The organism is Streptomyces sp. NPDC014733 (assembly GCF_043083385.1).
In the GTDB taxonomy this organism is placed as follows: domain Bacteria; phylum Actinomycetota; class Actinomycetes; order Streptomycetales; family Streptomycetaceae; genus Streptomyces.
On sequence record NZ_JBIBYO010000014.1, the window covers coordinates 1 to 115343 of the forward strand.

At 72.7% G+C, this 115343-nt stretch carries 97 protein-coding genes, 5 tRNA genes, 4 pseudogenes and 1 riboswitch (1 of these 107 running past the window's edge); of the genes and pseudogenes, 81 read left to right on the forward strand and 25 right to left on the reverse strand.

Annotated features, from left to right (window positions below; genetic code table 11):
• The 3 genes and pseudogenes from ACF1BH_RS25770 to ACF1BH_RS25780 form a co-directional block, all read right to left on the reverse strand.
• Nucleotides 1-92: pseudogene (locus tag ACF1BH_RS25770) on the reverse strand (roadblock/LC7 domain-containing protein); the annotation flags it as partial.
• A gap of 9 nt (nt 93-101) precedes the next feature.
• Nucleotides 102-3797: a nitrate- and nitrite sensing domain-containing protein gene (locus ACF1BH_RS25775; protein WP_391646075.1), complete on the reverse strand. Its 3696-nt coding sequence runs from the start codon at nt 3795-3797 to the stop codon at nt 102-104.
• Between the two features lie 270 nt (nt 3798-4067).
• Nucleotides 4068-4196 carry a hypothetical protein gene (locus ACF1BH_RS25780; RefSeq protein WP_391646077.1) on the reverse strand — a complete coding sequence of 43 codons (129 nt, stop codon included), beginning with the start codon at nt 4194-4196 and terminating at the stop codon, nt 4068-4070.
• Between the two features lie 269 nt (nt 4197-4465).
• Between ACF1BH_RS25780 and ACF1BH_RS25785 the strand changes: the two genes are divergently transcribed.
• The 8 genes from ACF1BH_RS25785 to ACF1BH_RS25820 all read left to right on the forward strand — a co-directional run bounded on the left by ACF1BH_RS25785 (nt 4466) and on the right by ACF1BH_RS25820 (nt 7921).
• Nucleotides 4466-4651 (forward strand): hypothetical protein, encoded by a 186-nt coding sequence (locus ACF1BH_RS25785; RefSeq protein ID WP_345080354.1) that lies wholly within the window; start codon nt 4466-4468, stop codon nt 4649-4651.
• A gap of 81 nt (nt 4652-4732) precedes the next feature.
• On the forward strand, nt 4733-5494 hold the full coding sequence (locus ACF1BH_RS25790) for a fumarylacetoacetate hydrolase family protein (RefSeq protein WP_391646079.1): 762 nt from the start codon (nt 4733-4735) through the stop codon (nt 5492-5494).
• Nucleotides 5487-6965, forward strand: coding sequence for a glutamate--tRNA ligase (gene gltX / locus ACF1BH_RS25795; protein WP_391646081.1), 1479 nt, complete (start codon nt 5487-5489; stop codon nt 6963-6965). Before ACF1BH_RS25790 ends, gltX begins: the two co-directional genes overlap by 8 nt.
• Before the next feature lie 421 nt (nt 6966-7386).
• A tRNA-Gln gene (locus ACF1BH_RS25800) sits at nt 7387-7458 on the forward strand.
• 51 nt (nt 7459-7509) lie between these two features.
• Nucleotides 7510-7582 (forward strand) — tRNA-Glu (locus tag ACF1BH_RS25805).
• 63 nt (nt 7583-7645) lie between these two features.
• Nucleotides 7646-7718, forward strand: a tRNA-Glu gene (locus ACF1BH_RS25810).
• Nucleotides 7719-7734: 16 nt separating this feature from the next.
• Nucleotides 7735-7806 (forward strand) — tRNA-Gln (locus ACF1BH_RS25815).
• 42 nt (nt 7807-7848) lie between these two features.
• Nucleotides 7849-7921, forward strand: a tRNA-Glu gene (locus tag ACF1BH_RS25820).
• 315 nt (nt 7922-8236) lie between these two features.
• Here ACF1BH_RS25820 and ndgR read toward each other — a convergent pair.
• Nucleotides 8237-8953, reverse strand: coding sequence for an IclR family transcriptional regulator NdgR (gene ndgR / locus ACF1BH_RS25825; RefSeq protein ID WP_026169203.1), 717 nt, complete (start codon nt 8951-8953; stop codon nt 8237-8239).
• 173 nt (nt 8954-9126) lie between these two features.
• Here ndgR and leuC point away from each other — a divergent pair, with 173 nt between their 5' ends.
• The 5 genes from leuC (at nt 9127) to ACF1BH_RS25850 (ending at nt 12685) form a co-directional block, all read left to right on the forward strand.
• Nucleotides 9127-10557 (forward strand): 3-isopropylmalate dehydratase large subunit, encoded by a 1431-nt coding sequence (gene leuC / locus ACF1BH_RS25830; protein WP_391646084.1) that lies wholly within the window; start codon nt 9127-9129, stop codon nt 10555-10557.
• A 6-nt stretch (nt 10558-10563) separates the two neighbouring features.
• Nucleotides 10564-11157 carry a 3-isopropylmalate dehydratase small subunit gene (gene leuD / locus ACF1BH_RS25835; RefSeq protein WP_391646086.1) on the forward strand — a complete coding sequence of 198 codons (594 nt, stop codon included), beginning with the start codon at nt 10564-10566 and terminating at the stop codon, nt 11155-11157.
• Between the two features lie 135 nt (nt 11158-11292).
• Nucleotides 11293-11538, forward strand: coding sequence for a hypothetical protein (locus ACF1BH_RS25840; protein ID WP_030287300.1), 246 nt, complete (start codon nt 11293-11295; stop codon nt 11536-11538).
• Between the two features lie 124 nt (nt 11539-11662).
• Nucleotides 11663-12352 (forward strand): HU family DNA-binding protein, encoded by a 690-nt coding sequence (locus tag ACF1BH_RS25845; RefSeq protein ID WP_345080332.1) that lies wholly within the window; start codon nt 11663-11665, stop codon nt 12350-12352.
• Nucleotides 12353-12481: 129 nt separating this feature from the next.
• On the forward strand, nt 12482-12685 hold the full coding sequence (locus ACF1BH_RS25850) for a hypothetical protein (protein ID WP_391646089.1): 204 nt from the start codon (nt 12482-12484) through the stop codon (nt 12683-12685).
• A gap of 15 nt (nt 12686-12700) precedes the next feature.
• Here the strand turns inward: ACF1BH_RS25850 and cofC are convergent.
• Nucleotides 12701-13339 (reverse strand): annotated as a pseudogene (gene cofC, locus ACF1BH_RS25855) (2-phospho-L-lactate guanylyltransferase); the annotation flags it as partial.
• A 140-nt stretch (nt 13340-13479) separates the two neighbouring features.
• Here cofC and ACF1BH_RS25860 point away from each other — a divergent pair.
• The 3 genes from ACF1BH_RS25860 to ACF1BH_RS25870 all read left to right on the forward strand — a co-directional run bounded on the left by ACF1BH_RS25860 (nt 13480) and on the right by ACF1BH_RS25870 (nt 16533).
• Nucleotides 13480-14289: a lysophospholipid acyltransferase family protein gene (locus ACF1BH_RS25860; RefSeq protein ID WP_391646091.1), complete on the forward strand. Its 810-nt coding sequence runs from the start codon at nt 13480-13482 to the stop codon at nt 14287-14289.
• The gene (locus tag ACF1BH_RS25865) at nt 14286-15287 is read left to right on the forward strand and encodes an NAD(P)H-dependent glycerol-3-phosphate dehydrogenase (protein WP_391646093.1); all 1002 of its coding nucleotides are present in this window, start codon (nt 14286-14288) and stop codon (nt 15285-15287) included. The genes ACF1BH_RS25860 and ACF1BH_RS25865 overlap by 4 nt, the downstream gene beginning before the upstream one ends.
• Before the next feature lie 109 nt (nt 15288-15396).
• On the forward strand, nt 15397-16533 hold the full coding sequence (locus ACF1BH_RS25870; protein ID WP_391646095.1) for a D-alanine--D-alanine ligase family protein: 1137 nt from the start codon (nt 15397-15399) through the stop codon (nt 16531-16533).
• Nucleotides 16534-16570: 37 nt separating this feature from the next.
• Here the strand turns inward: ACF1BH_RS25870 and ACF1BH_RS25875 are convergent, their stop codons facing one another.
• Together ACF1BH_RS25875 and ACF1BH_RS25880 are read right to left on the reverse strand one after the other, a co-directional pair.
• Complete coding sequence (locus ACF1BH_RS25875) at nt 16571-17059, reverse strand: DUF3515 domain-containing protein (RefSeq protein ID WP_391646097.1); 489 nt, start codon at nt 17057-17059, stop codon at nt 16571-16573.
• Between the two features lie 8 nt (nt 17060-17067).
• Nucleotides 17068-17301, reverse strand: coding sequence for an Lrp/AsnC family transcriptional regulator (locus tag ACF1BH_RS25880; protein WP_391646099.1), 234 nt, complete (start codon nt 17299-17301; stop codon nt 17068-17070).
• Between the two features lie 158 nt (nt 17302-17459).
• Between ACF1BH_RS25880 and ACF1BH_RS25885 the strand changes: the two genes are divergently transcribed.
• Both ACF1BH_RS25885 and thiD read left to right on the forward strand, forming a co-directional pair.
• Nucleotides 17460-18470 carry a thiamine-phosphate kinase gene (locus tag ACF1BH_RS25885; RefSeq protein WP_391646101.1) on the forward strand — a complete coding sequence of 337 codons (1011 nt, stop codon included), beginning with the start codon at nt 17460-17462 and terminating at the stop codon, nt 18468-18470.
• 10 nt (nt 18471-18480) lie between these two features.
• Nucleotides 18481-19284 carry a bifunctional hydroxymethylpyrimidine kinase/phosphomethylpyrimidine kinase gene (gene thiD / locus ACF1BH_RS25890; RefSeq protein ID WP_391646103.1) on the forward strand — a complete coding sequence of 268 codons (804 nt, stop codon included), beginning with the start codon at nt 18481-18483 and terminating at the stop codon, nt 19282-19284.
• A 43-nt stretch (nt 19285-19327) separates the two neighbouring features.
• Here the strand turns inward: thiD and ACF1BH_RS25895 are convergent.
• Nucleotides 19328-19852 (reverse strand): annotated as a pseudogene (locus ACF1BH_RS25895) (homoserine O-acetyltransferase); the annotation flags it as partial.
• A 186-nt stretch (nt 19853-20038) separates the two neighbouring features.
• Nucleotides 20039-20224 (reverse strand): 50S ribosomal protein L28, encoded by a 186-nt coding sequence (gene rpmB, locus ACF1BH_RS25900; RefSeq protein WP_030287328.1) that lies wholly within the window; start codon nt 20222-20224, stop codon nt 20039-20041.
• Between the two features lie 231 nt (nt 20225-20455).
• On the opposite strand from rpmB, the gene ACF1BH_RS25905 reads away from it, so the two are divergent.
• The 9 genes from ACF1BH_RS25905 (at nt 20456) to mutM (ending at nt 29850) form a co-directional block, all read left to right on the forward strand.
• The gene (locus ACF1BH_RS25905) at nt 20456-22150 is read left to right on the forward strand and encodes a DAK2 domain-containing protein (RefSeq protein ID WP_391646105.1); all 1695 of its coding nucleotides are present in this window, start codon (nt 20456-20458) and stop codon (nt 22148-22150) included.
• A gap of 103 nt (nt 22151-22253) precedes the next feature.
• Nucleotides 22254-24485 (forward strand): ATP-dependent DNA helicase RecG, encoded by a 2232-nt coding sequence (recG, locus tag ACF1BH_RS25910; RefSeq protein WP_391646107.1) that lies wholly within the window; start codon nt 22254-22256, stop codon nt 24483-24485.
• 156 nt (nt 24486-24641) lie between these two features.
• The gene (gene rsmD / locus ACF1BH_RS25915) at nt 24642-25241 is read left to right on the forward strand and encodes a 16S rRNA (guanine(966)-N(2))-methyltransferase RsmD (RefSeq protein ID WP_391646109.1); all 600 of its coding nucleotides are present in this window, start codon (nt 24642-24644) and stop codon (nt 25239-25241) included.
• A complete protein-coding gene (coaD, locus tag ACF1BH_RS25920; RefSeq protein ID WP_391646111.1) occupies nt 25238-25747 on the forward strand; it encodes a pantetheine-phosphate adenylyltransferase in 510 nt (169 codons plus the stop codon). The genes rsmD and coaD overlap by 4 nt, the downstream gene beginning before the upstream one ends.
• Before the next feature lie 131 nt (nt 25748-25878).
• Nucleotides 25879-26955, forward strand: coding sequence for an ATP synthase F0 subunit B (locus tag ACF1BH_RS25925; RefSeq protein WP_391646113.1), 1077 nt, complete (start codon nt 25879-25881; stop codon nt 26953-26955).
• 208 nt (nt 26956-27163) lie between these two features.
• A complete protein-coding gene (locus ACF1BH_RS25930) occupies nt 27164-27772 on the forward strand; it encodes a YceD family protein (protein ID WP_391646115.1) in 609 nt (202 codons plus the stop codon).
• 2 nt (nt 27773-27774) lie between these two features.
• Nucleotides 27775-27948 (forward strand): 50S ribosomal protein L32, encoded by a 174-nt coding sequence (rpmF, locus tag ACF1BH_RS25935; protein ID WP_030287342.1) that lies wholly within the window; start codon nt 27775-27777, stop codon nt 27946-27948.
• A gap of 7 nt (nt 27949-27955) precedes the next feature.
• Nucleotides 27956-28810, forward strand: a complete 855-nt coding sequence (rnc, locus tag ACF1BH_RS25940) for a ribonuclease III (RefSeq protein WP_391646117.1) — start codon at nt 27956-27958, stop codon at nt 28808-28810.
• A gap of 89 nt (nt 28811-28899) precedes the next feature.
• A complete protein-coding gene (gene mutM / locus ACF1BH_RS25945; RefSeq protein ID WP_391646119.1) occupies nt 28900-29850 on the forward strand; it encodes a bifunctional DNA-formamidopyrimidine glycosylase/DNA-(apurinic or apyrimidinic site) lyase in 951 nt (316 codons plus the stop codon).
• A gap of 24 nt (nt 29851-29874) precedes the next feature.
• Here the strand turns inward: mutM and ACF1BH_RS25950 are convergent, their stop codons facing one another.
• Nucleotides 29875-30072: a hypothetical protein gene (locus ACF1BH_RS25950; RefSeq protein WP_391646121.1), complete on the reverse strand. Its 198-nt coding sequence runs from the start codon at nt 30070-30072 to the stop codon at nt 29875-29877.
• Nucleotides 30073-30278: 206 nt separating this feature from the next.
• On the opposite strand from ACF1BH_RS25950, the gene ACF1BH_RS25955 reads away from it, so the two are divergent.
• A complete protein-coding gene (locus ACF1BH_RS25955) occupies nt 30279-31103 on the forward strand; it encodes a MerR family transcriptional regulator (protein WP_391646123.1) in 825 nt (274 codons plus the stop codon).
• Nucleotides 31100-31612 carry a hypothetical protein gene (locus ACF1BH_RS25960; protein WP_391646125.1) on the forward strand — a complete coding sequence of 171 codons (513 nt, stop codon included), beginning with the start codon at nt 31100-31102 and terminating at the stop codon, nt 31610-31612. The genes ACF1BH_RS25955 and ACF1BH_RS25960 overlap by 4 nt, the downstream gene beginning before the upstream one ends.
• A gap of 26 nt (nt 31613-31638) precedes the next feature.
• Here the strand turns inward: ACF1BH_RS25960 and ACF1BH_RS25965 are convergent, their stop codons facing one another.
• A complete protein-coding gene (locus ACF1BH_RS25965) occupies nt 31639-32538 on the reverse strand; it encodes a CAP domain-containing protein (protein WP_391646127.1) in 900 nt (299 codons plus the stop codon).
• 135 nt (nt 32539-32673) lie between these two features.
• On the opposite strand from ACF1BH_RS25965, the gene ACF1BH_RS25970 reads away from it, so the two are divergent.
• The 4 genes from ACF1BH_RS25970 (at nt 32674) to ACF1BH_RS25985 (ending at nt 39126) form a co-directional block, all read left to right on the forward strand.
• Nucleotides 32674-32955, forward strand: a complete 282-nt coding sequence (locus tag ACF1BH_RS25970; RefSeq protein ID WP_391646129.1) for an acylphosphatase — start codon at nt 32674-32676, stop codon at nt 32953-32955.
• A 381-nt stretch (nt 32956-33336) separates the two neighbouring features.
• Entirely contained in the window at nt 33337-33534 is a 198-nt protein-coding gene (locus ACF1BH_RS25975; protein ID WP_030287366.1) for a hypothetical protein, read from the forward strand.
• A gap of 283 nt (nt 33535-33817) precedes the next feature.
• Nucleotides 33818-37498, forward strand: coding sequence for a chromosome segregation SMC family protein (locus tag ACF1BH_RS25980; RefSeq protein ID WP_391646132.1), 3681 nt, complete (start codon nt 33818-33820; stop codon nt 37496-37498).
• 209 nt (nt 37499-37707) lie between these two features.
• Nucleotides 37708-39126, forward strand: coding sequence for a sugar porter family MFS transporter (locus ACF1BH_RS25985; protein WP_391646134.1), 1419 nt, complete (start codon nt 37708-37710; stop codon nt 39124-39126).
• A gap of 203 nt (nt 39127-39329) precedes the next feature.
• Here ACF1BH_RS25985 and ACF1BH_RS25990 read toward each other — a convergent pair whose 3' ends face one another.
• Nucleotides 39330-40352 (reverse strand): helix-turn-helix domain-containing protein, encoded by a 1023-nt coding sequence (locus ACF1BH_RS25990; protein WP_391646136.1) that lies wholly within the window; start codon nt 40350-40352, stop codon nt 39330-39332.
• Nucleotides 40353-40546: 194 nt separating this feature from the next.
• Between ACF1BH_RS25990 and ACF1BH_RS25995 the strand changes: the two genes are divergently transcribed.
• Complete coding sequence (locus ACF1BH_RS25995) at nt 40547-40837, forward strand: cupin domain-containing protein (RefSeq protein WP_391646321.1); 291 nt, start codon at nt 40547-40549, stop codon at nt 40835-40837.
• Between the two features lie 117 nt (nt 40838-40954).
• Here the strand turns inward: ACF1BH_RS25995 and ACF1BH_RS26000 are convergent, their stop codons facing one another.
• Together ACF1BH_RS26000 and ACF1BH_RS26005 are read right to left on the reverse strand one after the other, a co-directional pair.
• Nucleotides 40955-41941, reverse strand: coding sequence for an LLM class flavin-dependent oxidoreductase (locus ACF1BH_RS26000; RefSeq protein ID WP_391646138.1), 987 nt, complete (start codon nt 41939-41941; stop codon nt 40955-40957).
• Nucleotides 41942-42109: 168 nt separating this feature from the next.
• On the reverse strand, nt 42110-43582 hold the full coding sequence (locus ACF1BH_RS26005) for a purine-cytosine permease family protein (RefSeq protein WP_391646140.1): 1473 nt from the start codon (nt 43580-43582) through the stop codon (nt 42110-42112).
• A 379-nt stretch (nt 43583-43961) separates the two neighbouring features.
• On the opposite strand from ACF1BH_RS26005, the gene ftsY reads away from it, so the two are divergent.
• Nucleotides 43962-45197 carry a signal recognition particle-docking protein FtsY gene (gene ftsY / locus ACF1BH_RS26010; RefSeq protein WP_391646142.1) on the forward strand — a complete coding sequence of 412 codons (1236 nt, stop codon included), beginning with the start codon at nt 43962-43964 and terminating at the stop codon, nt 45195-45197.
• Nucleotides 45198-45282: 85 nt separating this feature from the next.
• Here ftsY and ACF1BH_RS26015 read toward each other — a convergent pair whose 3' ends face one another.
• Entirely contained in the window at nt 45283-45960 is a 678-nt protein-coding gene (locus ACF1BH_RS26015) for a bifunctional DNA primase/polymerase (RefSeq protein WP_391646144.1), read from the reverse strand.
• Nucleotides 45961-46458: 498 nt separating this feature from the next.
• On the opposite strand from ACF1BH_RS26015, the gene ACF1BH_RS26020 reads away from it, so the two are divergent.
• The 22 genes and pseudogenes from ACF1BH_RS26020 to ACF1BH_RS26125 all read left to right on the forward strand — a co-directional run bounded on the left by ACF1BH_RS26020 (nt 46459) and on the right by ACF1BH_RS26125 (nt 68893).
• A complete protein-coding gene (locus ACF1BH_RS26020) occupies nt 46459-47928 on the forward strand; it encodes a hypothetical protein (protein WP_391646146.1) in 1470 nt (489 codons plus the stop codon).
• Nucleotides 47929-48203: 275 nt separating this feature from the next.
• Entirely contained in the window at nt 48204-49580 is a 1377-nt protein-coding gene (locus tag ACF1BH_RS26025) for an ammonium transporter (protein WP_391646148.1), read from the forward strand.
• Entirely contained in the window at nt 49577-49915 is a 339-nt protein-coding gene (locus ACF1BH_RS26030) for a P-II family nitrogen regulator (RefSeq protein WP_391646150.1), read from the forward strand. The genes ACF1BH_RS26025 and ACF1BH_RS26030 overlap by 4 nt, the downstream gene beginning before the upstream one ends.
• Nucleotides 49905-52835: a [protein-PII] uridylyltransferase gene (locus ACF1BH_RS26035; RefSeq protein ID WP_391646152.1), complete on the forward strand. Its 2931-nt coding sequence runs from the start codon at nt 49905-49907 to the stop codon at nt 52833-52835. Before ACF1BH_RS26030 ends, ACF1BH_RS26035 begins: the two co-directional genes overlap by 11 nt.
• A gap of 105 nt (nt 52836-52940) precedes the next feature.
• Nucleotides 52941-54500, forward strand: coding sequence for a signal recognition particle protein (ffh, locus tag ACF1BH_RS26040; RefSeq protein ID WP_391646155.1), 1560 nt, complete (start codon nt 52941-52943; stop codon nt 54498-54500).
• Nucleotides 54501-54777: 277 nt separating this feature from the next.
• Nucleotides 54778-55368, forward strand: a complete 591-nt coding sequence (locus ACF1BH_RS26045; protein ID WP_030287393.1) for a hypothetical protein — start codon at nt 54778-54780, stop codon at nt 55366-55368.
• A 156-nt stretch (nt 55369-55524) separates the two neighbouring features.
• A complete protein-coding gene (gene rpsP, locus ACF1BH_RS26050) occupies nt 55525-55965 on the forward strand; it encodes a 30S ribosomal protein S16 (RefSeq protein WP_391646157.1) in 441 nt (146 codons plus the stop codon).
• Nucleotides 55966-55967: 2 nt separating this feature from the next.
• Nucleotides 55968-56207 (forward strand): RNA-binding protein, encoded by a 240-nt coding sequence (locus ACF1BH_RS26055; protein ID WP_030287397.1) that lies wholly within the window; start codon nt 55968-55970, stop codon nt 56205-56207.
• A 177-nt stretch (nt 56208-56384) separates the two neighbouring features.
• Nucleotides 56385-56930, forward strand: coding sequence for a ribosome maturation factor RimM (gene rimM, locus ACF1BH_RS26060; protein WP_391646160.1), 546 nt, complete (start codon nt 56385-56387; stop codon nt 56928-56930).
• Entirely contained in the window at nt 56930-57739 is an 810-nt protein-coding gene (gene trmD, locus ACF1BH_RS26065; RefSeq protein WP_391646162.1) for a tRNA (guanosine(37)-N1)-methyltransferase TrmD, read from the forward strand. The genes rimM and trmD overlap by 1 nt, the downstream gene beginning before the upstream one ends.
• Nucleotides 57740-57871: 132 nt before the next feature.
• Nucleotides 57872-58219, forward strand: coding sequence for a 50S ribosomal protein L19 (rplS, locus tag ACF1BH_RS26070; protein WP_030287403.1), 348 nt, complete (start codon nt 57872-57874; stop codon nt 58217-58219).
• 90 nt (nt 58220-58309) lie between these two features.
• Entirely contained in the window at nt 58310-59071 is a 762-nt protein-coding gene (gene lepB, locus ACF1BH_RS26075) for a signal peptidase I (RefSeq protein WP_391646164.1), read from the forward strand.
• Nucleotides 59064-60083: a signal peptidase I gene (lepB, locus tag ACF1BH_RS26080; RefSeq protein WP_391646166.1), complete on the forward strand. Its 1020-nt coding sequence runs from the start codon at nt 59064-59066 to the stop codon at nt 60081-60083. The genes lepB (ACF1BH_RS26075) and lepB (ACF1BH_RS26080) overlap by 8 nt, the downstream gene beginning before the upstream one ends.
• A complete protein-coding gene (lepB, locus tag ACF1BH_RS26085) occupies nt 60025-60969 on the forward strand; it encodes a signal peptidase I (protein ID WP_391646323.1) in 945 nt (314 codons plus the stop codon). Before lepB (ACF1BH_RS26080) ends, lepB (ACF1BH_RS26085) begins: the two co-directional genes overlap by 59 nt.
• Before the next feature lie 55 nt (nt 60970-61024).
• Complete coding sequence (gene lepB, locus ACF1BH_RS26090) at nt 61025-61798, forward strand: signal peptidase I (protein ID WP_391646168.1); 774 nt, start codon at nt 61025-61027, stop codon at nt 61796-61798.
• Complete coding sequence (locus ACF1BH_RS26095) at nt 61791-62303, forward strand: NUDIX hydrolase (protein WP_391646170.1); 513 nt, start codon at nt 61791-61793, stop codon at nt 62301-62303. The genes lepB (ACF1BH_RS26090) and ACF1BH_RS26095 overlap by 8 nt, the downstream gene beginning before the upstream one ends.
• 38 nt (nt 62304-62341) lie before the next feature.
• Entirely contained in the window at nt 62342-62650 is a 309-nt protein-coding gene (locus tag ACF1BH_RS26100) for a DUF2469 domain-containing protein (RefSeq protein ID WP_003980220.1), read from the forward strand.
• A 1005-nt stretch (nt 62651-63655) separates the two neighbouring features.
• Nucleotides 63656-64006, forward strand: a pseudogene (locus tag ACF1BH_RS26105) (YraN family protein); the annotation flags it as partial.
• Between the two features lies 1 nt (nt 64007).
• Nucleotides 64008-65678, forward strand: coding sequence for a YifB family Mg chelatase-like AAA ATPase (locus tag ACF1BH_RS26110; protein WP_391646173.1), 1671 nt, complete (start codon nt 64008-64010; stop codon nt 65676-65678).
• Nucleotides 65675-66919, forward strand: coding sequence for a DNA-processing protein DprA (gene dprA, locus ACF1BH_RS26115; RefSeq protein ID WP_391646175.1), 1245 nt, complete (start codon nt 65675-65677; stop codon nt 66917-66919). The genes ACF1BH_RS26110 and dprA overlap by 4 nt, the downstream gene beginning before the upstream one ends.
• Nucleotides 66920-67276: 357 nt before the next feature.
• Nucleotides 67277-68113, forward strand: a complete 837-nt coding sequence (gene whiG / locus ACF1BH_RS26120; protein ID WP_391646177.1) for an RNA polymerase sigma factor WhiG — start codon at nt 67277-67279, stop codon at nt 68111-68113.
• A 240-nt stretch (nt 68114-68353) separates the two neighbouring features.
• The gene (locus tag ACF1BH_RS26125; protein WP_391646325.1) at nt 68354-68893 is read left to right on the forward strand and encodes a TetR/AcrR family transcriptional regulator; all 540 of its coding nucleotides are present in this window, start codon (nt 68354-68356) and stop codon (nt 68891-68893) included.
• 151 nt (nt 68894-69044) lie between these two features.
• On the opposite strand, the gene ACF1BH_RS26130 is transcribed toward ACF1BH_RS26125, so the two are convergent.
• Nucleotides 69045-69632, reverse strand: a complete 588-nt coding sequence (locus tag ACF1BH_RS26130) for a M23 family metallopeptidase (RefSeq protein WP_391646179.1) — start codon at nt 69630-69632, stop codon at nt 69045-69047.
• A gap of 1593 nt (nt 69633-71225) precedes the next feature.
• On the opposite strand from ACF1BH_RS26130, the gene rpsB reads away from it, so the two are divergent.
• From rpsB to ACF1BH_RS26180, 10 genes are all read left to right on the forward strand, one after another.
• Nucleotides 71226-72098, forward strand: coding sequence for a 30S ribosomal protein S2 (rpsB, locus tag ACF1BH_RS26135; RefSeq protein ID WP_391646182.1), 873 nt, complete (start codon nt 71226-71228; stop codon nt 72096-72098).
• 99 nt (nt 72099-72197) lie between these two features.
• Nucleotides 72198-73034, forward strand: a complete 837-nt coding sequence (gene tsf / locus ACF1BH_RS26140) for a translation elongation factor Ts (RefSeq protein WP_391646184.1) — start codon at nt 72198-72200, stop codon at nt 73032-73034.
• 212 nt (nt 73035-73246) lie between these two features.
• The gene (gene pyrH, locus ACF1BH_RS26145) at nt 73247-74020 is read left to right on the forward strand and encodes a UMP kinase (protein ID WP_345080177.1); all 774 of its coding nucleotides are present in this window, start codon (nt 73247-73249) and stop codon (nt 74018-74020) included.
• 176 nt (nt 74021-74196) lie between these two features.
• A complete protein-coding gene (gene frr / locus ACF1BH_RS26150) occupies nt 74197-74754 on the forward strand; it encodes a ribosome recycling factor (RefSeq protein ID WP_030289224.1) in 558 nt (185 codons plus the stop codon).
• The gene (locus ACF1BH_RS26155) at nt 74754-75956 is read left to right on the forward strand and encodes a phosphatidate cytidylyltransferase (protein WP_391646187.1); all 1203 of its coding nucleotides are present in this window, start codon (nt 74754-74756) and stop codon (nt 75954-75956) included. The genes frr and ACF1BH_RS26155 overlap by 1 nt, the downstream gene beginning before the upstream one ends.
• Nucleotides 75957-76092: 136 nt before the next feature.
• Complete coding sequence (locus ACF1BH_RS26160; protein ID WP_391646189.1) at nt 76093-76308, forward strand: hypothetical protein; 216 nt, start codon at nt 76093-76095, stop codon at nt 76306-76308.
• Nucleotides 76309-76406: 98 nt separating this feature from the next.
• The gene (gene rlmN / locus ACF1BH_RS26165; protein ID WP_391646191.1) at nt 76407-77513 is read left to right on the forward strand and encodes a 23S rRNA (adenine(2503)-C(2))-methyltransferase RlmN; all 1107 of its coding nucleotides are present in this window, start codon (nt 76407-76409) and stop codon (nt 77511-77513) included.
• 33 nt (nt 77514-77546) lie between these two features.
• Nucleotides 77547-77669, forward strand: a riboswitch (TPP riboswitch).
• Between the two features lie 60 nt (nt 77670-77729).
• On the forward strand, nt 77730-78863 hold the full coding sequence (locus tag ACF1BH_RS26170) for a thiamine ABC transporter substrate binding subunit (protein WP_391646193.1): 1134 nt from the start codon (nt 77730-77732) through the stop codon (nt 78861-78863).
• 35 nt (nt 78864-78898) lie between these two features.
• Complete coding sequence (locus tag ACF1BH_RS26175; protein WP_391646195.1) at nt 78899-80527, forward strand: ABC transporter permease; 1629 nt, start codon at nt 78899-78901, stop codon at nt 80525-80527.
• The gene (locus ACF1BH_RS26180; protein WP_391646197.1) at nt 80528-81676 is read left to right on the forward strand and encodes an ABC transporter ATP-binding protein; all 1149 of its coding nucleotides are present in this window, start codon (nt 80528-80530) and stop codon (nt 81674-81676) included.
• 263 nt (nt 81677-81939) lie between these two features.
• On the opposite strand, the gene ACF1BH_RS26185 is transcribed toward ACF1BH_RS26180, so the two are convergent.
• The 5 genes from ACF1BH_RS26185 to ACF1BH_RS26205 form a co-directional block, all read right to left on the reverse strand.
• On the reverse strand, nt 81940-82911 hold the full coding sequence (locus tag ACF1BH_RS26185) for a hypothetical protein (protein WP_391646199.1): 972 nt from the start codon (nt 82909-82911) through the stop codon (nt 81940-81942).
• A gap of 468 nt (nt 82912-83379) precedes the next feature.
• Nucleotides 83380-84576, reverse strand: coding sequence for a hypothetical protein (locus ACF1BH_RS26190; protein WP_391646201.1), 1197 nt, complete (start codon nt 84574-84576; stop codon nt 83380-83382).
• Complete coding sequence (locus tag ACF1BH_RS26195) at nt 84558-85292, reverse strand: ABC transporter ATP-binding protein (protein ID WP_391646203.1); 735 nt, start codon at nt 85290-85292, stop codon at nt 84558-84560. Before ACF1BH_RS26195 ends, ACF1BH_RS26190 begins: the two co-directional genes overlap by 19 nt.
• A 235-nt stretch (nt 85293-85527) precedes the next feature.
• The gene (locus ACF1BH_RS26200; protein ID WP_391646205.1) at nt 85528-86889 is read right to left on the reverse strand and encodes an aspartate aminotransferase family protein; all 1362 of its coding nucleotides are present in this window, start codon (nt 86887-86889) and stop codon (nt 85528-85530) included.
• Nucleotides 86890-86891: 2 nt separating this feature from the next.
• On the reverse strand, nt 86892-87398 hold the full coding sequence (locus tag ACF1BH_RS26205; protein WP_391646207.1) for an Lrp/AsnC family transcriptional regulator: 507 nt from the start codon (nt 87396-87398) through the stop codon (nt 86892-86894).
• A 163-nt stretch (nt 87399-87561) separates the two neighbouring features.
• Here ACF1BH_RS26205 and ACF1BH_RS26210 point away from each other — a divergent pair, with 163 nt between their 5' ends.
• Both ACF1BH_RS26210 and ACF1BH_RS26215 read left to right on the forward strand, forming a co-directional pair.
• A complete protein-coding gene (locus tag ACF1BH_RS26210; protein ID WP_391646209.1) occupies nt 87562-89016 on the forward strand; it encodes a gamma-aminobutyraldehyde dehydrogenase in 1455 nt (484 codons plus the stop codon).
• A gap of 611 nt (nt 89017-89627) precedes the next feature.
• The gene (locus ACF1BH_RS26215) at nt 89628-90809 is read left to right on the forward strand and encodes a spermidine/putrescine ABC transporter substrate-binding protein (protein WP_391646211.1); all 1182 of its coding nucleotides are present in this window, start codon (nt 89628-89630) and stop codon (nt 90807-90809) included.
• A 202-nt stretch (nt 90810-91011) separates the two neighbouring features.
• On the opposite strand, the gene ACF1BH_RS26220 is transcribed toward ACF1BH_RS26215, so the two are convergent.
• Both ACF1BH_RS26220 and ACF1BH_RS26225 read right to left on the reverse strand, forming a co-directional pair.
• Entirely contained in the window at nt 91012-92034 is a 1023-nt protein-coding gene (locus ACF1BH_RS26220; RefSeq protein WP_391646213.1) for an adenosine deaminase, read from the reverse strand.
• A gap of 458 nt (nt 92035-92492) precedes the next feature.
• Nucleotides 92493-93104 carry an NADAR family protein gene (locus ACF1BH_RS26225; RefSeq protein ID WP_391646215.1) on the reverse strand — a complete coding sequence of 204 codons (612 nt, stop codon included), beginning with the start codon at nt 93102-93104 and terminating at the stop codon, nt 92493-92495.
• Between the two features lie 200 nt (nt 93105-93304).
• On the opposite strand from ACF1BH_RS26225, the gene ACF1BH_RS26230 reads away from it, so the two are divergent.
• The 7 genes from ACF1BH_RS26230 to ACF1BH_RS26260 all read left to right on the forward strand — a co-directional run bounded on the left by ACF1BH_RS26230 (nt 93305) and on the right by ACF1BH_RS26260 (nt 102062).
• Nucleotides 93305-94822: a gamma-aminobutyraldehyde dehydrogenase gene (locus ACF1BH_RS26230; RefSeq protein WP_391646217.1), complete on the forward strand. Its 1518-nt coding sequence runs from the start codon at nt 93305-93307 to the stop codon at nt 94820-94822.
• A 711-nt stretch (nt 94823-95533) separates the two neighbouring features.
• The gene (locus ACF1BH_RS26235; protein WP_391646219.1) at nt 95534-96784 is read left to right on the forward strand and encodes a spermidine/putrescine ABC transporter substrate-binding protein; all 1251 of its coding nucleotides are present in this window, start codon (nt 95534-95536) and stop codon (nt 96782-96784) included.
• 123 nt (nt 96785-96907) lie between these two features.
• On the forward strand, nt 96908-98068 hold the full coding sequence (locus ACF1BH_RS26240) for an ABC transporter ATP-binding protein (RefSeq protein WP_391646221.1): 1161 nt from the start codon (nt 96908-96910) through the stop codon (nt 98066-98068).
• Entirely contained in the window at nt 98065-98997 is a 933-nt protein-coding gene (locus ACF1BH_RS26245; RefSeq protein WP_391646224.1) for an ABC transporter permease, read from the forward strand. Before ACF1BH_RS26240 ends, ACF1BH_RS26245 begins: the two co-directional genes overlap by 4 nt.
• Nucleotides 98997-99836 (forward strand): ABC transporter permease, encoded by an 840-nt coding sequence (locus ACF1BH_RS26250; RefSeq protein WP_391646226.1) that lies wholly within the window; start codon nt 98997-98999, stop codon nt 99834-99836. Before ACF1BH_RS26245 ends, ACF1BH_RS26250 begins: the two co-directional genes overlap by 1 nt.
• A gap of 5 nt (nt 99837-99841) precedes the next feature.
• Complete coding sequence (locus ACF1BH_RS26255) at nt 99842-101266, forward strand: NAD(P)/FAD-dependent oxidoreductase (protein WP_391646228.1); 1425 nt, start codon at nt 99842-99844, stop codon at nt 101264-101266.
• A 343-nt stretch (nt 101267-101609) separates the two neighbouring features.
• Nucleotides 101610-102062: a hypothetical protein gene (locus ACF1BH_RS26260; protein ID WP_391646230.1), complete on the forward strand. Its 453-nt coding sequence runs from the start codon at nt 101610-101612 to the stop codon at nt 102060-102062.
• 145 nt (nt 102063-102207) lie between these two features.
• Here the strand turns inward: ACF1BH_RS26260 and ACF1BH_RS26265 are convergent, their stop codons facing one another.
• Both ACF1BH_RS26265 and gabT read right to left on the reverse strand, forming a co-directional pair.
• Nucleotides 102208-102906, reverse strand: coding sequence for a phosphatase PAP2 family protein (locus ACF1BH_RS26265; RefSeq protein WP_391646232.1), 699 nt, complete (start codon nt 102904-102906; stop codon nt 102208-102210).
• Nucleotides 102907-103484: 578 nt separating this feature from the next.
• Nucleotides 103485-104834: a 4-aminobutyrate--2-oxoglutarate transaminase gene (gabT, locus tag ACF1BH_RS26270; protein ID WP_391646234.1), complete on the reverse strand. Its 1350-nt coding sequence runs from the start codon at nt 104832-104834 to the stop codon at nt 103485-103487.
• A gap of 241 nt (nt 104835-105075) precedes the next feature.
• Here gabT and ACF1BH_RS26275 point away from each other — a divergent pair, with 241 nt between their 5' ends.
• The 5 genes from ACF1BH_RS26275 to dxr form a co-directional block, all read left to right on the forward strand.
• Nucleotides 105076-107253: an ATP-binding protein gene (locus ACF1BH_RS26275; RefSeq protein WP_391646236.1), complete on the forward strand. Its 2178-nt coding sequence runs from the start codon at nt 105076-105078 to the stop codon at nt 107251-107253.
• 359 nt (nt 107254-107612) lie between these two features.
• Complete coding sequence (locus ACF1BH_RS26280) at nt 107613-109274, forward strand: PucR family transcriptional regulator (RefSeq protein WP_391646238.1); 1662 nt, start codon at nt 107613-107615, stop codon at nt 109272-109274.
• Nucleotides 109275-109877: 603 nt separating this feature from the next.
• Nucleotides 109878-111335, forward strand: a complete 1458-nt coding sequence (locus tag ACF1BH_RS26285) for an aldehyde dehydrogenase family protein (protein WP_391646240.1) — start codon at nt 109878-109880, stop codon at nt 111333-111335.
• Between the two features lie 862 nt (nt 111336-112197).
• Entirely contained in the window at nt 112198-114138 is a 1941-nt protein-coding gene (locus ACF1BH_RS26290) for an acyl-CoA dehydrogenase family protein (protein WP_391646242.1), read from the forward strand.
• Between the two features lie 385 nt (nt 114139-114523).
• Nucleotides 114524-115343: the 5' portion of a 1-deoxy-D-xylulose-5-phosphate reductoisomerase gene (dxr, locus tag ACF1BH_RS26295; protein ID WP_391646244.1), read on the forward strand. Its footprint extends 455 nt past the window's final position; the window shows 820 of its 1275 coding nt (coding positions 1-820); the start codon lies at nt 114524-114526; its stop codon lies beyond the right edge, outside the window.

Consider the following 115343-nt stretch of genomic DNA (forward strand, 5'->3'; position numbering starts at 1 on the left):
TCCGCGGAGACCACGACCGTGTGGGACACACCGGGGGTGTTGTCCACGAAGTTGGTGATCAACCAGTTCAGGTTCTGCGCCGCCTGGCTCATCGGACTCAACTAACGCTCCTGCTGGTGAGTGGGGTCCACCACGCCGTGCTGCCCGGTGTCGCCACCGGCCTGCCGACCCTGCTGGATGCCCCGGCGAAGACTGGTCAGCCGGCCGCGTACGTCGCTGGGCGCGCGCGAGACCTGCGGACCGCTCTGGGCGGGCTGCTGCTGTGCCGTACCGGCGACGAGGTTGGCGCGCGGCACCCGGCGGGGCAGCCCCGACGTGGTCACCCCGCCCGCGGCCGGCTGACGGATCTGCTCCGCCTGCCGCCACGTCTCGTCGTTCGGCGAACTGCGCCAGCCGGTGGTGTCGAAGCCTCCGGCGGGGGTGTCGTCCGGGGCGGCCGCGGGCTGCGGGGCCTGCTGGGCCTGCGGCTGCGGCACCTCGGCGGTGACGGAGGGCTGCGGTTCCACCCCGGCGGCGGCCGCCTCCGGCGTGTGGAACCAGCTCGACTCGATGGTGTCGAAGATCGGCGTCCCGCCGCCACCGGTGCCGGCCGACGGGTCGCCGAGCCAGTCCGCCGACGGGGCGGGCTCCGGCGCGGGCTCCGGCGACGTCTGCGCCGGGACCTGGCCGGTGGTGTGCGGTGCCTCGGGGGCGACGCCGAAGAGGCTGGTCGCCTCCGCCGGTGCGTCACCGCTCCCCTGCGGCGCCGGACGCGCGGTGTCGGTCCGTCCGGTGTCCCGCAGCGGGAGCCCGGAAGCGGTCTGCCCGAAGTGCTCGGGGGCCGCGGCGGCGGGACCGCCGGGCACCGGGAACTGACCGGTGTCACCGGGCGCCTCGACGTCGGCCCGCGGGGTGCCGGGCGGCGGCCCGTTGAAGTCGGGCCGGGCGAAGGCCGTGGTGTCACCGGGGCCGCCGGCGGTCCCGGGCGCCACGGGACGCTCGAAGGCACCCGTGGTCTCCGGGGGAGCCGGCCGCTCGAAGGTGCCGGTGGTCTCCGGCTCCTCGTGGCCGCGCGGGGTGTCCTGGGGCTCGCGGGGTGCCAGCGGCCAGTCGTCGGTGGCGCCACGGTCGCGGCGCACGCCCCAACTGGTGCCCGGCTGCGGGGAGTCGGCGGCCGGAGCGGCCTCGGCGGGGGAGCCGGTCAGCTCCGCGGCCGGACCGCGGGGCGGCAGCTGGGCGCGCTCGTCGCGGCCGGGTGCGCCGGTGGGCGGTGCCACCGTCGGCGTCGCGCCGGAGGTCTCGGCGGGCGCCTCACCGCGCTGGACGTGACGGGTGGGCAGCGCGGGACGGCCGCCGTCGGCCGGGGCGTTCGCCGGGCGCGCGGCACCGCGGGGCGACGCGTCCGGCGCCGCGGGCGGCTGCGCCGTGGGGCCGCCGGAGGGGACCGGACCGCCGAAGCCGCCAGGGCCACCGGGGGCCGTGCGCCCGGGGCCACCGGGACCGCCACGGCCGGGCAGCGCGGGCCGCCCGGTGCCGCCGGGGCCCGAACCGACCTGGCCGCGCGGCTGCAGCCCGGCGAGACGGCTCGTCCCGCCGGAACCGGAGCCGGCGCCCGGACCGGCGCCCGTACCGCCCTCGGGCGCATGGCCCTTCGCGGTGGACGGCGCCGGCTTCTTGCCGCCCTGCGCGACGTCGACGGGCAGCATGACCAGCGCGGTCGTGCCACCGGAGTCGGAGGGCCGCAGCTGGATACGGATGCCGTGGCGCAGCGAGAGGCGGCCGACCACGAACAGCCCCATCCGGCGGGAGACCGAGACGTCCACGGTCGGCGGGCTGGCCAGCCGCTCGTTGATGGACGAGAGGTCCTCGGGGGAGAGGCCGATACCGGTGTCGTGGATCTCGACCAGCACCCGCCCGTCGGGCAGCGCGTGACCGGTCACCTTCACCTTGGTCTGCGGCGAGGAGAACGACGTGGCGTTCTCCAGCAGCTCCGCGAGCAGGTGGACGAGGTCGTTGACGACGCGCCCGGCGACCTCGGTCTGCGGTACGGCGCTCAGTTCGATGCGCTCGTACTGCTCCACCTCGGAGGCGGCGGCGCGGAGCACGTCGACCAGCGGAACCGGACGCGTCCAGCGACGGCCCGGCTCCTCACCGGCGAGGACGAGGAGGTTCTCACCGTTACGGCGCATACGCGTCGCGAGGTGGTCGAGCTTGAAGAGGGAGGACAGCTGGTCCGGGTCGGCCTCGCGGGACTCCAGCTCGGAGATGAGCGAGAGCTGGCGCTGGATCAGACCCTGGGAGCGGCGCGAGAGGTTGGTGAACATCGCGTTGACGTTGCCCCGCAGCAGCGCCTGCTCGGACGCCAGCCGGACCGCCTCGCGGTGCACGTCGTCGAAGGCCGCGGCCACCCGGCCGATCTCGTCCCGGCTGTGCACACCGACCGACTCGACGGAGGTGTCGACGTCCTGCGGGTCGGTGTCGGACAGCTGCTTGACCAGCTCCGGCAGCCGCTCCTGGGCCACCTTCTGGGCGGTGTCCTGGAGGCGGCGCAGCGAGCGGACCATGGACCGCGCCACGACGAACGCGCCGACCAGCGAGACGCCGAGGACGAGGAAGATCAGCGCACCGTTGATGATCGCTTCCTGCGTCGCCGCGTTGCGCAGCTCGCGGGACTTCTGCTCCATCTCGGTCAGCAGCGAGGTCTCGATCCGCGACATCTCGTCGATCTTGACGGTGTCGGAGTCGTACCAGTCCAGGTACTTGTACTCCTGGCTGCGGATGCCGCTGTTGCTGGCGAAGGCGCGGTGCGCGAAGGCGACCGCCGCCTTGATCTCGTCGTTGTTGCCGTCCAGACCGCGGGTGAGGGCGCCGGCGTTGTTCGCGTAGATCTGCGAGAAGCGGTCGCGGGCCGCCTTCTCGTCGTCCTCGGCGGTCCGGCCGGCCAGCCGGTCGTTGGCGGAGAGCTGGGGGCCGCCCTTGTGGGCGAGACCGGCGCTGACCAGGGCACGCTGCATCGACGCGTACTCCTTGGCCGAGGAGAACGCCGCCAGCGCACGGGTGGCCCGGATCATCTCCGGGTTGCTGGTGGCCTGCGCCATGTCCTGGGAGAGGGAGAGCAGCGAGTCGATCAGCTGGTTGTAGTTGCTGATGGTGCGCGCGGCGTTGCCGTCGTCCTTGTACGCGCTGCTGCGGATCTCGTTGAGGGTGTTGAGCTGCCGGCCGATCTCCAGGACGGTCGCCCGCACACCGGTCATCGTGGCGTCGACGCCCTGGATGTCGCCGGTGCCCTGGTTGAACGCGATCCGGGCGCGGTCGGTGGCCTCCCGCGGCGCGACGACGTTGGCGTCGTCCTTGGCGTTGCCCGAACCGGCCAGCGGCCCCGCCGACTTGTCCCGCTCGACCTGGAGCGCGTCGGCCAGCTCGGTGGCCTGCCGCGTCATGTCGGTGAGCATCTTCATCTTGTCCAGCTGTTCGATGTTCTCCATCGAGTCCTGGATACGGATGGCGCCCAGCGAGGTCGCGGCGACGACGGGCAGTGCGAGCAGGGAGATCAGGCGGGTGCTGATGCGCCAGTTGCGCAACGCGACCCGGGAGCCGGGACCGCCCGGGCCCGATTCCTTGGCCGTTCCCCGGTCGGCGCCGCCGCTCCGGTCGCTCCGGTCGGCCGGTGCCGGGGTGTTCGCCGGACCGCCCCCCTGGGCACGCTGGGGAGAGGAGGCGCGGTCGGTCCCGCCGCGCGGCTCCGGCTCCGCCGCAGCTTCCCGGCCCTGGCGGGCCTGGGAAGGCTCCGTGCCATCCCTCTTGAAACGTCCCTGCACTAGCGTCGCAACCTCTGGACCAGGCGTCCCCCCGCGCGAGCGGCGGGACGGTGTCGAGTCGTGGGGGACCGCAAGTCCCCCGTGCGGTCGTGAATTGACCGGCGGACTTCCCCCTCTGGCCGAGAGAGCAACTCCACCGCGCTGCGCCACATCGCGCTCTGCGCGCCGGTTGATACATGCGGCGGTCCGTGGAATTCCAGCACAGTGCCGGATCTCCAACAAGAGCGGAACCGCACGGTGCGACATGGGTGACACACGGTGCGGACCGTGTCACGACACGTAGAGGGATCCATGGTCGATAACGGACTTTTGTTGTCGAACCTCTCCGGCCTGCGCGCTGTCCCAGGTGCGGTGATCGGCGGCGAAATAAAGCCTTCTGATGATCGATGTCCCGTTCATCCCCTGATGTTGATCATGGGAATTGTGGCATTTGTCACGGACTCAGTGAGGAAACTCACAGGTGGCTCGGCGACTTTCCCCCCGCATCGCAGGGAATGGCCCGCTTAGTCTGATGCTTTACACAGGTAGCCGGCGCGACAAGGAACCCCCTGCGCGACCTCCCCGTTTCCCGCCTCCGTGATTCCCGCGGACGCGACGGGCCGGTCCGCACCGCCCTCCGGGCCGGCCGTCCCTTCCGATGCATCCCGATCTACGCGAGGCGTGAAGCAGTGAAGACCACGATGATGTTCCGCAACATAGCCAACCCGCGGCGCACCACGCTGGCGCACCTCAAGGACGCCGACGAGCTGACCGCCACCCCGGCCCCGGAGCACGCCGTCGAGCTGCCCACGCAGACCGCCAACCCCCGCCGTACCGTCCTGATGGACGCCCCCGGCCAGGACACCGCGGCGTAATTCCGTACCGGGTGAGCCGCGCCCCCGCGTTAGCCTGGAGTGTCCACTCCGGCCAGTGATCAATGAGGGGCAGCGGCACCCGTGCGCATCGCCAGATTCTCCATCGACGGCAACGTCGGCTTCGGCGTCCTAGAGGGCGACGAGATCGACGTCATCAAGGGCCACCCCTTCGCGGAGTTCGAGCGCTCCGGCCAGAAGGTCCCCCTCGACAAGGTCCGTCTGCTGCCGCCGGTGCTGCCCAACAAGGTCGTCGCGGTGGGCCGCAACTACGCCGCCCACGCCGCCGAGCTGGGCCACGACGTCCCCGACGCCCCGTTCACCTTCTTCAAGCCCTCCACCTCCGTGGTCGGCCCCGGTGACCCCATCGCGTACCCCTCCTTCTCCGAGGAGGTGCACCACGAAGCGGAGCTGGCCGTCGTCATCGGCCGGATGTGCCGCGAGGTGCCCCGCGCCCGCGTCAAGGACGTCATCCTCGGCTACACCTGCGCCAACGACGTCACCGCGCGTGACGTCCAACGCCGCGAGAAGCAGTGGGCGCGCGCCAAGGGCTTCGACACCTCCTGCCCGCTCGGCCCCTGGGTCGAGACCGAGCTGGACCCCTCCGATCTGACCATCCAGTGCACCGTCAACGGCGAACAGCGTCAGCTGGGCCGGACGAGCGAGATGGTCCGCTCCGTCGAGGACCTGATCGTCCACATCACCGAGGCGATGACGCTGCTCCCCGGCGACGTCGTCCTCACGGGCACCCCGGCCGGGGTCGGCCCGCTCACCGTCGGCGACGAGGTCGCCGTCACCATCGAAGGCATCGGCACTCTCACCAACAAGGTGATCAAGCGTGGCTAACGCGACCCCCGTCCGCGTCCGTTTCTGTCCCTCCCCGACCGGCAACCCCCACGTGGGACTGGTCCGCACCGCCCTGTTCAACTGGGCGTTCGCGCGCCACCACCAGGGCACGCTGGTCTTCCGCATCGAGGACACCGACGCGGCCCGCGACTCCGAGGAGTCCTACAACCAGCTGCTGGACTCCATGAAGTGGCTGGGCTTCGACTGGGACGAAGGCCCCGAGGTCGGCGGCCCGCACGCGCCCTACCGCCAGTCGCAGCGCATGGACCTCTACAAGGAGGTTGCCGACAAGCTGGTCGCCGGCGGCTACGCCTACCCCTGCTACTGCACCACCGAGGAGCTGGACGCCCGCCGCGAGGCCGCCCGCAAGGCCGGCAAGCCCTCCGGCTACGACGGCACCTGCCGCTCGCTGAGCGAGGAGCAGAAGGCCGCCTACGAGGCCGAGGGCCGCGCGTCGATCATCCGCTTCCGGATGCCCGACGAGCCGATCACCTTCACCGACCTCGTCCGCGGCGAGCTGACCTTCACCCCGGACAACGTCCCGGACTACGGCATCGTCCGGGCCAACGGCGCGCCCCTCTACACGCTCGTCAACCCGGTCGACGACGCGCTGATGGACATCACCCACGTCCTGCGCGGCGAGGACCTGCTCTCCTCCACCCCGCGCCAGATCGCCCTCTACAAGGCGCTCATCGAGCTGGGCTACGCCACGTTCATCCCGGCCTTCGGCCACCTGCCGTACGTCATGGGCGAGGGCAACAAGAAGCTCTCCAAGCGCGACCCGCAGGCCTCCCTCAACCTCTACCGCGAGCGCGGCTTCCTCCCCGAGGGGCTGCTCAACTACCTCGCGCTGCTCGGCTGGTCGTTCTCGGCCGACCGGGACCTCTTCTCCGTCGCCGAGCTGGTCGAGAAGTTCGACATCGCGGACGTCAACGCCAACCCGGCCCGCTTCGACCTCAAGAAGGCCGAGGCGATCAACGCCGACCACATCCGGCAGCTGGACCTCCCGTCCTTCATCGCCGCCTGTGAGCCCTGGCTGACCGCCCCGCATGCCAACTGGGCCCCCGAGGACTTCGACCAGGCAGCGTGGGAGGCCATCGCCCCGCACGCCCAGACCCGGCTGACGGTCCTCTCGGACATCACCGCCAACGTCGACTTCCTGTTCCGCAAGGAGCCGGTCGAGGACGAGGCGTCCTGGACGAAGGCGATGAAGGGCGACCCGGTGGCGCTGCTCACCACCGCCCGCGCCAAACTGCTGGACGCCGACTGGTCCAGCGCCGAGTCGCTGAAGAACGCCGTCCTCGCCGCCGGTGAGGAGCACGGCCTCAAGCTCGGCAAGGCCCAGGCCCCGGTCCGCGTCGCGGTCACCGGCCGCACCGTCGGCCTGCCGCTCTTCGAGTCCCTGGAGATCCTGGGCAAGGACCGCACGGTGTCCCGCATCGACGCGGCCCTGGCGAAGCTCGCCGCCTGATCCGTACGCACCCCGAAGGGCCCGGAAAGCCGAGACGGCTTCCGGGCCCTTCGGCGTCCGCGGAAGTGCCCGCCGCGGGCAGGCGGCCCGGGAAGGCGCTCAGCGGGGCGGTGAGGGCCGCGAACGGCCCGATTCCCGCCGGTTCTGCCCCGCGGGTCTTGACAGGGCGGGGGAGCGGCTCCGGTTCCGCCCCCGGACCGCTGCGGCTGCCCCGTACGGCCGGGCCGCCGGCCGTACGGGGCAGCCGCCCGTCCGCCGCCTCGCCGGGCCGGACGGCGTCTCCCGCCCTGCTCCGCGGACTATCGGTTTTGGAGCCCCGTCCACCTTCGGGTAATGTTCTTTCTGCGCCGCCCGGGAGGGCCGAGAGGCCAGGCCGGAAAGCGCAAGCCGAACAAAATCCCCACTGGGGGTTGCGTTTTGGTGGGCTATGGTGTAATTGGCAGCACGACTGATTCTGGTTCAGTTAGTCTAGGTTCGAGTCCTGGTAGCCCAGCAAGAGATCTTTCTCTTCGAGAATTCCATGGTCTCTTGAGTGCAGTATCAGGCCCCCGTTGTGTAGCGGCCTAGCACGCCGCCCTCTCAAGGCGGTAGCGCCGGTTCGAATCCGGTCGGGGGTACAGATCCTTTCTTTCCGTCACCTTCGGGTCGCTCCCGGATGTGCCGATGTGAGGATCGCTAGGGCCCCCGTTGTGTAGCGGCCTAGCACGCCGCCCTCTCAAGGCGGTAGCGCCGGTTCGAATCCGGTCGGGGGTACTGGTCTAAACCACCATGGGCTATGGTGTAATTGGCAGCACGAGTGATTCTGGTTCATTTAGTCTAGGTTCGAGTCCTGGTAGCCCAGCGCAGAGAAATCGCTTTATGCGATGCAACTGCAGAAAAGCAAGCCCCCGTTGTGTAGCGGCCTAGCACGCCGCCCTCTCAAGGCGGTAGCGCCGGTTCGAATCCGGTCGGGGGTACGCGAAGAACAAAGGCCCCTGCTTCGGCAGGGGCCTTTGTCGTATCCGGAATTCCTGGACGGAATCCGTGCGGCGGCCCCCAGGACGTTGACGTCGCGACCGGCCACGGATGCCATCTGCCGTGCGTACGCCGTGAGTTCGGCAATGGTGGCCGGGGGCCGGCTCCGTCGGCAGCCCTTCCGGCGGCTTCCGGGCCCGTCTGCGCCGCCGGGGCGCCTGACCGGACCCGTCGCAGGCAGCAGGCGGACCGTGGCCGGGGTGCCCCGTCGCGGGGCGGATTCCCGGGCCACGGCCCGTAAGGGGGTGGGAGATCTCTCAGCCGGTGCGGCGCAGGCCCTCGGAGAGGCGGGCGGCGGCGTCGATGACGGCCTGGGCGTGCATCCGGCCCGGGTGGCGGGTCAGCCGCTCGATCGGGCCGGAGACGGAGACGGCGGCGACCACGCGGTTCGAGGGGCCGCGGACCGGTGCCGAGACGGAGGCCACGCCCGGCTCCCGCTCGCCGATCGACTGGGCCCAGCCGCGGCGGCGCACGCCGGAGAGCGCGGTGGCGGTGAAGCGGGCGCCCTGGAGGCCGCGGTGGAGCCGCTCGGGCTCCTCCCAGGCCATGAGGATCTGCGCCGCGGAACCGGCCTTCATCGGGAGCGTGGAGCCGACCGGGACGGTGTCCCGCAGTCCGGACAGCCGTTCCGCCGCTGCCACGCAGATCCGCATGTCGCCCTGGCGACGGTAGAGCTGGGCGCTCTCGCCCGTCACGTCGCGCAGATGGGTGAGCACCGGTCCGGCCGTCGCCAGCAGGCGGTCCTCGCCGGCCGCGGCGGCCAGTTCGGAGAGCCGGGGGCCGAGGATGAACCGGCCCTGCATGTCCCTCGCCACCATCCGGTGGTGTTCCAGGGCCACGGCCAGCCGATGGGCCGTGGGTCGTGCGAGCCCGGTCGCCGCGACCAGCCCGGCGAGGGTGGCCGGACCGGACTCCAGAGCGCTCAATACGAGAGCCGCCTTGTCGAGAACGCCGACGCCGCTAGAGTTGTCCATGCAACGATACTTGCGTCTCACAGTGTGAAACGCAAGTTCAATTTTCCGTGGAAGTCGTCACTCTGTAGCCACGGCCCTCGACCAGGGCCCGGTGCGGGGCCCGGCACGGGGATGCGGGGACCGTGCGCACAGTACGAGTTGGGCCGGCGAAGCGGCCGGCCGGAGGGAAAGCGATGGGACGGACACTCGCGGAGAAGGTCTGGGACGACCACGTCGTCCGGCGCGCGGAAGGCGAGCCCGACCTCCTCTTCATCGATCTCCACCTGCTGCACGAGGTCACCAGCCCGCAGGCGTTCGACGGCCTCCGCAAGGCCGGACGGCAGGTGCGCCGTACGGACCTGACCATCGCCACCGAGGACCACAACACCCCCACCCTCGACATCGACAAGCCGATCGCCGACCCGGTCTCGCGCACCCAGCTGGAGACGCTGCGGAAGAACTGCGCGGAGTTCGGTGTGCGGCTGCACCCGCTGGGCGACGTCGAGCAGGGCGTTGTCCACGTGGTGGGACCGCAGTTGGGACTGACGCAGCCCGGCACCACCGTGGTCTGCGGTGACAGCCACACCTCGACGCACGGCGCGTTCGGCGCGCTGGCGTTCGGCATCGGCACCAGCCAGGTCGAGCACGTCCTGGCCACCCAGACGCTGCCGCTGGCCCCCTTCAAGACCATGGCGATCACCGTCGAGGGCGAGCTGCCCGAGGGGGTCACCGCCAAGGACCTGATCCTGGCGATCATCGCGAAGATCGGCACCGGCGGCGGCCAGGGATACGTCCTGGAGTACCGCGGCTCCGCCATCGAGAAGCTGTCGATGGAAGCCCGGATGACCGTCTGCAACATGTCGATCGAGGCGGGCGCCCGGGCCGGGATGATCGCCCCGGACGACACCACCTTCGCCTACCTGCGCGGGCGGGCCCACGCCCCCGAGGGCACCGACTGGGACGACGCCGTCGCCTACTGGCGCACGCTGCGCACCGACGACGACGCGGTCTTCGACGCGGAGGTCGTCATCGACGCCGCCGAACTGGCGCCGTTCGTCACCTGGGGCACCAATCCGGGCCAGGGCGCGCCGCTGACCGCGCGCGTCCCCGACCCCGCTTCGTACGAGGACGCGTCGGAGCGGATGGCCGCCGAAAAGGCCCTGGAATACATGGGGTTGACGGTAGGTCAGCCGCTGCGCGAGATCGGTGTGGACACCGTCTTCGTAGGTTCCTGCACCAACGGCCGGATCGAGGACCTGCGCTCCGCCGCCTCCGTGCTGGAGGGGCGTTCGGTCGCCGAGGGCGTGCGGATGCTGGTCGTCCCCGGCTCGGTGCGGGTCGCGCTCCAGGCGGTCGACGAGGGCCTGGACAAGGTCTTCACCGCGGCGGGGGCCGAATGGCGGCACGCCGGTTGCTCGATGTGCCTGGGTATGAACCCCGACCAGCTGGCGCCGGGGGAGCGCTCCGCGTCCACCTCCAACCGCAACTTCGAGGGGCGGCAGGGCAAGGGCGGCCGTACCCACCTGGTCTCGCCGCAGGTCGCCGCCGCCACCGCGGTGCTCGGCCACCTGGCCTCGCCCGCCGACCTGTCCGACGCCGACGTCTCTACGCCCGCGGGGGTCTGAGGAACCATGGAAGCTTTCACCACCCACACCGGCCGGGCCGTGCCGCTGCGCCGCAGCAACGTCGACACCGACCAGATCATCCCGGCCCACTGGCTGAAGAAGGTCACCCGCGACGGCTTCGAGGACGGGCTCTTCGAGGCGTGGCGCAAGGACCCGCAGTTCGTCCTCAACCAGGAGGCGCACCAGGGCGCCACGGTGCTCGTCGCGGGCCCCGACTTCGGCACCGGCTCCTCCCGTGAGCACGCCGTCTGGGCGCTGCAGAACTACGGCTTCAAGGCCGTCATCTCCTCGCGGTTCGCGGACATCTTCCGTGGCAACTCCCTCAAGAACGGGCTGCTGACGGTGGTCCTGCCGCAGGAGACCGTGGAGCGGCTGCAGCAGCTGGCCGAGGCGGACCCCACCGCCGAGGTGACCGTCGACCTGGTCGCGCGCAAGGTGCTCGCCCCGGGCGTGGAGGCCGACTTCGCGCTGGACGAGAATGCGCGGTGGCGTCTGCTGGAGGGGCTGGACGACATCAGCCTCACCCTCCGGGAGGAGCCGGCCATCGCCGCGTACGAGGCGAACAGGCCCTCGTTCAAGCCGCGGACCGTGGTGGCCTGACCTCGGGCTTTTGGCTCAAAGACATATTGCGTACGATGCGCCCCCTGTGCAGTTGGCAGGGGGCGCATCGGCGTGTTCAGGCGTCTGTTGAGGCCCCGTGAAGCGACAACTCGCCGCAGATGGCACAATTAGCGCATGGAACGCGACGACCAACTCCAGCTCTACGGTTTCGTCGCCGACCAGCTCAAGGACGCACACGCAAGGGTGCGGACACTGCAAGTCCCGGAGGGCGTACGGATGGCGCTGACCCGGAAGCTGCTCGTCATCACGGCCGCGGCACAACACGATCTTGCGAACGCGGCAAGGCGTCTGGAGTGGTTCATGGCCGACCTCGACGAAGGTCGTTATCCCGAAGACGTGCACACCGACGGAAGTGCGTGAGGTCGAGTGCGTTGCGGCACAAGGGTGATTAGCCCGTTTCGTGTTTGATTTGCGGTATATATCTGCCTAACGTGCGAAAAAGCTTGGAATCTATCGTTCCAGCAATGTCTCCGAAGGGGAAGACGTGAACAAGGCGCAGCTCGTAGAAGCCATTGCCGACAAGCTCGGCGGCCGTCAGAACGCCGCGGACGCGGTGGACGCCGTACTGGACGCAATCGTCCGTGCAGTTGTCGCCGGCGACCGCGTTTCGGTCACCGGATTCGGGTCGTTCGAGAAGGTCGACCGCCCGGCCCGCTACGCGCGGAACCCGCAGACCGGCGAGCGCGTGCGGGTCAAGAAGACCTCGGTGCCGCGTTTCCGCGCGGGCCAGGGATTCAAGGACCTGGTGAGCGGTTCCAAGAAGCTCCCCAAGAACGACGTGGCCGTCAAGAAGGCCCCCAAGGGCAGCCTCTCGGGCGGCGCTTCCACGCGTACGACCGTGAAGAAGGCGGCCGCGAAGAAGGCCACCACCGCCAAGAAGGCCACGGCGAAGAAGACCACCGCAGCGGCGAAGAAGACCACCGCCGCGAAGAAGACCACCGCCAAGAAGGCGACGCCGGCGAAGAAGACCACGGCCGCCGCCAAGAAGACCACTGCGGCGAAGAAGACCACCGCGAAGAAGGCCGCCCCGGCGAAGAAGACCGCCACCGCCGCCAAGAAGACCACGGCGAAGAAGACGGCGCCCGCGAAGAAGGCCACCGCGAAGAAGGCCCCCGCGAAGAAGACCACGGCACGCAAGACCGCCGCGAAGAAGACCACCGCCCGCAAGCGGTAACGACCGGGGGAGCGATTCCCTCAGCGGTGACGCTTCGCGCCGGGTCGGTCTCCCTCCGGGGAGCCCGGCCCGCGGTGCGTGGCGACCGCGCGTTCACCCGGGCCGACCGGCTCCTTTAGGCTCTGCACCATGCAGGCCACCGCGTACACCTACGACTCGGACAGCCGCTCCGGCAGCGTGCTGCTGGACGACGGCACCCCCGTGCCCTTCGACGCCGCCGCCTTCGACGCGGGCGGCCTGCGCCTGCTCCGTCCCGGCCAGCGGGTACGGATCGAGATCACCGGCGAGGGCGACGCCCGCCGGGTCACGTTCCTCACCCTCCAGACCTTCTGAGCCGCCCGCGGCGCCCGCCGCCGCGGCCACCCGCGCCGTGTGCGCGCCCACCCCGAGCGCCAGCGCCTGCCGCAGATCCGCGCCGGTGTCCACGTCCCGGCGCACCGAATCCGCCCGCACGGTGATCTCCCGCGCCCCCGACGCACGGTGCCGCGCCCGCGAACGGCCGCCGAATGCCGGTGCCAATTCCGTACCGGAACGCGCGGTGAGAAGAGTTGTTCCGATATCCGCGGCGTCGGCGAGAAAAGCCCGCGGAAATTGTGCCGCGCTTTGCAGTACGGCTTCCAGTTCGGTGGTGCGCAGGGCCGGCAGATCGGCGTTGAGCGCCGCGACCGACGCGCCCGGGCGGCGCGCCCGGACGAGCGCCGCGCCGTGGGCCAGCGCCGCGTTGAGACCGCACCCCGGGGTGTCGGGCACAATCCGCGCGCCGAGCACCGAAAGCGGCCCGGCGGCCGCCGGATCATCCGTGACAACCGCCACATCCACGACATCGTCGCAGGCCAGTGCCGCGCCGACGGTGTCCAGGGCGAATGCGAGCGCCAGCCGCGGGCGGAACTCCTCACCGACCGCCGGGGAAAGCCTGCTCTTGGCCCGCACCAGCGGCTTCAGCGGCACGACCAGGCTCCAGCCCACATCCACTCCGTCTCCTCGCATAGGATTCGATTTTCCCTGCTGCCGCAGCTCGCCGGGGACCGCGGGGTTACGGTGTTCTCGACATAGCGGGTACCTGGGGCGACACTTGTGCGGCTGCCGGCTCGCAGCAGCTCAGCAGGTCCCACAAGGAGGGTGTCCACGTGTCCCGCCGCAGAATCGGCTTCTGGTACCGCCTGGCCGCGGTCATCTGCAAACCGCCGCTCCTGGTTCTGTTCAAGCGGGACTGGCGAGGAATGGAGAACATTCCGGCCGACGGTGGATTTATCACCGCCGTGAACCACAACTCGTATCTCGATCCGCTGTCGTACGCGCACTATCAGTACAACACCGGCCGGGTTCCCCGATTCCTGGCCAAGTCCGGGCTCTTTCGCAGCGGCTTTGTCGGCGTGATGATGCGAGGCACCGGGCAGATCCCCGTGTACCGGGAAACCACCGACGCCGCCAACGCCTTCCGCGCCGCCGTGACCGCCATCGAGAAGGGCGAATGCGTCGCCTTCTATCCCGAGGCGACGCTCACCCGCGACCCGGAGATGTGGCCGATGCAGGGCAAGACCGGTGCCGCGCGGGTCGCCCTGCTCACCAAGGCGCCGGTCATCCCCGTCGCGCAGTGGGGCGCCAACGAGGCGATGCCGCCGTACGCCAAGGAGAAGAAGCTCCGCCTGCTGCCGCGCAAGACGCTGCGGGTGCAGGCCGGCCCGCCGGTCGACCTCAGCGCGTACCACGGCAAGGAGCCCACCGCCGAGGTGCTGCGCGAGGTCACCGAGACGATCATGGCGGCGATCACCGCGCAGCTGGCGGACGTTCGGGGCGAGACCCCGCCCGCCGAACCGTTCGACCCGCGGCGGGCGCTCGCCCGCGAGCGGCGCGCGGCGCGCGAGGCGGCCCGGGCGGCGGCCGCCGCCGAGCCGGTACACAGCACCCAGCAGGCACAGGAGGATGAAGGCAAGTGACGCGCTGCGCCGTCTACGGCACGGGGTCCTGGGGCACCGCATTCGCGATGATCCTCGGTGACGCGGGCTGCGAGGTGACCCTCTGGGGCCGCCGCGCCGCCGTCACCGACGCGATCAACAAGGACCGGACCAACCCCGACTACCTGCCGGGGGTCGAACTGCCCGCGTCCGTGCGGGCCACCACCGACCCCGCCGAGGCCGCCGCGGGCGCCGACTTCACCGTCCTCACCGTCCCCTCGCAGACGCTGCGCGACAACCTCGCCGTCTGGGCGCCGCTGCTGCCCGCCGACACCGTCCTGGTCTCCCTGATGAAGGGCGTCGAACTGGGCACCGCCAAGCGGATGAGCGAGGTGATCGAGGAGGTCGCGAAGGTCCCCGCCGAGCGCGTCGCGGTCCTCACCGGCCCCAACCTCGCCAAGGAGGTCGCCGCCCGGCAGCCCGCCGCCGCGGTCGTCGCCTGCGCCGACGAGTCCGTCGCCCGCCGGTTCCAGACCGCCTGCCACACCCCGTACTTCCGCCCGTACACCCACACCGACGTCGTCGGCTGCGAGCTGGGCGGCGCCGTCAAGAACGTCATCGCGCTCGCCGTCGGCATCGCGGGCGGCATGGGGCTGGGCGACAACGCCAAGGCGTCGCTGATCACCCGCGGCCTGGCCGAGACCACCCGGCTGGGCCTGGCCATGGGCGCCGACGCGCAGACCTTCGCGGGCCTGGCCGGCATGGGCGACCTCGTCGCCACCTGCTCCTCGCCGCTGTCGCGCAACAACACCTTCGGCACCAACCTCGGCCGCGGTATGAGCCTCGCCGAGACCATCGCGGTGACCAAGCAGACCGCCGAGGGCGTCAAGTCCTGTGAATCCGTACGGGATCTGGCGCGCCGCCACGGCGTCGACATGCCGATCACCGAGACGGTCTTCGACATCGTCCACGAGGGCAAGCAGCCGATGGTCGCCCTCAAGGAACTGATGTCGCGCAGCGCCAAGTCCGAACGGCACTGACCGCCCGCGCGCGGCGCCCGGCCCGCCCCGCGCGGTGCGCGGACACGGCGCCGCGCACGGCCGCCGCCACGCCGAGTCCGTATCCACCAGCAGGTACCCTCAAGCCGATATGAGCAGCCAGACCCCTCCCCACAAGCCCCGTGTCGCCGTCGTGTTCGGTGGCCGCAGCTCCGAGCACGCCATCTCCGTGGTCACCGCGGGAGCCGTCCTGCGCGCCATCGACCGCGAGAAGTACGACGTGCTGCCGATCGGCATCACCACCGACGGCCGCTGGGCCCTGACCGCCGACGCCCCGGAGCGGATGGCCATCGCCGACCGCAAGCTGCCGAGCGTCGCCGAGCTGGCCGAGTCCGACGAGGGCGCCGTCGTCCTGCCGGTAGACCCGACCAACCGCGAGGTGGTCCTCAGCGAACCGGGCGCCGTCCCCAAGGCGCTGGGCGAGGTCGACGTGGTCTTCCCGGTGCTGCACGGCCCGTACGGCGAGGACGGCACCCTTCAGGGCCTGCTGGAACTCTCCGGCGTCCCCTACGTCGGCTGCGGCGTCCTCGCCTCCGCCGTCGGCCAGGACAAGGACTACATGAAGCGGGTGTTCACCTCCTTCGGGCTGCCCGTCGGCCCGTACGAGGTCATCCGGCCGCGGGAGTGGGAGCGCAGCCCCGAGGCCGCCCGCAAGAAGATCGTGGACTTCGCCGCCGAGCACGGCTGGCCGCTCTTCGTGAAGCCCGCCCGCGCCGGTTCGTCCATGGGTATCACCAAGGTCGACGACGTCGACGGGCTGGACGACGCGATCGAGGAGGCGCGGCGCCACGACCCGAAGGTCATCGTCGAGTCGCTGCTGCGCGGCCGCGAGATCGAGTGCGGCGTCCTGGAGTTCGAGGACGGCCCGCGCGCCAGCGTCCCGGCGGAGATCCCGCCGGTCACCGCCCACGACTTCTACGACTTCGAGGCGAAGTACATCGACTCGGCGGCGGGCCTGGTGCCCGCGCCGCTCACCGCCGAGGAGACCGTCCGCGTCCAGGACCTGGCCGTCGCGGCGTTCGAGGCGGCGTCCTGCGAGGGCCTGGTCCGGGCGGACTTCTTCCTCCAGGAGAACGGCGAGTTCGTGATCAACGAGATCAACACGCTCCCCGGCTTCACGCCCATCTCGATGTACCCGCGGATGTGGCAGGAGAGCGGCGTGAGCTATCCGGAGCTGATCGACCGGCTCCTGCAGGCGGCACTGAACCGCTCGACCGGGCTGCGCTGACCCGTCCGGTGCCGGGCCCGCCCGCCGCGGGTCCGGCTCAGACGCCCTCGGGCACGGTCTTCTTCACCGCGGCGGCGAGATCGGTGAGCGCATTGACCTCGGGGGCGTACCTGCCCGGCACCGTCACCTCCACGTAGGTCTTGCGCAGCACCGTCGTGAAGCGGTAGCCGTCGTCGCGCTTCTCCAGGAACCACGAGACGCCGTTGACGTCCACCGCGTCGGCGGCGGGGTTGTAATGTTCACTCCCGGACGTCAGCCCGCCCGGCTTGGGCACTCCGCACCGCAGTTGCACGGCGGGGTCGCCCCAGGCGGCCGTGAAATCCGACGCGGGCTCGGTGCTCCTGCGCGCCAGCCCGTCGACGGTGTCCGGCAGCTCCTTGTGGAGGGCCCGGCAGTGCCGGGCCGACGCGCCCTCGGGTGCGGGTGGCGTGACCTCGTCCGCGGCGGAACAGCCCGCCGTGCAGCACAGCACGGCGAGCGACGGCAGGACCGTGAACCAGCGACGAGAAATCACCCGGCCGAGCATACGGGGAGCTAGATGTGGACGACCGGACAGGTCAGGGTGCGGGTGATCCCCTCGACCCGCTGCACGTTGGCGACGACCAGCCGGCCCAGCTCGTCGACGGTGTCCGCCTCCGCGCGCACCACGACGTCGTAGGGGCCGGTCACGTCCTCGGCCGTCAGCACGCCGGGGATCTGCGCGATCACCTCCGCCACCGCCGAGGCCCGGCCGACCTCGGTCTGGATCAGGATGTACGCCTGTACCACGGGACCTCCAGGGCGGCTTCGAGGATCATGGGGGAAGAAGGGACGCCACGGTACCGCGTCACCGAGCGGAGCGGGGAGATCCGCGCGGTGACGCCGGCCGGTGCGGCGCCCAGGCCAGCGGAGTACGGACCGGCCGTACGCAGGAGAAGGGCGACAGCATGAAGGGCACCGTGGGCGAGCTGGGGGAATTCGGGTTGATCCGGGAGCTGACCTCCCGCATCACCCCCACCCCGGCGGTACGGATCGGTCCGGGGGACGACGCCGCGGTGGTCACCGCGCCCGACCGGAGGGTCGTCGCCAGCACCGACGTCCTCCTGGAGGGCCGGCACTTCCGCCGCGACTGGTCCACCGCGTACGACGTGGGGCGGAAGGCCGCGGCCCAGAACCTCGCCGACATCGCCGCGATGGGCGCCGTGCCCACCGCCATCCTCCTCGGCCTCGTCGTTCCCGCGGAACTCCCCGCCACCTGGCCGACCGAGCTGATGGACGGGTTGCGCGACGAATGCCAGGTGGCCGGTGCCGCGGTGGTCGGCGGGGACGTCGTCCGCGGCGACACCATCACCGTCGCCATCACCGCCCTTGGTGATCTGCGCAACGCCGAGCCGGTGACGCGGGGCGGCGCGCAGCCCGGCGACGTCGTCGCGGTGACCGGCTGGCTGGGCTGGTCGGCCGCCGGGCACGCCGTGCTGACCCGCGGGTTCCGTTCGCCGCGGGCCTTCGTCGAGGCGCACCGGCGGCCCGAACCGCCGTACCACGCGGGCCCGGCGGCGGCCGGACTGGGCGCCACCGCCATGACGGACGTCTCCGACGGTCTCGTCGCCGACCTCGGGCACATCGCGGAGGCCAGCAACGTCCGCATCGACCTCGCCTCCACCAAGATCGACATCCCGACGCAGATGTCCGACATCGGCACCGCCGTCGGCGTCGACCCCATGCAGTGGGTGCTCAACGGCGGCGAGGACCACGCGATCGTCGCGACATTCCCGCCCGACGTGAAGCTGCCCGCCCGCTGGAAGGTCATCGGCGAGGTCCTGCACCCCTCCGCGCTGCCGCAGGTGACGGTGGACGGGGCGCCGTGGGCGCGCGCCGGGTGGGACCACTTCGGGGACAACGGCGACGCCGAATCCCCGCCCCGGGGCGGCTCCGCGGCGCCCGGTGGCGGCCGGTAGATTCGGCGGTGTGCAGACCCCACCACGCGTCCTGACCGTCGCCGGCTCCGACTCCGGCGGCGGCGCGGGCATCCAGGCCGACCTCAAGACGATGCTGGCGCTGGGCACCCACGGTATGAGCGTGCTCACCGCCGTCACCGCGCAGAACTCCCGGGGCGTCCAGGGCGCCTGGGAGCTGCCCGCCGAGGCGGTGCGGGCGCAGTTCCGCAGCGTCGTCGACGACATCGGCGTCCAGGCGGTGAAGACCGGGATGCTCGCCTCGCCGGAGCTGGTGGAGACCGTCGCCGCGCTCCTCGCGGAGCTGACCGTGCCGGTCGTCGTCGACCCCGTCGGGGTCTCCAAGCACGGTGACGCGCTGCTCGCCGCGACCGCCCTCGACGCGGTCCGCACCAAGCTGCTGCCGACCGCCACCGTCGCCACCCCCAACCTCGACGAGGTGGCGCAGCTGACCGGCGTACGCGCCACGGACGAGACCGGGATGCGCCGCGCCGCCGACGCGATCCTCGCCTTCGGCCCGCGCTGGGTGCTCGTCAAGGGCGGCCATCTGCCCGCCGCGGCCGACGCCGTCGACCTGCTCACCGACGGCACCGAGGAACACTGGCTGCGTGCCCCGCGCCACGACAACCGCCACACCCACGGCACCGGTTGCACCCTCGCCTCCGCCGTCGCCGCCCGCCTCGCCCAAGGCGACACCGTCCCGCGGGCCGTCACCGCCGCGAAGGAGTACGTCACGGGCGCCCTCGCGGCGGGCTTCCGGCTGGGCAGCGGCATCGGGCCGGTGGACCACGGGTGGCGGTGGCGCGGGGGAGCGTGAGGGGCTGCCCCGCGCCACCGCTCCAGCACCTCCCGCACCACCGCCCGACCTGTTCCGTCTCGGTGAGGAAGCCGTCGTGGCCGGCGGGTGAGTCCAGGATGCGGGGCGGTCCGGCGCCCGGGAGCAGGGACGCCAACTCGGCCTGCCGGGCGGGCGGGTGGAGCCGGTCGGAGCCGATACCGGCGACCACCGCCGGCATCCGGGCCCGCGCCGCCGCCGCGCCGCCCCGTCCGCGCCCCACGTCGTGCGCGTTCATCGCCTCGACGAGCGTGACGTAGCTCCCCGCGTCGAACCGGCGCACCAACTTGCCTGCGGGGTGGTCGAGGTACGACTCCACCGCGTACCGCCCGCCGTGCCAGGGGCCCTCGCCGGGCTGGGCCCGCCGCCCGAACCGGTCCGCCGGCTCCGGTTCGCTGCGGTAGGTGAGATGGGCGATCCGCCGGGCGATGCCCAGCCCGCCGTGCGGCCCCGTACCGTCCGGGGCGTCGTGGTAGCGCCCCGCGCGCCGGCCCGGATCGGCCCGCACCGCGCCCCACGTGATCTGCTTCGCCGACGCGGCGGCCCCCGCGCGAGGCGCCCGGCCCGCGCCGTGCGTCAGCCCCACGGGGCCACCGGCTCCGTACCGTGCGGCCGGGCCACGTCGCCCGCCCGCGGTGCGGCGCAACTCTGTGCGGCAACGACGAAAAGCCGGCCCACCTCTCGGTGGACCGGCTTCGCGTCAAGCAACCGGCTTGGCTGCGCTACGGCTAAGACGTCAGCGCGAGACCTTGCCGGCCTTGATGCACGAGGTGCAGACGTTGAGCCGCTTCGGCGTACGCTCGACCACTGCACGGACCGTCTGGATGTTGGGGTTCCAACGACGGTTGGTACGGCGGTGCGAGTGAGAAACACTCTTGCCGAAGCCCGGCCCCTTGCCGCAGACGTCGCAGTTGGCAGCCACGGGTCACTCCAAAGACTTCAGATGCACTTACGGTGAATCCTGACGGGCCGAGTGCATTGACCGACCGGCATCGCCAGGAGAGGAAAGGCCCGATTCGCACCGGGCAACCGGAGCAGCATACAACGACCGCGTCCGTAGAACGAAACTACCATGCGCGCTCCGGGACCCGCCCCGGCCTCCCGGTGTGAGCGCGGCTACTGTGCGGTCATCCCGTGCATCCAGGAGGACGCTGTGCCGTACCCGCTCGACGCCGCCGCGATCCGCACCTGGTGCGGGCTGGCGCTGGAGGCGCTGGGCCGGGAACGCGCCCGGATCGACGCGATCAACGTCTATCCCGTGGCCGACGGCGACACCGGCACCAACCTCTATCTCACCCTCGAATCCGCCGCCCGCGCGGTCGAGGCGGCCTTCGACGGCCACGCCTCCGCGGGCACCGCACCCTGCCTCGCGGACGCCGCCGGAGCGATGGCGCACGGCGCCCTCATAGGGGCGCGCGGCAACTCCGGCACCATCCTCGCCCAGCTGCTGCGCGGGATGACCGAGATCCTGGCCGCCCCGCCGGCGCCCCCCACGGGGCCCGGCGCCACCGGGGCCGGCATCCCGCCCGCCACCCTGGGGCGGGCCCTGCACCGCGCCGCGGCCGCCGCCCGGGAGGCCGTCGCGCACCCCGTGGAGGGCACCGTGCTGACGGTCGCCGCCCGCGCCGCCGACGCCGCGGCCACCGCCGCGGCCACCGCGCCGCACACCGCGGCCGTGGCACGCGCCGCCCACGACGGCGCCCGCACCGCGCTCCGCGCCACCCCGGGACAGCTCGCCGCCCTGGGCCGCGCCGGGGTCGTGGACGCCGGGGGCTGCGGCCTGGTCGCCCTGCTGGGCGCGCTCGCCGACGCGCTGTCCGGCGAGGTCACCGCCGTCCCCGTCGCGGTACGGGCCGACGCCCCGCTCCCGGAGGCGGCGGGCCCGGCGGCCGTCACCGGGGCCGCGCCGGAGAGCTGCCCGCCCGGGGCGGCGACCGGCCCGGCGTTCGAGGTGATCTACCTCCTGGAGGCCACCGACACCGCCGTGGCGCGGCTGCGCACCCGGCTCGACGCGCTCGGCGACTCGCTCGTCGTGGTCGGCGGCGACGGCCTCTGGCACGTCCATGTCCACGTCGACGACGCGGGCGCCGCCGTCGAGGCCGGTATCGAGGCGGGCCGCCCGTACCGCATCCGCATCACCCACTTCGACGGTGCCGCGCACGCCGCGCGGCCCGTGCCGGAGCCGTCCGCACGGGGCGTCGTCGCCGTCGTCCCCGGGGAGGGCCTGGCCGCGCTCTGCGAGGAGGCCGGCGCGACCACGGTGCGTGTGCGCCCCGGGGAGCCGCCCGCCTCCGGGGAGCTGGTCCAGGCGATCCGGCAGGCCCGCGCCCGCGAGGTGCTGCTGCTGCCGAACGACCCCGAGCTGCGCCACACCGCCGCCGCGGCGGCCGAGGCGGCCCGCACCGAGGGCATCCGGGTCGCGCTCATCCCCACCCGCGCCGCCGTCCAGGGCCTCGCTGCGCTCGCCGTGCACGAGCCGGACCGCAGCTTCGACGAGGACGCCGTCGCCATGACCTCGGCCGCCGGGGCCACCCGCTACGCCGAACTGGCCGTCGCCGAACGGCAGGCATGGACGATGGCGGGCGTCTGCCAGCAGGGCGACACCCTCGGGCTGATCGACGGCGACGTCGTGGTCATCGGCGGCGATCTGACGGAGACCGCCCTCACCGTCCTCGACCGGATGCTCTCGGCGGGCGGCGAACTCGTCACCCTGGTCCGCGGCGCCGGCGCCCCCGACGACCTCGCCGAACGGCTGGAGGCCCACGTCCGCGAACGGTTCCTCGCCGTCGACACCGTCGTGTACGAGGGCGGCCGCCATGCGGCGCCGCTCCTGATCGGCGTCGAATAAGCCGAATAAGTCGAACAAGGGGAGCGACGCGGCGCGCGTGGGGCGCCGCGCACGGGGCCCGCGCACCCCGCGGGAAGCCGCATTGTCAGCGGCATGGTGTGCAATGGGTTCCGTGGCCGCGCTCGACGAACCTCTGAAGAAGACCCTCGGTGGCACCACCGCGAAGGTGCTCGCCGACCACCTCGGCCTGCACACGGTCGGGGATCTGCTGCACCACTACCCGCGCCGGTACGCCGAGCGCGGTGAGCTGACCCGCCTCGCCGACCTCCCGCTCGACGAACACGTCACCGTCGTCGCCCAGGTCGCCGACGCCCGCGTCCTGCGGTTCAACGGCGGCCGCGGCCAGCGCCTGGAGGTCACGCTCACCGACGGCGGCGGCCGCCTCCAGCTGGTCTTCTTCGGCAAGGGCATCCACAAGCCGCACAAGGATCTGGTGCCCGGCCGCCGTGCGATGTTCGCCGGCAAGGTCTCCGTCTTCAACCGCAAGCTCCAGCTCGCCCACCCCGAATACGCCCTCCTCGACCAGGAGTCCGGCAGCGAGGCCGTCGACGCCTTCGCCGGCGCGCTGATGCCGATCTACCCGGCCTGTCAGCAGATGGCGTCCTGGAAGCTCGCCAAGGCCGTCGACGCCGTGCTGCCCCACGCCCGGGACGCCGTCGACCCGCTGCCCGGGGCGCTGCGGGAGGGCCGGGGGCTGGTGGAGCTGCCCGAGGCGCTGGAGAAGATCCACCGCCCGCGCACCAAGGCCGACATCGCCGACGCCCGCGCCCGGCTGAAGTGGGACGAGGCGTTCGTCCTCCAGGTGGCGCTGGCCCGCCGCCGCTTCGCCGAGACCCAACTCCCCGCGGTGCCACGCCCGTTGACCGAGGGCGGCATCCTCGACGCGTTCGACGCGGGGCTGCCGTTCACCCTCACCGAAGGCCAGCGGAAGGTCAGCGAGGAGATCTTCACCGACCTCGCCACCGACCACCCCATGCACCGCCTCCTCCAGGGCGAGGTCGGCTCCGGCAAGACGATGGTGGCGCTGCGCGCGATGCTCGCCGTCGTCGACGGCGGAGGACAGGCGGCGATGCTCGCCCCGACCGAGGTCCTCGCCCAGCAGCACCACCGCTCCATCACGGAGATGATGGGGGAGCTGGCCGAGGGCGGAATGCTGGGGGGCGCGGAGCAGGGCACCAAGGTGGTGCTGCTCACCGGCTCCATGGGCGCCGCCGCCCGGCGTCAGGCGCTCCTCGATCTCGTCACCGGCGAGGCGGGAATCGTCATCGGCACCCACGCCCTGATCGAGGACGTGGTCCAGTTCCACGACCTCGGGCTGGTCGTCGTCGACGAACAGCACCGCTTCGGCGTGGAGCAGCGCGACGCCCTGCGCGGCAAGGGCCACTCCCGGGGCGAGAAGCGGACCCCGCACCTCCTGGTGATGACCGCCACCCCCATCCCGCGCACCGTCGCCATGACCGTCTTCGGCGACCTGGAGACCTCCGTCCTCGACCAGCTCCCCGCCGGGCGCTCGCCCATCGCCACCCACGTCGTGCCCGCCAAGGACAAGCCGCACTTCCTCGCCCGCGCCTGGGAGCGGGTCCGCGAGGAGGTCGCCGCGGGCCATCAGGGCTATGTCGTCTGCCCCCGGATCGGCGACGAGGAGGACGCCCCCGGCGCGGCCAAGGGCCGCAAGGGCGGCGACGAGGACGGGCCGTCGCCGGAGGACACCGAGGAGAAGCGGCCGCCGCTCGCCGTGGTCGACCTCGTACGGCAGCTCACCGCCGGGCCGCTGGCCGGGCTGCGGGTGGCCGCCCTGCACGGCCGGATGGCGCCCGAGGACAAGGACGCCGTCATGCGCCGCTTCGCCGCCGGTGAGCTGGACGTCCTCGTGGCCACCACGGTCATCGAGGTCGGAGTCAACGTCCCCAACGCCACCGCCATGGTGATCATGGACGCCGACCGCTTCGGCGTCTCCCAGCTCCACCAGCTGCGTGGCCGGGTCGGCCGTGGTTCCGCCCCCGGGCTCTGCCTGCTGGTCAGCGAGATGCCCGAGGCGAGCCCCGCCCGCGCCCGCCTGGCCGCCGTCGCCGCCACCCTCGACGGCTTCGAGCTCTCCCGTATCGACCTCGAACAGCGCCGCGAGGGCGACGTCCTCGGTCAGGCCCAGTCGGGCGTCCGCTCCTCGCTGCGGATGCTCGCCGTCATCGAGGACGAGGAGGTCATCGCCGCCGCCCGCGAGGAGGCCACCGCCGTCGTCACCGCCGATCCGGCCCTCGACGCCTACCCGGAACTGCGCACCGCCCTGGCGGCCCTGCTGGACGACGAGCGCGAGGAGTACCTGGACAAGGGGTGAGGCCCGGCCCGGCCGACGCGCCCCACGTGAGAAGCCTCACCCGCCCCGTCGGCCACCGTGCGCCGCCCCGCTCCCGGCCGGAATATCGTGGAGGCCGCGGCGCCGCACCCCGGCAGCCGCCTCCCCACCGACCCCGCACCACGTAAGGACGGGCCCATGACCCGCGTGATCGCCGGTACGGCCGGCGGCCGCCGCTTGGCCGTACCCCCCGGCAACGGCACCCGCCCGACCTCCGACCGCGCACGCGAGGGCCTCTTCTCCACCTGGGAGTCGCTGGACGGCCCGATGACCGGCGCCCGGGTCCTCGACCTCTACGCGGGCTCCGGCGCGGTCGGTCTGGAGGCGCTGTCCCGGGGCGCCGCCCACGTCCTGCTCGTCGAGGCCGACGCCCGCGCCGCCCGCACCGTGCGCGAGAACGTCAAGGCCGTCGGCCTGCCCGGCGCCGAGGTCCGCACCGGCCGCGCCGAACAGCTCGCCGCCGGCGCCGCGCCCGGCGACCCGTACGACGTCCTCTTCCTCGACCCGCCGTACGCCGTCACCGATGACGAACTGAGGGAGATCCTGCTCACACTCCGCCGTGCGGGCTGGTGCGCGCCCGACGCACTCGTCACGGTGGAGCGGAGCACCCGGGGCGGCGTGTTCTCCTGGCCGGACGGATTCGGGGCGATCAAGGCCCGCCGCTACGGCGAGGGGACGCTTTGGTACGGTCGCGCCGCTTCCGCGTCCCCCGACGAGACGTCGGAACGCGTGTCATGAACGCATCGGAGAGCGAGGAACCAGAGTTGCGCCGCGCCGTCTGTCCGGGGTCCTTCGACCCCATCACCAATGGGCACCTGGACATCATCGCCCGTGCCTCCAAGCTGTACGACGTCGTCCACGTCGCCGTGATGATCAACAAGTCGAAGCAGGGGCTCTTCACGGTCGACGAGCGCATCGACCTGATCCGCCGCGCCACCGCCGAGTACGGCAACGTCGAGGTCGAGGCGTTCCACGGGCTGCTCGTCGACTTCTGCAAGCAGCGCGACATCCCCGCGATCGTCAAGGGTCTGCGGGCCGTCAGCGACTTCGACTACGAACTCCAGATGGCCCAGATGAACAACGGGCTCTCCGGCGTGGAGACGCTGTTCGTCCCCACCAACCCCACCTACAGCTTCCTCTCCTCCAGCCTCGTCAAGGAGGTGGCGGCATGGGGCGGCGACGTCAGCCACCTCGTCCCGCCGTTCGTCCTGGAGGCGCTGACCGAACGGCTGCGGGAGCGCTGAGCGGTACCCCGGCGCACCCGCCGGGCGTCACCTCCTGCTGACGCGACGTCAGCAGGTGTCGGGGCGGGGCCCGGTGGCCGTACAGTCGTGGCGTTCCTGGTTCCATCCCTTCAGAGAGTGGCGAGTCCAACGTGGACGTGCAGAAGAAGCTCGACGAGATCGTCGACAACATCGGCAGCGCCCGTTCCGTGCCCATGTCGGCGTCCTGTGTGGTCAACCGGGCCGAACTGCTCGCCATGCTGGAGGAGGTGCGCGCGGCACTGCCCGGTTCGCTGGCGCAGGCGCAGGAACTGCTCGGCGGGCGTGAGCGGATGGTCGAGGAGGCCCGCGCCGAGGCGGAGCGGATCATCGAATCCGCCCACGCCCACCGCGGTTCGCTGATCTCCGACACCGAGGTCGCCCGCCAGTCGCAGGACGAGGCGGACCGGATCCTCGCCGAGGCCCGCCGCGAGGCCGAGGAGATCCGCGCCGAGGCCGACGACTACGTCGACAGCAAGCTCGCCAACTTCGAGGTCGTCCTCACCAAGACCATCGGCTCCGTCGACCGTGGCCGCGAGAAGCTGCTCGGCCGCGGCCCCGGCCTCGACGACCAGGGCTACGCCGACGCCGACGCCCCCGAGCGCAGCACCGACCCGGCGACGCTCACCCAGCGGGCCGACGCCTACGTCGACGCCAAGTTCGGCGCCTTCCAGGCGGTGCTGACCAAGACCCTCGAAGCGGTCGGCCGCGGCCGCGACAAGCTCCAGGGCGCCCGCGCCATCGACGAGCTGGGCGCCCACCTCGCCGCCCAGACCGACGAGCGGGCCGGCGGTCACCAGGCCGACGCGGAGTACCTCGCCGGCCTCGCCGACGTCGCCCCGCAGCAGCCCGCCGCCCCCGCCCCGCAGCCGCTCGCCGCCGCCGCGGAGGTCCCGCAGTACGCCCAGCCCGGCCCCTACCCGGACCAGGGCTACGCGGCGGGCCAGGACGGCTACGCCTACGGGCAGCAGCAGTACGCCCAGCAGCAGGACCCGTACGGCTACGGCTGGCAGCAGCAGGCCGCCCCGCAGGTCCCGCAGCAGGGCTACGACCCGCAGACGGGCTACGCGCCCCAGCAGGTGCCCCACCAGGCGCCGGCGCAGCCCGGCGCCCTGGAGGAGACCAGCCTCTTCGACACCAGCATGATCAACCTCGACCAGCTCCGGCAGTACGAGGAGGGCCGTCCCTAAGGGAAGCCCGGGACGGAGCGGCCCGGATTGGGCCTATCCGGGCCCGTCCAGTATCCTGGCTGTTCGGTCGCGTGTACGTCCGCGATCCCGGCTGCCCGTTTCCGTATCCGCCCGCTCCCGAGCCGGTGGCCGGGGACCGGAGCACCGGACCCCCGGTACAGAAAGCAGGAAAGCCATCAACGCCCGCCTCGACCACCGTTCCCCGCTCGTGTTCGACACGCGCGAGCTGGGCCGTCGTCCCGGCGCGCTCCAGCGGCTCTCCCGCACCGTCGAGGCCCCCCGGGACCTCGGCAACGAGGTGATCGGCGTGCCCGAGGGCACCCCGATCGCGCTCGACCTCCGCCTGGAATCGGTCATGGACGGGGTACTTGTCACAGGTACCGCCCGTGCAACCGTGAAGGGGGAGTGCGTAAGGTGTCTGGAGCCGCTGGAGCGCGAGCTCGTAGCGGACTTCCAGGAGCTGTTCGCCTACCCCGACGCCGATGCCCGGACCCGCACCGCGGAATCCGGCGACGACGCCGAGGACGAGGAGGACACACTCTTCGTCGAGGACGACCTGTTCGACCTCGAACCCGTGCTGCGGGACGCGGTGGTGCTCGCACTGCCGCTGCAGCCGGTGTGCCGGGAAGACTGCCCGGGTCTGTGTTCCGATTGCGGAGCACGGCTCGCGGACGACCCGGACCACCACCACGACGCCGTCGACATCCGTTGGGCGGCACTGCAGGGACTCGTCGGGACCAACCAGGACGACGAGAAGGACAAGTTGAGCGGCGACGCGCCTCGATCAGCGCACGTCGACGAGAAGCAGGAGAAGTAGCCGTGGCTGTTCCGAAGCGGAAGATGTCGCGCAGCAACACGCGCCACCGCCGGTCGCAGTGGAAGGCTGCGGTCCCCACCCTGGTGGCGTGCGAGCGCTGCCACGAGCCGAAGCAGCAGCACATCGCGTGCCAGAGCTGCGGCACCTACAACAAGCGCCAGGTCCTCGAGGTCTGAGCGGCTGGTGACAGGCACTGTGTCTAGCCCCAAGAAGGCGCAAGACGCCCGCCCCTCGGCCCGCACCCGCGGCGAGGAGCAGGCACCGGCGGACACGGCCTCGTCCCACACGATTCTGGAAGGGCGGCTCGGGTACCACCTTGAGTCCGCCCTTCTGGTACGTGCACTGACGCACCGTTCCTACGCGTACGAGAACGGCGGTCTGCCCACCAACGAGCGGCTGGAGTTCCTCGGGGACTCCGTGCTGGGCCTGGTGGTCACGGACACGCTGTACCGCATCCACCCCGATCTCCCGGAAGGCCAGCTGGCCAAGCTCCGGGCCGCGGTGGTCAACTCGCGCGCGCTCGCCGAGGTGGGCCGCGGCCTCGACCTCGGCGCCTTCATCCGCCTCGGACGGGGCGAAGAAGGCACGGGCGGCCGGGACAAGGCGTCCATCCTCGCCGACACCCTCGAAGCGGTGATCGGCGCGGTCTATCTCGACCAGGGCCTCGACGCGGCCGGCGAGCTGGTACACCGGCTCTTCGACCCGCTCATCGAGAAGTCCTCCAGCCTCGGCGCCGGCCTGGACTGGAAGACGAGCCTCCAGGAACTCACCGCGACCGAAGGTCTCGGCGTCCCGGAGTACCTGGTCACCGAGGCCGGACCGGATCACGAGAAGACGTTCACGGCTGCCGCCCGCGTCGGTGGTGTCTCGTACGGCACCGGCACCGGCCGCAGCAAGAAGGAAGCCGAGCAGCAGGCGGCGGAATCCGCATGGCGCGCCATCCGCGCCGCGGCGGACGAGCGTGCCGAGGGCGGGCAGGACGGCTCCCCCGCCGACCCGGCCGCGGCTTCCGGCGACTCCTCGACGCCGGCCCGCTGAACCACCCCTTCTGACCCCGCCGGGCGACACCGCCCGACGGGGTCAGAAGTCTTTTCCCCGCCCTGCCGAAACCCGTGAGGAGAGCCGCGGTGCCCGAACTGCCCGAGGTCGAGGTCGTACGCCGAGGACTGGAGCGCTGGGTCAGCGGCCGGACCATCGGCTCGGTCGAGGTGCTGCACCCGCGGGCGATCCGCCGCCACACCGCGGGCGCGGCCGACTTCGCCGCCCGGCTGACCGGGCTGCGCATCGACGCGGCGCGGCGCCGCGGCAAGTACCTCTGGCTGCCGGTGTCCGGCGGTGGCCCCGCCGCGCAGACCGCGGCCGAGGGCCTGGCGCCGCAGATCACCACCGATGTCACCCACGGCCTCGCGGTCCTCGCCCACCTCGGGATGAGCGGCCAGTTGCTGGTGCAGCCGCAGGACGCGCCGGACGAGAAGCATCTGCGCATCCGGGTCCGCTTCGACGACTCCGTGACCCCGCCGCCCGAGGACGCCGCCGGGACCGAGCTGCGCTTCGTCGACCAGCGGACCTTCGGCGGTCTCTCGCTGCACGACACGGTGCCCGGCGACACGGATCAGCTCCCGGACGCCATCGCGCACATCGCCCGCGACCCGCTCGACGCGGCCTTCGACGACGCCGCCTTCCACGACGCGCTGCGCCGCCGCCGCACCACCGTCAAGCGCGCCCTGCTCGACCAGTCCCTGATCAGCGGCGTCGGCAACATCTACGCCGACGAGGCGCTGTGGCGCGCCCGCCTGCACTACGAGCGCCCCACCGCCACCCTCACCCGCCCGCGCACCGCCGAACTCCTCGGCCACGTGCGGGAGGTGATGTCCGCCGCCCTCGCCGTCGGCGGCACCAGCTTCGACAGCCTCTACGTCAACGTGAACGGCGAGTCCGGCTACTTCGAGCGGTCCCTCGACGCGTACGGCCGGGAGGACGAGCCGTGCCGCCGGTGCGGCACCCCGATCCGCCGCCGGCCCTGGATGAACCGCTCCAGCTACTTCTGCCCGCGCTGCCAGCGGCCGCCGCGGCCCTGACCGGGCGCCGCCCGCAGAGCGTGATCAGGCGGTGGGCACCTCGGTGAGGTGCCAGCGGCCGACCTCGCGGTACGCCGAGTCGTACACCGCCGAGCCGTCGCCGGGCGCCATCGCGTAGTGGTGGAGATTGCCGCCCCAGTAGCGCAGGATGCGGCCCAGTTCGCCCGCCGGGTCCTGCGCGATCTTGCCCTCGTCCATCTCGACCTCGAGTACGAACTTCATGCCGCGGTCTCCCTCGTGTCAGGGGCGTCGTTCCGCCCGGTCTCAAGTCTTCCATTCAAGTGCGAACAGGGATTTCCCCGGCATCTGCGCAGGTCGGTGTCGGAAATGGGCGGGAAAATCTCAACCGGCGACGAGGCTCTGCCGCAGCGGGCGTCCGGCCCGTAAGCTGACTGCTCCGGACGGGCGGGGCGACGGGGGAGGGCGGCGTGGCGGACCGGTTGCGGGCCGGTGAGCTGGCGCGGGCGGCGGGCCTCTCCGTGCAGCAGCTGCGCAGTTATCTGGAGACCGGGGTGCTGCCACCGGCGGCGCGCAGCGCGGGCGGCCACCGCCGGTTCACCACCGCGCACGCCGAGGCGCTGACCGCCGCCCGGGCGCTCGCCGCCGGGCACGGCTGGGCCACCACCCGCACCGTGATGCGCGCCGTCCACGACGGTGACGAGGAGACCGCACTGGCCGCGCTCGACGCGAGCCATGCCCGGCTGGACCGGGAGCGCGGTGAGCTGACCGCGGTGCACGACGCCCTCGGCACCGTCCTCGCCGCCGAGCCGCCCGCGTCCCCGCCCCGCCCGCTGCGGATCGGCGACGCCGCCCGCGCCGTGGGCGTCCGGCCGCCGGTGCTGCGGCTCTGGGAGCGCCACGGTCTGCTGCGCCCGGAGCGCGAACCGGCCACCGGCTACCGCCGCTACTCCGCGGCCGAACTGCACCTCGCGCACGTCACCGCGCTGCTGCGACGCGGCGGCCACCCGCTCGACGCCATCGCCGCCGTCCTGCGCGAACTGCGGACGACCGGCAGCCCCGACCGCCTCCGCGCGGAGCTGGCCCGCCGCCGCGCGGCGCTGCACCAGGCGTCCCGCCACCGCCTCACCGCCGCCGCGGCCCTGCACACCTATCTGCTGCGGCGGGCGGAACGACGTCCGGAAGACGGTCCGGAGGACGGCCCGGAAGACGTCCCGGAGGACGGTATGGAGGGAAGCGGGGGGCCGATGGACGACGCGGGCACGGAGCCGCCGAGCACGGAGCCGCGGGGATGAGCGCCGTCATCGCCGCCATGATCACCGCCGTCGTGGGTGTCCTGGGCACGCTCTTCGCCCCGCTGGTCACCCACCACATCACCCGGCGGCAGCGCGCCGAGGAGGCGGAACAGGAGACGGCGCGCCGCTCCCTGGAGGAGCGCCGCGCCGCGTACACCGCGCTCAACCGGGCCTCCCGCCAGTTCCACACCCTCCTCAAGGACGCGCTGCACCGCCTGCGCGACGGCGTCTACGGTGCGCACGAACGCGAACAGACGGAGGAGGCGCGGCTGGAGTACCGCGACCGCTACGCCGAGGCGCAGATGATCGTCCCCGAGGCGGTGCTGGTCGCCTCGCGCGACGTCAACCGGGTCCTGGCGCGCGCCGACGCCGTCGTCAAACGCCTCGACCGGGGCCGTGCCGACGACGGCGAGAGCGCGGACGGCGCCCTGACGGACCTGAAGGCGGCGCAGCCCGCGCTCAGCGTGCTGAGCGCGGTGATGCGGCGCGATCTCGGGGTGGCGGACTGACGGGGCGGGCCCGGCGGCGCCCGGTGTCAGAAACCGAAGTCCTGCGTCCACCAGGGGCCGCCCGGGCCGCGGTGGACGCCGACGCCGAGGGTGCGGTACTCGCAGTTGAGGATGTTGGCGCGGTGGCCGGGGCTGTTCATCCACGACTCCATGACGGCCGCGGCGTCCGCCTGGCCGCGGGCGATGTTCTCGCCGCCGAGGTCGGAGATGCCCGCGGCGCGGGCGCGGTCCCAGGGGCCCTTGCCGTCCGGGTCGGTGTGGTCGAAGAAGCCGCGCGCGGCCATGTCACCGCTGAACGCCCGGGCCAGCGAGGCCAGTTGGGTGTCGGCCTTGACCGGCGCGCACCCGGCCTTGGCACGCTCGTCGTTGACCAGCGACAGCACCTGCGCCTCGGCCGACGTGCCGGCGTCCACCGAGCGCTGCGGGCGGGTGGTGGGCTTCGGCGCCGTGGCGGGCGAGCCGCCGGTATCGCCGCTCCCGCCGTGCCCGGAACCCGCCCCGGGCGACGCCGACCGGTGGTCCTTCTTCGGGGACGGCGAGGTGGACGGGGATGCCGCGGAGGTCGGCCGGTCGGTGCCGGTGACCGTGCCGCGGGTGCTGCCGCGGGTGACGCCGCCCGACGCCCGGTCCGCCGGCGTGGCCGATTCGCCGCCCTGCGGGGAGGCGTCCGGCAGGGAGTTCGCCCGGACCGGCTGCCCGGCCTCCTCGCCCACGACGTACCGGTCGCCGCCGCCCGGGATCAGCCCCGAGGCGACCGCGACGGTGCCCATCGCCACCGCGGCGGACGCGCCGATCAGCCCCGTGCGCACCGGCACCGCGCGCCGCGCGCGGCGGCTCCGTCGGGGGCTCTCGCCGGGGGTGGCGTCGGTGGGCGGTGTGCCCACCGGTCCGGTGGTAGAGGCAACAGCGCGTCTGTGGCGGCCCATCCGCTGGTGTCCTTCCGTCCTCAGCATCGAGAAATTCACCCGAAAGGGTGAGCTGGATTGCCGGGTGACTGTACGCCATGACCTGCCGGACCGCCGATGTGCTCACCGGCCGACCGGCCGGATACCGTGCACGCCATGAACGAAGAAGTCCGTCTGACGGCGTGGGTGCGCGGCCGGGTCCAGGGCGTCGGGTTCCGCTGGTTCACCCGCGCCAACGCATTGCGCATCGGCGAGCTGGTCGGATTCGCGCTCAATCTGGACGACGGACGCGTCCAGGTCGTCGCCGAAGGGCCGAAGGACCGCTGCGAGGAACTGCTGGAGTGGCTGCGCGCCGGGGACACGCCCGGGCGCGTCGACGGTGTGACTGAGATATGGGACACCCCGCGCGGGGGTTACGACGGCTTCGCGACGCGCTGACGGACGGCGGAAAGCCGCCCCGCGGCGGCCTCGGGGATGATCTTCAGATCGGGCCCCGGAGTCCGGCCGTCGGGATATTTGGCCTGGTGGTTGCCAACTCGGCCGTCCCGTGCAAGGCTGCCGCTGTACGGATGATCTCCACGCCCCCGCGGGACCTTTCTGGAGAATCGGCGCCCGGCCCATGCGGCGGCGCCGTCTCGGGTGCCCGGCGATACGGGGCGTGATCGTGTTGACCGTCAAAACATTTGGTGAGACTCTGGAATCCCCGCGCACCTTAGCTGTTTGGCATTGAGAACCCCGCAAATGGCAAGCACCGCGGGTGCGAATCCCTCACGACCCACACCGCTTCGGTCGGTCACTCATTGTGGAGGACCATCCATCATGGCAAAGGCGCTTCTCGGTTACGTCGGCGGCTCCGACCCCCGAGTCCTCTCCGAGATGCGACGGCTTCAGCAACGCGTACAGGACCTGGAATCCGAATTGATCCGGATGCAGGCCGAAAACGACATGCTGTCCGCTGCCGCACGTCACGACGGTTCGATGCTCGACGTACCCCAGGCGGAGCCCGCGCTCACCTGACCCCCGCCTCAAGGGCCGGTACGGCGTATGCCACCTGCTTGAGGAACTGCAATCAGCATGATCCGCACCACGCGAGATCTGCCAAAAGGGACGCTTCGGCGTCCCTTCGTCATGTCCGCCCTCCCCGCGCCCCGAGCGCCGGATCCGTCCGGCGCTTACCGCATGATGTGCCCTGCGCCACGCGGCATGAAACCGAAAGGGAACGCGAGGCGTCGCCGCGGCCCCGGCCGGGCCCAGGGATGTCGTCCGGGTCGCCCGGAATCGGCCGGTAAAGTCGCACGGCGTGCACCTCAAGAGTCTGACCCTGCGAGGCTTCAAGTCCTTCGCCTCCGCCACGACGCTCCGCTTCGAACCGGGTATCACCTGCGTCGTCGGGCCCAACGGATCCGGTAAGTCCAACGTCGTGGACGCGCTTTCCTGGGTGATGGGCGAGCAGGGTGCCAAGTCGCTGCGCGGCGGCAAGATGGAGGACGTCATCTTCGCCGGGACGACCGGGCGGCCGCCGCTCGGCCGGGCCGAGGTGTCGCTGACCATCGACAACTCCGACGGCGCGCTGCCCATCGAGTACGCCGAGGTCACCCTCACCCGCACGATGTTCCGCAACGGCGGCAGCGAGTACCAGATCAACGGCGACACCTGCCGGCTGCTCGACATACAGGAACTCCTCAGCGACTCCGGCATCGGCCGGGAGATGCACGTGATCGTCGGGCAGGGGCAGCTCGACGGCGTGCTGCACGCCGACCCGATGGGCCGCCGGGCCTTCATCGAGGAGGCCGCCGGGGTGCTCAAGCACCGCAAGCGCAAGGAGAAGGCGGTCCGCAAGCTGGACGCGATGCAGGCGAACCTCGCCCGCGTCCAGGACCTCACCGACGAGCTGCGCCGCCAGCTCAAACCGCTCGGCCGGCAGGCGGCGGTCGCCCGGCGCGCCGCCGTCATCCAGGCCGATCTGCGCGACGCCCGGCTGCGGCTGCTCGCCGACGACCTCGTCACGCTGCGCCGTGCGCTGCACGCCGAGATCGCCGACGAGGCGGCGCTCAAGCAGCGCAAGGAGGCCGCCGAGCACCGGCTGCGGGACGCCCGGCGGCAGGAGGCGGAGCTGGAGGAGCGGCTGCGGACGCTGACGCCGCGGGTGCAACGGGCCCAGCAGAACTGGTACGAGCTGTCGCGGTTCGCCGAGCGGGTGCGCGGCACCGTCTCGCTCGCGGAGGCGCGGGTCCGCAGCGCCCGGCAGGCGCCGCCGGACGAGCGGCGCGGCCGCGACCCGGAGGACATGGAGCGCGAGGCCGCCCGCATCCGGGAGCAGGAGGCGGAGCTGACCGCAGCGGTGGAGGCGGCGACCCGGGCCCTGGAGGACACCGTCGAGCACCGCGCCGCGCTGGAGCGGGAGTTGGCCGACGAGGAGCGGCGGCTGCGCGATGCGGCGCGGGCCCTCGCCGACCGGCGTGAGGGGCTGGCCCGGCTCAGCGGCCAGGTCAGCGCGGCCCGCGGCCGGGCCGCCTCCGCACAGGCCGAGATCGGGCGGCTCGCCGCCTCGCGTGACGGTGCCCGGCAGCGTGCGCGGGAGGCCCAGGAGGAGTACGAACGGCGCGCGGCGGAGGCCGGCGCGCTGGACGCGGCGCGCGCGGAGGACGCCGAACGGGACGAGGCCGCCCGGCAGGAACTCGCCGCCGCGGACGCCGCGCTGGAGGCCGTACGGGAGGCGCTGACCGTCGCGGAGCGCAGGCGCGCCGCGACCTCGGCGCGGCATGACGCGCTCGCCTCGGGGCTGCGGCGCAAGGACGGCAGCGGCGCGCTCCTGGCCGCGTCCGAGGAGCTGACCGGTCTGCTCGGCCCGGCCGCGGAGCTGCTCACCGTCGCGCCCGGCCACGAGGTGGCCGTCGCCGCCGCGCTCGGTGCCGCCGCCGACGCCCTGGTGGTCAGCGGCCCGGCGGCCGCCGCCGACGCCATCCGGCTGCTGCGCAAGCAGGACGCGGGCCGCGCGGCGATGCTGCTGGCCGCGCCGGGGGAGTCGGTGCCCGCGACGGCCGGTCCCGCGGTGCCCGCGCCCGGGGCGCCCCGGGACGCCGCCGCACCGTCCGGCGTACGGCTTCCCGCGCCCGCGCGGGAGGCCGGTACAGAGCCGGACGCGGCGGGCGCCCCGCTGCTGCCCGGCCCCCGGGAAAACGGTCTGCGGGCCGCGGAACTCGTCGACGGGCCACCGGAGTTGACCGCGGCGGTGCGGCGGCTGCTGCGGGACGTGGTGGTCGTGGCGACGCTGGAGGACGCCGAGGAGCTGATCGCGGCGCGGCCGGAGCTGACGGCCGTCACCGGTGAGGGCGATGTGCTCGGCGGGCACTTCGCGCACGGCGGGTCGGCCGGGGCGCCGAGTCTGCTGGAGGTCCGGGCCGCCGTCGACGAGGCGGCCGCCGAGCTCGCCGCGCTGGACGACCGCTGCACGGCGCTCGCCGAGGAACGGCACGGGGCCGCCGAACGGCGCACTGCGGCCGCCGCGCACGTCGCGGAGGTGGACGCCCGCCGGCGCACCGCGGAGCGCGAACAGTCGCAGGTCGCCGGGGACCTCGGACGGCTCGCCGGGCAGGCGCGGGCCGCCGCGGGGGAGGCCGAACGGGCCGCCGCCGCGACGGCGAAGGCCGAGGAGGCCCTCGCCCGCGCCACCGAGGAGGCCGAGGAACTGGCCGAGCGGCTGGCGGTCGCCGAGGAGGAACCGGCCGAGGAGGAGCCGGACACCTCGGTACGCGACCGGCTGGCCGCCGACGGCGCCAACGCCCGCCAGACCGAGATGGAGGCCCGGCTCCAGACCCGTACGCATGAGGAGCGGGTCAAGGCGCTCGCCGGGCGGGCCGACGCGCTGGACCGGGGGGCGCGCGCGGAGCGCGAGGCGCGGGCGCGCGCGGAGCGGCGGCGCGCCCGGCTGCGCCATGAGGCGGCGGTCGCCACCGCGGTCGTCTCGGGCGCCCGGCAGCTGCTGGCACACGTCGAGGTCTCGCTCGTCCGGGCCGAGGAGGAGCGGGCGGTGGCGCAGCGGGCCACCGCCGGGAGCGAGGAGGCCCTGTCCGCCGCGCGGGAGCAGGGCCGGGCGCTCGCGGCGGAGCTGGACAAGCTGACCGACTCGGTGCACCGGGGCGAGGTGCTGGGCGCCGAGAAGCGGCTGCGGATCGAGCAGTTGGAGTCGCGTGCCCTGGAGGAGCTGGGCGTGGAGCCGGCCGCGCTGGTCGCGGAGTACGGGCCGGACCAGCCCGTACCGCCGTCGCCGCCCGCGGAGGGGGAGCGGCTGCCGGACGATCCGGAGGACCCGCGGAACCGGCCGGTGGCGTACGTCCGTGCCGAACAGGAGAAGCGGCTCAAGGCGGCCGAGCGGGCGTATCAGCAGCTCGGGAAGGTGAACCCGCTGGCACTGGAGGAGTTCGCCGCACTGGAGGAACGTCACCAGTTCCTGAGCGAACAGCTTGAAGACTTGAAGAAGACCCGGGCCGATCTCCTCCAGGTGGTCAAGGACGTCGACAAGCGCGTGGAGCAGGTCTTCACCGAGGCGTTCCACGACACGGCGCGGGAGTTCGAGGGCGTCTTCGGCCGGCTCTTCCCGGGTGGCGAGGGCCGGCTGGTGCTGACCGACCCGGACCACATGCTGACCACCGGGGTGGATGTGGAGGCCCGCCCGCCGGGCAAGAAGGTCAAGCGGCTCTCGCTGCTGTCCGGCGGCGAACGGTCGCTGACCGCGGTGGCCCTGCTGGTCTCGATCTTCAAGGCGCGCCCCAGCCCGTTCTACGTGATGGACGAGGTCGAGGCGGCGCTGGACGACACCAACCTCCAGCGGCTGATCGGGATCATGGAGGAGCTGCAGGAGAGCAGCCAGCTGATCGTGATCACGCACCAGAAGCGGACGATGGAGGTCGCCGACGCGCTCTACGGCGTCTCGATGCAGGGCGACGGCGTCTCGAAGGTCATCAGCCAGCGGCTGCGCTGACTCCTCTCCATCTTCGTTCAGAAGTTGAATTCACATCGCGCAACGGGGTGGACGCACATTTTCATCTCGGTCTATTGACTTAGAAACTTGAACGCATAGTCTCTGCAACGTCGCTTTTACCTTCACGTGGTGGCTGCTCTCGACGTATGCGCCACTGGAAGTGCCAGCCCCCTACGCCCGGCAGCGCAGCCGGGCCACTGGAGTACACGTTGACCAGCACCGCGCAGCCGGCGGTACCGGAAGGCCGCAAGGCCCAGCCGGACCATCTCGGCCATGTCATCTTCATCACCGCGGCTGCCGCGATGGGCGGCTTCCTCTTCGGCTACGACAGTTCCGTCATCAACGGCGCCGTCGAGGCGATCCGCAGCCGGTACGAGGTGGGTTCCGCCGTGCTGGCCCAGGTCATCGCCATCGCGTTGATCGGCTGCGCGATCGGCGCCGCCACCGCGGGCCGGATCGCCGACCGGATCGGCCGCATCCGCGTGATGCAGATCTCCGCGGCGCTCTTCACGGCCAGTGCCATCGGCTCCGCGCTGCCGTTCGCCCTCTGGGACCTCGCCATGTGGCGGGTGCTCGGCGGTATCGCGATCGGCATGGCGTCGGTCATCGGCCCGGCGTACATCGCCGAGGTCTCGCCGCCCGCGTACCGGGGACGGCTCGGCTCGTTCCAGCAGGCCGCGATCGTCGTCGGCATCGCCATCTCCCAGCTCGTCAACTGGGGCATCCTCAACCTCGCCGGCGGCAACCAGCGCGGCCGGCTCGCCGGGTTCGAGGCGTGGCAGTGGATGCTCGGCGTGATGGTGATCCCGGCCCTCCTGTACGGCCTGTTGTCGTTCGTCATCCCGGAGTCGCCGCGTTTCCTGATCTCCGTCGGCAGGATCACCAAGGCGAAGCAGGTGCTCTCCGACGTCGAGGGGCGGAGCGTCGATCTCGACACGCGGGTCGAGGAGATCCAGGAGGCGATGCGCCGGGAACACAGGTCGACGTTCAAGGATCTGCTGGGCGGCCGGGGCGGCTTCCTGCCGATCGTGTGGGTCGGCATCGGGCTGTCGGTCTTCCAGCAGCTGGTCGGCATCAACGTCGCGTTCTACTACTCGTCGACGCTGTGGCAGTCCGTGGGCATCAACCCCGAGAGCTCGTTCTTCTACAGCTTCACCACGTCGATCATCAACATCATCGGCACCGTCATCGCGATGATCTTCGTGGACCGGATCGGGCGCCGTCCGCTGGCCCTCATCGGCTCCGTCGGTATGGCCGTGGCGCTCGCCCTGGAGGCGTGGGCCTTCTCCGCCAAGACCGGGGCCGGGACGCTGCCGGCGACCCAGGGCACCGTCGCCCTCATCGCGGCCCACTGCTTCGTGCTCTTCTTCGCCCTCTCCTGGGGCGTGGTGGTCTGGGTCTTCCTCGGTGAGATGTTCCCCAACCGCATCCGTGCCGCGGCGCTCGGCGTCGCCGCCTCCGCCCAGTGGATCGCCAACTGGGCCATCACGGCGAGCTTCCCGAGCCTGTCCGACTGGAACCTCTCCGGTACGTACGTGATCTACATGATCTTCGCCCTGCTCTCGATCCCCTTCGTGCTGAAGTTCGTGAAGGAGACCAAGGGCAAGGCGTTGGAGGAGATGGGCTGACCCACCCCGCCTGTCCGTCCCCTCGGAAGTCGGCACCGCCCCGGTTCATACGGAGAACCGGGGCGGTGTCGTGTGCGGGGCGTTCCGGCGGCGGGGCGGGCACGGGGCGGCACGGGGCGGCGGCACGGTGCGCGGGACGGGGCGGCTGCACGGTGCGCGGCGCGGGGCGGCTGCACCGTGCACCGTGCACCGTGCGCAGATGGTCAGGCGCCGTCGTGCCCCGCAGGCGTGCGGGAGCGGTGGCGGAAGGTGCTGCGGTACGCGGCGGGCGTGGTGCCCAGCGCGTGGTGGAACCGCCGCCGCAGATTGGCCGCGGACGACAGGCCGACGCGCACGGCCACCGCCTCGACCGGCAGATCGGTCTCCTCCAGCAGCGTCCGCGCCGCGGAGATCCGCTGGGCCAGCAGCCACTGCCCGGGGCTGATGCCCACCTGGTCGGTGAAGCGGCGCGCCAGCGTCCGCGGCGAGACCCGCAGCCGCGCCGCCATCTCCGCCACCGACACCCGCGTCCCCAGCCGGCCGGAGACCCAGTCCAGCAGCGGGGCCAGCGACGGCTCCGCCCGGCGGGGCACCGCGTCCCCGGTGAACTGCGTCTGGCCGCCCTCGCGGTGCGGCGGCACCCCCATGTCCCGGCCGACGCGCGCCGCGTACCCGGCGCCGTGGTCGGCGCGGACCAGATGCAGACAGAGGTCGATCCCGGCTGCCGCCCCGGCGCTCGTCGCCACGTCGCCGTGGTCGATGTAGAGCACCGTGGCGTCCATCCGCACGCGCGGGAAGCGGGCCGCGAAATGCGCCGCGCGCCGCCAGTGGGTCGTCGCCCGCCGCCCGTCGAGCAGCCCCGCGGCGGCCAGGGCGTACGCGCCCGAGCAGAGCCCCACCATGCGGGCGCCGCGGGCATGGGCCCCGCGCAGCGCCCCGCGTATCTCCTCGGGCAGCGGCGCCTCGGGCGCCCAGCCGGGGACGACGACGGTGTCGGCCCCGTCCAGCGCGGACAGCCCCGCCGTGGCGTGCAGCGTGTACCCGGCCGTCGTCGCCACGGGGCCGGGCCGCGGCGCGCAGATCCGGAAGGCGTAGTACGGGGGGAAGCCGGGCCGCCGGGTGCCGAAGACCTCGGCGGCGCAGCCCAGTTCGAAGGTCGGCTGCGGGGCGTGCACCAGCGCCACGACCTGATGGAGCGCCCCGTCCCCGCCCGGCGGCGTGGCGGTCCGGGACGAGGATTCGATCATGGCAGGAAAGTACCCGGTGGGGTCACTTCTGGTACTGGGAACGTCCCCCATCGGCCCGACAAGCTGTCCCCATGAACGTGAACACGCAGGTCAGCGACGGACAGGACGCGGCGCCCGCGGGCATAGCCGCCGGAGCGGTGGCGGGGGCGCACCCCGGGGGCGTGGGCGGCACGCCCGGTTACCTTTTCCGCACCGTGGCCGACGCCGAGGCCGAGGAAGTCACCACCGGTATCACCGCCCGGCCGCTGTGGGCCGGGGAGAACGGCGCGAAGGCGATGGTCGTGGAGTTCGCCCCGGGCAGCTGCTGGGACGGGATCGATGTCCACGAGCCCGGCCCCGAGGAGGTCTACGTGGTCTCCGGGACCTTCCACGACGGCGACCGCGCCCACCCCGCGGGCACCTTCATCCACGCCCCCGCCGGCTCCTGGCACGTACCGCAGTCCGCGGAGGGCTGCACGCTGTTCGTCTTCTACCCGGAGGGCTGACGGGGCGGCGGCACGGGGCGGTCAGCGCCCGCCCCGTGCCGGTGGTCGCACGGGGCGCCCGCACGGGGCCGGGCCGCCGGCCTCGCCCCGTGCGGCGCCCCGCCCCGTACTCCCCGCTCACTCCAGCCCCGGCAGGACCTCGTCCGTGAAGAGGCGGAGGGAGCGCCAGCCCTCGTCGACCGGCATGCCGCCGCACAGCGGGTGGAGGATCAACGAGCCCGGCGCGTCCGGCCCCTGGGCCAGGCGCAGGCACTCCTGCGGGGTGACGATGCGGTAGACGCCCTCCGCGCGCAGCTCCGCCACGTCGCGGGCGGCCGAGCGCACCGCCGAGCGGGCGCCGTCGGGCTGCCAGGACGCGTAGGTCCGGGCCTCGTACAGCAGATGCGGCCCGTACCGCTCCCAGGCGCGCTCCGGGTCCTCGGAGAGGTGCAGCAGGCAGGTGCGGGCGTCGGGCTGCTGCACCCAGCCCTCGGTGCCGTACGCGGCGCACCGTTCGTGGTAGTACGCCACCAGCTCCGGCAGATGGGCGGAGGGGAACAGCGGCAGCCCCAGCCGGGCGGCGCGCCGGGCCGCGGCGCGTGAACCGCCGCCGACCAGCAGCGGCGGATGCGGCCTGGTGTACGGGCGCGGCGTCACGTGCACGGTGCGGCCCCGGTACCGGAACGGCTCGCCGCGCCAGGCGGTGAGCAGCGTCTCCAGCACCTCGTCCTGGAGAGCGCCGCGCCCCGCCCAGTCCCTGCCGAACGCGGCGTACTCCAGGGGGCGGTAGCCGAGCCCGGCGACGGTGATCAGCCGGCCGCTGCCGAGCAGGTCGAGCACGGCGAGGTCCTCGGCCAGCCGGAGCGGGTCGTGCAACGGCGTGAGCAGCGCGGAGAGCGTGACCGCGATCCGCCGGGTGGCGCCGAGCAGCGCCCCGGCGAAGACCAGCGGAGCGGGCATCCAGCCGTCGCCGGTGGCGTGGTGCTCCTCGGTCTGCACGGTGGTCACGCCCCGTGCGTCGGCGTGGGCGGCCATCTCCAGCGCCGCGCGGTGGCGGGCCGCGCAGGAGACGGGGGAGGAGTCGGGATCGACGAGATTGAGGCGCAGAACGGTGACGGGCGGCATGACGGCGTCCCCTTCGCCGGGTGGCGGGCGAAGGGGACAGTAGCTGACGAGGCGTCAGAATTCCAGGGCGGTGGCGGGCCGGTGCGCGGGGCGGTGGCGCGGGGCCGCGCCGGGACGTGGCGCGGGGGCGGTACGGGGCCGGGTGCCCCGCGCACCGCCCCGCCTCCGTCAGCCCTCCCGGAGCGGTATCCGGCAGCTGGTGGTCTCCTCGTCCCGGGCCGGGACGTTCTCCTTCGGGCGGGGCAGGACCGCGAAGAGGACGGCGGCCAGGAGGATCGTGGCTGCCCAGCCCAGGCCGTTGCGGCCGATCCAGGTGGTGGCCAGCGGGCCGGTGAACCACTGCACCTTCGTGAAGCACAGCCCCGCGGCCAGCGCCACGGCCCAGGCGGACATGGCCTGCCAGCAGAATCCGCCCACGTACCAGTAGCGGCTGCTGCGCCCGATGGTCATCAGACTGTCGGCGTCGTAGCGGACGGCGAGGGCGCGGCGCCGGGCCATGTCCACCGCGTAGACGCCGATCCAGGCGGAGAACGAGACCGCCAGCAGCGTCAGGAAAGTGATGAACTGCCCGATGAAGTCCTTGGCCACCAGCATCATGAACAACCCGCCCACCAGGCTGATGACGGCGTTGATGCTCACCGCCAGGGCGCGCGGCAACTTGACGCCCATGGTCTGCGCGGTGAAGCCGGCGGAGTACATCGACAGGCTGTTGATCAGCACCATCCCGACCAGCGCGGTGATCAGGTACGGCACCGCCAGCCAGTTCGGCAGGATGGTGCCGAGGAACGACATCGGGTCGGTGTTCTGCCCGGCCAGCTTCGGGTTGGACACCGCCATCACGCCGCCCATCAGCACCATCGGCACCAGCACCAGCGCGGCGCCGGAGACCGTGGCGCCGACGATCCGGCGGCCCGATGCGGAGTGCGGGAGGTAGCGCGCGAAGTCCGGGCCGGTGGGCACCCAGCTGATGCCGCCGGCGGCGATGGTGCCGATGCCCGCGACCACCATCGCGGTGGTGCCCGCCTTCTTCGCGAAGACCGCCTGCCAGTCCATGGTGGCGATCAGGTACACCAGCACCATCACGGTGAACGCGCCGAAGAGGTATGTGGAGTACCGGTTGCAGAGGTTGAGCGCCTTCCGCCCCATGCCGCTCACCAGGTACGTACAGGCGACGAAGGCGAGCAGCGTGAGGACGATCAGCAGGTTGTCGGCGCGGATGCCGAACAGCAGCCGCAACACCGTCAGCACCGCGTACGCGCCGGTGACGGCGTTGATCGTCTCCCAGCCGAAGCGGGCCACCCACAGGATCGCGCCCGGGAAGTAGTTGCCACGGACGCCGAACGCCGCCCGGGAGAGCATCGCGCCCGGCGCGCCGCCCCACTTCCCGGACACCGACAACACTCCGACCATGCCGAACGCCACCGTCGCGGCGATGGCAGCGACCAGCAGGACCTGCCAGAAGTTCAGTCCGTTGTTGACCACCAGCGCGGCGCCCATGGTCAGCAGGAGCACGCTGATGTTGGCGGCTACCCAGGTGGGGAAGAGTTCGCGGACGCGTCCGTGGCGTTCGCTGTCGGGGACGGGCTCGATGCCTCGGGTTTCGACGGCGCCCTCGGCTTCGGGGGTGGACGTGGTGCCCATGGTGCAGGTGTCTCCGTGCGCGGTTCTGGAGCGTCTCCAGGACAGCCGGGAGACGCGAGGCAGCGGCTTTGGTGCCCGGCCAGGTTCGGTCGCCAGGACTCTACGCGCGTTGCGCAGCCGTCCACCATCGTACTTTGATCCAAGTTCGTGCCGTACGTCCTGTTGGACCCCTCCATGAAACTGCAGCTCCACGCCGTCTGAGGGACCCTCCAACCGCTTCCCGCCACCCTGCTGACCAGCGATTTCCGGCCAGCCTCGAAAGAGGGGACGCGCGCCCGGCGCACCGGGGCGCGAGGCAGGGGCGCGAGGGGCGCACGGCGGTCACGGGATCGGCGCGTGCGGCCTCCGGGGACGGCAGGTGGCTGATACTGGGAGGGTTATGGAAATCGTCATCCTTGCTGTAGTCATCGCCGTGGTCGTGCTCGGCGCGATCAGCGGGCTCGTCGTCAGCGGCCGCAAGAAGAAGCAGCTGCCGCCGTCCCCGCCGGCCGCCCCCGTCACGCCCTCCGTCACCGCGCCGCCCGCAGAACCGCAGGTCGGTGAGGAAGCCGAGGCCCCGAGCGACGAAGCCCGTCGCACCATCGAAGACACCCCGCTGCCCGTCGCCGAGGCCCCCGAGGCCGAGGCGCCGGCCGCCGAACCTGAGGCCCTGACCGCCCCGGAGATCGAGGTCCCCGAGCCGACCGCCGGCCGCCTGGTGCGGCTGCGCGCCCGGCTCTCCCGGTCGCAGAACTCCCTCGGCAAGGGTCTGCTGACCCTCCTGTCCCGCGAGCACCTCGACGAGGACACCTGGGAGGAGATCGAGGAGACCCTGCTCACCGCCGACGTCGGCGTCGCCCCCACCCAGGAACTGGTCGAGCGGCTGCGGGAGCGGGTCAAGGTCCTCGGCACCCGCACCCCCGAAGACCTGCGCGCCCTGCTGCGTGAGGAGCTGCTCGCCCTCATCGGCACCGACACCGACCGCTCCGTGCACACCGCCAACGGCATCGGCAACGGCGGCGACGAGATCCCCGGCGTCGTCATGGTCGTCGGCGTCAACGGCACCGGTAAGACCACCACCACCGGCAAGCTCGCCCGGGTGCTGGTCGCCGACGGCAAGTCCGTCGTCCTCGGCGCCGCCGACACCTTCCGTGCCGCCGCCGCCGACCAGCTCCAGACCTGGGGCGAGCGCGTCGGCGCCCGCACCGTGCGCGGCCCCGAGGGCGGCGACCCCGCCTCCATCGCCTTCGACGCCGTCAAGGAGGGCATCGCCGAATCCGCCGACGTCGTCCTCATCGACACCGCCGGCCGGCTGCACACCAAGACCGGCCTCATGGACGAGCTGGGCAAGGTCAAGCGGGTCGTCGAGAAGCACGGCCCGGTCGGCGAGGTGCTGCTCGTCCTCGACGCCACCACCGGGCAGAACGGCCTGGTGCAGGCGCGGGTCTTCGCCGAGGTCGTGGACATCACCGGTGTGGTCCTCACCAAGCTCGACGGCACCGCCAAGGGCGGCATCATCGTCGCCGTCCAGCGGGAGCTGGGCGTCCCGGTCAAGCTCGTCGGCCTCGGTGAGGGCGCCGACGACCTCGCGCCGTTCGAGCCCGAGGCGTTCGTCGACGCACTGATCGGCGACTGACCACCGCACCCCGGCGACCGACGGCCCCCGGCACCCGCTCCCGTACGGAGCGCGGCGCCGGGGGCCGTCGCGTAGGGCGGACGCGCTACCCGGCCGTCGCCCGGCGGCCCGAGCGGTGGCAGACGTACGCGAGCATGCCCAGCAGCAGCCGGGCCTGCGGCGGGCGGGCCGCCGTCTCCAGGGACGGCGGGCGGAGCCAGCGCACGGGGCCGTCCGCGCCGAGGTCCGACGGGGGAGCGGTGAGGTGGTCGCCCTGCCCCAGGGGGCGCAGGTCGAGCGCCGCGTCGTCCCAGCCCGTCCGGTAGAGCAGCCCCGGCAGTCCGGCGGCCGCCCCCGGCGCGACGAAGAACTGCGCGCGCCCCGTGGGCGTCAGCGCCACCGGGCCGAGCGGCACCCCCATCCGCTCCAGCCGCGCCAGCCCGCACCGGCCCGCCGCCTCCGGTACGTCGAGCACGTCGAACGACCGCCCCACCGGCAGCAGCACCGCCGCCCCCGGCGTCCGCGACCAGGCGGCCGCGACCGTCTCCAGGGAGGCGCCCGCCGCGATCTCCGCGCCGAAGGAGAGCGGATGCGCACCGGGCGCCGGGCAGGCGGACACCCCGCAGGAGCACTCCAGGCGCCCGCCGCCGGTCCGCGCCGCCCGGGCACCGGGCACGACGTCCCAGCCCCACAATCCCGTGTATTCGGCCACCGTGGTGCTCTCGGGTGCGCGCACGCGGCGCCTGGCACCGATGTCCCGGATGCCGCCGATCGTGAAACCCATGCCCCCTCCAACGGGTGGTGTGTTGCTGTGGTTACGAGCCGCCCCGGGCCCCGGAGCGGCCGTGGTGCCCCGCCGCACGGGGCGCCGGAGCGCCGCAGTGACGCTCCGTCGACGGGGCGCGGACGCCCCGCGGCACGCCCTCGGAGCGGGGGCGCGCCACGGAGCGTGGTCCGCGGCGCGCGCGCCGTCACGCGCATCGCTCCGTCGGGTCGCGCCCGACCTGTGTCAAGTCAATCGCGCGGAGCGGACCGGCAGTTCATTCGAAGGGGTGGCGAATGGTGGCGTTTCCGTGAGCGGCCTCGCGGAGAGCGTGATCGTACGATTACTTTCGGTGCGCGAAGCCGGGGGTGCCGTCCGGGGCGGCCCCGCGGGTGACCGGACCGCCCGGAGCGGTGGCCGGAATGCGCGACCTGCCGGGACCGGCCGGGCAGGATGCCTCAACAAGCCGGATCCTGCACGGGATTCGCGTCGGGCGACACACGGTTGGGGGCGTTACCAGTGGGCGGCAACGGCAGCGGAACTGCCGAGAAGCGTCCCAACACGCAGTTGGGATCGTGGTTCGTGCGCAGCGGCTGGTCCAAGGGCGAGCTGGCCCGTCAGGTCAACCGCAGAGCCCGTCAGATGGGCGCGCACCACATCAGCACCGACACCTCCCGCGTCCGCCGCTGGCTCGACGGCGAACAGCCGCGTGAGCCCATCCCGCGCATCCTGTCCGAACTCTTCTCCGAACGCTTCGGCTGCGTCGTCGGCGTCGAGGAGCTGGGGCTGCGCGCCGCACACCGCTCCCCGTCCGCCTCCGGCGTCGACCTGCCCTGGGCCGGACCCCAGACCACCGCCCTCCTCGGCGAGTTCTCCCGCAGCGACCTGATGCTGGCGCGCCGCGGCTTCCTCGGCACCTCCCTCTCCCTCGCCGCCGGACCGTCCCTCGTCGAGCCGATGCAGCGCTGGCTGGTGCCGGTCCCCCCGGCCCCGGGCGCCGCCCCGGAGCCCGAGCCCCTCCGCGACCGCAGCCGCCGCGCCCGCCTCTCCGTCCCCGAACTCGACCTGCTGGAGGCGACCACCGCCATGTTCCGGCAGTGGGACGCCCAGTGCGGCGGGGGGCTGCGCCGCAAGGCCGTCGTCGGGCAGCTCCACGAGGTCACCGAACTCCTCCAGGAGCCGCAGCCCGCCCACGTCGCCACCCGGCTCTTCAAGGTCGCCGCCGAACTCTCCCAGCTCGCCGGCTGGATGAGCTACGACATCGGCCTCCAGCCCACCGCCCAGAAGTACTTCGTCCTCGCGCTGCACGCCGCCAAGGAGGCCGGCGACCGCCCCCTGGGCGCGTACATCCTCTCCAGCATGGGCCGCCAGATGATCCACCTCGGCCGGCCCGACGACGCGCTGGAGCTGATCCACCTCGCGCAGTACGGCAGCCGCGACACGGCCACCGCCCGCACCCAGGCCATGCTGTACGCGGTGGAGGCCCGCGCCTACGCCGGGATGGGGCGCCCCAGCAAGGTCAAGCGCGCCGTCCGCATGGCGGAGGAGACCTTCGAGGACGTGCTGCCCCGGGAGCCCGAGCCCGACTGGATCCGCTTCTTCTCCGAAGCCGAGCTGAACGCCGAGAACGCCCACTCCTACCGCGACCTCGCCTATGTCGCCGGGCGCAGCCCCACCTACGCCGCCCTCGCCGCGCCGATCATGGAGCGCGCCGTCGAACTCTTCGCCAAGGACGCCGAGCACCAGCGCTCGTACGCCCTCAACCTCATCGGGATGGCCACCGTCCACCTCCTCCAGCGCGAGCCGGAGCAGTGCGCCGTGCGGGCCGGGCAGGCCATACCGTTCGCCCAGCAGGTCCGCTCCGAGCGGGTCAACACCCGGCTGCGGAAGACCGTCGACACCGCCGCCCGCGACTTCGGCACCGTCGCGGAGGTGATCCACCTCGGCGAGGAGCTGGCCCGCCGCCTCCCCGAGGCCGAGGCCGTCTGACGACGCCGAGGCCGCACGACACCGGCCGCGGCGCCACCCCGTACAACCCGACTCGGCTTCCCCACGCCAGGTCCGCGGGTGGCGCCGCGGCCGGCCCGCGTCCGGGGCCTCCGCACGGCCCCGTTCACCGCCGTGTAACACCGGCGACGCCTTCGTCACGGCGGCGAAACACCCGCGGGCCGTGGCCGAAACCCTGCTGCGTCAGCCTCGTCAGGAACGACGGCCCACCCCCCCCACGCCACCCGCACGGGCCGCATCGACGACGGGAGACGCCGATGCCACCGGGCATCCAGACCCTCGCAGACGGGCTCGCGGCCAAGGCCACCCTGAGCCCGGCCGACACCGGCTTCATGCTCCTCTGCTCCGCCCTCGTCATGGTGATGACGCCGGGCCTGGCCTTCTTCTACGGCGGCATGGTGCGCGTCAAGAGCGTCCTCAACATGCTGATGATGAGCTTCGTCGGCCTCGGCATCGTCACCGTCCTGTGGGTCCTCTACGGCTTCGGGCTCGCCTTCGGTAACGACCACGGCGGAATCATCGGCTGGCGTAGCGACTTCGCCGGACTCGGCGGCATCGGCCTGACCGAACTGTGGGGCACCAGCGGCATCCCCGTATACGTCTTCGCCGTCTTCCAGCTGATGTTCGCCGTGCTGACGCCCGCGCTGATCAGCGGGGCCCTCGCCGACCGGGTCAAGTTCACCGCGTGGGCGCTCTTCACCGCCCTGTGGGTCACCGTCGTCTACTTCCCCGTGGCGCACTGGGTGTGGGGCGAGGGCGGCTGGCTCTTCCGGCTCGGTGTCATCGACTTCGCCGGCGGCACCGCCGTCCACATCAACGCGGGTGCCGCGGCGCTCGGCGTCCTCCTCGTCGTCGGGCGGCGCATCGGCTTCCGCAAGGATCCGATGCGCCCGCACAACCTGCCCCTGGTGATGCTCGGCGCCGGACTGCTCTGGTTCGGCTGGTTCGGCTTCAACTCCGGCTCCTGGCTGGGCAACTCCGACGGCGTCGGCGCCGTCGCGTTCGTCAACACCCAGGTCGCCACCGCCGCCGCGATGCTCGGCTGGCTCGCGTACGAGAAGCTGCGCCACGGGGCGTTCACCACGCTGGGCGCCGCCTCGGGGGCGGTCGCCGGACTCGTCGCCATCACCCCGGCGTGCGGCGCCGTCAGCCCGCTCGGCGCCCTCGCCGTCGGCGCCGTCGCGGGCGTCCTGTGCGCCCTGGCCGTCGGCCTCAAGTACAAGCTCGGCTACGACGATTCGCTCGACGTCATCGGCGTCCACCTCGTCGGCGGTGTCGTCGGCTCCCTCCTCGTCGGCCTCTTCGCCACCGGCGGCGTGCAGTCCACCGCCCGCGGCCTCTTCCACGGCGGCGGCCTCGGCCAACTCGGCAAGCAGACCCTCGGCGTGGTGGCCGTCCTCCTCTACTCCTTCGTCGTCAGCTACGCCCTCGCCAAGGGCGTCGACCGGCTGATGGGCTTCCGGGTCGCCGAGGACGAGGAGATCACCGGCGTCGACCGGACCGCCCACGCCGAGACCGCCTACGACTTCACCGGCGCGGGCGGCGGCGCCCACCGGGTACCGGCCGCGGCCCTCGGCGCCCTCGGCGGACCGGCACCCACACACGGCACGGACACGGAGAAGGTGGACGCATGAAGCTCATCACGGCGGTCATCAAGCCGCACCGTCTCGACGAGGTGAAGGAGGCGCTGCAGGCGTTCGGCGTGCACGGCCTGACCGTCACCGAGGCCCGCGGCTACGGCCGGCAGCGCGGCCACACCGAGGTCTACCGCGGCGCCGAGTACACCGTCGATCTCGTCCCGAAGGTCCGCATCGAGGTCCTCGCCGACGACGCGGACGCCGCCGCCCTCACCGACACCCTCGTGACCGCCGCCCGCACCGGCAAGATCGGCGACGGCAAGGTGTGGAGCGTGCCGGTGGACGAGGCGGTGCGGGTACGTACGGGGGAGAGGGGGGCGGATGCGTTGTGAGGGCGGGGCGGGGGCGGCGCCCGGCTGGTGCCGTTGCTCCGGGGCGCCGGCGGGGACCGGGCCTGTTGCGGGCCCCGGACCCTCCACGGGCCCCGGATCCGATGTGATGCCGGGGGCCGGCCCTGGCGCGGCTCCGTGCCGTTGCTCCGCTGCGGCCCCGTGCGGTGGCTCGGGCCTTGGCCTTGCTGCGGCCCCATGCCCTGCCTTGGACGTCGGCTCCGGCTCGGGCGTCGGCCTTGATGCGTCCCCATGCCCCGGCTCGGCCTCGGCCTCGGGCGTCGGCTCCGGCTCCGCCCCGTGCCCCGCCCCGTCCACTCCGGCCGACGACTACCCCGCCGCCCGCCTGCGCCTCCTCGGCGACGCCGGTATCTCCGGCCCCGGGCGCCGGGCCGCCCTCGCCCGGCTCACCGACGGCTGGCTCGGTGCGTTGTTCGCCGACGCGGTGGCCGACACCGGGGTGGCCGGGGCGGCGCTCGTCGCGGTCGGTGGCTACGGGCGGGGCGAACTCTCCCCTCGCAGCGACCTCGACCTCCTGCTGCTCCACGACGGCCGGGCGGCCGCGCCGGACCTGGCCGCGCTCGCCGACCGGCTCTGGTACCCGGTCTGGGACCACGGCCTCGACCTCGACCACGCCGTCCGCACCCCGGCTCGGACCCGCGCCGCCGCCCGCGCCGACCTCAAGGTGCAGCTCGGCCTCCTCGACGCCCGCCACCTCGCCGGTGACCGGGACCTCACCGACGCACTGCGCACCACCGCCGCCGCGGACTGGCGCGCCGCCGCCCCCGCCCGCCTGCCGGAACTCCACGCCCTGGGGCGCGCCCGCGCCGCGCGCCACGGCGACCTCCGCCACCTCCTCGAACCCGACCTCAAGGAGGCCCGCGGCGGACTGCGCGACGCCACCGCGCTACGCGCCGTCGCCGCCTCCTGGATCGCCGACGCCCCACGCGACGGCCTCGAAGCCGCCCGCAGCCGCCTCCTCGACATCCGCGACGCCCTCCACCTCGCCACCGGCCGCGCCACCGACCGCCTCACCCTCCAGGAACAGGACCAGGTCGCCGCCGCCCTCGGCCTCCCGGACGCGGACGCCCTGCTCCGCCGCGTCTACCAGGCCGCCCGCACCCTGGCCTACGCCGCCGACACCACCTGGCGCGAGACCGACCGGATACTGCGCGCCCGCTCCGTACGCCCGGTGCTGCGCGGTCTGCTCGCCGGGGGCCGCGCCGCCGCACGGGGCGAGCGCACCCCGCTCGCGGAGGGCGTCGTCCTGCACGACGGAGAGGCCGTCCTCGCCCGCACCGCCCGGCCCGAGCGCGACCCCGTCCTCGGCCTGCGCGCCGCGGCCGCCGCCGCCCGGGCCGGCGTGCCGCTCTCCCGGCACGCCGCCCGCCGCTGTGCCGCCGCGGCCGCCGGTCACCCGCTGCCCGCACCGTGGCCGGCCGCGGCGCGCGAGGCGTTCGTCACGCTCCTCGACGCGGGCGCCCCCACCGTCACCGTCTGGGAGACCCTGGAGGCCGAGGGCCTGCTCACCCGGCTGCTGCCGGAGTGGGAACGGGTCCGCTGCCTGCCGCAGCGCAACGCCGTCCACACCTGGACCGTCGACCGCCACCTCGTCGAGACCGCGGTCCGCGCCGCCGCGCTCACCCGCCGCGTCGACCGGCCCGACCTGCTGCTCGTCGCGGCCCTCCTGCACGACCTCGGCAAGGGGCTGCCCGGCGACCACGCGGCGGCCGGTGCGCCCCTCGCCCGCGCCGTCGCCGCCCGCCTCGGCTTCGGCGCCGACGACACCGCCGTCCTCGCCACGCTCGTCCGCCACCACCTGCTGCTCGTCGAGACCGCCACCCGCCGCGACCTCGACGATCCCGAGACCGTGACCACCGTCGCCGCGGCCGTCGGCACCGCCCGCACCCTCGGCCTGCTGCACGCCCTCACCGAGGCCGACGCCCGCGCCACGGGGCCCGCCGCATGGAGCGCCTGGCGCGGTGCGCTCGTCGACGGCCTCGTCGCCCGCGTCGCCGCCCGCCTCGCCGGCGCCCCCGTACCGGACGGCCCCGCCACCCGCGCCCCCACCGCGGAGGAGAACCACCTCGCCGCCGAGGCCGCCCGCACCGGTGACCCCGTACTCACCCTCCGCGCCGAGAACGCCGAGAACGCCGAGAACGCCGCGCACGCGGCGGCGGGGGCGGGGCCGCACGGGGCACCAGGCGAGGGCCCCATGCCAGGCCCCATGCCAGGCCCCATGTCAGGCCCCATGCCCGGCCCCACGTCCGGCCCCACCTCAGGCCCCGCCCCCGGCCCCACGCGACCCGGCACCGACCCCGGCGCCCCCGAACCGCTCGGTGCCGCGCTTCTCCTCGCCGTCCCCGCCGACCGCTGCCCGGACCCCGCCTCCGCGGCGCCCGCCACCGGTGTCCTCGCCGCCGCGGCCGGGGTCCTCGCCCTGCACCGGATCACCGTCCGCGCCGCCGACCTGCGCACCCTCCGCCCCGACGGCATCCGCCCGATCGCCCTGCTGACCTGGCGGATCGCCGCCCACTACGGGGCCCTGCCCCCGGCGGCCCGGCTCCGCGCCGACCTGATCCGCGCCCTCGACGGCACCCTCGACCTCCCCGCCCGCCTCGCCGCCCGCGAACGCGCCGCCCGGCCCCACGCCCCGACCGCCCCGCCGCCCACCGTCACCGTCGCCCCGGGCACCTCCCGCACCGCCACCGTCATCGACGTCCGCGCCCGCGACGCCCACGGCCTGCTGCACCGCGTCTGCCGGGCCCTCGAAACCGCCGGTGCCACCGTCCGCGCCGCCCGCGTCGCCACCCTGGGCACCAGTGCCGTCGACGCCTTCTACCTCACCGACGGCGCGGGCGCCCCGCTCACCGGGGAACGGGCCCGCGCCGCCGCCCGCGCCGTGCGCCGCGCCCTGGACTGACGCGTCCGGCACCGGACCCGGCGGCCCGGAGTGGCCCGGTTGCCGGGCCGGATACCCTAGGAGTCGACTGCCTTACGCCCCCGACCCCGAGGAACGACGACCGCCGTGTTCGATACGCTTTCCGACCGCCTGGCGAGTACCTTCAAAAACCTCCGGGGCAAGGGCCGCCTCTCCGAGGCCGACATCGACGCCACGGCGCGCGAGATCCGTATCGCCCTCCTCGAGGCCGACGTCGCGCTGCCCGTCGTCCGCGCCTTCATCAAGCAGGTCAAGGAGCGCGCCACCGGCTCCGAGGTCTCCCAGGCGCTGAACCCGGCCCAGCAGGTCATCAAGATCGTCAACGAGGAGCTGGTCGGCATCCTCGGCGGTGAGACCCGCCGCCTGCGCTTCGCGAAGACCGCGCCGACCGTCATCATGCTCGCCGGCCTCCAGGGCGCCGGTAAGACCACCCTCGCCGGAAAGCTCGGCCGCTGGCTCAGGACCCAGGGCCACACCCCGCTGCTCGTCGCCTGCGACCTCCAGCGCCCCAACGCCGTCAACCAGCTCTCCGTCGTCGCCGAGCGCGCCGAGGTGGCGGTCTACGCCCCCGAGCCCGGCAACGGCGTCGGCGACCCGGTCAAGGTCGCCCAGGACTCGATCGAGTTCGCCCGCGCCAAGCAGCACGACGTCGTCATCGTCGACACCGCCGGCCGTCTCGGCATCGACCAGGAGCTGATGCAGCAGGCCGCGGACATCCGCGACGCCGTCAAGCCCGACGAGGTCCTCTTCGTCGTCGACGCGATGATCGGTCAGGACGCGGTCAACACCGCCGAGGCCTTCCGCGACGGCGTCGGCTTCGACGGCGTCGTCCTCTCCAAGCTCGACGGCGACGCCCGCGGTGGTGCCGCGCTCTCCATCGCGCACGTCACCGGCAAGCAGATCATGTTCGCCTCCAACGGCGAGAAGCTGGACGACTTCGACGCGTTCCACCCGGACCGCATGGCGTCCCGCATCCTCGGCATGGGCGACATGCTCAGCCTGATCGAGAAGGCCGAGCAGACCTTCAGCCAGGCCGAGGCCGAGAAGATGGCGGCCAAGCTCCAGAAGGGCCCCAAGGAGTTCACGCTCGACGACTTCCTGGCCCAGATGGAGCAGGTCAGGAAGATGGGCTCGCTCTCCAAGCTGCTCGGCATGCTGCCCGGCATGGGGCAGATGAAGGAGCAGATCAACAACCTCGACGAGCGCGAGGTCGACCGCACCGCCGCGATCATCAAGTCGATGACCCCGGCCGAGCGCCACGAACCGACGATCATCAACGGCTCGCGCCGCGCCCGTATCGCCCGGGGTTCCGGCGTCGAGGTCAGCGCGGTCAAGAACCTCATCGAGCGGTTCTTCGAGGCGCGCAAGATGATGTCGAAGATGGCCCAGGGGGGCGGCATCCCCGGGATGCCGGGCATGCCCGGGATGCCCGGCGCGGGCGGCGGCGCCAAGAAGAAGAAGCAGGCCAAGCAGGCCAAGGGCAAGCGCAAGAGCGGTAACCCGATGAAGCGCAAGGCCGAGGAGGCGGCGGCCGCGGCCCGCCGCGAGGCCGCCCAGAACGGCAACCCGCTCGGCCTGCCCCCCGGTGGCGGCGCCGACGCCCAGAACTTCGAACTCCCCGAGGAGTTCAAGAAGTTCATGGGCTGACCCCAGGTCCTCCGCCCGGGCCCCCGCCGTACGCACACGGCGGGGGCCCGCGCACTCCCGGCCGCGTACGGCGCCCTCCGTCCCGCGCCGTGCGACGGCGTACGCCGTACGGATTACGCGGGGGTACGCACCGGCTTGCGGGCCCCTGTGCGCCTTGGGCGCGGGACGGGGTACCCGCCCCCGGCGCGCGCCATGGCACGAAACTGACTGGTACGTGCAAATTATTTGGGATGGCCCGGAATCGGAACACCGGGCGGCCCCGGCTCGTTGTCACGACGTGAGCACGACACCGCCTGTTCTCGCCGCCGAACTGGCGCTCGCCTGGGCCGATATTCAACGGCACCACCCCGAGCTGCCGGATCTGGCCGCGCCCGAGTCCCTGATCGGAGAGTCGTCGTCCGCCTGTGGCGCCGAGCTCTCCTTCGAACGGCTGCTCCACGAGGCAGTCCACGGCATCGCCGCCTCCCGCGGCATCCGCGACACCTCCCGTGCGGGCCGCTACCACAACCGCCGGTTCCTCGCCGTCGCCGAGGAGCTGGGCCTGGACCATGCCGACGAGCCGCATCCCAGCAGCGGCTTCTCCCTGGTCACGCTCAGCCCCGAGGCCAGACGCCGCTACCGCCCCACCATCGAGCGGCTCGCCAGAGCCCTCAAGGCCCATACCGCCGCGACCGCCACCGACAGCGCCCGCAGCTTCCGCGGCCCGGCCGCCCGCCACGGTTCGTCCGGCGGCGGCGTCCGCGTCAAGGCCGTCTGCGACTGCGGACGCAACGTCCGGGTGGTCCCGTCCGTGCTGGCCCAGGCCCCGATCGTCTGCGGAGGCTGCGGCAAGCCGTTCCGGATCCCCGAGGTGGCCGCGGTCGGCTGACCGCACGGCGTGTGGCACAATGGACCGCTGTACTCGACAGTCGCACAGGACCCCTCTCTCCTCCGGCTGACGCGTCCATCGGGCATACCGAGTACCGCAACCCCACGTGGCATCCCGTTGTGCCCCACCACGTCAAGACCAGGAGACACCACTCCCGTGGCAGTCAAGATCAAGCTGAAGCGTCTGGGCAAGATCCGCGCGCCTCACTACCGCATCATCATCGCCGACTCGCGTACCCGCCGTGACGGCCGCGCGATCGAGGAGATCGGTCTGTACCACCCGGTGCAGAACCCCTCCCGCATCGAGGTCGACTCCGAGCGTGTCCAGTACTGGCTGGGTGTCGGCGCGCAGCCGACCGAGCCCGTCATGGCCATCCTGAAGGTCACCGGCGACTGGCAGAAGTTCAAGGGCCTGCCCGCCCCGGCGCCGATGAAGGTCGCCGAGCCGAAGGCCGACAAGCGCGCCCTCTTCGAGGCGGCCGCCAAGGCGTCCGGCGACGAGCCGAAGGGTGAGGCCATCACCCCCAAGGCGAAGAAGGCCGACAAGAAGGCGGACGAGGCTGCGGCCGAGTCCACCTCTGAGTCCACCGAGGCCTGAGCGTGCTCGAGGAGGCTCTTGAGCACCTCGTCAAGGGCATCGTCGACAATCCCGACGACGTCCAGGTAGCCTCGCGCACCCTGCGTCGTGGGCGTGTGCTGGAGGTCCGGGTCCACCCCGACGACCTCGGCAAGGTGATCGGCCGCAACGGCCGCACCGCCCGCGCCCTGCGGACCGTCGTGGGCGCTCTCGGTGGACGGGGCATCCGCGTCGACCTCGTCGACGTGGACCAGGTCCACTGAACAGTTGAACACCGGCTCGGGCCGGGGAGGGCTCTCGGGCCGTCCCCGGCCTTTGTCGTCGGCGCCGGCGCCCCGTACCCCACGGGTGCCCGGCGCCACCGGAATCGGCAACATCACGCGCGCCGCCGCAGTGGCCGCGCGCAAGCGGCGGCGGATCGGCCGCAGAGAGGCAACACCGTGCAGCTGGTAGTCGCGCGGATCGGCCGCGCCCACGGCATCAAGGGCGAGGTCACCGTGGAGGTGCGTACCGACGAGCCCGAACTGCGGCTCGCGCCCGGAGCCGTCCTGGCCACCGACCCGTCCGCGGTCGGACCGCTCACCATCGAGACCGGCCGGGTCCACAGCGGCCGGCTGCTGCTGCGCTTCGCCGGTGTTGCCGACCGGACGGCCGCCGAGGCCCTCCGCAACACCCTGCTGATCGCGGAGGTCGACCCCGAGGAGGTCCCCGAGGACCCCGAGGAGTTCTACGACCACCAGCTGATCGACCTCGACGTCGTCACCCGGGACGGCACCGTCGTCGGCCGGATCACCGAGGTCTCCCACCTGCCCTACCAGGACCTGCTCGTCGTCGGGCGGCCCGAGGGCGGTGAGGTGCTGATCCCGTTCGTCGCCGAGATCGTCCCGGAGATCGACCTGGAGGAGCAGCGCGCGGTCATCGACCCGCCGCCCGGCCTCCTCGACGACGCGCAGGCCGAGGTCGCCAGCAGCCGTGAGGACAGCTGATGCGCCTCGACGTCGTCACGATCTTCCCCGAGTACCTCGAACCGCTGAACGTCTCGCTCGTCGGCAAGGCGCGCGCCCGCGGCCAACTCGATGTGCGCATCCACGACCTGCGGGACTGGGCGCACGACAAGCACAACACCGTCGACGACACCCCCTACGGCGGTGGACCCGGCATGGTCATGAAGCCGGAGCCGTGGGGCGAGGCGCTGGACGCGGTCCTCGCCTCCGGTGAGGGCGAGCCCGTCCTCGTCGTCCCGACGCCCAGCGGCGAACCGTTCACCCAGCAGCTCGCCGTCGAACTCTCCGCCAAGCCCTGGCTGGTCTTCACCCCGGCCCGCTACGAGGGCATCGACCGCCGCGTCATCGAGGAGTACGGCGACCGGCTCGACGTCCGCGAGGTCTCCATCGGCGACTACGTCCTGGCGGGCGGTGAGGCGCCGGTCCTGGTGATGGTCGAGGCCGTCGCCCGGCTGCTGCCCGGCGTCCTGGGCAACGCCGCCTCCCACCAGGACGACTCCTTCGCGCCCGGCGCGATGGCCGACCTGCTGGAGGGGCCGGTCTACACCAAGCCGCCCGAGTGGCGCGGCCGCGGCATCCCCGACGTGCTGCTCAGCGGCCACCACGGCAAGATCGCCCGCTGGCGCCGGGACGAGGCGTTCCGCCGCACCGACCGCAACCGTCCGGACCTGATCGAGCGGGCCGACCCCGCCGCGTTCGACAAGAAGGACCGCGAGCTGCTGTCGATCCTGGGGTGGGCCCCGGGCGAGGACGGCCGATTTGGGCGGACCGACCAGGCCGTGGAAGAATAGGCCGCTGCTGTGTGCGTCCGGCGCGCGCCCCTGCCACAGGGGGAACGACGCCCGCCCGGCGGAACGGCATCCGAACATCATCTCCGAATTCCCGTTGATGACCTGTGGCATCAGCGAAGAAAGCAGTAGGTCATGCACCTTCTCGACTCCGTCGACTCCGCGTCGCTGCGCAGCGACATCCCGGCCTTCCGCCCGGGTGACACCGTCAACGTCCACGTCCGCGTCATCGAGGGCAACCGCTCCCGTGTGCAGCAGTTCAAGGGCGTTGTCATCCGCCGCCAGGGCAGCGGCGTGCGCGAGACCTTCACGGTCCGCAAGGTCAGCTTCTCCGTCGGCGTCGAGCGCACCTTCCCCGTGCACACCCCGATCGTCGAGAAGATCGAGCTGGTGACCCGCGGTGACGTCCGCCGCGCCAAGCTGTACTACCTCCGTGAGCTGCGCGGCAAGGCCGCGAAGATCAAGGAGAAGCGCGACAACTGAGTCCGCACGCCGGGCCGTCCTCCCTGGTGAGGGCCCCGGCACCCGGCTCACGTACGGTGCCCGGAACCGGCCGGATAGGCTCACGTTCCGATGGACACCGACGCACAGCTCCCGGAGCGCGACCGCACCCCCGTCCCCGACCAGGGACAGGAGGAGCGGTCGCGCTCCGCGCGTTTTCCCGGCGCCGCCCGCTTCCGCCTCCGGCCGCTGCCGCTGCTGGCCTGTTGTGTGGCGTTCGTGCTGCTGCTGAGCGCCTTCGTCGTCCAGCCGTTCCTCATCCCGAGCACGTCGATGCAGGACACCCTGGAGGTCGGCGACCGGGTGCTGGTCAACAAGCTCGCCTACCGTTTCGGCGGTGAGCCCCGGCGCGGCGACGTCGTCGTCTTCGACGGCACCGGGTCTTTCGTTCACAGGGAGACGGAGGAGAATCCCGTGACGGGCCTGCTGCGCGGAGCCGGCGCGGCGGTGGGCCTGGCCCGTCCTGCCGACACCGACTACGTCAAGCGCGTGATCGGGATCGGAGGGGACAGGGTGACCTGCTGCGACAAACGGGGGCGGATCAAGGTGAACGGTGAGCCCGTGACCGAGGGCTATGTGTATCCGGGGGATGCCGCGTCGTCGGTGCCCTTCGACATCGTGGTTCCGGCGGGAAAGCTGTGGGTGATGGGGGACCACCGGTCGCGGTCCCGGGACTCCCGCGACCATCTCGGTGAGGAGGGCGGCGGCACCGTCCCCGTCGACAAGGTGATCGGCCGGGCCGACTGGATCAGCTGGCCGGTGAGCCGCTGGACGGGCCTGGACCGGCCGCCGGCGTTCTCCCGGGTGCCCGCCCCGGCAGGCTCCCATGGGTAACCGGGCGCGTCCACGGCACGGCAAGTCGCCGGACGGCGGCGGTACGACCGGGGCGGACGAGGGCCCGGTGACCGGGGGCCGGGCCGAGCGGCGGCGTCAGGCGCGCCGCATCAAACGCCGCAGACGCCGCTCGTACCTCAAGGAAATACCCATCCTGATCGCGGTGGCGCTGGCCATCGCGCTGGTCCTGAAGACGTTTCTGGTCCAGGCGTTCGTGATTCCGTCCGGCTCCATGGAGCAGACGATCCGGATCGGGGACCGGGTGCTGGTCGACAAGCTCACCCCGTGGTTCGGCTGGCAGCCCGAGCGCGGCGATGTCGTCGTCTTCAAGGATCCCGGCGGCTGGCTCAAGGGCGAGCAGACGCAGAAGGCCGCGGATCCGGCCGGGGTGAAGCAGTTCAAGGAGTTCATGACCTTCATCGGTCTGCTGCCCTCGGCCGACGAACAGGACCTGATCAAGCGGGTCGTCGCGGTCGGTGGAGACACCGTCAAATGCTGCGACGCACAGCACCGCGTCACCGTCAACGGCACCCCGCTGACCGAGCCGTATCTGCACCCCGGCAACCCGCCGTCCGAGATGGCGTTCTCGGTGAACGTGCCCACCGGTCGGATTTTCGTCATGGGTGACCACCGCTCCGACTCCGCGGATTCGCGCTTCCATCTCGACGAGGCGTACCGTGGCACGGTTTCCGAGGACAACGTCGTCGGGCGGGCCGTCGTCATCGCCTGGCCGTTCGCCCACTGGCGGCGCCTGGAGGAGCCCGACACCTTCGCGAACGTGCACGACGCGCCGGGCGCGAAGGCGGCGGGCACGGCGGGCCCGCATAGGGTGTTGCCCGAGTCTTTGACCCCACTCCCGACCCCTGCGGAACTCCCGCTCGTTATGGGAGTGATGGGCCTGCACCGGTTGACGGGTGGGCGAGAGCGCGGAGTAAGGAGTGGATGTGGGGGACTTGGCGGTCGGCGCGCGGTCCGGATCCGGAGAGCCCGAAGAACCGGCGGGGCACGGTGAGGCCGCGCCGGCGGGGTCCGTGCATCTCGCGCAGCCACAGCAACAGCCACCATACGAAGGACAGGCACCACCGGCGGCCCGGCGGCCCGCCGAGGACGAGGAGAAGGACGGCGTGAAGAAGGCCAAGAAGCAGCGCGCCTTCTGGAAGGAGCTGCCGATCCTCGTCGGTATCGCGCTGATCCTCGCCCTGCTGATCAAGACGTTCCTGGTGCAGGCGTTCTCCATCCCGTCCGACTCGATGCAGGACACCCTGCAGCGCGGTGACCGGGTGCTGGTGGACAAGCTCACGCCGTGGTTCGGCTCCAAGCCGGAGCGTGGCGAGGTCGTCGTCTTCCACGACCCGGGCGGCTGGCTCAACGAGACGCCGACGCCCGAGCCCAACCCCGTCCAGAAGGTCCTCAGCTTCATCGGTCTGATGCCGTCCGCCGAGGAGAAGGACCTGATCAAGCGGGTCATCGCGGTCGGCGGCGACACCGTCGAGTGCCACGGCACCGGACCGGTCAAGGTCAACGGCAAGGCGCTCAAGGAGGACTCGTTCATCTTCCCCGGCAACACGCCGTGCGGTGACCGCGCCTTCGGACCGATCCACGTCCCCAAGGACCGCATCTGGGTCATGGGCGACCACCGCGACGACTCCCTCGACTCGCGCTACCACCAGAACCTCAAGGGCGACGGCACGGTCTCGGTGGACGAGGTCGTCGGCCGCGCGTTCACCATCGCCTGGCCGATCAACCGCTGGTCGACGCTGCCGGTGCCGGACACCTTCAAGCAGCAGGGCATCGACAAGGCCATGGCCGCCGCGCCCGCCGCGCTCGGGCTGGCCGGTGCCGTCCCGCTCGTCCTCTGGCGTCGCAAGAGGCTGACCGGAGAACGTACTCCCAGGTAGGGTGCCGTCCCAGATCTTCGACGCGGGCCCGCGCCCGCGGGGTGGGAGCGCTGGGATGGCCCGCAGCACCGAACACACCGACGGCCACGGCCGGACCACGGGCAGCACGCTGTCCGGTCTGGCCGTGGCCGTCGGCTGTCTCCTCTTCCTCGGCGGTTTCGTCTGGGCGGCGCTGGTGTACCGCCCGTACACGGTGCCGACCGACTCCATGTCCCCGACGATCGCGCCCGGCGCCCGGGTACTGGCCGAGAACGTCGACGGCTCCCGGGTACGCCGCGGTGACGTCGTCGTCTTCCGGGACACCGTCTGGGGCGACGTCCCCATGGTCAAGCGGGTGGCCGGGGTCGGCGGCGACACCGTCGCCTGCTGCACCAAGGGGAAGCTGACGGTCAACGGCACCCCCGTGGACGAGCCCTACCTCCAGAACCCGAAGCTCGCCTCGCCCACCGGCTTCAGCGCCAAGGTCCCCGACGGCCGCCTCTTCCTCCTCGGCGACCACCGCGGCGACTCCCTCGACTCCCGCTCCCACACCACCGACGGCGACGACGGCGCCGTCCCACGCGACGCGGTCCTGGGCCGCGTCGACGCCCTGGCCTGGCCTTTGAGCGGCATCGGCATGCTCGACCGCGCCGACGGATTCGCCGCGCTGCCCGGCGGCACCTCCACGCCCGGCCCGCTGCGCCCGCTGACCGCCGCCGTCGTTGTCGGCGCCGTCCTCATCCTGGGCGGCGCCGCGTACGGGCCCCTCGCCGCACGCCGCAACCGGGCGGCTCAGGCGGCACCCGCGGGCCCGGCGCCCGCGGCCGACGAGGAGCGGGCCCATGGCTGACGCGACGGAGAACGGCCTGCCCGGGGAGGCGCGTCAGGTGTCCCGGGTCATCCTCCTCGACCCCGACGACCGCATCCTTCTGCTGCACGGCTTCGAACCGGCACACCCGGAGCAGACCTGGTGGTTCACGCCCGGCGGCGGTCTGGAGGGCGCCGAGACCCATGAGGAGGCCGCGCTGCGCGAGCTGGCCGAGGAGACCGGCATCACCGGTGCCGCCCTCGGCCCGGTGCTCTGGCAGCGCCGCTGCTCCTTCCCGTTCGACGGCCGCCGCTGGGAGCAGGACGAGTGGTACTACCTGGCCCGCACGGAGCTCACCGCCACCGACACCCGGGGCCAGACCGACCTGGAGCGGCGCAGCGTATCGGGGCTGAGGTGGTGGACCGTGGCGGAACTGTCGGCGACCCATGAGACGGTGTACCCGACCAGACTCGCCGGGCTGCTGCGCACGCTGCTCGACGAAGGGCCCCCGAGTGCGCCGCTGGCCCTGGAGACCGAGCGGGCCTGACGCACAATAGGGGCACGCACGGCTGAAGGGGATCTGCCATGAGCGCCGAGGACCTCGAAAAGTACGAGACCGAGATGGAGCTGAAGCTCTACCGGGAGTACCGCGACGTCGTCGGGCTGTTCAAATACGTGATCGAGACCGAGCGACGTTTCTACCTCACCAACGACTACGAGATGCAGGTGCACTCCGTCCAGGGCGAGGTCTTCTTCGAGGTCTCGATGGCCGACGCCTGGGTGTGGGACATGTACCGCCCCGCTCGCTTCGTCAAGCAGGTCCGCGTCCTGACCTTCAAGGACGTGAACATCGAAGAGCTGAACAAGAGCGATCTGGATCTGCCGGGCAGCTGAGCGGAGGGCGGCGGGTCCGGACCGTCCCGGCGGGTCCGGACCGCCGGGACAGGGCCGCTGCGTCGGGGCACGCGGTGGGACACGTCCGCGGCGCCTGCCGGCGCATGGCCGAGAGCCCTGTGACCTGCGGCTGAGTGGCCGAGGTGGGCGGTCTCTCCCTATGACGGGCGCTGGCGCGGAGACGTGATCGGGGCTGCCGGGGCCGCTGGGATGGCCTGACACGGACGCCGCCGCCCCACGTCCGGGTGGCCGAGTTATCCACAGCCGGGCGGTTGTCCACCAAGATCCACTGCCTTCGGCCGGAGACGTCACAGTCGGTGCCGGAGGTGGTACCGCATGAACGTCATGCAGCACGGTTCGAGGAACACCCCGCGGCGGGTCCCGGGGAGCGACGGATGGCCCGCGGCGACGCCGGCCGGGGCGGCCGAGCCCGGGGGACCCGCGCCGGTCGGGCCGGCGCATCCGGCGTCCGGCGGGTCGGTGCGTCCCGGGCCCGCCCGGCCGGCGGAGGCGGGAGCCGCGGGGGACGGTCCGGTGGAGTCCGGGGCGGCTGCGCCGGGGCCCGGGGCCCGGATCAGCCCGCCCCCGGGTGCGCCGCCCGGCCCGGTGGGAGAGGCGGGACGAGGGGAGAAGGCTGCCGCCCGGCCCGGTCCGGGGCATGTCATCCGCACCGCTTCGGCGCCCGGTACGCCGCCCGGCCCGGCACACCGTTCGACGACCCGCGCCACCCCGCACCACCCGGGTGCCGACGGCCGGGACTCCGCGTCCGCCGACACCCCGGAGCCGCCCCCGGCCACCCGCACCGCGACCGCGGCGGGGTCACCGGGAGCCGCGGGCCGCGCTCCCGCCACCCGCCCGGACGGCGGCGCACGTACCGCTCGAACGCGCCCCCGGAAGCCGAGCGCCACCGCTGCTCCGGGGAGCCGCACCGCCGCTGCCCGGGGCCGCCGCGAAGGAGCGCGCCGCACCCCTGCCACACCGCCACCCCGGCCGGTCACCACACCGCGCCGCGCCCTGGGCCGGTACGGCGAGGACCTGGCGGTCCGCCGCCTCACCGCGAGCGGCATGGGCATCCTCGACCGGAACTGGCGGTGCCGGGAGGGCGAGATCGACATCGTCGCCACCGACGCCGACGCCCTCGTCATCTGCGAGGTCAAGACCCGCCGCGCCGGCGCCTACGAACACCCGATGGCCGCCGTCCGCCCCGACAAGACCCGCCGGCTGCGGCTCCTGGCGGAACGCTGGATGGAACGCCACGGCGGCCCACCGCCCGGAGGCGTCCGCATCGACGTCATCGGCATCCTCCTCCCGGCCCGGGGCGCCCCGGTCGTCGAGCACGTCCGGGGGGTGGCGTGAGATGGGTTTCGCCCGCACCTGCTCCGTGGCGCTCGTCGGCGTCGAAGGCGTCGTCGTCGAGGTCCAGGCCGACCTCGAACCGGGCGTCGCCGCCTTCACTCTCGTCGGACTCCCCGACAAAAGCCTCGTCGAGGCGAAGGACCGCGTCCGCGCCGCCGTCGTGAATTCCGGCGCCGAGTGGCCGCAGAAGAAACTCACCGTCGGCCTCAGCCCAGCCTCGGTCCCCAAGAGCGGCAGCGGCTTCGACCTCGCCGTCGCCTGCGCCGTCCTGGGAGCGGCCGAACGCCTCGACCCACGGGAGCTGACCGACCTGATGATGATCGGCGAACTCGGGCTCGACGGCCGGGTCCGCCCCGTCCGTGGCGTGCTGCCCGCCGTCCTCGCCGCCGCCGAAGCCGGATACCGCACCGTCGTGGTCCCCGAATGCACCGCGGCCGAAGCCTCCCTCGTCCCCGGCGTCGCCGTCCTCGGCGTCCGCAGCCTGCGCCAGCTCATCGCCCTCATCGCCGACGAACCGGTCCCCGACGAGGAGGAGGCCCCCCGGGAAGGCCGCCCCGACCCGCTGCTGGCCGGACTCGCCGTCCCCGGCACCGGCATCGCCGCCGGCCTGCCCGCCGGCGACCACGTCCCCGATCTCGCCGATGTCGCAGGTCAGCACAGGGCCCGCCGCGCCCTGGAGATCGCCGCGGCCGGACGCCACCACCTCTTCCTCAAAGGCCCGCCCGGCGCCGGGAAAACCATGCTCGCCGAACGCCTCCCGGGCCTGCTGCCGCCCCTGACACCCAAGGAATCCCTCGAAGTCACCGCCGTCCACTCCGTCGCCGGCACCCTCCCGCCGGGCCAGCCGCTCCTCGAACGACCGCCGTACTGCGCGCCCCACCACTCCGCCACGATGGCGTCCCTCGTCGGCGGCGGCACCGGACTGCCCCGCCCCGGAGCCGTCTCGCTCGCCCACCGCGGGGTGCTCTTCCTCGACGAGGCCGCCGAATGCAGCGCCCGTGTCCTGGACGCCCTGCGCCAGCCCCTCGAAGCCGGGCATGTCGTGGTGGCCCGCGCCGCCGCCATGATGCGGATGCCCGCCCGCTTCCTCCTCGTGCTCGCCGCGAACCCCTGTTCCTGCGGCCGGCACGGCACCCCGGGAGGCGGCTGCGAATGCCGCCCGTCCTCCGTCCGCAGCTACCGCGCCCGCCTCTCCGGTCCTCTCATGGACCGCGTCGACCTGCGCGTCACCGTCGAACCGGTCGCCCGCTCCGCCCTCGCCACCCTTGAGACCGGCGCCGAATCCAGCGCCACCGTCGCGGCACGGGTACGCGAGGCCCGCGCCCGCGCCGCCGCCCGCTACACCGGGACGCCCTGGACGACCAACAGCGAGGTGCCCGGCCATGAACTCCGCACCCGCTGGCACGCCCACCCCGGCGCGCTCGCCCAGGCCGAACGCGACCTGGAATCCGGCCTGCTCACCGCCCGTGGCCTCGACCGCGTCCTCCGCGTCGCCTGGACCGCCGCGGACCTCGCCGGACGCGGCCGTCCCACGGCCGAAGACGTCGCCGCGGCCCTAGAACTCCGCACCGGCGTCCTACGCGGCATCCCCACACCGCCGCCCACCCGCAGGCGCCCCCGCCCGGACGGAAAACACCTCCGACACCCCGACCCCGCCCAGGTGACGCCATGACCACACCCCAGCCGCCTCACCGGCCACACCGCCCGGCCGCCGGCGAACCCCGGACTCCCGGAACCACCACCCCCGAGCCCGCACCACCGCCCCCGGACCGCCCCACCCCGGAGCGCACCGCCCGCGCCGCCCTCAGCCGCATCATCGAACCGGGCGACCCCCGCACCGGACGCTGGCTGCGCGAACTGGGCCCCGTCGCCCTGTGGCACGCCCTCACCGGCGAGGGACCACCACCCACCGGCGCGAGCCGCACCGCACTCGACGGCCTGCGCCTGCGCGCCGCCCGCGCCGACCCCACGGCCGACCTCGCCACGGCAGCCGCCCTCGGAGCCCGGTTCCTCTGCCCCGGCGACGACGAATGGCCAGGCCAGCTCGACGACCTCGGCGACACCCGGCCCCTCGGCCTCTGGGTGCGCGGCAATGCGAACCTCCGCCTGTGGGCGCTGCGTTCCGTCGCCCTCGTCGGCGCCCGGGCGTGCACCGAGTACGGCGCCCACCTCGCCGCCACCCTGGGCGCCGGGCTCGCCGACCGCGGCTGGACCGTCGTCTCCGGGGCCGCCTACGGCATCGACGGCGCCGCCCACCGGGGCACCCTCGCCGCAGGCGGCGCCACCCTCGCCGTCCTCGCCTGCGGCATCGACCGCGCCTACCCCGCAGGCCACACCGAACTGATCGACCGCATCGTCCAACAGGGCCTGATCGTCGGGGAGTTACCGCCCGGCGCACACCCGACCCGCAGCCGGTTCATCCAGCGCAACCGCGTGATCGCCGCTCTCACCCGCGGCACCGTCGTCATCGAAGCCGCGCTGCGCAGCGGCTCCCTCGTCACCGCCCGCCGCGCGCAGTCCCTGGGCCGACTCACCATGGGCGTACCGGGGCCCGTCACCAGTGCACTCTCCGCCGGTGTGCATGAACTCCTGCGCGGTGAGGCCATGGTGGTCACCTCCGCCGACGAAGTTGTCGAGCACGCCGGCGCCATCGGCGACCTCGCCCCCGAACCACGCGGCCCGGTCCTCGCCCGCGACCTCCTCGAACCGGCCACCGCCCGCGTCCTGGAGGCCATACCGCCCCGCGGCAGGGCCGCCCTCACCGACATCGCCCGCGAATCCGGCCTCGCCCCGGACACCACCCACAGCAAACTCCACGAACTGTGCACGCTCGGATACGTCCGAAGATCCGGCACGCACTGGGAGTTCGTACGGCGCGGCGCCCCCGAAAGATCCCGGCGAGGCGGTACTTGACCTGGCGCGAACGGGTGAAAAGGTGAGGACAAGAACGCCGAATCCATATTTGGCATGCTTCAGCAGGCCAAACCGAACCGCAGGGAGAGGCTGATGTGGCACACGGGACACCGGAGACCCCGTCGGCCACGCCTCCCCGCCCGGCGCCCCACCTTCCCGACGCGCCGCGCGCAACGCCGGAGTCACGCCGCGGTGCGCCGCGCGCGGTAACCCTGGGGTGCGGGCAGCGGAACGTATCTGCGCACACCCGAACCGCACTCCCTCGCACACAGCGACGCTTCAGTCACGCTACGCTCACACCCGACCAGCCCGCCCACCCATCCACCCGTGTCCCGGCAGAACGGCTCAAGGCGACGAATGCCCCAGCACACCTCCGGTTCTGACCGCGCGGCAGTACCACCTGCCGCGCGCGCCGGCGTGCGCCCCGCCGCCCCCAGCGCGCTCGACGATCTGTGGCGCTCCTACAAGCGAACCGGCGACGAACGCCTGCGGGAACAGCTGATCCTGCACTACTCACCCCTCGTCAAATACGTCGCCGGGCGCGTCAGCGTCGGCCTGCCCTCCAACGTCGAGCAGGCCGACTTCGTCTCCTCCGGAGTCTTCGGACTCATCGACGCCATCGAGAAGTTCGAGCCCGAACGCTCCATCAAATTCGAGACCTACGCGATCACCCGCATCCGCGGCGCGATGATCGACGAACTCCGCGCACTCGACTGGATCCCCCGCTCCGTACGCCAGAAGGCCCGCGCCGTCGAACGCGCCTACGCAACCCTCGAAGCCCAGCTGCGCCGTACCCCCTCCGAGTCCGAGGTCGCCCGCGAGATGGGCATCTCCCTCGAAGACCTCCACGGCGTCTTCAGCCAGCTCTCCCTGGCCAACGTCGTCGCCCTCGAAGAACTCCTGCACGCCGGGGGCGACGGCGGCGAACGCCTCAGCCTGATGGACACGCTGGAGGACACCGCCGCCGACAACCCCGTCGAGATCGCCGAGGACCGCGAACTGCGACGGCTGCTCGCCCGCGCCATCAACACCCTGCCCGACCGCGAGAAAACGGTAGTCACCCTCTACTACTACGAGGGCCTGACCCTCGCCGAGATCGGCAACGTCCTCGGCGTCACCGAAAGCCGCGTCAGCCAGATCCACACCAAGTCCGTCCTCCAGCTGCGGGCCAAGCTCGCCGACGCGGGACGCTGAGCGGGGCGGGTGCCCGGACGGGGCGGACCCGCCGACAAGATGGGCGACCTCCCCGCCCGGCCCTCGGCCGGTCGGGCGGGACGCCGGTGCCGGGACGGCTGCCGGAGGCACGGGTCGCACCCGCCCTCGTAGCGGTACGCCCCGCCGTGCAGCCGACGCGGAGTGCCGCTCGGCGCCGCCCATCCGTAGAGTGGTCGGGTGCCCAGGATTCGAGCGGCCTCAGTGGCCGAGCACCGAACAATGCAGCGCGGCGCCCTCTTGGACGCCGCCCGCACCCTGCTGTCCGAAGGCGGAACGGAAGCCCTGACCTTCCCCGCACTCGCCGAGCGCACCGGCCTCGCGCGGTCGTCCGTGTACGAATACTTCCGCTCCCGCGCCGCCGTCGTCGAAGAGCTGTGCGCCGTCGACTTCCCGGTATGGGCGGCGGAGGTCGAGGCGGCCATGGAGCGCGCCGACACCGACGAAGCGAAGATCGAGGCATATGTACGACGCCAGCTCGCGCTGGTCGGCGACCGGCGGCACCGTGCGGTCGTCGCCATCTCGGCAGGTGAGCTGGACGCCGGGGCGCGGGAGAAGATTCGCGCCGCCCACGGCGGACTCATCGCCATGATTGTGGAAGCGCTCGCCGGCCTCGGCCACACCGAGCCCCGCTTGGCCGCCATGCTCCTCCAGGGCGTCGTCGACGCCGCCGTCCGCCGCATCGAACTCGGCGCCGCGGAGGACCCTGAAGTGATCACCGAGGCTGCGGTCTCCATGGCCCTGCGGGGGGTGGGGGGCTGAGGGGGAGGGGGTTGTTTGTTTCGGCCTTCTGGGGGCTTCCCCCGCCCCCTCCCTCCCGCCCGCCCCTCCCCGCCGCCTCCCCTCCCGCCGCACGCGTCAACCCGATGGCGCAGGTCACAGCCGCCTTGCCATCAGCTCACCGTCCCAGCGCTCAGGGCACGGTGCCCCGTCCTCCGGTGCGCTCCTGTGCGGTCGGCGCCTTCTTCCTGTCGGCGCGATTCTCCGCCGCACTCCGGTCCGTGGGGGCGGTCAGGAGATACGCAGCCCCGTTGAGCAGCACCTGCTGCTCAACCGACTCATGATCATCTTGCTGCACGCGGAGGTCTCGCGGCTCCTGCTCGTCCCGCTTCTTTGAGGCGTCGCCGTCCAGGGGCGTGTCCGGTGGAGTCGGCACACCGGTGAGAGGCAGAAGCCGCGACGGGCCGGTCCGCCGCATGTCCGGGGGGAGCAGTGTGAGCGGGTCGAGGTAGGTCTTCCCGCGCAAAAGGCCCCAGTGGAGGCATGTCTCGTGGCAGTGGAAAGGCCCCTGCTGAAGAACGCCCACCGGCTGCCCTGCGGCAACCCGGTCGCCCTTGCGTACCGAGGCGTGTACCGGCTCGTACGTGGTGCGGAGCGGGGGCTCCCCGGTGTCGGACAGCTGGACGGTGACCACGCCCCGGCCTGCGACGACCCCGGCGAACGCGACCTCACCGGGCGCGGCGGCCCGGACGGTCGTCCCGGGCGGCGCCGCCAGATCCACACCGCGGTGTCCTGGAGCCCAGGGAGCAGGCGGCGGCTCCCACCCGCGCAAAATCGTGGGCCGCGCCCCGGCTTCGCCGGCCACCGGCCAGGCACGGTCAGCGGCGGCAGGCGCCGGAGCCTCCGTTGCCTGCGGAGATGTGGGGCGGCCGGGCTCGGTAGACGGCTCATGCTCTCCCACACGTGACTCATGTTCTCCTGCACGGGCGGCCGCCACCCCGGTGAGCGCGGCGAGAGAGGCAAAGGCGGCGAACGCCACCAGAGCGGCGAGCACGCCTCTGGCCGAAGGGGCTGTGGCCTGCGAGGAAGGGCCATGCCCCGGGGGATGTGGCGCGCCGCACGACTGGGCGGGACCGGCCCCGGGCGCCTGCGCAAGGGGGCCCGCTGCGGGCGCTGAGCGACGCCCGTACCGGCATACGAGGTGCACATACCGTCCGAGGCCGAACGCGGCCAGTGCGCGAGACCGACCGCCGTGCGCCGTCGCGTCACGCAGGCGCGGTCGGCCCACCGACGTAGCGGCCGCGCCGAGTTGCCTGGCGGACGTCTCCCCTGCGGCGCTCCGGCACCGGAGGCTTGGATGGTGCCCGCTCGATCGTCCCGTCCGCGTGCGGCACCACGCCCCCAGCGGATCGAAGCGGCGCACGCGCGGCGGCCGACGGCTGCCGAGGCAGGGGGAAGGAAGATCTGGAGTACGGGGGCCGGACAGAGACGAGGGGCGGAGGCGGCCGGGCAGGACGCGGAGGCGGGGGAGAGCCGGGAGAAGTCGCATGGTTCGACCGTGATGCAGTCCGAGCGAGCGCGGGGATCTTGGGCCAGATCTGTGGGTAACCCGGCGTCTGTGGACAACCTCCTCACCCGATCCGGTGAGCGTCGGGCTCTCGGGGGCGCCTTCCCGCCCTCGGGTATTCCGCCGCGCCTCCGATGACGGCCCCCACTCAGTCCGGTGCCCTCCGACTGCCCGGCCACCTGGCAGCATCCGACCGCGCCCCCTCGCATGCCGGGCGCGCGCCCACACACCACGTGCCGTTACACCCACGCGCCCCACACCCGCACCGCGCACACCGCGACAGTCACGTCGTGGGCCCTCTCCCGCTCGCATGGGGCAGGAGAGAAACCCGGCGCCCCACGCGAGCGCCAGCCCGCGGACGGCCCCGGCCCCGACCCCGACCCCGCGCCCCATGCGCGAGAGCTGCCCCCCCCGCCCCATGCACCGTCCCGGTCCTCCCGAGAAGAACCATCGCGATCGCCGCGTCCCGACGGCCCCCGCTGTCCGCACTGCCGCGTCCGGCCATGGGGCCGCCGGGGCAGCCGGTGAGGCTCGGTGCAGGTGAGGCGGCACGGGGCGGCACCGAGCGAAAGGCGCGTGTCGCTGAGCGCGTCGGCCGTCCCGTACACTTCTGATGGCGATCCGGGTCACCGGGTCGACTTCGCACGCCCCGCCGCCAGTGCATCAGTCCCTATCGGGCCGCACGGTGGCCGCGCCCCTCGGTCCTCGGACGGTTCCGCAAGGTTCCCTCCCCGGCAGGCGCGTCGGGGCGTCAGGCACCGCGGCCGACCGGCCGCAGTGGAACCGAGAAACACAAGGAGAACGGCCATGGCCGTCGTCACGATGCGGGAGCTGCTGGAGAGCGGCGTCCACTTCGGGCACCAGACCCGCCGCTGGAACCCGAAGATGAAGCGTTTCATCTTCACGGAGCGCAACGGCATCTACATCATTGACCTGCTCCAGTCGCTGTCGTACATCGACCGCGCCTACGAGTTCGTCAAGGAGACCGTCGCCCACGGCGGCTCGGTCATGTTCGTCGGCACCAAGAAGCAGGCCCAGGAGGCCATTGCCGAGCAGGCGACCCGCGTGGGCATGCCCTACGTGAACCAGCGCTGGCTCGGCGGCATGCTGACCAACTTCTCGACCGTCTACAAGCGCCTGCAGCGCCTGAAGGAGCTCGAGCAGATCGACTTCGAGGATGTGGCCGCGTCCGGCCTCACCAAGAAGGAGCTGTTGGTCCTCTCCCGCGAGAAGGCCAAGCTGGAGAAGACCCTCGGCGGTATCCGCGAGATGCAGAAGGTGCCCAGCGCCGTCTGGATCGTGGACACCAAGAAGGAGCACATCGCCGTTGGTGAGGCCCGGAAGCTCAACATTCCGGTCGTCGCGATCCTCGACACCAACTGTGACCCCGACGAGGTCGACTACAAGATCCCGGGCAACGACGACGCGATCCGCTCCGTCACTCTGCTCACCCGCGTGATCGCCGACGCCGTCGCCGAGGGCCTCATCGCCCGCTCCGGTGGCGCCGAGGCCAAGGGTGAGAAGGCCGCCGGCGAGCCGCTGGCCGAGTGGGAGCGCGACCTGCTCGAGGGCGACAAGAAGGCTGACGAGGCCCCCAAGGCCGAGGAGAAGCCCGCCGAGGAGAAGCCCGCCGAGGCTGCGGCCGAGGAGAAGCCGGCGGCCGACGCCGAGCAGGCCTGACCTCAGACCGGTTGACGACGGCGGGGGACGGTGCCACAAGCGCCGCCCCCCGCCGTCCACCCGTAGATCTTTCGACTTTCGAGAAGAGATTCACAGATCATGGCGAACTACACCGCCGCTGACGTCAAGAAGCTCCGCGAGCTCACCGGCGCCGGCATGATGGACTGCAAGAAGGCCCTGGACGAGGCCGAGGGCAACGTCGACAAGGCCGTCGAGGCGCTGCGCATCAAGGGCCAGAAGGGCGTCGCCAAGCGCGAGGGCCGCTCCGCCGAGAACGGCGCCGTGGTCTCCCTGATCGCCGACGACAAGACCTCCGGTGTCCTCGTCGAGCTGAAGTGCGAGACGGACTTCGTCGCCAAGGGTGAGAAGTTCCAGGCCGTCGCCAACGAGATCGCCGCGCACGTCGCCAAGACCTCCCCGGCCGACATCGAGGCGCTGCTCGCCTCCGAGATCGAGGCCGGCAAGACCGTCCAGGCGTTCGTCGACGAGGCCAACGCCAACCTGGGCGAGAAGATCGTCCTGGACCGCTTCGCGCAGTTCACCGGCGGCTACGTCGCGGCCTACATGCACCGCACCATGCCCGACCTGCCCCCGCAGATCGGTGTCCTCGTCGAGCTCGACAAGGAGAACGCCGAGATCGCCAAGGGCATCGCCCAGCACATCGCCGCGTTCGCGCCGAAGTACCTGGCCAAGGACGACGTGCCGGCCGAGGTCGTCGAGGCCGAGCGCCGCGTCGCCGAGGAGACCACGCGCGCCGAGGGCAAGCCCGAGGCCGCCCTCCCGAAGATCGTCGAGGGTCGCCTCAACGGTTTCTTCAAGGACGCGACGCTGCTCGGTCAGCCCTACGCGCTCGACAACAAGAAGTCGGTCGAGAAGGTCCTCCAGGAGGCCGGTGTCACCCTGAAGCGCTTCTCGCGCATCAAGGTCGGCATCTGAGCGAGCCGGAACGCCCGCACCACCGCGAGACCGGCCGCCACGGCCGACCGCCTGGTGCAGGGCAGCGAATGACCCGCGGCCCCATTAGGGTCGTACGCAGTCGGCCGCACACCGGCCGGCCGCAGATGTGACGAGGAGGCCATTGCCGCACAGGGATCTGAACCAGACCCACGGCAATGGCCTCCTTCGTATGTGTACGAGGAGAGCTTCACATGAACCACGGTGCCGACGGCTCGGATAAAGCCGGCAATCCCGACAGCGGCGGGAAGGGACGCTTCCTGCTCAAGCTGTCCGGCGAAGCATTCGCCGGCGGCGGCGGTCTCGGCGTCGACCCCGACGTCGTCCACGCCATCGCCCGCGAGATCGCCGCCGTGGTACGCGACGGCTACGAGATCGCCATCGTGATCGGTGGCGGCAACTTCTTCCGTGGCGCCGAACTCCAGCAGCGCGGCATGGACCGGGCCCGCTCCGACTACATGGGCATGCTCGGCACGGTCATGAACTGCCTCGCCCTCCAGGACTTCCTGGAGAAGGAAGGCATCGACTCCCGCGTCCAGACCGCCATCACCATGGGGCAGGTCGCGGAGCCGTACATCCCGCTGCGCGCCGTGCGCCACCTGGAGAAGGGCCGCGTCGTCATCTTCGGCGCCGGCATGGGCATGCCGTACTTCTCCACCGACACCACGGCCGCCCAGCGCGCCCTGGAGATCGACGCCCAGGCCATGCTGATGGGCAAGAACGGCGTGGACGGCGTGTACGACGCCGACCCGAAGAAGAACCCCGACGCGGTCAAGTTCGACGCTCTCGAATACGGCGAGGTCATCACCCGCGACCTGAAGGTCGCCGATGCCACCGCCATCACGCTGTGCCGCGACAACAAGCTTCCGATCCTCGTCTTCGAACTGCTCGCCGAGGGCAACATCGCGCGTGCGGTGAAGGGTGAGAAGATCGGCACGCTCGTCAGCGATCAGGACACCCGGGCCTGACGGCCCCAACTGCCGCGCGGGCACGGGGCGTCGCCCCGCGCCCCGCGGCACCTCCCGTGCACGGGGACGAGACCGGCACGGGGATGGACAACCGCCTGCCGGTCGGACACCGTGCAGGAGTGGACGCGCGGCAGGGGCGAGGCTCTGCTTCTTACGAATAAGACCAGGAGCAAGTGGTGATCGAAGAGATCCTCCTCGAAGCCGAGGAGAAGATGGAGAAGGCCGTCGTGGTCGCCAAGGAGGACTTCGCCGCGATCCGCACGGGGCGTGCGCACCCGGCGATGTTCAACAAGATCGTGGCGGACTACTACGGTGCGATGACGCCGATCAACCAGTTGGCGTCGTTCTCGGTCCCGGAACCGCGGATGGCCGTCGTGACGCCGTTCGACAAGAGCGCCCTGCGCAACATCGAGCAGGCGATCCGTGACTCGGACCTCGGTGTCAACCCGAGCAACGACGGCAACATCATCCGTGTGACGTTCCCGGAGCTGACCGAGGAGCGCCGCAAGGACTACATCAAGGTCGCCAAGACCAAGGGCGAGGACGCGAAGATCTCGATCCGCAGCGTCCGCCGCAAGGCCAAGGAAAGCCTGGACAAGCTGGTCAAGGACAAGGAGACCGGCGAGGACGAGGTCCGCCGCGCGGAGAAGGAGCTCGACGACACCACCGCGAAGTACGTCGCGCAGGTGGACGAGCTGCTCAAGCACAAGGAATCCGAGCTCCTCGAGGTCTGATGAACGAGTCATCCTGGGGCTCCTCGCCCGGCGCCGGTCCTTGGGGGCCGGCGCCGGACCACGGGGCGGCCCCCGCGCCGCATGGGGCGGCGTCCCCCGCCGCGGCGGGGCACTCATACGACGGGGGAGCGGTCGCCCGGACCCGCCCGCTGCCCGTCGTGCCCGACACCGGCGGACACCAGGACGACGACCGGGACCACCGGGGCCCCCGGGATGACCCGAACCACCGGGACGACCGGGGGGCCACTCACCTGAGCGGCCCCCTGTTCCGCGACGAAAAGCCGCAGGAGCCCATGGCCACGCCTTTCCCCGGTTCCCCCGGGCCCGAGGGCTCGACGGACCCGCAGAAGCCCCACCCGACGGAGCCGGAGAAGCCCAAGAAGAAGAGCGCGGGGCGTAATCTGCGCGCCGCGATAGGGGTGGGCGTCGGCCTCGGCGTGGTCATCCTCGCCTCCCTCTTCGTCTACAAGCCCGTCTTCATCGGCGTGATAGCGGTCGCTGTCGTCGTGGGCCTGTGGGAGCTGACCGCGCGCCTCGCGGAGCGCAAGGACATCCAGGTACCGCTGATCCCGCTCGCCGTCGGCGGCACCGCCATGGTGATCGCCGGGTACGTCCGCGGGGCCGGTGGCGCGTGGACGGCGATGGCGCTCACCGCCCTGGCGGTTCTCGTGTGGCGGATGACAGGGAAGCCGGAGAACTACCTGCGGGACGTCACCGCGGGCGTGTTCACAGCGTTCTACGTCCCGTTCCTCGCCACCTTCGTCGCCCTGATGCTCGCCGCCGACGCGGACGGGCCGCAGCGGGTGCTGACGTTCCTGCTGCTGACCGTCGTCAGTGACACCGGGGCGTACGCCGTGGGGTGGCGGTTCGGGAAGCACAAGCTCGCGCCCCGGATCAGCCCCGGCAAGACGCGTGAGGGCCTGGTCGGCGCCGTGCTGTTCGCGATGGTCGCCGGCGCGCTGTGCATGGAGTTCCTGATCAAGGGCGGTGCGTGGTGGCAGGGTCTGCTGCTGGGCCTCGCGGTCGCCGCCAGCGCCACCCTCGGTGACCTCGGCGAGTCCATGATCAAGCGGGATCTCGGCATCAAGGACATGGGCACTCTGCTGCCGGGCCACGGCGGCATCATGGACCGACTCGACTCCCTGCTGCCCACCGCCCCGGTCGTCTGGCTGCTCTTCGTGATCTTCGTGGGCGCGGGGTGACCTCCGCGCTCCACGCCTGACATCGCCTCCGTCACCGGGTGACGGGAAGCCCCCTGCCGACGGGGAACCGTTGGCAGGGGGCTTCTGCGTGTGCGCACGGGGCCACCGCATGGGGCGGCCGGCACTCCGGCGCCCCATGCGCGGCGGCCCCATGCAGCGGCCCGGCCATCGCGGAACTCCGCACGGGCACGACCGGGCACCGCACCGTCACGGCGGCGAGCTGACCGCGCACCTCGCCGCCTGTCTGCGCCATGCGCCGGTGGCCCCGTCCGCCTGCTCCGGGGCCATCTACGACATCACCCTGGGGCGTAGGGGGGCCGTCACCCACCTCCGTGAGGCCTGGCACTTCTGACCGCGGGCGGGCCGCCCCGTGCCTGCACATCCGGGGTGACCGCCCCCACCCTCGGGACGGCCCGGCCCGCCCTGGGGGTCTGCGACACTGGATGCACCATGCCGAAGCCCGGAGAACTCACCTTTGTCGCGCCGCGTGGGGCCAAGAAGCCCCCGCGGCACCTCGCCGATCTCAGCCCTGTGGAGCGCCGTGAAGCGGTGGCCGCGATCGGGGAGAAGCCGTTTCGTGCCAAGCAGCTGTCGCAGCACTACTTCGCGCGGTACGCGCACGACCCGGCGCAGTGGACGGACATCCCCGCTGCCGCGCGGGAGAAGCTGGCGACGGAGCTGCTGCCCGATCTGATGAGCGTGGTGCGGCACATCTCCTGTGATGACGACACCACCCGCAAGACCCTCTGGAAGCTGCACGACGGCACCCTCGTCGAGTCGGTGCTGATGCGGTACCCCGACCGCGTCACCATGTGCATCTCCTCGCAGGCCGGCTGCGGTATGAACTGCCCGTTCTGCGCCACGGGGCAGGCCGGTCTGGACCGTAACCTCTCGACGGCGGAGATCGTCCACCAGATCGTCGACGGCATGCGGGCGCTGCGTGACGGCGAGGTGCCCGGCGGCCCCGCGCGGCTGTCCAACATCGTGTTCATGGGCATGGGGGAGCCGCTCGCCAACTACAAGCGGGTCGTCGGCGCCATCCGGCGGCTCACCGACCCCGAGCCGGACGGCCTGGGGCTGTCCCAGCGCGGAATCACCGTGTCGACGGTCGGTCTGGTCCCGGCGATGCTGCGGTTCGCCGACGAAGGCTTCAAGTGCCGCCTCGCCGTCTCGCTCCATGCGCCCGACGACGAGCTGCGCGACACGCTGGTGCCGGTCAACACCCGCTGGAAGGTCCGCGAGGTGCTCGACGCGGCGTGGGAGTACGCGGAGAAGTCCGGCCGCCGGATCTCCATCGAGTACGCCCTCATCCGTGACATCAACGACCAGGCATGGCGCGGTGACCTGCTCGGGCGCCTGCTCAAGGGGCGACGCGTCCATGTGAACCTCATCCCGCTGAACCCGACACCCGGGTCGAAGTGGACCGCCTCGCGGCCCGAGGACGAGCGGGCGTTCGTCCGGGCCATCGAGGCGCACGGCGTGCCGGTGACGGTGCGCGACACCCGGGGCCAGGAGATCGACGGGGCCTGCGGTCAGCTCGCCGCCTCCGAGCGCTGACCCCGCGCTGGTACCGTGTGATCGAACAAATGCACATTCCGACAGGGGAGCGCCGCAGCGCTGAGAGTGCGGGGAGACCGTAGAGATACGGGGGACCCGCAGACCCTTGAACCTCGCCCGGGTCATTCCGGGTAGGAAGTTCGGTCATCACTCATGCTGTTGCGCCCCGTGCGGCGCCGCGCGAGACGCGTTCCGACGTGCCCCGTGCGGCGCCGCATGGGGCCGCGTCTCTTCCTGGCCAGCCAGGAGGAACATTCAGTGGGTCACACCAGCCGTACCACCACCCGCAGAGCCGCCGCGGCCGTCGCGGTCGCCGCCGTCACCATGGGCGGAGTCGCAGCCTGCGGCAGCTCCGGCAGCGACGCGGCGGACGCCAAGACCGTCACGCTCGTCAGCCACGACTCGTTCAACGCCTCGAAATCGGTGCTCGCCGACTTCGAGAAAGAGAGCGGCTACAAGGTCCGCATCCTCAAGGGCGGCGACGCCGGGAAGGCCGTCAACCAGGCGATCCTGTCCAAGGACAACCCGCAGGGCGACGTCTTCTTCGGCATCGACAACACTCTGCTCTCGCGCGGTCTGAAGGCCGGGATCTTCGCCCCGTACCAGGCCAAGGGGCTCGACACGGTGCCGGACGCACTCCAGCTCGACAAGGCCGGGCACCATGTCACCCCGCTCGACTACGGCGACACCTGCGTCAACTACGACCGCGCGTACTTCACCGCGCACCACCTCGTGCCGCCGAAGACCTTCAACGACCTGATCAAGCCGCAGTACAAGAACCTGCTGGTCACCGAGAACTCCGCGACATCCTCGCCGGGGCTCGCCTTCCAACTCGGCACCATTGCCGCGTACGGCCAGGACGGCTGGCAGGACTACTGGAAGAAGCTCAAGGCCAACGGCGTGGAGGTCGTCGACGGCTGGGAGCAGGCGTACAACGAACGGTTCTCCGGCTCTGCCGCGGGCAAGGACAAGGGCGACAAGCCGCTGGTCGTCTCGTACGCCTCCAGCCCGCCCGTCGAGGTGCTCGGTAAGAAGCCGGAGCCGAAGCAGGGCCCGACCGGCGTGGCCACCGGCACCTGCTTCCGCCAGATCGAGTTCGGCGGCCTGCTCAAGGGCGCGAAGAACGCGAAGGGCGGCAAGGAACTGCTGGACTTCCTGCTGAGCCGGAAGTTCCAGGAGGACATGCCACTCCAGATGTTCGTCAACCCGGTCCGCAAGGACGCCACCGTGCCCGCGCTGTTCACCAAGTACGGCGCGACGATCGACAAGCCGGCGACGGTGGCGCCGGAGACGATCACCGCGCACCGCGAACAGTGGATCAAGCAGTGGTCCTCGCTCGTCCTGAAGTAACCGCACGGGGCCGCCGCCCCATACGCGCCACCGCGGTGCGCATGGGGCTGCTGGCCCTGCCGCTCGTGTTCTTCGCGCTGTTCTTCGCCTACCCCGTCGCGGCGATCGTCGGCCGCGGACTCAGCGACGGCGGCCACTGGCAGTTCAGCCGGCTCACCGCCGTTCTCGGCGACCCGGACATCCTGCACGTCCTGTGGTTCACGCTCTGGCAGGCGGCCGCCTCCACCGGCCTGACGCTGCTCGTCGCCCTTCCCGGGGCGTACGTCTTCGCTCGCTTCGACTTCCCCGGCAAGCAGCTGCTGCGCGCCGTCGTCACCATCCCGTTCGTCCTGCCCACCGTCGTCGTCGGCTCCGCCTTCCTCGCGCTGGTCGGCCGCGGCGGGCTCCTCGACGACCTGTGGGGGGTGCGGCTGGACACCACGGTGTGGGCGATCCTGCTGGCGCACGTCTTCTTCAACTACGCGGTGGTCGTCCGCACCGTGGGCGGCCTGTGGAGCCAGCTCGACCCGCGGCAGGAGGAGGCCGCACGGGTGCTCGGCGCCGGACGGTTCGCCGCATGGCGCCGGGTGACGCTGCCCGCGCTCGGCCCGGCTGTCGCCGCCGCCGCGTTGATGGTCTTCCTGTTCACCTTCACGTCGTTCGGCGTGGTGCAGATCCTCGGCGGCCCCACCTTCTCCACCCTGGAGGTGGAGATCTACCGGCAGACCGCCGACTTCCTCGATCTGCCCACCGCCGCCGTCCTGACCCTGATCCAGTTCGTCGCGGTGCTGGGCCTGCTGGCGCTGCACGCCTGGACGGTGCGGCGCCGCGAAACCACCCTCCGCCTCGTCGACGCCGCGCGCACCGCGCACCGCCCGCGGGGCGGTGGGCAGTGGGCGCTGCTGTGGGGCACCGTCACCGTCATCGCGGTGCTCCTCGTGGCCCCGCTCGTCGTCCTCGTCGTCCGGTCCTTCGCCGGTCCGGACGGCTACGGGACGGTCTTCTACACCACGCTGGGCTCGGCCGCGTCCGCCGACAGCACCTTCGCCGTCGCGCCGCTCGACGCGCTGTGGAACTCCTTGGCCTACGCCGCCGCGGCCACCGTCATCGCCCTGGCGATCGGTGGGCTCGCCGCCGCCGCGCTCACCCGACGGGGCGGCCGCCTCGTGCGCGGCTTCGACGCGCTGCTGATGCTGCCGCTCGGGGTGTCCGCAGTGACCGTCGGCTTCGGCTTCCTGATCACCCTCGACAAGCCACCGCTGGATCTGCGCTCCTCCTGGTGGCTGGTGCCGCTCGCCCAGGCCCTCGTCGGTGTGCCGTTCGTGGTGCGCACCATGCTGCCGGTGCTGCGCGCCGTCGACGGACGGCTCCGTGAAGCCGCCGCCGTCCTGGGGGCCTCCCCGTGGCGCGTGTGGCGGGAGGTCGACCTCCCCATGGTGCGCCGCGCCCTGCTGATCGCCGCGGGCTTCGCCTTCGCCGTCTCCCTCGGCGAGTTCGGCGCGACGGTGTTCATCGCCCGCCCCGACCACCCCACCCTCCCGGTGGCGGTGGCCCGGCTGCTGGGCCGCGCCGGGGAGCTCAACTACGGCCAGGCGATGGCCCTGTCCACGCTCTTGATGGTGGTGTGCGCCGGGGCCCTGCTCGCCCTGGAACGCCTCCGCACCGACCACTCCGGGGAGTTCTAGATGACCGTCACCACCACGGCCCGGCCCACCGAATGCCGCGATCTGCTGCGCCTGGACGGGGTGACCGTCCGCTTCGGCGGGCAGGGGGCGCCCGCCGCGCTCGACGCCGTCGACCTGGGCGTCGCCGCCCACGAGATCGTCTGCGTTCTCGGACCGAGCGGCAGCGGCAAGTCGACGCTGCTGCGGGTGGTCGCCGGATTGCAGCCGGCCGACTCCGGGCGGGTCGTCCTGGAGGGACGCGATCAGGCACGGGTGCCCACGCACCGGCGCGGCGTCGGCCTGATGTTCCAGGACCACCAGCTGTTCCCGCAGCGCGATGTCGCCGGGAACGTCGCCTTCGGCCTGCGGATGCGCGGGGCGCGCCGCGCCGAGCAGGACCGCACCGTCGCCGAACTCCTCGACCTGGTGGGCCTGCCGGGCGCCGCACGGCGCGCCGTCGGTTCCCTCTCCGGCGGAGAACAACAACGGGTCGCCCTCGCCCGGGCCCTCGCCCCGCGCCCCCGGCTGCTCATGCTCGACGAACCGCTCGGACAGCTCGATCGCGGGCTGCGCGAACGCCTCGTCGTCGAACTGCGGGGCCTCTTCCGCACGCTGGGGACGACGGTGCTGGCCGTCACCCACGACCAGGGGGAGGCGTTCGCGCTGGCCGACCGCGTCGTCGTCATGCAGAACGGCGGCATCGCACAGACCGGCACACCGCTGGAGGTCTGGCAACGCCCCGCCACCGAGTTCGTCGCCCGGTTTCTCGGCTTCGACAACGTCGTCGGGGCGACGGTACGGGGCGGGGCCGCCGAGACGCCCTGGGGCAAGGTGCCGGTGCCCCACGGGGCGGAGGACGGGGCGTGCCGCCTGCTGGTACGCCCGGCCGGGGTACGGCTCACGGCCCCCGAGGACGGTCTGCCGTGCACCGTCACCTCCCGCACCTTCCGCGGCACCCATGTGGCTCTCCTCCTCCAGCCGGCCGACGGCCCGCAACTGGAGGCGGCCTGCGCGCTCGGGGACGCGCCGGAGCCCGGGCAGCGGGTGGGGGTGCGGTTCGTACCCGAGGACGTCGTCGTGTTGGGGGCGGCGGGGGAGAGCGCCCTGGGCGACCGCGGGCCTGCCTCTGGAGGCCCGGGTGTCACGGCTGCGGGCGGGCAGCCGGGGTAGCGGAGCGCGTGGGCGCGGCGGTACGCGCATGGGGCGGGCCGCATGAGGCGATGCGCGGGCTACCCGCCGCCCCAGCGGCAGGTGGCCCGCCCCCTGCGGCCCGCCCCGTGCAGCCGGTTGCCCTGGAACGCACTCGCACCATCGAGGACCCGGCGCGCCTCATGCGGCCCGCCCCGTGCAGCCGGTGCCCTGATGCGCACTCGCACGATCGATGGCCTGGCCCGCCCCATGCGCGGCACCGGGCGGCCCCGCCCGTCCCGGCGTCAGCGCCCCGCCACGCCCTCGGGCAGGCTCCGCCCCGGATCCCCTGTGTCTCCTGAGCCGCGGGAGCCGTCCGTACCGCCCGGCGGGATCGCGGCGGGGTCCGGTTCCGGGGAGCCGAACCAGGCGACGGCCACGGCTCCGGCGACCGCGAGGACGAAGCCGAGGACGGCCACCCAGGCGAAGCCGGGGCGGGAGGCGTCACCGAGCCAGAGCACGCCGAGGATGCCGGGCACCACCGTCTCGCCCACCACCAGCGCCGCTGTCGCACCGTTCACCGAGCCGATCTGCAACGCCACGGTGTGCAGATACATGCCGCCGAGGCCCGCCACCAGAATCGCGTAGAGGGCCGGGTCGCTCAGCAGGGTCGGCAGGTCGAACGGGTCCACACCGTTCAGGACGCGTACGCCGACGCCGAGTGCGCCGAAGCCCAGACCGGAGAGCAGACCGGCGGGGATGGCCGCGCGGGCGCCCAGCAGCCGTACGACGAGGGTGCCGACGCCGATCAGCAGTACGGACGCGGCCAGCAGCCACCAGTGTGTGGCGAGCGGGGTGGCGCCGCTGCCCTCGTGGCCCGCGGCGGTGGCCAGCAGTACCAGTGCCGAGCACACCACGGCGATCGATGTCCACTCGGGCCGGGTCAGCCGGATTCCGAGCATCTTGATGCTCAGGAGCGCGGTGATCACCAGGTTGGCGCTGATCACCGTCTGGGAGAGGAACAGCGGCAGCAGCCGCGCGGCCAGCGCGCCCAGGGCGAAACCCAGGAAGTCCAGCCCGGTACCGACGAGGAACTCCCAGGTCACCGCGGCCTTCGCGGTCGACGAGAGGCTGGGGCCGCCGTGTTGCGTCACACCGGAGGAAGGGGCCACGGCCGCTTCCTGGCGGGCGGATCTGCGCGACCCCACCGCCTGCAGTACGGACCCCGCGCCGTAACAGGCGGAGGCCGCCACGGCGGTCACAAGACCGATGATCACCACGTGCTCCGTTCGCGCCCCGTCCGCCGCACCGTGGCTCGCCCCGGTACCGCGGGCGTGCATCTCACCACTGCGTTACCCGGCCATGCAGACGTGCTTTCCGGGGGACGGGTTGCTTCCACGGGGCGGACGGATGCCGCGGGCCAGGCTCCCGGCCGGCACGGTCACGGGGCGTATGGGGCGCGGCGGGCGCCCGGAACCGGCTGCTGCCCGCCGCCCCGGGGCCGTTTACGCCGCCCGGGCTGTTCCGGCCGCCCTTCCGGACGGTCCGCCCGCATAGAGGTGCGGCGCGTACGGTCCGCCCGCATGGGGCGGCGCATGAGGCCAGGCGCATGGGGCCACGGCATGGCGCGGGCTCCGCAGAATCAGACGCCGCCCGCATGGCGCGTGGGCACGGGGCCCTGCGCCCCACGCCCACCGCCCATGCCCGCCGTCCTGCCCGCCGCCCCCTGCGCAGCAGCGCAGCCCTCACCGCACCAACGGCACCGTGGCCAGCTCGGCCACGCCCCACGTCAGCGGAGCGAGGACGAGTACCAGGGTGGCGGCGCGGAGGGTGGCGGCGCGGCGGAGGAGGGCGGCCGGCGCGCCGAGCCTGCGGAGGGCCGTGGTGGCGTCGGCCCGCGCGGCGCGGGACTCCAGCCCGGCGGCGAGCGCGCTCGCCAGGACGCAGCCCAGGACGACGGCCGCGCCGACCGCGGTCAGCGGCCCGAACGTCTCCAGCGGCGCGGCGCGGAACACCTTCATCGCGGCGTAGCCACCCGACGCCACCGCGCACAGCACCCCGATGGGGCGGCCGATCCGCCGCGCCTCCTCCTGGAGCACCCGCCCCGCCAGCAGCCGGAGCGCGCCGGGACGGCCCGCGCACAGCAGCCGCCCGCACAGGTGCACCAGGCCCGGCCCCGCCAACACCAGTCCGACGGCGGACAGCGCCCAGCCGGCGAGGACGCCCGGGGGGCTGCCCACCAGGCGGCCCGGCAGCGGCAGCAGACCGGAGCCCGTGGCCGCCCCGCGGCCCGCGTAGGTCTCGACGGTCAGCCCCACCGCCGTCAGGGCGATGCCCCACGGCAGGCCGGACGGGGCGGCGGGCGCCGTGCGCGGCGCCCCGTCGGCACCGTCCCCCGTCTCCGACGGCGCGGGCGCCGGGGCCGCAGCGGACTCACGCGGACGCAGCGCCAGCGCGGTCGCCCCGGCCATGACCAGCGGTACCAGCGCCAGCAACAGCGCCGTCCCGGCGATCGGCAGCGGATGCCCCGCGCCGAGCAACTCCGTGGCGACCTTCGGCCACGGCGCCGCGCCGAGACCACCACGGAGCCGGAGGAACACCAGCAGCGCCGCGACGGCGCCCAGCACGCCGGTGAGCGCGGTGGAGACGGCGGCGAGCAGCGTCAGCCGGAACGGGCCCAGCCCCGCCGCCGCCATGCCCCGTTGGAGCCGCGCGGCGGGATCCGTACGCGCCACTGCCGCCGCGAGCTGTGCGGTCGCGGCGAGCGGCGCCAGGCACCACAGCAACCGCACCGCGGCCTGGCCGGAGTCCGCGGGGTGCGCGGTGGCGTGGCCGAGCGTGGCCAGCAGCAGGAATCCGGTGCCCCCGGACGCCGCGGCGACGGCGGCACGCCGCGCCAGCACCAGGGGACGCGTACCGCGGGCTAGACGGAGAGCGAGCACGCTGCCCTGCTTTCCGCGTCGGGGGCGGAGACGGCGCCGCCGGGGGACCGGCGGCCGTCGAGGAGGGCGACGGTGCGGTCGGCGAGGGAGGTCGCCTCCGGGTCGTGGGTGGCGAGGACCACGGTGATCTGGTGCGACCGGGCCGCCGTGGTGAGGGTGCGCAGCACCTGGGTGGCGTCCGCACGGTGCAGCGGCGCGGTCGGCTCGTCCGCGAAGAGGACCTGCGGCGTGGTGGCCAGCGCGCGGGCGATGGCGACGCGTTGACGCTGCGACTGGTCGAGCTGAGCTGGGCGGCGGCGTGCGCAGTCGCCGACGTCGAGCCGGTCGAGCCACTCGGCCGCGGTGTTCCGCGCGGCGCGGCTGCTCTCGCCGCGCAGCAGCAGTGGCAGGGCGGCGTTCTCCCCGGCGGTCAGTTCGGCCACGAGGTGGGGCTGGGTGTCGATCCAGCCGAAGCGGTCCAGGCGCAGCCGCTCGCGGTGGCGGGCGGGGAGGGTGTGCACCGGTGAACTGTTGAACCACACCTCGCCCTCGGACGGGGCGAGTTGGGCGGACAGGCAGCGCAGCAACGTCGTCTTGCCGCTGCCGCGCGGGCCGGTGACGGCGAGGATCTCTCCTTCGCGGACGCCGAGGGAGACTCCGGCCAGTGCGGTGCCGGCGCCGTAACTGTGGTGCAGGCCGCGGGCCCAGAGAATGTCGTTGTCAGGCGGGGCCACCATCTGCGCACCTCTTGCGTTCGCGTCCGTTCGTTCCCCCGACCGGGTGAACGACCATGGAGGGTATCGGTCACTGGCACGGTAAGGACTGCGGACCCTCATGATTCGGCGCTGGGCATGCACAACGGCCCGAATTCACTCCTATGGCTTCTCTTGAGCGAATTCGGGCCGTGCGATCTTCGGTTGTGCAAGCTTCTGCTCGGCGCCGGACCGGAGTGGACCGGAACGGCGCGGGGGATCAGAGCTTGGTCCACGCCTCCGTCAGCACGGTGCGCAGGATCTGCTCGATCTCGTCGAAGACCGACTGGTCGGCGATGAGCGGCGGCGCGAGCTGGATGACCGGGTCGCCGCGGTCGTCGGCGCGGCAGTACAGGCCGTTGTCGTACAGCGCCTTGGAGAGGAAGCCGTACAGAACGCGCTCGGTCTCCTCCTCGTTGAAGGATTCCTTCGTGTTCTTGTCCTTGACCAGCTCGATGCCGTAGAAGAAGCCGTTGCCGCGGACGTCGCCGACGATCGGCAGGTCGTGGAGCTTCTCGAGGGTGGAGAGGAAGTTGCCCTCGTTCTCCAGGACGTGCTTGTTCAGGCCCTCGCGCTCGAAGATGTCGAAGTTGGAGAGCGCCACGGCGGACGAGACCGGGTGGCCACCGAAGGTGTAGCCGTGCAGGAAGGTGTTGTCGCCCTGGTAGAACGGCTCGGCCAGGCGGTCGGAGATGATGCAGGCGCCGATCGGGGAGTAGCCCGAGGTCATGCCCTTGGCGCAGGTGATCATGTCCGGGACGTAGCCGAACTTGTCGCACGCGAACATCGTGCCCAGCCGGCCGAACGCGCAGATGACCTCGTCGGAGACGAGCAGCACGTCGTACTGGTCGCAGATCTCGCGGACGCGCTGGAAGTAGCCGGGGGGCGGCGGGAAGCAGCCACCGGCGTTCTGCACCGGCTCCAGGAAGACGGCCGCGACGGTCTCGGGGCCCTCGAAGAGGATCTGCTGCTCGATCTGGTCGGCGGCCCAGCGGCCGAACGCCTCGGGGTCGTCGCCGTGGATCGGGGCGCGGTAGATGTTGGTGTTGGGGACCTTGTGCGCGCCGGGGACCAGCGGCTCGAAGGGCGCCTTCAGGCCCGGGAGGCCGGTGATCGACAGGGCGCCCTGCGGGGTGCCGTGGTAGGCCACCGCGCGGGAGATCACCTTGTGCTTCATCGGCTTGCCGGTGAGCTTGAAGTACTGCTTGGCGAGCTTCCAGGCGGTCTCGACCGCCTCACCGCCGCCCGTGGTGAAGAAGACCTTGTTGAGGTCGCCGGGGGCGTAGTCGGCCAGCCGCTCGGCCAGCTCGACGGCCTTGGGGTGGGCGTAGGACCACACCGGGAAGAAGGCCAGCTCCTGCGCCTGCTTGGCGGCGGCCTCGGCCAGCTCCACCCGTCCGTGACCGGCGTTGACCACGAAGAGGCCGGCCAGGCCGTCGATGTAGCGCTTGCCCTTGTCGTCGTAGATGTTGGTGCCCTCGCCGCGCACGATCGTCGGCACGGGGGCGTTCTCGTACGACGACATGCGGGTGAAGTGCATCCACAGGTGGTCGTACGCCGTCTTGGAGAGGTCGGCGCTCATTGCTATCTCGTTCCCCAGGTGTAGGTCTGCTTCCGGAGCTTCAGATAGACGAAGCTCTCGGTCGTCCGGACGCCGGGCAGCGTGCGGATCCGCTTGTTGATCATTTCCAGCAGGTGGTCGTCGTCCTCGCAGACGATCTCGATCAGGAGATCGAAGGAGCCCGCCGTCATGACGACGTACTCGACCTCCTCCATGGCGGTGAGGGCATCGGCCACGGGGTCGAGGTCGCCCTCGACGTTGATGCCGACCATTGCCTGCCGCCGGAAGCCGACCGTGAGGGGGTCGGTGACGGCGACGATCTGCATCACGCCTTGGTCGAGCAGTTTCTGTACGCGCTGGCGTACGGCTGCCTCGGACAGGCCGACGGCCTTGCCGATCGCGGCGTACGGACGGCGCCCGTCCTCCTGGAGCTGCTCGATGATCGCCAGGGAGACGGAGTCGATCGACGGGGTGCCGGTTCTGTCACGTCTGTCGTGACTGTTGCGGGGGGCCACGCCCTCACTGTGCACGAGCCTCGTCGGTCTTGCAACCCGTGAGCGATGAAATCAGTTGCGTTGCGATCAATTTTTCACTGATTCCGTTGTTAGGGAGTGGCGGGTGTGTCGAAAGCGTCGACATCATGGCTAGGGTGGGTGTCTCAACCACCGGACATCTGATTGAAGGGGGCGCACAGTGACCACCGCACTGCGTCGTCTGCGCAACTACATCGACGGGGAGTTCCGGGACGCCGCCGACGGGCGGACCACGGAGGTGGTCAACCCGGCCACGGGCGAGCCGTACGCCACCGCGCCGCTCTCCGGGGCCGCCGACGTGGACGCGGCGATGGCCGCGGCCGAGGCCGCCTTCCCCGCCTGGCGCGACCTGATCCCCGCCGAGCGCCAGAAGGTTCTCCTCAAGATCGCGGACCGCTTCGAGGAGCGCGCCGAGGAGCTGATCGCCGCCGAGTCCGAGAACTGCGGCAAGCCCCTCGCCCTCGTCCGCACCGAGGAAATCCCGCCGATGGTGGACCAGATCCGCTTCTTCGCGGGGGCCGCCCGGATGCTCGAGGGCCGCTCGGCCGGCGAGTACATGGACGGCTTCACCTCCATCATCCGCCGCGAGCCGATCGGCGTCTGCGCCCAGGTCGCGCCGTGGAACTACCCGATGATGATGGCCGTGTGGAAGTTCGCCCCGGCGCTCGCCGCGGGCAACACCGTCGTCATCAAGCCCTCCGACACCACCCCCGCCTCGACCGTCCTGATCGGCGAGATCATCGGCTCCGTGCTGGACGAACTGGGCCACTCCCGCGGCGTGTTCAACGTCGTCTGCGGCGACCGGGAGACCGGCCGCCTGATGGTCGAGCACCCGGTGCCCGCGATGGCCTCCATCACCGGCTCCGTGCGCGCCGGCATGCAGGTCGCCGAGTCCGCGTCCAAGGACCTCAAGCGCGTCCACCTGGAGCTGGGCGGCAAGGCCCCGGTCGTGGTCTTCGAGGACACCGACATCCCCAAGGCCGTCGAGGACATCTCGGTCGCCGGCTACTTCAACGCCGGTCAGGACTGCACCGCCGCGACCCGGGTGCTCGTCCACGAGTCCATCCACGACGAGTTCGTCGCCGCGCTCGCCAAGGCCGCCTCGGAGACGAAGACCGGCGCGGTCGACGACGAGGACGTGCTCTACGGCCCGCTGAACAACGCCAACCAGCTCAAGCAGGTCAAGGGCTTCATCGAGCGGCTGCCCGCACACGCCAAGATCGAGGCGGGCGGCGAACAGGTCGGCGAGAAGGGCTACTTCTTCGCCCCGACCGTTGTCTCCGGCCTCAAGCAGGACGACGAGATCGTCCAGCACGAGGTGTTCGGCCCGGTCATCACCGTCCAGTCGTTCCGCGACGAGGAGCAGGCCCTGGAGTGGGCCAACGGCGTCGAGTACGCCCTCGCCTCCTCGGTGTGGACCAAGGACCACGCCCGCGCCATGCGGATGTCCAAGGCCCTCGACTTCGGCTGCGTGTGGATCAACACCCACATCCCGCTCGTCGCCGAGATGCCCCACGGCGGCTTCAAGAAGTCCGGCTACGGCAAGGACCTCTCCGCGTACGGCTTCGACGACTACACCCGCGTCAAGCACGTGATGACGTCGCTGGACGGCTGACGGTACGGGGCCTGGCGCCCCGCACCGTGCGTGGCGCCCCGTGCCGGGCGCCCCATGCGGGGGCGGGGGCGAGGAACGCCCCGTATCTCTCGTAGTCAGTGCCCCGTGCACCGCGCACCATGCGTGGTGCACGGGGCACTGCGCGTGGGTGGGGGCGTCTGTTGCGGAGGCTCGGGGCGTGGGGCGGAGCGCCGTGCCTCATGCGGCGGGCTCCGTGCGGGGGCGTGCGGGTGTGCGCTGCCTCATGCGGGAGCGGGGGCGCCTTGTTTGGGAGCTGGGGCTTCGCCTCGTGTCGTGTGGGGACGGGGCGCTCTGCGTGGAGGAACGGGGGTCGCCGCCCCATGGGGGAACGGGGGCCGCCGCCCCATGCGGGGCTGGTGGGGCCGCCTCGTGTGCTCCGCCCCATGCGTGGCCCCTTGGCACGGGGCGCCGCCCCATGCCGCAGCGGCTCATGCTTCGCCCCGTGCCCCGTGCCCCGTGCCCCGTGCGCCACGCCCCGCGTGGCCCGCCCCATGCGGCTCTTCGCCCGGCAGAACGTCGCGGGTGGCGGACCGGCAGTTGACGTTCTGTCGGCTTGCCGCCGCCGGCCGTGAGGCATGAGAGTGCACGCCATGTCGGAACTCACGCGGCGTTCGCTGCTCCGGGGCACTTTCGGAATCGGTACGGCGGCGGCGCTGGCCGGCCTCGCCGGATGCGGTGTGCCGCCCGCCTATGTACGTGCCGCCGATCGCGCGGCCCCCGACCGCTCGGCGGCCGACCACCGTCTCGTCTTCGCCAACTGGCCGCTGTACATCGACGTCGACGACCACGACAAGCAGCGTCGGCCCACCCTCGACGCGTTCCGGCGGCGGACCGGGATCTCCGTGACGTACACCGAGGAGATCAACGACAACGACGAGTTCTTCGGCAAGATCAGCCCCGCGCTGATGAACCACCAGCCCACGGGGCGCGACCTGGTCGTCATCAGCGACTGGATGTGCGCCCGCTACGTCCGCCTCGGCTGGGTCCAGGAGATGGACCGCACGGCGCAGCCGCATGTCGCCCGCAACCTCGACCCGCAGCTCGCGTCCCCGTCGTTCGACCCCGACCGCAGGCACAGCGTGCCCTGGCAGTCGGGCATCACCGGCATCGCCTACAACCGCCGCAGACTGGGCCGCGAGATCCGGAGCGTCGCCGACCTGTGGCACGACGACCTCCGCGGCCGGGTCAGCCTGTTCTCCGGGATCGACGAGGCGTTCGCCATGCTGCTCCAGGGCGAGGGCGTCGACATCACCCGATGGCGGCCCGATGACTTCCACCGGATGACCGAACGGCTGCGCCGGCTCGTCGCACGGGGCCACATCCGCCGGTTCACCGGCAACGACTACATCAAGGACCTCGACTCCGGCGACGTGATCGCCGCCCAGGCATACTCCGGCGACGTCATCCAGCTGAAGGCCGACAACCCGGACATCGCCTTCGTGGTGCCCGAGGAGGGCGGCGAACTGTGGGCGGAGAGCATGATGATCCCCAACCTGGCGGCCCACAAGCACAACGCCGAGCAGCTCATCGACCACTACTACCGGCCCGACATCGCCGCCGACCTGGCTGCCTGGGTGAACTACGTCTGCCCCGTACCGGCCGCCCGTGAGGTCCTGGCCGCCTCCAAGGACAAGGAACGCGCCGCTCTGGCGGAGGACCCGCTGATCTTCCCCGACTCCGCCATGCGCAAGCGCCTAGCCACCGCCCGCGACATCACGGCGGCGGAACGCCCCGCCCTCGCGGGGGAGTGGAACGCGATCGTGGGACTGTGAACACAGCGGCGGGCGAACGCGTGGGGCGGGCGCGCCGACAGGGCGCCGCCCCATGCCCTACGGGGACGGAGCGCCGCGCACACGGGGCGTTGTCAGGGCCCGTACACGGGCATGGCGCGGCAGCCGTCGCCCCGTGCGGCGCGGCCCCAGGGGCGGGCGGTCCGGCGGGCTCCCGCCGCATGGGGCGGGAGCCCGCTCCGCGTCATGCGCGCTGCGCCGCCGCGTAGGCGTCGATCTCGGCGGCCAGACGGGCCTTGGCCGGGGCGTCCATGAAGGATGCGGTCACCGCGTTCTTCGCCAGCGCCGCGACCCCGTCCGTGTCCAGGTCCAGCAGTCGGGCGGCCACGCCGTATTCGGTGTTGAGGTCGGTGCCGAACATGGGCGGGTCATCGCTGTTGACCGTGATCAGCAGCCCCGCTTCGGTCATCTTCCTGATCGGGTGCTCGTCCAGTGTGCGCACCGCGCGGGTCGCGATGTTGGACGTGGGGCAGACCTCCAACGGGATGGCGTGCTCGGCGAGATGGGCCAGCAGCTTCGGGTCCTGTACGGCACTGGTGCCGTGCCCGATGCGTTCGGCGCGCAGTTCGTGCAGCGCGTCCCAGATGGTCTGCGGCCCCGTGGTCTCCCCGGCATGCGGGACGGAGCGCAGCCCTATCGCGCGGGCGCGGTCGAAGTACGGGGCGAACTGGCCCCGCGGCACGCCGATCTCGGGCCCACCGAGCCCGAACGACACCAGCCCTTCGGGCTGCAGCTCACAGGCGATCCGGGTCGTCTCCTCGGCCGCCGCCAGACCCGCCTCGCCGGGGATGTCGAAGCACCAGCGCAGCACCACGCCCAGCTCCGTCTCCGCCGACTTGCGGGCGTCCTCGATCGCCTCGACGAACACGGCGTCCGGGATGCCGCGACTGGTCGAGCTGAACGGGGTGACGGTCAGTTCCGCGTACCGGATGTTCTGCCGAGCCATGTCGCGGGCGACCTCGTACGTCAGCAGCCGGACGTCCGCCGCGTCACGGATGAGGTCCACGACGGAGAGGTAGACCTGGATGAAGTGCCGGAAGTCGCGGAAGGTGAAGAAATCGGCCAGCGCCTCGGGGTCGGTGGGTACCGCGGAATCCGGATGCCGGGCGGCGAGTTCCGCGACGATCCGGGGAGAGGCCGATCCGACGTGGTGGACATGCAGCTCCGCCTTGGGCAGGCCCGCGATGAAGGCATCGAGATCGGACAACGTTCCTCCTGGTCAGTGGCGCAGCGATGTGCGGAGTCGCCCGTCATCGTATGCGGCACCAAGGCACCGTCCGAGGGCCGGTCTTACCGTGACAGGACCTCCGGCAAGGGGGGAGCGCCATGGCCGAGAAACGGCAGGAGCCCGAGCCGACGCTTCGATGGCCACGCCACGGACACCGGAAATCCCCCGGCAGCCGGCCGGGCCTCGCCGTCGTATCCGGCGTCGACGCCCGGCCCCGGAGCGCTCCCGGAGGCGCCGCCCCGTCGCTTCCTCCCCGCCGTCACCGCCGCTCAGCCCGCCCCGTCAGGCGGATGCCCGCCGGCCGACCGTGGCGCTGTCGCCGGAGCCGTACAACTGGGTGCGTAAGCCCGCCGACTCCCCGCACCAGGGCGGGGAGCCGGCGGCGGGCGCCCGCGGGTGTGGTCCCGGCCGCGCAACGGCCACGGCACCACTGCGCCTTACGCCGCCCCCGTCCCTGCCGCGTCAAGCCTGCGACGGGCCTCCATCAGGGCGAAGCCGAGGAGGTTGGGGCCCCGCCAGCGAGCCGGGTCCGAGGCCCGCTCGTCGGCGGCGGCCAGGCCGATGCCCCAGATGCGGTCCACCGGGCTGGCCTCCACCAGGACGCGGCTGCGGGTGGCCCGCAGGAAGTCCCCCAGGGCGGGATCGCTGCCGAATTTGTGCACGCTGCCCTCGACGACCAGCGCGAAGCGGTGCTCCTGCCACCGTGCGTCGTCGAAACCGCGCACCGCGCGCCCCGCGGCCTTCGCCTCCCTGGGGTGGCGCGCCTCGACGGCCCGCCGCTCCGCCTCCGCATCGCCGAACAGCCGCGCCTTGCCCGCCATCATCCAGTGCTCCGCCGTCGCGTAGGTGACGCCGTCGACGGTGAACGGGGCGGGCCACCACTGGCTGAGGCAGCTCGGCCCGAGCGCGCCGTCGCGGCGCGGGGCGTGGCCCCAGAAGTGGAGGTACCGGAAGCGCCGCCCCGCGGCCACCGCGCGGCGCAGCGCGGACAGATCCATGGGTAGTTCGGCGGTGTCGGTCCGTGCGGTCCCCGTCGCGTCGTGCATCATGCCGGGATTCTGTCAGCGGGCACCGACAACGTGTCGGGCGCCCGCGCCACGGAATTCGCAGAATTCGTCGCGTGACCAAAAGGAAACTACGGAATCCCTTGTTGGCCACCAGGTGCTCTGTCAGGATCGGCCATCATTTCCGCAATGAGCTACGCCCGGTCGCGCCGTGGAACGGCTCTGGACCGGCTCAGGAGAGCACCATGGATCAGCGATTCGATGTGTCCGAGCGGTTTGCCGAGGGTGCGCAATTCATCGACGGACGGCTCCGGGGCGGCACATCGGGCCGCACCCAGGCCGTGGTGGACCCGGCAACCGGTGAGCAGATCCACACCTACGCGTTGGCCGGCACCGGCGACGTGGACGCCGCGGTCGACGCCGCGCGCCGTGCCTTTCCCGCATGGAGCGGCGCCACCCCGGGGGAGCGCTCCGACACGCTGCACCGCTTCGCCGCGGTGCTCGCCGAGGACTCCGCCGACCTCGCCCACGCCGAGTCGCTGAACTGCGGGAAGCCCCTCAAGCTCAGCGAGGAGTTCGATGTACCGGGCTCCGTCGACAACGCCGCGTTCTTCGCCGGGGCCGCCCGCCACCTGGAGGGCAAGGCCGCGGCCGAGTACAGCCCGGACCACACCTCCGCCGTGCGGCGCGAGGCTGTCGGCGTCGTCGGCTCGATCGCGCCCTGGAACTACCCGCTCCAGATGGCGGCGTGGAAGGTGCTGCCCGCGCTCGCCGCCGGGAACACCATCGTCCTCAAGCCCGCCGAGATCACCCCGCTGACCTCCCTGATGTTCGCGCAGGCCGCCACGCGCGCGGGGCTGCCGGACGGGGCCCTGAACATCGTCTCCGGCGCGGGGCGGGACGCCGGTGAACACCTCGTCGGCCACCCCGACGTCGCGATGACGTCCTTCACCGGCTCGACCGCCGTCGGCAAGCGCGTCGCCGAGGTCGCCACGGCCACCGTCAAACGCCTCCACCTCGAACTGGGCGGCAAGGCCCCGTTCGTGGTCTTCGACGACGCCGATCTGGAGGCGGCCGTGCACGGGGCGGTCGCCGGCGCCCTGATCAACTCGGGCCAGGACTGCACCGCCGCGACCCGGGCGTATGTCCAACGCCCCCTCTACGACGCGTTCGTGGCCGGCGTCGCCGACCTCATGGCGACCGTACGGGTCGGCGATCCCTTCGACCGCTCCACCGACCTCGGCCCGCTCATCTCGCACGCCCAGCGTGACCGCGTCGCCGGCTTCGTCGACCGGGCCCGCGCCTACGCCACCGTCGTCACCGGCGGCGAGGCCCCCCAGGGCGCCCTGGCGAAGGGCGCGTACTACCGGCCCACCCTGATCACCGGAGCGCCCCAGGACAGCGAGATCGTCCAGTCGGAGATCTTCGGCCCGGTCCTGGTGGTGCTGCCCTTCGACAGCGACGACGAGGGCATCGCGCTCGCCAACGACACCCCCTACGGCCTCGCCGCCTCCGCATGGAGCCGGGACGTCTACCGCACGGGGCGCGCCACCCGCGAGATCAAGGCCGGTTGCGTGTGGGTCAACGACCACATCCCGATCATCAGCGAGATGCCGCACGGCGGCGCCAAGGCATCCGGCTACGGCAAGGACATGTCCGCCTACTCCTTCGAGGAGTACACACAGGTCAAGCACGTCATGTACGACATCACCGGGACGGCGAGGAAGGACTGGCACCGGACCGTCTTCGGGGACCGGGCGTAACCCGATACGGGACGTGCGGCGCCAGGCGTGCGCTGCGGGGTGCTTTCCGCAGGGAGCGTCGACCGGGCGTCCGTCCTGCGTGGTGGATGCGGCATGGGGCGGGCGCCCCATGCGGCCCCGCGGCCGGGACGCGACCCGCGCGGGCGCGCCATGCGGCGCCCTCGTGCCCCGCGCGCGTCTCGTCCCGGTGCGCGCCCGGGGCCGGATCCGCGCCGTCAGCCGTGTGCAGCCGTGTGCGGGGTGCGCTGCACGGAGCGCCCCGCATGAGGTCGGAGCGGCGGGGCGCCGGCGCCCCGCCGTGTGGTGCGGCTCCGGTTCGGATCGGGCCGTACGGGCGAGAACGGTTGGCCGGCGGCGCGTCACGCGGGTGGTGTCGGCACGAAGGCCCGCGCTCCGGGTGCCGGCTCGCGGTACCGGCACGGTCTCGACCCATCGGGGCCCCGGCGCCCCATGCGAGTGGAGCCCGCCCCGCCCCATGCGCCCCGCCCCGTGCCCCGCGCGTGGGGCACGGGGCACGGGCGCCACACACCGTCTGCGTCCGGCACCCGCCCGCTCACCGCGCCCCATGCACCACACGCTGAGCCACCGCACCACCCCGAGAAGAACCTCCGCATGACGCCCGGCGACACGCCCCGTCCCCCCGGACGCGGACGCCGCGCGGCAATGTCAGTACCGGCACCACGCCGGTCCACCTGGAAAGGGCCTCCGCGCATGGAGCACCACCAGCACCAGCCCGCCCCGCTCTCCCCGCCCGAGGCCGCCGCGGCGCGGCGCAGCATGCGCGACGGCCGGCTCGCCCTGACCCGCCGCTCCCTGCTGCGTGCGAGCGCCCTCGCCGCGACCGCGCTCGGCGGCTCGTTCGCCCTGTCCGCGTGCGGCATCCCACCCGCCGGCCGCACCGACGTGGCCCGGACGCCCGACCACTCGGACACGGAGAAACGTCTCGCCTTCTCCAACTGGACCGAGTACATGGACGTCAGCGACGACGGCAAGCACCGGCCCACCCTGGAGGCGTTCACCCGCCGCACCGGCGTCACCGTCCGGTACACCGAGGACATCAACGACAACGACGAGTTCTTCGGCAAGATCCAGGCCCAACTCGCGGCGGGCCAGGACACCGGCCGCGACCTGGTCGTGCTCACCGACTGGCTCTGTGCCCGGATGATCTCCCTCGGCTGGGTCCAGCGCCTCGACCCCGCCCACCTCCCACACGCCACGGCGCACCTCGCCGAGCAGTTCCGCCGCCCCGCCTGGGACCCCGACCGAGCCCACTCCTATCCCTGGCAGGGCATCCCGGCCCTCATCGCGTACAACAAGAAGGCGACCGGCGGCCGCACCGTCGACTCCGTCAGCCAACTGCTGGACGACCCGCGCCTCAAGGGGCGCGTCGGCTTCCTCTCCGAGATGCGCGACAGCGTCGGGCTGACCCTCCTCGACATGGGCAAACGCCCCGAGAACGTCACCGCCGCCGACTACGACGCGGCCCTCGCCCGGATCCGGCAGGGCGTCGACCGGGGCCAGATCCGCCGCTTCACCGGCAACGACTACACCAACGACCTCGACAAGGGCGACCTCGCCGCCTGTATCGCCTGGGCCGGGGACATCGTCCAGCTCCAGAAGGACAATCCCGACATCGCGTACGCCGTCCCCAAGGCCGGCTACATGATCTCATCCGACAACCTGATGGTCCCGAACGGGGCGCGCCACAAGCGGAACGCGGAACGCCTCATCGACTACTACTACGAGCCCAAGGCCGCCGCCCGGCTCGCCGCGTACATCAACTACACCTGCCCCGTCGACGGCGTCCGCGACGAACTCGCGAAGATCGACAAAGAGCTGGCGGACAACCCGCTGATCCTCCCCGACGAGGACATGGCCGCACGGTCCCACGCCTTCCGCGCCCTGACCACCGAGGAGAACAAGGAGTACGCGCGGAAGTTCTCCGACCTCACCGGTTCCTGACCCGCACGCCCCACGGGGCCCCGTGCGCCGCGCCCCATGCGCCGCCCCCCCGCTGCCCCGCCCCGCGGCCCCATGCCCCTGCCCCATGCGCCGCTTCGACCTCCGAGACACGGGACGACCGACATGACGAAGACCGCAAGCCCTCAGAGCGGCAGCGGCGGCGACGTCCGCCTGCGCCGGATCAGCAAGACGTACGGCTCCTTCACCGCCGTCCACCCACTCGACCTCACCGTCCCCGCAGGCTCCTTCTTCGCCCTCCTCGGCGCGTCGGGCTGCGGCAAGACCACCACCCTGCGGATGATCGCCGGCCTGGAGGACCCGACCACCGGCACCGTCGAACTCTCCGGCGAGGACGTCACCGCCCTGCCGCCCTACAAACGCCACGTCAACACCGTCTTCCAGAACTACGCGCTCTTCCCGCACCTCGACATCTACGAGAACGTCGCGTTCGGGCTGCGCCGCCGCGGCATCAAGTCCGTGAAGAAGCAGGTCGAGGAGATGCTCGACCTCGTCCAACTCGGCCCCATGGCGCGCCGCAAACCGCAGCAGCTCTCCGGCGGCCAGCAGCAGCGCGTCGCGGTCGCCCGCGCCCTGATCAACCACCCCCAGGTGCTGCTCCTCGACGAACCGCTCGGTGCCCTCGACCTCAAACTCCGCCGCCAGATGCAGCTCGAACTCAAACGCATCCAGACCGAGGTCGGCATCACGTTCGTGCACGTCACCCACGACCAGGAAGAGGCCATGACGATGGCCGACACCGTCGCCGTGATGAACGGCGGCCGCGTCGAGCAACTCGGCGCCCCCGCCGACCTCTACGAGAACCCCGCCACCACCTTCGTCGCCAACTTCCTGGGCACCTCCAACCTCATCGAGGCCGAGGTCACCGGCGTCGACGGCGACGACCTGCTGCTGCGCGCCGCCGACCGCGCGCTCCGCGTTCCGGCCCGCCGCTGCCCCGGCACCGCCCGCACGGGGGACAAGCTCCTCGCCGGGGTCCGCCCCGAGAAAATGGCCCTGGCCCACCCCGACGACACCGTTCCCGAAGCCCACAACCGGCTGCTCGGCCGCATCAAGGACGCCGCGTTCATCGGCGTCTCCACGCAGTACCTCCTCGATGTCCCCGGCGTCGGCGAACTCGCCGTCTACGAGCAGAACATCGCCCGCGACGGCCGCCTCGTGCCCGGCGCCGACGTCGTCGCGCACTGGAGCGGCGCGCACACCTTCGGCCTCGACGCCGCCCAGGACATCAGCGCCGGCGCCGACACCGACGAGGAGGCCGCATGAGCACCGTCACCGAGGCCCCCGCGCCCGCCCCCGAGGACGCGCCGCCCGAGGTCCGCACGCCGCCCCTGCGCAAACGGCTCGTCCCGTACTGGCTGCTGCTGCCCGGTATCGCCTGGCTCCTGGTCTTCTTCGCCGCCCCGCTCGTCTACCAGGCGTCGACGTCGCTGCAGACCGGCTCGCTGGAGGACGGCTTCCGCGTCACCTGGCACCTCGCCACCTACTGGGACGCGCTCGTCCAGTACTGGCCGCAGTTCGTCCGCTCCGTGCTCTACGCCGCCACCGCGACGGGGCTGTGCCTGCTGCTCGGCTACCCGCTCGCCTACCTCATCGCCTTCAAGGCCGGACGCTGGCGCAACCTCGTGATGATCCTCGTCATCGCCCCGTTCTTCACCAGCTTCCTCATCCGCACCCTCGCCTGGAAGACGATCCTCGCCGACGGCGGCCCCGTGGTGGGCGCCCTGAACGCGCTCCACCTCCTGGACGTCACCAGCTGGCTCGGCCTCACCGACGGCCACCGGGTCCTGGCCACCCCGCTCGCCGTCGTCTGCGGTCTGACGTACAACTTCCTGCCGTTCATGGTCCTGCCGCTCTACACCTCGCTGGAACGCATCGACCCCCGGCTGCACGAGGCCGCCGGCGACCTCTACGCCCGCCCCGCCACCACCTTCCGCCGGGTGACGTTCCCGCTGTCCATGCCGGGCGTCGTCGCCGGTACCCTGCTGACCTTCATCCCCGCCACCGGTGACTACATCAACGCCGAACTCCTCGGCTCCACCGACCAGAAGATGATCGGCAACGTCATCCAGTCGCAGTTCCTGCGCGTCCTGGACTACCCCACCGCCGCCGCGCTCTCGTTCCTCCTCATGGCGGCGATCCTCGCCATGGTCACCTTCTACATCCGCAAGTCCGGGACGGAGGACCTGGTCTGATGACCACCTACGAGACCACCGACGCCGCCCCACGCGCCCGCACCGTGCGGCGCCCCGGCAGGCTCCGCCGCCACCTCGTCACGATCGCCGGACTGTGCACGCTGGCCTATCTGGTCCTGCCCAACGTCATCGTCCTGATCTTCTCGTTCAACAAGCCCAACGGCCGCTTCAACTACCAGTGGCAGCGCTTCTCAACCGACGCCTGGACCGATCCGTGCGGCGTCGCCGACCTCTGCGGCTCCCTCGGCCTCAGCCTGCGGATAGCCGTCTGGGCCACGCTCGGCGCCACCGCCCTCGGCACCATGATCGCCTTCGCCCTGGCCCGCTACCGCTTCCGCGCCCGCTCCACCGTCAACACCCTGATCTTCCTGCCGATGGCGATGCCCGAGGTCGTCATGGCCGCGTCGCTGGCCACCCTCTTCCTCAACATGGGCATCCAGTTCGGCTTCTGGACGATCCTCATCGCCCACATCATGTTCTGCCTGAGCTTCGTCGTCACCGCCGTCAAGGCCCGCGTGATGAGCATGGACCCGCGCCTGGAGCAGGCCGCCCAGGACCTCTATGCCACCCCCGTACAGACCTTCCTGCGGGTGACGCTGCCGATCGCCGCCCCCGGCATCGCCTCGGGCGCGCTGCTCTCCTTCGCGCTCTCCTTCGACGACTTCATCATCACCAACTTCAACGCCGGCTCCACCGTGACCTTCCCCATGTTCGTCTGGGGATCGGCACAGCGGGGCACGCCCGTTCAGATCAATGTCATCGGTACGGCGATGTTCCTCATCGCCGTCGTGTGCGTCGTCGTCGGCCAACTGGCCGGCGCACGCAGAAAGAGGAGCTGAGAACCATGGCACGAGCTGCCATGAACGCCCCGTCCCCCGTCCACGCCCTCGCGGACGCCACCCCCGCCCCGTTCTGGCTCGACGACCCCGACCGCCCCGCCGCACTGCCCGCCCTCACCGGCGACACCGACTGCGACCTCCTCGTCGTCGGCGGCGGCTACTCGGGACTGTGGACCGCGCTGCTCGCCAAGGAACGTGACCCGCACCGCGACGTCCTGCTCATCGAGGGCGCCGAAACCGGCTGGGCCGCCTCCGGACGCAACGGCGGCTTCTGCGCCGCCTCCCTCACCCACGGCCTCGGCAACGGCCTCGCCCGCTGGCCCGGCGAACTCGCCCGCCTCGAAGAACTCGGCCTGCGCAACCTCGACGCCATCGCGGACACCGTCACCCGCCACGGCATCGACTGCGCCTTCGAACGCACCGGTGAGATCGACATCGCGACCCGGCCGCACCAGATCGCCGAACTGGAGGAGGCAGCCGAGGACGCGGCCCGCCTCGGCCACGGCGACCGGTACACCTTCCTCGACCGCGACGCCCTGCGCGCCGAGGTCGACTCACCGACCTTCCATGCCGGCCTCTGGGACCGCGAAGGCGTCGCCATGCTGAACCCCGCGCGCCTCGCATGGGGCCTGAAGCGCGCCTGCCGCGACCTCGGCGTCCGCTTCCACGAACACACCCGCGCCACGGACCTCGCCCCGTACCGCGGCGGCATGGCCGTGCGCACCCCCTACGGCCGCGTCTTCGCGCGCCAGGTCGCCCTCGGCACCAACGCCTTCCCGTCCCTGCTGCGGCGCGTACGCCCGTACGTCGTCCCGGTCTACGACCACGCGCTGATGACCGAACCGCTCACCGAGGAGCAGCGCGCCGCCATCGGCTGGCGCGGCCGCCAGGGCCTCTCCGACAGCAACAACCACTTCCACTACTTCCGCCTCACTGCCGACCACCGCATCCTGTGGGGCGGCTACGACATCGTCTATCGCTACGGCGGCGGCGTACGGGCCGAGTACGACCACCACCCCGCCACCTACGCCAAGCTCGCCCGGCACTTCTTCCAGTGCTTCCCCCAGCTGGAAGGGGTCCGCTTCAGCCACGCATGGGGCGGCGCCATCGACACCTGCTCCCGCTTCTCCGCCTTCTTCGGCACCGCGCACAAGGGGCGCGTCGCGTACGCCGCGGGCTACACCGGCCTCGGCGTGGGCGCCACCCGCTTCGGCGCCGATGTGATGCTCGACCTCCTCTCCGGGGAGCGCACCGAACGCACCGAGTTGGAGATGGTCCGCAGCAAGCCTCTGCCGTTCCCGCCCGAGCCGCTGCGCTGGGCCGGGATCGGGATCACCCAGTGGTCGATGGCGCGGGCCGACAGCCGCGACGGGCACCGCAACCTGTGGCTGCGGGCGATGGACAAGGCGGGCCTCGGCTTCGACAGCTGAGATCTGGCACGACCGCTGCCGCATGGGGCCCGGCCTGGAGCCGCCGCATGGGGCCCGGCCCGGAGCTGCCGCATGGGGCCCGCGCCCCATGCGGCGGGTGCTTGCCGGGACAGCCGGTCACACGGGGCGCCGCCTCCCCGCACACCGGCTGTCGTCGCGTAAACGGCCCGCCGTCGCTCGGTCGACGCCCTGCCGTGCCCGTGCGCGGTGGGCCTCCCGCGCCCTCATCTTCCCGACCGCACACACCGGCGGAAAAATGTTCCACGGACCCGCGTAAGGATGCCGCCCCCGCGCCCTCTCCCCGGGGACCTGCCCGAACGGGCCGGGAGAGCGAGGAAGAGACATGAACGCCGCGGGGGCGAAGCGTGCAGTGGAGTGGCTGGTATCGGCAGCACCCGATCCCGATGCTTGCCGGTGGGAATGGGAACGCAGCCCGCTGGGGGTGGTTCTCCTCCCGGCCGGCAGGCGGTGGGACGTACTGATCGTCGACGGGAAACTCGGTTACCCCACCCTCGACGTCCTGACCTGGGTGACACCTCGTCCCGGCCCCGTCCTGGCCGATTTCGGGGACTCCCGCATGGGCTTCTTCGTCCCGCCGGGCACCGCCACGCGCTGGCTGGGCACCGGTGTACGGGGCGTGGGGCAGGGGACCTGGATCGTCGTCCCGTACCCGGGCCGGGCCACCGGAGGCGTCCGCTGGATCGTTCCTCCTGATGGCCGGGGCACGCTCAACGACCCCGGTCTCCTCGAACTCGCCCTGCACGAAGCGGCAGCGGTACTCGCCCGCGACACCTGACGGGAACGGATACCGGACGAGGCACGGCGCGCGCCGCACCATGCGGCGGCGTTGCACCATGCCTGGGGCGTGCGCGGCGTCCCGCGCCTACGCGGCGCTCCACGGCGCATAGGCGCGCCTGGGGAGGGAAGCGCGGGGCCACGGGTCAGCGCCGCCCCGCACCCCCGGCCTCGTACCATCGGGCGCAGACCGCCGACCAGAGCGTCAGCACCACCCCGGACAGACACCAGCTCGCCACCACGTCCAGCGGCCAGTGGTAGCCCTGCCGGACCAGCCCCACGCCGACACCGACGTTCAGCAGGACGACGGCTCCGGCGAGGAGCGCCGCGCCGGGCCCGTGCACGGTGCGGGCGGACCGCCGCCGCTCGTGCAGGAGCAGCAGCGCCACGAGGCCGTACGCGACCGCGGCGGTGGCGGCATGACCGGAAGGGAAGAACCCGTCATGGGGCGCGCCCGCCATGCGCGGCGGCCCCGGACGCCCGATCCAGACCTTCGCGGGAACGACCATCGCCGGTACGAGGGCCATCGTCCCGAGCGCGGCGAGCGGCGGCAGCCAGCGACGCACCGGCACGGGAACGGGGCCGGGGCCCTCCACCGCGTCCGGCGCCTCCTGCGGGCTGGTGCCGGTGCCCCGTGCGCGCCGCTGGGCCCGGACGGAGCGCCAGAGCGCCCCCGCCACCGCCACCAGGAGAACCGGCAGCGCGACGGTGATGTTGCCGAGATCGGCGAAGAACTGGGCGACCGGTGCCGGGAGGGCGCTTCCGCCGAGTGCGAGGCCGTACCGCTCGTCCAGCGTCCGCAGCGCCCCGTGCGTGGCCACCTGCCAGGTCAGCAGCGCGAACACCAGCAGGCAGAACAGGGCCTGGGCGGTGCACCGGTACCGAGGGCGTCCGCCGGCGGGGCCGCCGTGTCCGGGCAGAGAAATCGGCCGCCTCGGAACAGGGGGGGTGATTCCGAGGCGGCCGCGCGGATCGGGGTACCGCGCGCCCCGGGGGGTCTGGGGCGGGCGGCCGTCCGATCGGTGAGGATTCCCGGAGCCGGAGGCCCCGGAGTCGTGCGCGAGGGCACGGCCTGGTCGGAGCCGGTGATGCACCGACCGGGCGTCGCCCGCAGTCCCCTGCGAGCGGGGTGTATCTCTCATCTGCAGAAACCGTACGGCACCCGGAACGCGCCCGACAGCTGGATCACCCGGCCGCCATCGCCCTCGCACATCTTCTTCACGCTGCGATCTCTCCGACCTGCACGGGGCTCTCGTGCCCCGGCCCCGCGCCCCCGCATGGGGCGCCCGCACGGGGCCGCCGCACGGGGCCGCCGCACGGGGCCCCGCACACACGTCGGCCCGGGACGCGGTCCGTGCCGCGCCCCGGGCCGAGGTGCCGTATCTGCCGGCGGGGGTGCTGCCGCCCCCGTACGGGAGCCGGATCAGAGTGCCGCGAGCGCCGCCTCGAGGATGTCCAGGCCCTCGTTGAGCAGGTCCTCTCCGATGACCAGCGGCGGCAGGAAACGCACCACGTTGCTGTACGTACCGGTGGTCAGCACCAGCAGGCCCTCCTGGTGGCACGCCTTCGCGAGCGCGGCGGTGGCCTCCGCGTTCGGCTCCTTCGAACCGGACTTGACCAGCTCGATCGCGATCATCGCGCCGCGGCCGCGGACCTCGCCGATGATGTCGAACTTCTCCGCCATCGTGTCCAGGCGCGCCTTCATGACCTCGCCGATCCGGCGGGCCTTGGCGTTCAGGTCCAGCTCACGCATGGTCTCGATGGAGCCCAGCGCCGCCGCGCACGCCACCGGGTTGCCGCCGTACGTGCCGCCGAGGCCGCCCGCGTGCGCCGCGTCCATCATCTCGGCACGGCCGGTGACCGCGGCCAGCGGCAGACCGCCGGCGATGCCCTTGGCAGTGGTGATCAGGTCCGGAACGATGTTCTCGTCCTCGCACGCGAACCACTGCCCCGTGCGGCAGAACCCGGACTGGATCTCGTCGGCGACGAAGACGATGCCGTTCTCCTTCGCGAAGTTCGCGATGGCGGGCAGGAAGCCCTTCGCCGGCTCGATGAAGCCGCCCTCACCGAGCACGGGCTCGATGATGATCGCCGCGACGTTCTCCGCGCCGATCTGCTTGGTGATCTGCGTGATGGCCTGCTCGGCAGCCTCCTGCGCACAGTTCTCCGGGCCGGTCAGCCAGCGGTACGGGTAGGCCAGCGGCACCCGGTACACCTCGGGCGCGAACGGGCCGAACCCCTGCTTGTACGGCATGTTCTTCGCGGTCAGCGCCATCGTGAGGTTCGTACGGCCGTGGTAGCCGTGGTCGAACACGACGACCGCCGGGCGCTTGGTGTAGGCGCGGGCGATCTTCACCGCGTTCTCCACCGCCTCCGCGCCCGAGTTGAACAGCGCGGACTTCTTCGCGTGGTCGCCCGGCGTCAGCTCCGCGAGCTGCTCACACACCTCGACGTACGGCTCGTACGGCGTGACCATGGCGCAGGTGTGGGTGAAGTCCGCGAGCTGCGCCGTGGCGCGGCGCACCACGGCCTCGGCGCTGTTGCCGACCGACGTCACGGCGATGCCGGAGCCGAAGTCGATGAGGGAGTTGCCGTCGACGTCCTCCAGGACACCGCCGCCGGCGCGCTTGATGAAGACGGGCAGCACCGCACCGACGCCACCCGCCACGGTGGCCTGCTTACGCTTCCACAGCGCCTGCGACTTGGGGCCGGGGATCGCGGTGACGACGCGACGCTCCTGGGGGAGGGCGGGGCCTCCGGACAGTTCGGTCATGGCAGTCTCCTGGGGGTGGAAGGGGACGTACGAAAGGTCTTTTCTCGCAGGCTAGGGGCGGTGGGCCGGGTCTGGCATGTTCCGTTCGGGAGAAGTGCGCGTGTTGCGTTGTCCGCGCCGGACATAGCGACGGCGCGGGGCCAGTAGATTGAGCGGCGGCGTACCGCACCCGCACGGTCCACGACGCGGGCACGGTCCACGAACGACGCAGGCACCGTCCAAGGGGGACAAGGGGCACCGGATGGACACCGAGGGCACGCACGACGCACCGCACACCGTTCCGCCGCCACCGCACGGAGCACCCCGACCCGAACCCACCGTCCCGCGCCCCGCGGCACCGCCCGCCGCCCCGTCGGCGGCCGCCCCGCAGCCCCCCGTGGCGCCGCCGCGCACCCCGCACGAGGCAGCGCCCGAACCCCCGGTCCTGCGCTGGCTGCGTACCCCCCGCCCCGCCGCCGCACCGGGCATCTGGACGTACGGCCACCGCCCCCGCCCCGCGGCCGACCCGGACCGCGCCCCGTTGCGCCAGCTGATCAGCGGCGCGGTCATCTCGGGCCTGTGCGGGTGGCTGCTGTGGTCGTTGTTGTGGAACGGATATCTGGGGCCTTACTGGGCATGGCCCATGTTCCTCCTTGTCCCGGACTCGTGGCAGGCCGCGGCAACTCCAGGAGACGAGATGGCGTACGCCATCGCCTCCTGGGCGTACTACGGGCTGTGGATCGCGGGCATCGCCGTCGTCTTCGGCCGTCTGGGGCGCTGGCCCGAACTCCTCGGCCGGGTGGCGGGTCCATTGCTGCGGCGGATGCGGGAGGGCGCGCCCGTGGCTAAGCCCGAACCGGCCGTGGACCGTGCGCAGTGGCCCGAGATGCGTGCCGCGGGCGCCGTCGACGCCGCCGACAAACTCGCCGCCGAGGCCCGCGCGGGGCGGATGAACGACGTCGATGTCGCCCGCATCGACCACGCATGGCGCGCCGCACGGGGCCGCGCGGGCGGCGTCGCGTCCTTCACCGACACCGTCCTGCGGCACGGCGCCGCCACCGATGCGCATCCGTCCGGCGCACGTGACCTCGCCCGCCGGACCGCCCACCACGACCTTCTGGCGCACCAGGTACGCATCGGTGTCGCCGCCGACCACGAACGCAACCCGCACCAGCACCGCGGCGCCGGACTCGCGCTGGACCCGGGCCTGCTGGGCACCTCGCTGCTCGCCGTCGGCCCGTCCGGCAGCGGCAAGACCAGCCGGGTGCTCAAGCCGGTCGTCGAGTCGATGTGCCTCCAGGCGCTCGCCCGGCGGTGTGCCGTCGTCGCCGTCGGCCCCGTGGGCGCGGACCTCGGCCCCGATGACGCCTTCGACGTGGTGGTCCGCGTCGGCCGTCCCGGCCAGGACACCGACCTCGATCTCTACGGCGGCACCAGCGACCCCGACGAGGCGGCCGGCATCCTCGCCGAGGCGCTGGCCGGCGATCTGGCGACCGGTCAGCCCGGCGCTGACGGCCGGCGCGCGGCGACCGCACTCGGGCAGCTCCTCGGCCCGTTCCGCACCGCCCACGGCCGTTTCCCGTCCGTGCCGGAGCTGCGCGAACTCCTCGACGGTGCGCAGGAGCCGGTGACGGAGCTGCGGGAGGCGCTGCGTGCCGCCGGCGCCACGGCGCAACTGCGCGAACTGGACGCCCGCGCCCGGCAGGCCGAGCGGCCGGACGACGTGGGGACGCTGCTCGCCGACCGGATCGCGCTGCTGGACCGTCCCGCCTTCGCCGGGTTCTTCGACACCACGGGGCGCACCCGCCAGGTGTCGCTGCGCTCCCTCGACCAGCCGCTGCGGGTGCGTGTGGAGCTTCCGGAACGGGGCCATGCCGAGGCGTCGAGGATCCTCGCCCGACTGGTGCTGGCCCAGTTCACCGAGTCCGCGGTGGCCCGCACCGACCGTTCGCTCTTCGCCTGCCTGGTCCTCGACGAGGCGGCGCACACGATCACCGCCGAGGCGCTACGGGGCCTGCAGCGGCTGCGGGCGGCCAACGCGGGCGTGGTGCTGACGCTCCGTGCGCTGGACGACGTCCCCGAGGCTCTGCGCAGCGCACTGCTCGGTGCGGTCGGGTGCCGGATGGCGTTCGCCGGGGTCACGACCTGGGACGGGGCGCGGTTCGCCGAGGTGTGGGGCAAGGAGTGGGTGGAGACCCGCGACGTCACCGACCGGCAGATCATCGCGTACAGCACCGCAGGCAAGGTGTTCCACGCGCTCCGCCGCGTCGTCACGGGCAAGGCGGCCACGGCCAAGGCGATCACCGTCCGCACCGTCGAGCGTGAACGCTGGTCCGCCTCCGACCTCGCCAACGCCGTCCCACCCGGCCATGCGGTGCTGTCGGTCACCTCGGTGCGCGGCGAACACGCGCCACCGGTTCTGGTTGATCTGGGGAGGTAGCGGCGGGACGGCCTGCCCCATGCCGGGCGGGCCGCAGAGGCATGCAGCTGCCCCATGCGGGGCCCGCAGAGGGCCCGCATGGGGCCGCGCCGCCCCGTGCGAGGCGCCACGTCCTCGCTCGCTTCGTCCGCACTTCGACCCCGTACGGTCACACGCCTGGCGGATGCCCGCCACGCGGCGCGGCATGGGGCGCCTCCGGAGGGCATGGGCCCTGGCGGGCGCCCGTGCCGCCCGGCTGCTCCGGCCGCCGCTGAGGCAGAATCGGTAGCGACCGTTCATACGGGACGGCCAAACCCCGGGCGGTGCCGCCTCCGCCCCACCGGCGGCGGCCACAGGCCCCCGTCGCCGTCGAAGGTTCCATGCCGCACACCCTTGCCTCCCTGGTCAACCACACCGCGCTCAAGCTGACCGTGCTCGCGGGCGAGGACCGGCTCGACGTCCCCGTCCGCTGGGCCCACGCCAGTGAGCTGATCGACCCGGTGCCCTACATGGAGGGCGGTGAGCTGCTGCTGATCACCGCGCTGAAACTGGATGCCGAGGACGAGGAGGCCGCGCGCGCCTACGTACACCGGGTGGCCCGCGCGGGCGTCATCGGCCTCGGCTTCGCGATCGGCGTCAACTACGACGAGGTACCCGACGCACTCGTCGCGGCGGCACGAGCCGAGGGGCTGCCGCTGTTCGGCGTGCCCCGCCGGACCCCGTTCATCGCCATCAGCAAGGCCGTCTCCGCCGCCGTCGCCGCCGACCAGTACCGCGCCGTGACCGCGGGGTTCGAGGCACAGCGGGAACTGACCCGCGCCGCGCTGAGCGCCGAGGGCCCGGCCGACCTGCTGGCCCGGCTCGCCGCTCACCTGGACGGCTGGGCCGCGCTGTACGACGCGTCCGGCGCCGTGCTGGCCGCCGCGCCCGAATGGGCGGCCCGCCGCGCCGCCCGGCTCACCGCCGACGTCGCCCGGCTGCGTGAGCGTCCCGCGCCCGCCAGCGCGGTGATCAGCGCGGCGGAGGGCGACGACCGCGTCGAACTCCAGTCACTGGGCACGGGGCGGCGGGCACGGGGCGTCCTCGCCGTCGGTACGGGCGCGGCCCTGGGAACGGCGGAGCGCTACGCCGTCCACTCCGCCGTGGCCCTTCTGACACTCGCCACGGAGCGTTCCCGCGCACTCCAGGACGCCGAGGCCCGGCTCGCCTCCGCCGTGTTGAAGATGCTGCTGGTCGGCGAGCCGGACCATGCACGGTCCGTGGCGGGACGGCTCTACGGAGGTCTGCTGGAGGCCCCGTTCCGGGTGCTGGTCGCCGAACCGGTGGCTGCGGACGGCGGCGCCGGCGAGACGGGGCCCGGTGTGCTCCACGGCCTCGCGGACGCCCTGGAGTCCGCCGCCGCCCGTACGGGGGAGGCGGTGCTCGTGGTCCCCGAGACGGGGCGGTTGACGGCGCTCGTCGCCGACGGCGGAGCCGCGGCCGATGCGTGTTCCCGCTTCGCCGTGGACATCGAGGACCGCCCGGACCCGTCGCCCGCGCCGCGTGGTGCGGTGCCCCGTGGGGAGGCCCCGTACGGCGGTGAGCTGCTGGCGGCCGGGCTCTCCGCCCCGACCGGCCCCGCCGGCGCGCCGACCGCGCACCGCCAGGCCGAACAGGCACTCTCCGTAGCCCGCCGACGGAGCCGCGCACTCATCGAGCACGAGGATGTCGCCGCCGGCTCCGTCCTCCCGCTGCTCGCCGACGACGCCGTCCGCGCCTTCGCCGACGGGCTGCTGCGCGCCCTGCGGCAGCACGACGCGACCGGCCGGGGCGATCTGGTCGCCTCGCTCCGTGCCTGGCTCTCCCGGCACGGACAGTGGGACGCCGCCGCCGCCGACCTCGGGGTGCACCGCCACACTCTGCGGTACCGGATGCGTCGCGTGGAGGAGATCCTGGGCCGCTCGCTGGACGACGCGGACGTCCGGATGGAGCTGTGGCTCGCCCTCAAAGCGACCTCGGAGAGCGAGGAGACACGGGGCACACCGGGAACGCCGGGGGAGTGAGCCCACCGGCCCCGTCCGCACCCTCCGCCGGGGCACGGGGCACGGGGCACGGGGCACGGGGCACGGGGCACGGGGCACGGGGCACGGGGCATGGGCCACGGGGCATGGGCCACGGGGCGGGCCTACAGCTGTGCGGCGCGCCCCGTCTCCTCCGCGCATGGGGCGCGAGCCGTTGCCATGCACGGGTCCGGACGCCGCCGGTGGTCCGCCGCCCCATGCGGAGGCGCCGAGCCTCGGGCGGGAAGGGGGAGACCGGTGAACCCACCACGCGCGCCACGTGTCACCGCCCCGTGCGTCATGTGCCATGGCGCATGGGGCACCAACTGCCCCGAGCTCACCGCACCTCCAGGTGCGCCCCACGGGCCCACGCGCTCCCCCACAGGCCGTCAGTCCGCCCCACCCACGCCGGCCCCCCCGCCCCATGCCGTCCCCAGGCGCCGCCCCTGCCTCGTCCACCGCGGAGAGACACACCGACGGATTGCGCCGCTTCGGACAAACGCCACGGCGGCCTCGCACCCCTACGGTGGGGGCAGAGTCGACAGCGCGGATCTGCTCGCCGGTCCGTGCGCACCACCCACCACTTCGGAAGGGCCGGGATCCACTGTGCCGAACAATGCTGCAGCCCCCACCGCCTTTTGGGTCGCCGGCCGCGAGGCCACCGGCGACACCACCTTCGACGTCACCTCCCCCTGGGACGGACGTCTCGTCGGCACGGTGAGCGTCCCGACCGAGGAGCAGGTCGAGGAGGCCGTCGCCGCCGCCGTCGCCGTCCAGGACGAGTTCGCCGCCACCCCCGCCCACGTCCGCGCCGCGGCCCTCAGCCACGTCGAGCGCCGCCTGGTCGAGCGTACGGAGGAGATCGCGCAGCTGATCTCCGCGGAGAACGGCAAGCCCATCAAGTGGGCGCGCGGTGAGGTCGGCCGCGCCGTGTCCGTCTTCCGCTTCGCCGCCGAGGAGGCGCGCCGCTTCAACGGCGGCGAGGCGCAGCGGCTCGACACCGACGGCGGCGGCGCCGGACGTCTCGCGCTGACCCGCCGCTTCCCGCGCGGCACGGTGCTGGGCATCGCGCCGTTCAACTTCCCGCTCAACCTCTGCGCCCACAAGGTCGCCCCTGCCATCGCGGCAGGCGTGCCGATCTTCCTCAAGCCGGCGCCCGCCACGCCGCTGTCCGGTCTGATCCTGGGTGAGCTGCTCGCCGAGACCGACCTCCCCGCCGGTTCCTGGTCGATCCTGCCGGTCCCCAACGACCGCATGGCGGCGCTGGTCCAGGACGAGCGGCTGCCGGTCATCTCGTTCACCGGCTCCGAGAAGGTCGGCTACGACATCCTCGACTCGGTGCCCCGTAAGCACTGCACCCTGGAGCTGGGCGGCAACGGCGCGGCCGTCATCCTCGGCGACTACGCCTCCGAGGCGGACCTGGACTGGGCGGCCCAGCGGATCGCCACGTTCTCCAACTACCAGGGCGGCCAGTCCTGCATCTCGGTGCAGCGGGTGATCGCCGACGCGCAGGTCTACGACCGCCTGGTGCCCAAGATCGTCGCCGCGGTCGAGGCGCAGGTCACCGGCGACCCGTCCGACGCCGCGACCGAGGTCGGCCCGCTGGTCAGCCAGGCCGCGGCCGAGCGTGTGGAGGCGTGGGTGGACGAGGCCGTCGCGGCCGGCGCCAAGCTGCTCACCGGTGGCAAGCGGGAGGGCGCCGCGTACGCGCCGACCGTGCTTGCCGAGCTGCCCGCCGACACCACCCTCGCCTGCGAGGAGGTCTTCGGGCCGGTGCTCTCCGTCGCGAAGGTCGACGGTGAGGCCGACGCGTTCGCCGCGGTCAACGACTCGAAGTACGGGCTCCAGGCCGGGGTGTTCACCCACGACGTGCAGGCGGCGTTCCGTGCGCACCGTGCGCTGGAGGTCGGTGGCGTGATCATCGGCGACGTGCCGTCGTACCGCGCCGACCAGATGCCGTACGGCGGCGCCAAGCTCTCCGGCGTCGGCCGTGAGGGTGTCCGCTACGCCATGGACGACTACACCTACGAGCGGGTCCTGGTGCTGACCGGCCTCGACCTCTGAGGGACGGTGCCCGGCCCGCCGGCCGTGGCACGCCCCGTCCGCCCGACCCGGCCTGGACCGGTGGACAGCGCGGTCGTCCCTGAGACCGTCACATGAGTCCAGACCAGGCGCCGGTCCGTCCCTCCCGTGGACCGGCCCCGGCCGTGGCGCGCTCCGGCACCCTGTTCCGGAGCGCGCCACGCCCCGCGCCTTCGAGCCATGGCCCCGGGCGCGCCAGATCTTGACCGCACGGCCCCGTCAGTGGGGCCGTTTTTCGTGCCGGAGGGGGTTCGCCCTCGCCCCGCACCCCGCGCATGGGGCGGCTACGGAGCCCACGCATGGGGCGGGGCGCCGGGCCCCACGGTGCTCCGTCCCCCCCCCGCATGGCGCCACCGCGCACCCCACGCATGGGGCAGGAGCGCGCCCCGTGCCCCGCGCGGCAGCCCTTGCCTCGGCCCCGTGTACGCCTCGCCCTGCCCCATGCGTGCGGCTCCGCGTCGCGCGAATCTCGCTTCATGCGTGCGGCTCCACGTCGCGCGAACCTCGCCTGATGCCTGAGGCTCCGCACCGCGAAACCCTGGCCCCCGCGCGACGCCTCCACGCCGAGAAACCCCGCCCCATGCGACGGCCCGTGCGACAGCCCCATGCGCCCCGCCCACCGCGGCGGCATACCCCTCACCGGCGCAACGCCCTCCTACGGGTTCAGGAGCCAGCCGTCCCCGGCCGACGGCCCCCTCCGGAGCGCCCGGCGGTCGCGTAGCACTGGTGCAACTGCCGCATACCGGGTAACTCTCACAAGTAGTCCATGAGTGCCCATGGGTGCCGTCCCGCCGGCCCCGGTCCGTCGGCACGGTCCATCCGAACGCGGCGAGGTGAGCCCGACATGTCCGCTCCGACCACCCGCAACGTCTCCGAGCGCGAGGCACGGCAGGTCGCCGAGGCAGCCCGGGAACAGGACTGGCGCAAGCCCAGCTTCGCCAAGGAGCTGTTCCTGGGACGCTTCCGGCTCGATCTGATCCACCCGCACCCCAGCCCGGCGACGGAGGACGTCCGGCGCGGCGAGGCGTTCCTGGCCGCGCTGCGTACGTTCTGCGAGACACGGATCGACGGCGCCCGCATCGAGCGCGAGGGCCGGATCCCCGACGAGACCGTCAACGGGCTCAAGGAGCTCGGCGCGCTCGGCATGAAGATCGATACGAAGTACGGCGGACTCGGCCTCACGCAGGTCTACTACAACAAGGCGCTCGCCCTCGTCGGCTCCGCCAGCCCCGCCGTCGGCGCGCTGCTCTCCGCGCACCAGTCGATCGGCGTCCCGCAGCCCGTGAAGCTCTTCGGCAGCCAGGAGCAGAAGAACACCTTCCTGCCCCGTTGCGCCCGTACCGACATCTCGGCGTTCCTGCTCACCGAGCCGGACGTCGGCTCGGACCCGGCGCGCCTGGCGACCACCGCCGTCCCCGACGGCGACGGCTACCTCCTCGACGGTGTGAAGCTGTGGACCACCAACGGCGTCATCGCCGACCTGCTGGTGGTGATGGCGCGGGTGCCCGCCTCGGAGGGCCACCGGGGCGGCATCACCGCCTTCGTCGTCGAAACGGCGACGCCCGGCATCACCGTCGAGCACCGCAACGCGTTCATGGGCCTGCGCGGCCTGGAGAACGGAGTCACCCGCTTCCACCGGGTGCGGGTCCCCGCCGCGCACCGTATCGGCCCCGAGGGCGCCGGTCTGAAGATCGCGCTGACCACCCTCAACACGGGGCGGCTGTCGCTGCCCGCGATGTGTGTGGGCTCCGGGAAATGGGCCCTGAAGATCGCCCGGGAGTGGTCGGGCGTCCGCGAGCAGTGGGGCAGGCCGATCGCCGCGCACGAGGCGGTCGGCGCCAAGATCTCGTTCATCGCGGCGACCACCTTCGCCCTGGAGGCGGTCGTCGACCTCTCCTCCCAGATGGCCGACGAGAACCGCAACGACATCCGGATCGAAGCCGCCCTCGCCAAGCTCTACGGATCCGAGATGGGGTGGCGGATCGCCGACGAACTGGTCCAGATCCGCGGTGGCCGCGGCTTCGAGACCGCCGACTCGCTCGCCGCACGGGGCGAGCGCGCCGTGCCCGCCGAGCAGTTGCTGCGCGACATGCGCATCAACCGTATCTTCGAAGGATCGACGGAGATCATGCATCTGCTGATCGCCCGCGAGGCCGTCGACGCCCACCTGTCCGTCGCGGGCGACCTCATCGACCCGCGGAAGAGCCTCGGCGACAAAGGCAGGGCGGCCGCCGACGCCGGCCGCTTCTACGCCCGCTGGCTGCCCCAGCTCGTCACCGGACCCGGTCAACTCCTTCGCTCGTACCAGGAGTTCGGGACCCTTGCCGGGCATCTGCGGTACGTCGAACGGTCCTGCCGCAAGCTGGCCCGTGCCACCTTCTACGCGATGTCGCGCTGGCAGGGGCGGATGGAGACCAAGCAAGGCTTCCTCGGGCGGATCGTCGACATCGGCGCCGAACTGTTCGCGATGAGCGCCGCCTGCGTACGGGCCGAGCACCTGCGGCTGACCGGCGGCCACGGGCGGGAGGCGTACCAGCTGGCCGATGCGTTCTGCCGGCAGTCCCGGATCCGCGTCGACGAGCTCTTCGCCCGGCTGTGGACCAACACGGACGTCCTCGACCGCAAGGTCGTCTCCGGGGTCCTCGACGGCGCCTACCGCTGGCTGGAGGAAGGCATCGTCGACGCCAGCGGCGAAGGTCCCTGGATCGCCGACGCCACCCCCGGCCCCAGCACCCACCAGAACGTCCACCGCCCCGTCCGGAGCCCCGGTTCCGAGGCGCCGTAGGCCGGGGCCGGGACGCGGTAGGGAGGAGCGGCGGGCCGCCCGCCACCGTGCCCGCCCGCCCCGCGCGTGGGGCACGTCCGCCCCGTGCCCGCGCGTGGGGCGCCGTGCCCCACGCCCCGCGCCGTGCCCCCCGCCCAGCGCATGCGGCATGCCCGCCCCATGCCCCCGCCCCGTACAACGCCAGCCTCACCCCCCGCATGGGGCCACTCGCCCCATGCCCCCGCCCCATGCGGCACCACCCTGCCGCCTCACCCCGCACGGGGCCGCCCCTTGCCGTACCACCCACCCCACCACCCCACCCCATATCGCCCTTCCCCGCCGCCGTCTGCGCCCCCGCGCCGACGTGTTGCGTCCGCGGCCTCCGCGACCGGCCACAATGGACCCCATGACGGACTCCCTCGCCCACCCGCACCTGCGCTTCGCACCGGTTTCCGCGGATCCGGACGCACAGCACGGCCCCCGCGACATCGTGATCCTCGGCTCGACCGGTTCCATCGGCACCCAGGCGATCGACATCGTGCGGCGCAATCCCGACCGTTTCCGGGTGACCGCGCTCTCCGCGGCCGGCGGCCGGGTCGAGCTGCTCGCCGAGCAGGCGCACCAGCTGCGGGTCCGCACCGTCGCCGTGGCCCGTGAAGAGGCCGCCCCGGCGCTGCGGGAGGCGCTGTGCGCGCGGTACGGCGCGGGCGAGCCGCTGCCGGAGATCCTCGCCGGACCCGACGCGGCCACCGACCTCGCTGCCTCCCCCTGCCACACCGTCCTCAACGGCATCACCGGCTCCATCGGCCTCGCGCCGACGCTCGCCGCCCTCAAGGCCGGCCGGGTGCTCGCCCTCGCCAACAAGGAATCGCTGATCGCCGGCGGCCCGCTGGTCAAGGCCGTCGCCGCACCCGGGCAGATCATCCCCGTCGACTCCGAGCACTCCGCGCTGTTCCAGGCGCTGACCGGCGGCGCCCGCCAGGAGGTCCGCAAGCTCGTCGTCACCGCGTCCGGCGGCCCGTTCCGCGGCCGCGGCCGTGCCGAGCTGGCCGACGTCACCCCGGAGCAGGCGCTGGCCCACCCCACCTGGTCCATGGGGCCCGTCGTCACCATCAACTCCGCGACCCTCGTCAACAAGGGGCTCGAAGTCATCGAGGCGCATCTGCTGTTCGACGTCCCCTTCGCGCAGATCGAGGTCGTCGTCCATCCGCAGTCCTACATCCACT

What these genes read in the sequence shown, in the direction of transcription:
- ACF1BH_RS25780 (WP_391646077.1), bottom strand. Translation starts at nt 4,196, where the DNA reads ATGAACGGGACATCGATCATCAGAAGGCTTTATTTCGCCGCCGATCAC.
- ndgR (WP_026169203.1), bottom strand. Translation starts at nt 8,953, where the DNA reads ATGGACAACTCTAGCGGCGTCGGCGTTCTCGACAAGGCGGCTCTCGTA.
- leuC (WP_391646084.1), top strand. Translation starts at nt 9,127, where the DNA reads ATGGGACGGACACTCGCGGAGAAGGTCTGGGACGACCACGTCGTCCGG.
- leuD (WP_391646086.1), top strand. Translation starts at nt 10,564, where the DNA reads ATGGAAGCTTTCACCACCCACACCGGCCGGGCCGTGCCGCTGCGCCGC.
- ACF1BH_RS25840 (WP_030287300.1), top strand. Translation starts at nt 11,293, where the DNA reads ATGGAACGCGACGACCAACTCCAGCTCTACGGTTTCGTCGCCGACCAG.
- ACF1BH_RS25850 (WP_391646089.1), top strand. Translation starts at nt 12,482, where the DNA reads ATGCAGGCCACCGCGTACACCTACGACTCGGACAGCCGCTCCGGCAGC.
- ACF1BH_RS25870 (WP_391646095.1), top strand. Translation starts at nt 15,397, where the DNA reads ATGAGCAGCCAGACCCCTCCCCACAAGCCCCGTGTCGCCGTCGTGTTC.
- ACF1BH_RS25875 (WP_391646097.1), bottom strand. Translation starts at nt 17,059, where the DNA reads ATGCTCGGCCGGGTGATTTCTCGTCGCTGGTTCACGGTCCTGCCGTCG.
- ACF1BH_RS25885 (WP_391646101.1), top strand. Translation starts at nt 17,460, where the DNA reads ATGAAGGGCACCGTGGGCGAGCTGGGGGAATTCGGGTTGATCCGGGAG.
- recG (WP_391646107.1), top strand. Translation starts at nt 22,254, where the DNA reads ATGGGTTCCGTGGCCGCGCTCGACGAACCTCTGAAGAAGACCCTCGGT.
- rsmD (WP_391646109.1), top strand. Translation starts at nt 24,642, where the DNA reads ATGACCCGCGTGATCGCCGGTACGGCCGGCGGCCGCCGCTTGGCCGTA.
- coaD (WP_391646111.1), top strand. Translation starts at nt 25,238, where the DNA reads ATGAACGCATCGGAGAGCGAGGAACCAGAGTTGCGCCGCGCCGTCTGT.
- ACF1BH_RS25950 (WP_391646121.1), bottom strand. Translation starts at nt 30,072, where the DNA reads ATGAAGTTCGTACTCGAGGTCGAGATGGACGAGGGCAAGATCGCGCAG.
- ACF1BH_RS25960 (WP_391646125.1), top strand. Translation starts at nt 31,100, where the DNA reads ATGAGCGCCGTCATCGCCGCCATGATCACCGCCGTCGTGGGTGTCCTG.
- ACF1BH_RS25965 (WP_391646127.1), bottom strand. Translation starts at nt 32,538, where the DNA reads ATGGGCCGCCACAGACGCGCTGTTGCCTCTACCACCGGACCGGTGGGC.
- ACF1BH_RS25970 (WP_391646129.1), top strand. Translation starts at nt 32,674, where the DNA reads ATGAACGAAGAAGTCCGTCTGACGGCGTGGGTGCGCGGCCGGGTCCAG.
- ACF1BH_RS25975 (WP_030287366.1), top strand. Translation starts at nt 33,337, where the DNA reads ATGGCAAAGGCGCTTCTCGGTTACGTCGGCGGCTCCGACCCCCGAGTC.
- ACF1BH_RS25990 (WP_391646136.1), bottom strand. Translation starts at nt 40,352, where the DNA reads ATGATCGAATCCTCGTCCCGGACCGCCACGCCGCCGGGCGGGGACGGG.
- ACF1BH_RS26000 (WP_391646138.1), bottom strand. Translation starts at nt 41,941, where the DNA reads ATGCCGCCCGTCACCGTTCTGCGCCTCAATCTCGTCGATCCCGACTCC.
- ACF1BH_RS26005 (WP_391646140.1), bottom strand. Translation starts at nt 43,582, where the DNA reads ATGGGCACCACGTCCACCCCCGAAGCCGAGGGCGCCGTCGAAACCCGA.
- ftsY (WP_391646142.1), top strand. Translation starts at nt 43,962, where the DNA reads ATGGAAATCGTCATCCTTGCTGTAGTCATCGCCGTGGTCGTGCTCGGC.
- ACF1BH_RS26015 (WP_391646144.1), bottom strand. Translation starts at nt 45,960, where the DNA reads ATGGGTTTCACGATCGGCGGCATCCGGGACATCGGTGCCAGGCGCCGC.
- ACF1BH_RS26025 (WP_391646148.1), top strand. Translation starts at nt 48,204, where the DNA reads ATGCCACCGGGCATCCAGACCCTCGCAGACGGGCTCGCGGCCAAGGCC.
- ACF1BH_RS26030 (WP_391646150.1), top strand. Translation starts at nt 49,577, where the DNA reads ATGAAGCTCATCACGGCGGTCATCAAGCCGCACCGTCTCGACGAGGTG.
- ACF1BH_RS26035 (WP_391646152.1), top strand. Translation starts at nt 49,905, where the DNA reads ATGCGTTGTGAGGGCGGGGCGGGGGCGGCGCCCGGCTGGTGCCGTTGC.
- trmD (WP_391646162.1), top strand. Translation starts at nt 56,930, where the DNA reads ATGCGCCTCGACGTCGTCACGATCTTCCCCGAGTACCTCGAACCGCTG.
- rplS (WP_030287403.1), top strand. Translation starts at nt 57,872, where the DNA reads ATGCACCTTCTCGACTCCGTCGACTCCGCGTCGCTGCGCAGCGACATC.
- lepB (WP_391646164.1), top strand. Translation starts at nt 58,310, where the DNA reads ATGGACACCGACGCACAGCTCCCGGAGCGCGACCGCACCCCCGTCCCC.
- lepB (WP_391646166.1), top strand. Translation starts at nt 59,064, where the DNA reads ATGGGTAACCGGGCGCGTCCACGGCACGGCAAGTCGCCGGACGGCGGC.
- lepB (WP_391646168.1), top strand. Translation starts at nt 61,025, where the DNA reads ATGGCCCGCAGCACCGAACACACCGACGGCCACGGCCGGACCACGGGC.
- ACF1BH_RS26095 (WP_391646170.1), top strand. Translation starts at nt 61,791, where the DNA reads ATGGCTGACGCGACGGAGAACGGCCTGCCCGGGGAGGCGCGTCAGGTG.
- ACF1BH_RS26100 (WP_003980220.1), top strand. Translation starts at nt 62,342, where the DNA reads ATGAGCGCCGAGGACCTCGAAAAGTACGAGACCGAGATGGAGCTGAAG.
- ACF1BH_RS26110 (WP_391646173.1), top strand. Translation starts at nt 64,008, where the DNA reads ATGGGTTTCGCCCGCACCTGCTCCGTGGCGCTCGTCGGCGTCGAAGGC.
- dprA (WP_391646175.1), top strand. Translation starts at nt 65,675, where the DNA reads ATGACCACACCCCAGCCGCCTCACCGGCCACACCGCCCGGCCGCCGGC.
- whiG (WP_391646177.1), top strand. Translation starts at nt 67,277, where the DNA reads ATGCCCCAGCACACCTCCGGTTCTGACCGCGCGGCAGTACCACCTGCC.
- ACF1BH_RS26125 (WP_391646325.1), top strand. Translation starts at nt 68,354, where the DNA reads ATGCAGCGCGGCGCCCTCTTGGACGCCGCCCGCACCCTGCTGTCCGAA.
- rpsB (WP_391646182.1), top strand. Translation starts at nt 71,226, where the DNA reads ATGGCCGTCGTCACGATGCGGGAGCTGCTGGAGAGCGGCGTCCACTTC.
- tsf (WP_391646184.1), top strand. Translation starts at nt 72,198, where the DNA reads ATGGCGAACTACACCGCCGCTGACGTCAAGAAGCTCCGCGAGCTCACC.
- pyrH (WP_345080177.1), top strand. Translation starts at nt 73,247, where the DNA reads ATGAACCACGGTGCCGACGGCTCGGATAAAGCCGGCAATCCCGACAGC.
- ACF1BH_RS26155 (WP_391646187.1), top strand. Translation starts at nt 74,754, where the DNA reads ATGAACGAGTCATCCTGGGGCTCCTCGCCCGGCGCCGGTCCTTGGGGG.
- ACF1BH_RS26160 (WP_391646189.1), top strand. Translation starts at nt 76,093, where the DNA reads ATGCGCGGCGGCCCCATGCAGCGGCCCGGCCATCGCGGAACTCCGCAC.
- rlmN (WP_391646191.1), top strand. Translation starts at nt 76,407, where the DNA reads ATGCCGAAGCCCGGAGAACTCACCTTTGTCGCGCCGCGTGGGGCCAAG.
- ACF1BH_RS26170 (WP_391646193.1), top strand. Translation starts at nt 77,730, where the DNA reads ATGGGGCCGCGTCTCTTCCTGGCCAGCCAGGAGGAACATTCAGTGGGT.
- ACF1BH_RS26180 (WP_391646197.1), top strand. Translation starts at nt 80,528, where the DNA reads ATGACCGTCACCACCACGGCCCGGCCCACCGAATGCCGCGATCTGCTG.
- ACF1BH_RS26195 (WP_391646203.1), bottom strand. Translation starts at nt 85,292, where the DNA reads ATGGTGGCCCCGCCTGACAACGACATTCTCTGGGCCCGCGGCCTGCAC.
- ACF1BH_RS26200 (WP_391646205.1), bottom strand. Translation starts at nt 86,889, where the DNA reads ATGAGCGCCGACCTCTCCAAGACGGCGTACGACCACCTGTGGATGCAC.
- ACF1BH_RS26215 (WP_391646211.1), top strand. Translation starts at nt 89,628, where the DNA reads ATGTCGGAACTCACGCGGCGTTCGCTGCTCCGGGGCACTTTCGGAATC.
- ACF1BH_RS26225 (WP_391646215.1), bottom strand. Translation starts at nt 93,104, where the DNA reads ATGATGCACGACGCGACGGGGACCGCACGGACCGACACCGCCGAACTA.
- ACF1BH_RS26230 (WP_391646217.1), top strand. Translation starts at nt 93,305, where the DNA reads ATGGATCAGCGATTCGATGTGTCCGAGCGGTTTGCCGAGGGTGCGCAA.
- ACF1BH_RS26235 (WP_391646219.1), top strand. Translation starts at nt 95,534, where the DNA reads ATGGAGCACCACCAGCACCAGCCCGCCCCGCTCTCCCCGCCCGAGGCC.
- ACF1BH_RS26240 (WP_391646221.1), top strand. Translation starts at nt 96,908, where the DNA reads ATGACGAAGACCGCAAGCCCTCAGAGCGGCAGCGGCGGCGACGTCCGC.
- ACF1BH_RS26245 (WP_391646224.1), top strand. Translation starts at nt 98,065, where the DNA reads ATGAGCACCGTCACCGAGGCCCCCGCGCCCGCCCCCGAGGACGCGCCG.
- ACF1BH_RS26250 (WP_391646226.1), top strand. Translation starts at nt 98,997, where the DNA reads ATGACCACCTACGAGACCACCGACGCCGCCCCACGCGCCCGCACCGTG.
- ACF1BH_RS26255 (WP_391646228.1), top strand. Translation starts at nt 99,842, where the DNA reads ATGGCACGAGCTGCCATGAACGCCCCGTCCCCCGTCCACGCCCTCGCG.
- ACF1BH_RS26260 (WP_391646230.1), top strand. Translation starts at nt 101,610, where the DNA reads ATGAACGCCGCGGGGGCGAAGCGTGCAGTGGAGTGGCTGGTATCGGCA.
- gabT (WP_391646234.1), bottom strand. Translation starts at nt 104,834, where the DNA reads ATGACCGAACTGTCCGGAGGCCCCGCCCTCCCCCAGGAGCGTCGCGTC.
- ACF1BH_RS26275 (WP_391646236.1), top strand. Translation starts at nt 105,076, where the DNA reads ATGGACACCGAGGGCACGCACGACGCACCGCACACCGTTCCGCCGCCA.
- ACF1BH_RS26280 (WP_391646238.1), top strand. Translation starts at nt 107,613, where the DNA reads ATGCCGCACACCCTTGCCTCCCTGGTCAACCACACCGCGCTCAAGCTG.
- ACF1BH_RS26290 (WP_391646242.1), top strand. Translation starts at nt 112,198, where the DNA reads ATGTCCGCTCCGACCACCCGCAACGTCTCCGAGCGCGAGGCACGGCAG.